This window comes from Paenibacillus sp. J22R3 (genome assembly GCF_056269305.1).
The window spans coordinates 749,731-865,073 of record NZ_JBWDNS010000002.1 but is presented as its reverse complement, the minus strand read 5'-3'; the positions used below and the strand labels follow the sequence as shown (position 1 = coordinate 865,073).

91 protein-coding genes, 1 pseudogene and 4 riboswitches (2 of these 96 only partly in view) are annotated in these 115,343 nt (G+C 50.1%); of the genes and pseudogenes, 13 read left to right on the top strand and 79 right to left on the bottom strand.

Translation table 11 applies throughout. From position 1 onward, the window contains the following. From AC0YN4_RS11960 to AC0YN4_RS11950, 3 genes are all read right to left on the bottom strand, one after another. Positions 1–1,416 carry the start of an efflux RND transporter permease subunit gene (locus tag AC0YN4_RS11960; protein ID WP_475835872.1) on the bottom strand. 1,674 nt of this gene lie to the left of the window's left edge, so only the first 1,416 of its 3,090 coding nucleotides appear in the window; it begins with the start codon at positions 1,414–1,416; its stop codon lies off the left edge, out of view. A gap of 74 nt (positions 1,417–1,490) precedes the next feature. Continuing rightward, the gene (locus tag AC0YN4_RS11955; protein WP_475835871.1) at positions 1,491–2,906 is read right to left on the bottom strand and encodes a sensor histidine kinase; all 1,416 of its coding nucleotides are present in this window, start codon (positions 2,904–2,906) and stop codon (positions 1,491–1,493) included. Then, complete coding sequence (locus tag AC0YN4_RS11950) at positions 2,899–3,582, bottom strand: response regulator transcription factor (protein WP_475835870.1); 684 nt, start codon at positions 3,580–3,582, stop codon at positions 2,899–2,901. Before AC0YN4_RS11950 ends, AC0YN4_RS11955 begins: the two co-directional genes overlap by 8 nt. A 126-nt stretch (positions 3,583–3,708) precedes the next feature. On the opposite strand from AC0YN4_RS11950, the gene AC0YN4_RS11945 reads away from it, so the two are divergent. Next, entirely contained in the window at positions 3,709–4,347 is a 639-nt protein-coding gene (locus AC0YN4_RS11945; protein WP_475781686.1) for a phosphatase PAP2 family protein, read from the top strand. Between the two features lie 82 nt (positions 4,348–4,429). Here the strand turns inward: AC0YN4_RS11945 and AC0YN4_RS11940 are convergent, their stop codons facing one another. Further along, a complete protein-coding gene (locus tag AC0YN4_RS11940; protein ID WP_475781685.1) occupies positions 4,430–5,902 on the bottom strand; it encodes a DHA2 family efflux MFS transporter permease subunit in 1,473 nt (490 codons plus the stop codon). A gap of 141 nt (positions 5,903–6,043) precedes the next feature. Between AC0YN4_RS11940 and AC0YN4_RS11935 the strand changes: the two genes are divergently transcribed. Beyond that, positions 6,044–6,937, top strand: a complete 894-nt coding sequence (locus AC0YN4_RS11935; RefSeq protein WP_475835869.1) for a TetR/AcrR family transcriptional regulator — start codon at positions 6,044–6,046, stop codon at positions 6,935–6,937. A 21-nt stretch (positions 6,938–6,958) separates the two neighbouring features. Here AC0YN4_RS11935 and AC0YN4_RS11930 read toward each other — a convergent pair whose 3' ends face one another. The 28 genes from AC0YN4_RS11930 to AC0YN4_RS11795 all read right to left on the bottom strand — a co-directional run bounded on the left by AC0YN4_RS11930 (position 6,959) and on the right by AC0YN4_RS11795 (position 45,004). After that, positions 6,959–7,924: a D-2-hydroxyacid dehydrogenase gene (locus AC0YN4_RS11930; RefSeq protein ID WP_475835868.1), complete on the bottom strand. Its 966-nt coding sequence runs from the start codon at positions 7,922–7,924 to the stop codon at positions 6,959–6,961. Between the two features lie 82 nt (positions 7,925–8,006). Further along, the gene (locus AC0YN4_RS11925; RefSeq protein ID WP_475835867.1) at positions 8,007–9,074 is read right to left on the bottom strand and encodes a Gfo/Idh/MocA family protein; all 1,068 of its coding nucleotides are present in this window, start codon (positions 9,072–9,074) and stop codon (positions 8,007–8,009) included. 70 nt (positions 9,075–9,144) lie between these two features. Further along, a complete protein-coding gene (locus tag AC0YN4_RS11920; protein ID WP_475835866.1) occupies positions 9,145–11,064 on the bottom strand; it encodes a type 2 periplasmic-binding domain-containing protein in 1,920 nt (639 codons plus the stop codon). A 59-nt stretch (positions 11,065–11,123) separates the two neighbouring features. Continuing rightward, a complete protein-coding gene (locus AC0YN4_RS11915) occupies positions 11,124–12,047 on the bottom strand; it encodes a carbohydrate ABC transporter permease (protein ID WP_475781680.1) in 924 nt (307 codons plus the stop codon). 22 nt (positions 12,048–12,069) lie between these two features. After that, entirely contained in the window at positions 12,070–13,026 is a 957-nt protein-coding gene (locus tag AC0YN4_RS11910; protein WP_475781679.1) for an ABC transporter permease, read from the bottom strand. Positions 13,027–13,467: 441 nt separating this feature from the next. After that, positions 13,468–15,879 carry a beta-galactosidase gene (locus AC0YN4_RS11905; RefSeq protein ID WP_475835865.1) on the bottom strand — a complete coding sequence of 804 codons (2,412 nt, stop codon included), beginning with the start codon at positions 15,877–15,879 and terminating at the stop codon, positions 13,468–13,470. Between the two features lie 41 nt (positions 15,880–15,920). Then, positions 15,921–17,045 (bottom strand): Gfo/Idh/MocA family protein, encoded by a 1,125-nt coding sequence (locus AC0YN4_RS11900; RefSeq protein ID WP_475781677.1) that lies wholly within the window; start codon positions 17,043–17,045, stop codon positions 15,921–15,923. 232 nt (positions 17,046–17,277) lie between these two features. Continuing rightward, on the bottom strand, positions 17,278–18,345 hold the full coding sequence (locus AC0YN4_RS11895) for a Gfo/Idh/MocA family protein (RefSeq protein WP_475835864.1): 1,068 nt from the start codon (positions 18,343–18,345) through the stop codon (positions 17,278–17,280). Between the two features lie 39 nt (positions 18,346–18,384). Next, positions 18,385–19,353: a carbohydrate ABC transporter permease gene (locus AC0YN4_RS11890; protein WP_475781675.1), complete on the bottom strand. Its 969-nt coding sequence runs from the start codon at positions 19,351–19,353 to the stop codon at positions 18,385–18,387. After that, entirely contained in the window at positions 19,353–20,228 is an 876-nt protein-coding gene (locus tag AC0YN4_RS11885; RefSeq protein WP_256208681.1) for a carbohydrate ABC transporter permease, read from the bottom strand. Before AC0YN4_RS11885 ends, AC0YN4_RS11890 begins: the two co-directional genes overlap by 1 nt. Before the next feature lie 7 nt (positions 20,229–20,235). After that, entirely contained in the window at positions 20,236–22,542 is a 2,307-nt protein-coding gene (locus tag AC0YN4_RS11880; RefSeq protein WP_475781674.1) for a DUF5696 domain-containing protein, read from the bottom strand. Further along, the gene (locus AC0YN4_RS11875) at positions 22,532–24,592 is read right to left on the bottom strand and encodes a YIP1 family protein (protein WP_475781673.1); all 2,061 of its coding nucleotides are present in this window, start codon (positions 24,590–24,592) and stop codon (positions 22,532–22,534) included. The genes AC0YN4_RS11880 and AC0YN4_RS11875 overlap by 11 nt, the downstream gene beginning before the upstream one ends. A gap of 11 nt (positions 24,593–24,603) precedes the next feature. Beyond that, positions 24,604–25,485 carry a carbohydrate ABC transporter permease gene (locus tag AC0YN4_RS11870; RefSeq protein ID WP_090981407.1) on the bottom strand — a complete coding sequence of 294 codons (882 nt, stop codon included), beginning with the start codon at positions 25,483–25,485 and terminating at the stop codon, positions 24,604–24,606. A gap of 40 nt (positions 25,486–25,525) precedes the next feature. Continuing rightward, complete coding sequence (locus AC0YN4_RS11865) at positions 25,526–26,431, bottom strand: carbohydrate ABC transporter permease (RefSeq protein WP_090981405.1); 906 nt, start codon at positions 26,429–26,431, stop codon at positions 25,526–25,528. After that, positions 26,428–29,550: an extracellular solute-binding protein gene (locus AC0YN4_RS11860; protein ID WP_475781672.1), complete on the bottom strand. Its 3,123-nt coding sequence runs from the start codon at positions 29,548–29,550 to the stop codon at positions 26,428–26,430. The genes AC0YN4_RS11865 and AC0YN4_RS11860 overlap by 4 nt, the downstream gene beginning before the upstream one ends. Before the next feature lie 67 nt (positions 29,551–29,617). Then, positions 29,618–31,063, bottom strand: coding sequence for an ABC transporter substrate-binding protein (locus AC0YN4_RS11855; protein WP_475781671.1), 1,446 nt, complete (start codon positions 31,061–31,063; stop codon positions 29,618–29,620). Positions 31,064–31,158: 95 nt separating this feature from the next. Next, complete coding sequence (locus AC0YN4_RS11850; protein WP_475835863.1) at positions 31,159–32,202, bottom strand: LacI family DNA-binding transcriptional regulator; 1,044 nt, start codon at positions 32,200–32,202, stop codon at positions 31,159–31,161. Positions 32,203–32,554: 352 nt separating this feature from the next. Continuing rightward, positions 32,555–34,696: a beta-glucosidase BglX gene (gene bglX, locus AC0YN4_RS11845; RefSeq protein ID WP_475835862.1), complete on the bottom strand. Its 2,142-nt coding sequence runs from the start codon at positions 34,694–34,696 to the stop codon at positions 32,555–32,557. Between the two features lie 14 nt (positions 34,697–34,710). After that, positions 34,711–35,520, bottom strand: a complete 810-nt coding sequence (locus AC0YN4_RS11840) for a sugar phosphate isomerase/epimerase family protein (RefSeq protein WP_475835861.1) — start codon at positions 35,518–35,520, stop codon at positions 34,711–34,713. Positions 35,521–35,522: 2 nt separating this feature from the next. After that, complete coding sequence (locus AC0YN4_RS11835; RefSeq protein ID WP_475781667.1) at positions 35,523–36,599, bottom strand: Gfo/Idh/MocA family protein; 1,077 nt, start codon at positions 36,597–36,599, stop codon at positions 35,523–35,525. Between the two features lie 19 nt (positions 36,600–36,618). Beyond that, a complete protein-coding gene (locus AC0YN4_RS11830; protein ID WP_475781666.1) occupies positions 36,619–37,452 on the bottom strand; it encodes a phytanoyl-CoA dioxygenase family protein in 834 nt (277 codons plus the stop codon). Between the two features lie 636 nt (positions 37,453–38,088). After that, a complete protein-coding gene (locus AC0YN4_RS11825) occupies positions 38,089–38,853 on the bottom strand; it encodes an SDR family NAD(P)-dependent oxidoreductase (protein WP_475781665.1) in 765 nt (254 codons plus the stop codon). Beyond that, entirely contained in the window at positions 38,850–39,143 is a 294-nt protein-coding gene (locus AC0YN4_RS11820; protein ID WP_475781664.1) for a hypothetical protein, read from the bottom strand. The genes AC0YN4_RS11825 and AC0YN4_RS11820 overlap by 4 nt, the downstream gene beginning before the upstream one ends. Before the next feature lie 153 nt (positions 39,144–39,296). After that, positions 39,297–41,237 carry a DUF8034 domain-containing protein gene (locus AC0YN4_RS11815; protein ID WP_475835860.1) on the bottom strand — a complete coding sequence of 647 codons (1,941 nt, stop codon included), beginning with the start codon at positions 41,235–41,237 and terminating at the stop codon, positions 39,297–39,299. Between the two features lie 55 nt (positions 41,238–41,292). After that, a complete protein-coding gene (locus AC0YN4_RS11810) occupies positions 41,293–42,069 on the bottom strand; it encodes an SDR family NAD(P)-dependent oxidoreductase (RefSeq protein ID WP_475781662.1) in 777 nt (258 codons plus the stop codon). A gap of 29 nt (positions 42,070–42,098) precedes the next feature. Next, the gene (locus AC0YN4_RS11805) at positions 42,099–42,812 is read right to left on the bottom strand and encodes a GntR family transcriptional regulator (protein ID WP_475835859.1); all 714 of its coding nucleotides are present in this window, start codon (positions 42,810–42,812) and stop codon (positions 42,099–42,101) included. Between the two features lie 255 nt (positions 42,813–43,067). Beyond that, positions 43,068–44,108: a Gfo/Idh/MocA family protein gene (locus tag AC0YN4_RS11800; RefSeq protein WP_475835858.1), complete on the bottom strand. Its 1,041-nt coding sequence runs from the start codon at positions 44,106–44,108 to the stop codon at positions 43,068–43,070. A gap of 29 nt (positions 44,109–44,137) precedes the next feature. Continuing rightward, on the bottom strand, positions 44,138–45,004 hold the full coding sequence (locus tag AC0YN4_RS11795; protein WP_475781659.1) for a phosphogluconate dehydrogenase C-terminal domain-containing protein: 867 nt from the start codon (positions 45,002–45,004) through the stop codon (positions 44,138–44,140). A gap of 158 nt (positions 45,005–45,162) precedes the next feature. Here AC0YN4_RS11795 and AC0YN4_RS11790 point away from each other — a divergent pair, with 158 nt between their 5' ends. The 3 genes from AC0YN4_RS11790 to AC0YN4_RS11780 all read left to right on the top strand — a co-directional run bounded on the left by AC0YN4_RS11790 (position 45,163) and on the right by AC0YN4_RS11780 (position 47,269). After that, complete coding sequence (locus AC0YN4_RS11790; RefSeq protein WP_475781658.1) at positions 45,163–46,020, top strand: sugar phosphate isomerase/epimerase family protein; 858 nt, start codon at positions 45,163–45,165, stop codon at positions 46,018–46,020. Continuing rightward, complete coding sequence (locus AC0YN4_RS11785) at positions 45,986–46,621, top strand: GntR family transcriptional regulator (protein WP_475781657.1); 636 nt, start codon at positions 45,986–45,988, stop codon at positions 46,619–46,621. Before AC0YN4_RS11790 ends, AC0YN4_RS11785 begins: the two co-directional genes overlap by 35 nt. A gap of 411 nt (positions 46,622–47,032) precedes the next feature. Next, the gene (locus AC0YN4_RS11780) at positions 47,033–47,269 is read left to right on the top strand and encodes a hypothetical protein (protein WP_475781656.1); all 237 of its coding nucleotides are present in this window, start codon (positions 47,033–47,035) and stop codon (positions 47,267–47,269) included. Between the two features lie 59 nt (positions 47,270–47,328). Here AC0YN4_RS11780 and AC0YN4_RS11775 read toward each other — a convergent pair whose 3' ends face one another. The 3 genes from AC0YN4_RS11775 to AC0YN4_RS11765 all read right to left on the bottom strand — a co-directional run bounded on the left by AC0YN4_RS11775 (position 47,329) and on the right by AC0YN4_RS11765 (position 51,292). Further along, positions 47,329–48,315, bottom strand: a complete 987-nt coding sequence (locus AC0YN4_RS11775) for a zinc-dependent alcohol dehydrogenase (protein ID WP_475781655.1) — start codon at positions 48,313–48,315, stop codon at positions 47,329–47,331. After that, positions 48,312–49,145 (bottom strand): sugar phosphate isomerase/epimerase family protein, encoded by an 834-nt coding sequence (locus AC0YN4_RS11770; RefSeq protein WP_475781654.1) that lies wholly within the window; start codon positions 49,143–49,145, stop codon positions 48,312–48,314. Before AC0YN4_RS11770 ends, AC0YN4_RS11775 begins: the two co-directional genes overlap by 4 nt. Positions 49,146–49,294: 149 nt before the next feature. Next, entirely contained in the window at positions 49,295–51,292 is a 1,998-nt protein-coding gene (locus AC0YN4_RS11765) for a beta-galactosidase trimerization domain-containing protein (RefSeq protein ID WP_475835857.1), read from the bottom strand. Between the two features lie 124 nt (positions 51,293–51,416). On the opposite strand from AC0YN4_RS11765, the gene AC0YN4_RS11760 reads away from it, so the two are divergent. From AC0YN4_RS11760 to AC0YN4_RS11750, 3 genes are all read left to right on the top strand, one after another. Beyond that, positions 51,417–52,289 (top strand): helix-turn-helix domain-containing protein, encoded by an 873-nt coding sequence (locus tag AC0YN4_RS11760; RefSeq protein ID WP_475781652.1) that lies wholly within the window; start codon positions 51,417–51,419, stop codon positions 52,287–52,289. 70 nt (positions 52,290–52,359) lie between these two features. Continuing rightward, the gene (locus tag AC0YN4_RS11755) at positions 52,360–52,941 is read left to right on the top strand and encodes a DUF1349 domain-containing protein (RefSeq protein WP_475781651.1); all 582 of its coding nucleotides are present in this window, start codon (positions 52,360–52,362) and stop codon (positions 52,939–52,941) included. Positions 52,942–53,056: 115 nt separating this feature from the next. Continuing rightward, entirely contained in the window at positions 53,057–54,184 is a 1,128-nt protein-coding gene (locus tag AC0YN4_RS11750) for a sensor histidine kinase (RefSeq protein ID WP_475835856.1), read from the top strand. 81 nt (positions 54,185–54,265) lie between these two features. Here AC0YN4_RS11750 and AC0YN4_RS11745 read toward each other — a convergent pair whose 3' ends face one another. Both AC0YN4_RS11745 and AC0YN4_RS11740 read right to left on the bottom strand, forming a co-directional pair. Beyond that, positions 54,266–54,820, bottom strand: coding sequence for a GNAT family N-acetyltransferase (locus tag AC0YN4_RS11745; RefSeq protein ID WP_475835855.1), 555 nt, complete (start codon positions 54,818–54,820; stop codon positions 54,266–54,268). Between the two features lie 142 nt (positions 54,821–54,962). After that, entirely contained in the window at positions 54,963–57,380 is a 2,418-nt protein-coding gene (locus AC0YN4_RS11740; protein WP_475835854.1) for an alpha-L-rhamnosidase-related protein, read from the bottom strand. Between the two features lie 311 nt (positions 57,381–57,691). On the opposite strand from AC0YN4_RS11740, the gene AC0YN4_RS11735 reads away from it, so the two are divergent. Further along, entirely contained in the window at positions 57,692–58,747 is a 1,056-nt protein-coding gene (locus AC0YN4_RS11735) for a LacI family DNA-binding transcriptional regulator (RefSeq protein WP_475781647.1), read from the top strand. A gap of 146 nt (positions 58,748–58,893) precedes the next feature. Here AC0YN4_RS11735 and AC0YN4_RS11730 read toward each other — a convergent pair whose 3' ends face one another. The 6 genes and pseudogenes from AC0YN4_RS11730 to AC0YN4_RS11705 form a co-directional block, all read right to left on the bottom strand. After that, positions 58,894–59,484 carry a hypothetical protein gene (locus AC0YN4_RS11730; protein WP_475835853.1) on the bottom strand — a complete coding sequence of 197 codons (591 nt, stop codon included), beginning with the start codon at positions 59,482–59,484 and terminating at the stop codon, positions 58,894–58,896. Positions 59,485–59,526: 42 nt separating this feature from the next. Beyond that, the gene (locus tag AC0YN4_RS11725) at positions 59,527–60,390 is read right to left on the bottom strand and encodes a lipoate--protein ligase family protein (RefSeq protein ID WP_475781645.1); all 864 of its coding nucleotides are present in this window, start codon (positions 60,388–60,390) and stop codon (positions 59,527–59,529) included. A gap of 5 nt (positions 60,391–60,395) precedes the next feature. After that, a complete protein-coding gene (lpdA, locus tag AC0YN4_RS11720; RefSeq protein ID WP_475835852.1) occupies positions 60,396–61,823 on the bottom strand; it encodes a dihydrolipoyl dehydrogenase in 1,428 nt (475 codons plus the stop codon). After that, the gene (gene lipA, locus AC0YN4_RS11715; protein WP_475835851.1) at positions 61,820–62,743 is read right to left on the bottom strand and encodes a lipoyl synthase; all 924 of its coding nucleotides are present in this window, start codon (positions 62,741–62,743) and stop codon (positions 61,820–61,822) included. The genes lpdA and lipA overlap by 4 nt, the downstream gene beginning before the upstream one ends. After that, the gene (gcvH, locus tag AC0YN4_RS11710; RefSeq protein ID WP_475781643.1) at positions 62,730–63,122 is read right to left on the bottom strand and encodes a glycine cleavage system protein GcvH; all 393 of its coding nucleotides are present in this window, start codon (positions 63,120–63,122) and stop codon (positions 62,730–62,732) included. Before gcvH ends, lipA begins: the two co-directional genes overlap by 14 nt. A 40-nt stretch (positions 63,123–63,162) precedes the next feature. Continuing rightward, positions 63,163–63,312, bottom strand: a pseudogene (locus tag AC0YN4_RS11705) (serine hydroxymethyltransferase); the annotation flags it as partial. Positions 63,313–63,389: 77 nt separating this feature from the next. Beyond that, a riboswitch (glycine riboswitch) is annotated at positions 63,390–63,468 on the bottom strand. 3 nt (positions 63,469–63,471) lie between these two features. Next, positions 63,472–63,587, bottom strand: a riboswitch (glycine riboswitch). 148 nt (positions 63,588–63,735) lie between these two features. After that, positions 63,736–63,839: riboswitch (glycine riboswitch) on the top strand. 3 nt (positions 63,840–63,842) lie between these two features. Further along, positions 63,843–63,940, top strand: a riboswitch (glycine riboswitch). Between the two features lie 100 nt (positions 63,941–64,040). On the opposite strand from AC0YN4_RS11705, the gene gcvT reads away from it, so the two are divergent. From gcvT to gcvPB, 3 genes are read left to right on the top strand one after another with little or no spacing between them, the layout of a single operon-like run. Then, positions 64,041–65,150 (top strand): glycine cleavage system aminomethyltransferase GcvT, encoded by a 1,110-nt coding sequence (gene gcvT / locus AC0YN4_RS11700; protein WP_475781642.1) that lies wholly within the window; start codon positions 64,041–64,043, stop codon positions 65,148–65,150. Between the two features lie 5 nt (positions 65,151–65,155). Next, positions 65,156–66,511 (top strand): aminomethyl-transferring glycine dehydrogenase subunit GcvPA, encoded by a 1,356-nt coding sequence (gcvPA, locus tag AC0YN4_RS11695; protein WP_475781641.1) that lies wholly within the window; start codon positions 65,156–65,158, stop codon positions 66,509–66,511. 56 nt (positions 66,512–66,567) lie between these two features. After that, positions 66,568–68,031 (top strand): aminomethyl-transferring glycine dehydrogenase subunit GcvPB, encoded by a 1,464-nt coding sequence (gene gcvPB / locus AC0YN4_RS11690; RefSeq protein WP_475781884.1) that lies wholly within the window; start codon positions 66,568–66,570, stop codon positions 68,029–68,031. A 194-nt stretch (positions 68,032–68,225) separates the two neighbouring features. Here the strand turns inward: gcvPB and AC0YN4_RS11685 are convergent, their stop codons facing one another. The 22 genes from AC0YN4_RS11685 to AC0YN4_RS11580 form a co-directional block, all read right to left on the bottom strand. Beyond that, on the bottom strand, positions 68,226–69,620 hold the full coding sequence (locus AC0YN4_RS11685) for a hypothetical protein (protein WP_475835850.1): 1,395 nt from the start codon (positions 69,618–69,620) through the stop codon (positions 68,226–68,228). Positions 69,621–69,695: 75 nt separating this feature from the next. Beyond that, complete coding sequence (locus AC0YN4_RS11680; protein ID WP_475835849.1) at positions 69,696–71,024, bottom strand: sensor histidine kinase; 1,329 nt, start codon at positions 71,022–71,024, stop codon at positions 69,696–69,698. Next, positions 71,017–71,709 (bottom strand): response regulator transcription factor, encoded by a 693-nt coding sequence (locus tag AC0YN4_RS11675; protein WP_475781638.1) that lies wholly within the window; start codon positions 71,707–71,709, stop codon positions 71,017–71,019. Before AC0YN4_RS11675 ends, AC0YN4_RS11680 begins: the two co-directional genes overlap by 8 nt. Positions 71,710–71,866: 157 nt before the next feature. After that, positions 71,867–73,681 carry an FTR1 family iron permease gene (locus AC0YN4_RS11670; protein ID WP_475835848.1) on the bottom strand — a complete coding sequence of 605 codons (1,815 nt, stop codon included), beginning with the start codon at positions 73,679–73,681 and terminating at the stop codon, positions 71,867–71,869. 17 nt (positions 73,682–73,698) lie between these two features. Beyond that, positions 73,699–74,997 carry an iron uptake transporter deferrochelatase/peroxidase subunit gene (gene efeB, locus AC0YN4_RS11665; protein WP_475781636.1) on the bottom strand — a complete coding sequence of 433 codons (1,299 nt, stop codon included), beginning with the start codon at positions 74,995–74,997 and terminating at the stop codon, positions 73,699–73,701. A 6-nt stretch (positions 74,998–75,003) separates the two neighbouring features. Further along, positions 75,004–75,861 carry an iron uptake system protein EfeO gene (gene efeO / locus AC0YN4_RS11660; protein WP_475835847.1) on the bottom strand — a complete coding sequence of 286 codons (858 nt, stop codon included), beginning with the start codon at positions 75,859–75,861 and terminating at the stop codon, positions 75,004–75,006. Positions 75,862–75,978: 117 nt separating this feature from the next. Continuing rightward, positions 75,979–77,085, bottom strand: a complete 1,107-nt coding sequence (locus tag AC0YN4_RS11655) for a Ger(x)C family spore germination protein (protein WP_475781634.1) — start codon at positions 77,083–77,085, stop codon at positions 75,979–75,981. Continuing rightward, entirely contained in the window at positions 77,082–78,161 is a 1,080-nt protein-coding gene (locus AC0YN4_RS11650) for a GerAB/ArcD/ProY family transporter (protein WP_475781883.1), read from the bottom strand. The genes AC0YN4_RS11655 and AC0YN4_RS11650 overlap by 4 nt, the downstream gene beginning before the upstream one ends. Positions 78,162–78,163: 2 nt before the next feature. Then, positions 78,164–79,663, bottom strand: a complete 1,500-nt coding sequence (locus AC0YN4_RS11645) for a spore germination protein (RefSeq protein ID WP_475781633.1) — start codon at positions 79,661–79,663, stop codon at positions 78,164–78,166. 144 nt (positions 79,664–79,807) lie between these two features. Next, a complete protein-coding gene (locus AC0YN4_RS11640; RefSeq protein WP_475781632.1) occupies positions 79,808–80,392 on the bottom strand; it encodes a TMEM175 family protein in 585 nt (194 codons plus the stop codon). Between the two features lie 154 nt (positions 80,393–80,546). Then, on the bottom strand, positions 80,547–81,098 hold the full coding sequence (locus AC0YN4_RS11635) for an Hcp family type VI secretion system effector (protein ID WP_475781631.1): 552 nt from the start codon (positions 81,096–81,098) through the stop codon (positions 80,547–80,549). Positions 81,099–81,184: 86 nt separating this feature from the next. After that, positions 81,185–81,622: a protein-tyrosine phosphatase family protein gene (locus AC0YN4_RS11630; RefSeq protein WP_475781630.1), complete on the bottom strand. Its 438-nt coding sequence runs from the start codon at positions 81,620–81,622 to the stop codon at positions 81,185–81,187. Between the two features lie 622 nt (positions 81,623–82,244). After that, positions 82,245–84,155, bottom strand: coding sequence for an ADP-ribosylglycohydrolase family protein (locus AC0YN4_RS11625; protein WP_475835846.1), 1,911 nt, complete (start codon positions 84,153–84,155; stop codon positions 82,245–82,247). Further along, positions 84,152–86,860, bottom strand: a complete 2,709-nt coding sequence (locus AC0YN4_RS11620) for an alpha-mannosidase (protein WP_475835845.1) — start codon at positions 86,858–86,860, stop codon at positions 84,152–84,154. The genes AC0YN4_RS11625 and AC0YN4_RS11620 overlap by 4 nt, the downstream gene beginning before the upstream one ends. Positions 86,861–86,959: 99 nt before the next feature. Next, positions 86,960–88,576 (bottom strand): ABC transporter substrate-binding protein, encoded by a 1,617-nt coding sequence (locus tag AC0YN4_RS11615; protein WP_475781627.1) that lies wholly within the window; start codon positions 88,574–88,576, stop codon positions 86,960–86,962. Positions 88,577–88,645: 69 nt separating this feature from the next. Further along, positions 88,646–89,533, bottom strand: coding sequence for a carbohydrate ABC transporter permease (locus AC0YN4_RS11610; protein WP_475781626.1), 888 nt, complete (start codon positions 89,531–89,533; stop codon positions 88,646–88,648). Between the two features lie 37 nt (positions 89,534–89,570). Then, the gene (locus tag AC0YN4_RS11605; RefSeq protein WP_475835844.1) at positions 89,571–90,461 is read right to left on the bottom strand and encodes an ABC transporter permease; all 891 of its coding nucleotides are present in this window, start codon (positions 90,459–90,461) and stop codon (positions 89,571–89,573) included. A gap of 244 nt (positions 90,462–90,705) precedes the next feature. Then, positions 90,706–92,487: a cache domain-containing sensor histidine kinase gene (locus AC0YN4_RS11600; RefSeq protein WP_475781624.1), complete on the bottom strand. Its 1,782-nt coding sequence runs from the start codon at positions 92,485–92,487 to the stop codon at positions 90,706–90,708. Further along, positions 92,477–94,048: a response regulator transcription factor gene (locus AC0YN4_RS11595; RefSeq protein ID WP_475781623.1), complete on the bottom strand. Its 1,572-nt coding sequence runs from the start codon at positions 94,046–94,048 to the stop codon at positions 92,477–92,479. The genes AC0YN4_RS11600 and AC0YN4_RS11595 overlap by 11 nt, the downstream gene beginning before the upstream one ends. Before the next feature lie 231 nt (positions 94,049–94,279). Further along, a complete protein-coding gene (locus AC0YN4_RS11590) occupies positions 94,280–95,368 on the bottom strand; it encodes a WG repeat-containing protein (RefSeq protein ID WP_475835843.1) in 1,089 nt (362 codons plus the stop codon). A 189-nt stretch (positions 95,369–95,557) separates the two neighbouring features. Then, entirely contained in the window at positions 95,558–96,325 is a 768-nt protein-coding gene (locus AC0YN4_RS11585) for a sugar phosphate isomerase/epimerase family protein (RefSeq protein WP_475781621.1), read from the bottom strand. Between the two features lie 18 nt (positions 96,326–96,343). After that, positions 96,344–97,399 (bottom strand): Gfo/Idh/MocA family protein, encoded by a 1,056-nt coding sequence (locus AC0YN4_RS11580; protein ID WP_475781620.1) that lies wholly within the window; start codon positions 97,397–97,399, stop codon positions 96,344–96,346. A 299-nt stretch (positions 97,400–97,698) separates the two neighbouring features. Here AC0YN4_RS11580 and cysC point away from each other — a divergent pair, with 299 nt between their 5' ends. Continuing rightward, on the top strand, positions 97,699–98,349 hold the full coding sequence (gene cysC, locus AC0YN4_RS11575; protein WP_475835842.1) for an adenylyl-sulfate kinase: 651 nt from the start codon (positions 97,699–97,701) through the stop codon (positions 98,347–98,349). A gap of 227 nt (positions 98,350–98,576) precedes the next feature. On the opposite strand, the gene AC0YN4_RS11570 is transcribed toward cysC, so the two are convergent. The 14 genes from AC0YN4_RS11570 to AC0YN4_RS11505 form a co-directional block, all read right to left on the bottom strand. Continuing rightward, the gene (locus tag AC0YN4_RS11570; protein WP_475781618.1) at positions 98,577–100,382 is read right to left on the bottom strand and encodes an ABC transporter ATP-binding protein; all 1,806 of its coding nucleotides are present in this window, start codon (positions 100,380–100,382) and stop codon (positions 98,577–98,579) included. A 13-nt stretch (positions 100,383–100,395) separates the two neighbouring features. Continuing rightward, the gene (locus AC0YN4_RS11565; RefSeq protein ID WP_475781617.1) at positions 100,396–101,337 is read right to left on the bottom strand and encodes an aldolase; all 942 of its coding nucleotides are present in this window, start codon (positions 101,335–101,337) and stop codon (positions 100,396–100,398) included. Between the two features lie 115 nt (positions 101,338–101,452). After that, positions 101,453–101,593: a paeninodin family lasso peptide gene (locus tag AC0YN4_RS11560; protein ID WP_143111554.1), complete on the bottom strand. Its 141-nt coding sequence runs from the start codon at positions 101,591–101,593 to the stop codon at positions 101,453–101,455. 29 nt (positions 101,594–101,622) lie between these two features. Next, entirely contained in the window at positions 101,623–103,563 is a 1,941-nt protein-coding gene (locus tag AC0YN4_RS11555; protein ID WP_475781616.1) for an asparagine synthase-related protein, read from the bottom strand. Positions 103,564–103,631: 68 nt separating this feature from the next. After that, the gene (locus tag AC0YN4_RS11550; protein WP_475781615.1) at positions 103,632–104,798 is read right to left on the bottom strand and encodes a nucleotidyltransferase domain-containing protein; all 1,167 of its coding nucleotides are present in this window, start codon (positions 104,796–104,798) and stop codon (positions 103,632–103,634) included. A gap of 24 nt (positions 104,799–104,822) precedes the next feature. After that, on the bottom strand, positions 104,823–105,215 hold the full coding sequence (locus tag AC0YN4_RS11545) for a lasso peptide biosynthesis B2 protein (RefSeq protein ID WP_475781882.1): 393 nt from the start codon (positions 105,213–105,215) through the stop codon (positions 104,823–104,825). 37 nt (positions 105,216–105,252) lie between these two features. Further along, positions 105,253–105,555, bottom strand: coding sequence for a lasso peptide biosynthesis PqqD family chaperone (locus AC0YN4_RS11540; RefSeq protein WP_475781614.1), 303 nt, complete (start codon positions 105,553–105,555; stop codon positions 105,253–105,255). 2 nt (positions 105,556–105,557) lie between these two features. Beyond that, positions 105,558–106,508 (bottom strand): aldolase, encoded by a 951-nt coding sequence (locus AC0YN4_RS11535; protein WP_475835841.1) that lies wholly within the window; start codon positions 106,506–106,508, stop codon positions 105,558–105,560. Between the two features lie 73 nt (positions 106,509–106,581). After that, a complete protein-coding gene (locus AC0YN4_RS11530; protein ID WP_143111553.1) occupies positions 106,582–106,713 on the bottom strand; it encodes a paeninodin family lasso peptide in 132 nt (43 codons plus the stop codon). Positions 106,714–106,918: 205 nt separating this feature from the next. Next, a complete protein-coding gene (locus AC0YN4_RS11525) occupies positions 106,919–108,856 on the bottom strand; it encodes an asparagine synthase-related protein (protein WP_475781612.1) in 1,938 nt (645 codons plus the stop codon). Next, on the bottom strand, positions 108,853–110,097 hold the full coding sequence (locus AC0YN4_RS11520; RefSeq protein WP_475781611.1) for a sulfotransferase family protein: 1,245 nt from the start codon (positions 110,095–110,097) through the stop codon (positions 108,853–108,855). The genes AC0YN4_RS11525 and AC0YN4_RS11520 overlap by 4 nt, the downstream gene beginning before the upstream one ends. A gap of 44 nt (positions 110,098–110,141) precedes the next feature. Further along, on the bottom strand, positions 110,142–113,066 hold the full coding sequence (locus AC0YN4_RS11515) for a chitobiase/beta-hexosaminidase C-terminal domain-containing protein (RefSeq protein ID WP_475835840.1): 2,925 nt from the start codon (positions 113,064–113,066) through the stop codon (positions 110,142–110,144). Between the two features lie 39 nt (positions 113,067–113,105). Then, positions 113,106–114,446, bottom strand: a complete 1,341-nt coding sequence (locus AC0YN4_RS11510) for a UDP-glucose dehydrogenase family protein (RefSeq protein WP_475835839.1) — start codon at positions 114,444–114,446, stop codon at positions 113,106–113,108. A gap of 61 nt (positions 114,447–114,507) precedes the next feature. Further along, positions 114,508–115,343, bottom strand: the 3' portion of a protein-coding gene (locus tag AC0YN4_RS11505; RefSeq protein ID WP_475781608.1) for a sugar phosphate nucleotidyltransferase. It continues 535 nt past the right edge of the window; 836 of the gene's 1,371 nt are visible here — the last part of the coding sequence; its start codon lies beyond the right edge, outside the window; the stop codon is at positions 114,508–114,510.

The window sequence follows — 115,343 nt, the reverse complement described above, 5'->3', positions numbered from 1 at the left end:
ACCGATGATACCTGTAACAAAAGCAAGCGGTAAGAACACGACTACTGTTGCAATTGTGGAGGAGCCGACTGCGCCGATAACTTCCTTGGTCGCTTTGTAGGCAAGCTCCTTGCCGTTCATATCGCGGCCCTTCTCTTGGCGCCATCTGTAAATGTTCTCAATAACGACGATACTGTCATCCACGATCCGGCCGATCGATACCGCGATACCGCCGAGCGTCATAATGTTGAGGGTATAACCCATTTCGTTCATCAACGCAATCGTTGCGAAGATCGAAATCGGCAGCGAGATGATCGAAATCAATGTGGCCCGTATATTGCGTAAAAACAGGAATATAATGATGACACAAAACAGCGCACCATACAGTCCTTCGCGAATTAGCGAGGAAACCGACTTCTTAATTTCAGCGCCTTGGTCTTGAATCAGGTGAATATCAAGGTTGGCTTTGGTCTTGTAAGTTTCCAATACTTCTTTCACATCATCGGATACTTCTGCTGTATTGGCATCCTGCGTCTTCACGATTTGTACGACGAAGCTCGCTTGGCCGTCAAAACGAGTGATTTCGTTCTGGGTGGAAACTGTCGTGATCTTAGCCACATCCGACAGCTTAACTTTAGCCGCAGGTGCTTGTCCGCCCGTACCTGGCGTACCGGCTGCACCGCCGCCAAGTCCCGAAGCTCCGGCACTCAGTTCAAGATCATTGATTTGCTGAAGCTGCGATAATTTACCGACAAGACGAATCGGAATCGATGTACTGTCTTGACTTACCGAACCAAGCGGCAGTGCATATTCCAGCTGCTGAATGGCCGTTTGGATCGCATTTAGTGAAATGCCGTGCTGCGCGGCTTTATCTTTATCGACTTCGATGCGAAGCTCTTGAGACACGACACCTTTCAGCTCAACCGCGCTTACGCCGGTCACTTTCTTCAGCTTCGGTACCACTTGCTCTTCAAGCACTTTCTGCAACGCAGCCGGATCGTCCTTCGACGAGAAGATCGCTGCTTCATAAATCGGCGCCGCATTAATATTCAGACGCTGAATCGTTAATTTGGCTTTCTCCGGTGTTTGAAGCTTAGCAATTGCGGCTTCAATATCCTTTACCTTATCATCCATATTCGTTCCGAAAGGATATTGAAGGATGACGCTTGCGGAATTCTCGGAAGTGGTGCTCGTTAAGGCGTCATAACCTTTAAGCCCCTGCAAGCTTTCTTCGACAGGTTTCGTAACCTCGGATTCGATTTCTTCCGTTGATGCACCCGGGTAAACGGCTTGTACGAATACGGCCGGAAATTCCACATCCGGGAAGGTTTGCTGCTTGATCTGCGTGGCGGAGAAGAAACCAAATCCGAGCACCATCAAGCAGAGAATAACGACTGCTACACTGTTCTTGAGACTGAATCGACTTAACCAACTCATGAATGTTATCTCTCCTCTTTCTCTATCTGGAGATCATTATACAGGAGAAGTTTGAACTGAATATGTACTGGACATTACAATTTACGACTTATGCCCCCAACATCCAGCGGCAGCCAGACCGTAAATACCGTTTCTACGCCCGGTAGGCTTGTGACAGCAATTTCGCCATGATGCAGATCGACAATTCGTTTCACAATTGAAAGGCCCAGTCCATTTCCTTTAACAGCATAATCCCTTGATTTATCCACTTTGTAAAAAGAGTTGAAGATTTGCTGCTGCTCCTCCGGCGGAATTCCTATTCCATGGTCTCGTACCGTTATTACAGCCATCTCGCCGACTCGTTGCAGCCTAATCCCAATACAGCCCTTATCCTGTGAGAACTTGATACTGTTGCTAATCAAATTATGCCACACCTGATCCAAACTATCCTCGTCCCCCTGAATGGTCAAATCTTCAAGTTCCAGCTCGAATTCGATCTCGCGTACGCTCCACTGCGGCTCGCTGGCAATAATGATGCGGCGAATTTGCTCATCCAATCGATAAGAGGTCGGATGTACCGGTCCTTGATCCTGCTGGAGGACGGATAATCGCAGCAAATTCGCGCTTAGCCTTGCAAGTCGCTGACTCTCCTCTTCGATGATGGTCAAGTAATGCTGTCTCCCTTCCTCATCCATCGGTTTCGTCCGCAGCGCTTTCGAGAATCCGGTAATGGATGTAAGGGGCGACTGAAACTCATGCGCGACATTGTTCACGAAGTCGGAGCGCATCTGGTCCAGCATGCGGAGCGACTTCGCCATCTCATTAAAGCTGGCGGTCAGAACGCCGATCTCATCTTTACGTTTCGTTTGGAGCTTGATGCCGAAGTCGCCTTGCGCCATCCGTTTGGTCGCGCGCGTCAAAAGCTGCAGCGGCTTGACGATGAAACGCGAGGCAAGCAGGATTAGCAGGCTACCCATCGCAAGTACACTGAATAGAACGGTCAGCATCACGCGGCGAAAGACGTCCAGCAACTCATTAAGTTCGGGCGAAATAAACAAAGCGTAAGCATGATCGTGAAATTCGAATGGCAGTCCGATCAGTGCAGTCTCTGGGCCATGTCTATCCCCTGGAAACACTTCAACGGTACCTCTAAAAATGCCGCCTTTAATGACATGCTCATATTGTTCGGATGTAACCGGAAATTCCGCGCTCGGGTCGATCTCATTGCCGTATTTCACGGCGACGCCATGTTCGTCGACGATTTTCACTTTGAATACCGGGATCAGCACGATATTGCTCGTTACTTCATCCAAGCTGGCGGCAGATTGGGCTTCAGGCGCTTTCTGAATCATCATGATGATTCGTTTGCCGCTTTCAATCAGCTGTTCTTCCCCCAGCTCCTTAATGTTGGTGCTGTATAGCCTCGTAGCCAAGAAGAAGGCAAAGATCAAGCTCGCAATGACAACTCCGACGAATACCAACACCGTACGGACATATAGCGACTTAATCATTGAGAACCTCTAGCCTGTAGCCGAGTCCGCGAAGTGTCACAATTCGGAACGCTGTTTCATATTCTGCAAAGCGTTCCCTTAAACGTTTGATATGTACATCCACCGTCCGCTCATCGCCCTCATATTCGAAGCCCCATATCTGTTCGATTAAAGTTGCCCGCGTAAACAATTGTCCGGGGTGGCTCGCCAATTTGTATAGCAGCTCGAATTCCTTAAGCGGAATGGTGACCGCCGTGTCCGTATCCTTAAAAATAACCTGGTAGCCGATCCTGTCCAGCACGATGCTCCCAATCGTGACCATCTGGGAAGCGGTTATCCGATATCGCTTTAACAGTGCTTTAACCCGGACGACGAGCTCCATCGGGTCAAACGGCTTTGTCACATAATCGTCGGTGCCAAGCTGGAAGCCTTTAATTTTCTCTTCGGATTCTCCTTTGGCTGTTATCATTAGAATGGGCATATCGCCCGATTCCCGAAGTTTCCTGCATAATTCATAGCCGTCCATTCGCGGCATCATAATGTCCATGATGACCATGTCCACGACATTTTCTTTGACATAGAGCCATGCTTCCTCACCATTTGCGAATTCCACAATATCAAAATCTTCGTCGCTTAAATAAAGTCTGACCAACTCTCGAATATGTACATCATCATCGACCAGAGCAATTTTGACCATTCATGAACCGCCTCACATTTTTGTATGCTTTTAGTGCTTGCATCCGCAAACACAATATCTTATTATTACAAGATTGCTAGATGAGTTGCTAGAGTTATCTTCATGCTTTTTTCAGGGGAGGATCCAATGAAACGTTTTCTGCCATTGATCAGTATGCTTGTTTTTCCGATTATGGGCTGGCTATATGCTTTAACGAATAGACCCGGCGCCCAAGTCTACAGCCTGGTGACTGATCTGGACCGAGCGATTCCGCTCGTCAAAATTTTCGTACTGCCTTATTCCGTTTGGATATTTTATATTTATTTGTGTTTGGTCTATTTCTTCATAAAGGACCCTGCCGTATACAGACGCTCGCTCATCACGTATGTGGTTTGCGCACTGATCTGTTATGGAATCTACCTTGTCTTCCAAACGACTGTACCAAGGCCGGAACTGGTCGGAACCGATCCATTTACCCGCCTGCTGGGTTATGTGTATGGGCGAGATGAACCATTCAACTGCTTCCCGAGCATTCACTGCTTCTCCAGCTACATGGTGATGAAAGCTCTGTACAGCAGCAGCTTCCGTAACCGCATCAACCAGACATTGATTTACGGCATGTCTTCGATTATTATCGTCTCCACTTTCTTTATCAAACAGCACGTCATTTTCGATGCGTTCGCCGGCATTATTCTTGCCGATGTCGTCTACCGACTTGTAACCATGATCGAACGCTCCTCTACGGTTCGCAAGCCGAAACCAATGACGCAGCGCGCAAATATGTAAGGAATTAAAAAGCTGCTCCCCATCGTCTCGCGACGATGAGGAGCAGCTTTTGTTATGGAATTGGATGGTTTACGAGTTACGATTAGTGCCCCATCATCATAGCGGGATCAACCTGCTCGGTACCTGCAATGTCTTTCTGAGGTTTCGGTTTGCGAAGAATAAGGCTGAACGCAACGCCGAAGATGGCCAGACCGAATGATAACATAAACGTATCGCTGTAGGCGTTAACTGCAGCTTCGATCTGATTGACGCCTGCCGTCATATGATCGGCCGCGCGTGTTGTCATGTAGCCGGTCAGACCGGCAACCGCGAACGATGTAACCACTTGTTGTGCTGCCGTCGTGAGCGGCGTAACACGGGAAACGAGATGACGCGGTGCGGAGTTCAGCACATGCGTGTTCAGAGACATCATCGCTAAGCCCATACCCGATCCGATCATGAATAGCGGGATAATGATCATGATCAGCTTCGTATCCACGTTGATGTTATGAAGCAGGAACAACGCTCCGGCTACAAGTGAAAGGCCGACCAGCGCAAGCGGACGAGCGCCGATTCGATCAAACAAACGTCCGCCAATCGGCATGAAGAGCATCGAACCGATCGCTTGTGGAAGCATAATAACACCCGTTTCGAGCGGTGAATAATGACGAATCGTTTGCAGGAATACCGGCATTAGAATCATAGCGCCGAACAATGCGATCTGAACGATCCACACAAGCAGTGTGCCGCGTGTAAAGTCCGAGGAACGGAATACACGCAATTCGAGAAGCGGTTGTTTGTGACGAAGCTCCACGATGATGAACAAGAGCAAGGCAATACCGCCGACGATCAAACCCGTTAACGTATTGTCTGCTGTCCAGCTAGTGCGGCCGCCTTCACTAACGCCGTACGCAAGCGATGCGAACGCGATTGGCGCTAGGATCATCCCAATGATATCAAGGGCAGGCGCTTTGTTTTGCGCGAAATTCGGCAGATATTTGACCCCAACAATCATACCGACAATACCGATCGGCAGGTTAATCAAGAAAATCCAGTGCCAAGATACCGCTTCGATCAGCCAGCCTGAGAGAATCGGTCCGAGCGCCGGCGCAAGCAGCATCGGGATACCGAGCATGCCCATAACAGCGCCACGTTTCTCCTGCGGTGCGAGACGGAAAATGATCGCCATACCAATTGGCATAACCATACCGCCGCCGAGCCCTTGAATGACACGGAACGCGATAAGCTGTTCAACCGTTTGAGCAGCTCCGCAAAGCACGGAACCAATCGTAAATAACGCAATGGTAATCAAGAATATGCGTTTAGAGCCGAATTTATCGGTCATCCAGCCGGCGAGGGGAATTACAGCTGACAGGGCAAGCGTATAGCCTGTGAACGTCCACTGGACCGTGTTAATTGTAGCGTCAAATTCGGTCTGGAATTTCGCCAGTGCTACGTTCACGACCGTGCTGTCCAGAATAACCATGATCATGCCGACGATTACGGCCATTAGCGGTGCGATGATGGTCTTGATCGAAAACTCGGATGATGATGTTGGTGCTGTTGGTGCTGACATCGTTCTACCTTCTCTCCATGAAATCCTTATTTTCGAGGCTGTGACTAATCGTTTTTATTGAAAACCGATAAGTCACGATATATAATATTCTCAACACCGGACAGTCACTTGTCAATCTTTTTCTGAAAAGAGGAACGCCACTTGAGTTTGCTTAGAGATAAAATCATCGGATCTGCCATGCAGTTATTTGCACAAAAAGGGTTTGAGGCTACATCCATTCAAGATATTGCGAACGATTGCGGAATAGCAAAGGGATCTTTATATAAGTTTTTTGCTTCCAAGGAGGAATTGCTTGTCGAAGTCTATCGGCATCGCTTTCAGCTGATGTTCGAGCAGGTGGACCGTATTAGATCGGATCGTTCACTGTCGCCTAAAGCACGTTTCGTGCAAGAAACCTTGAACCAATTTATCAACTTCAAGGCATTTAAATCCAGTATAAAAGACTTTTATGAACTGAAGATTAACGAAAACGGTGTCTTTTCTTCTTTCCTTCAACAAATTCGATCGCAAATGTTTGTCTATTTGGAAGAAAGCCTTGTACATGCATACGGCCCAGACATTCAATTATATAAATGGGATCTGATTGCTCTCTACATCGGTATCATCAAGGAATATATGGTGATGACAGAGCTAATTAGCAGTCCATTCGATTATGAACGAATGGCGAGTTTCGTGGTCGAGCGGATGGACGAAATGGTTGCCGGTCTTGTTCAATCGAAGAGCGAACCCATTCTGGAATCGGACATTATGACTCAATTTGTTGCCTGTGGGATGAAGGGGTCTGCTGTCCCTGCTGAGGAGCAGCTGAGCGAAGGAATCACCAAATTGCTAACCACCATTCATGAGCTCCAAGCTACAAACAGCATAAAGACGGAGCTACATGACGCGGCCATTCTTCTACAGGAAGAAGCGAACGCGGACAAGCCCCGAATGGTGCTTGTCCGCGCGCTTATCGGACTATTGCAATCCCAGCACGAATTAACAGCCATTCTGGGGCAGCTTGAGAAGCTGTTCGAATGGAAAGCCGCTTCTTAACCTGGGCACTGCCTTTTCGGCTTAGTACTGATTCGTCAAACTAACGAGGTTGCGCATCGAATCCCTTTCGCCACGCAGATAAACGCCTAAATTATGAACAAGAATATCGACCGCACGGTCGGTGTAATAGATCGAATTACCGGAGTTATGCGGGGTTAGAATGACATTATCGAGCTCCCAGAGCGGATGTGACGCAGGCAGCGGCTCCTGCTCGAACACATCGAGCCCTGCTCCGGCAATGACGCCGGACTGCAGCGCCTCCACCATATCTTCCGTTACGACCGTCTGTCCGCGTCCGATGTTAACGAAGAATGCGGACGGCTTCATCTGCTTAAATTTCGCAAGGTCAAACAAATGGTGGGTTTCCTTTGTAATTGGAAGCGTAACCACGACATAGTCGCTCTCCTTGAGCAAGATATCCAATCCTTCGGAATCGTACATTTGATCCACATAAGGCGAAGGCTTACCGCTATTGCGAACGCCTACCACACGCATATGAAACGCTTGAGCGAGTCTCGCAAGCTCCTCGCCAATCGCGCCGACACCGACGATCCCGAGCACCTTGCCGTGAATTTCGCCTAAGCCGCCGAGCCAATCCCATTTCTTCTCGACTTGATTGCGCATCGTCACATGCAGCTTGCGCGTAAAGCTAAGCATCATGCCGAGCACGGTCTCCGATATCCCATTCGCATGAACGCCGCTGGCGTTGGTCAGCGTTATTCCACGTGCCGCAAATGCGTCGAAAGGCATCTGCTCGACGCCTGCACCCCAAGCCTGCACCCAGCGCAGCGGAGTACCCGGCCGCAGCGCGCTTGCAGCCGCTTGATCATCCCAGCCTGCTATTATCTCAGCCTCGGCCAGATGTTCCGACATCCCCTGTTCATCGGCGTCACCGCCAAATACAAGCTCAAATCCCGGCGCAGCCTCTCGGATTCGTTGTCTATGCTTCGCTTCCAAATCATATACGCATACGAGCTTCCTCTTCATCCCTCAGCCACGCTCCTTCTCATAAAGAAGAAGCCCCTACCAGCCCAATTGGACGGTAAGGGCTTCTGTCGCATTCCCTGCTTTACAGCTTAACCTCAGAACCTGTACGAGCCGACTCATAGATCGCGGACAAAATTTTGATCATGTCTACGCCTTGATCGATCGTAAAGATCGGTTTCTCGCGGCCTTGAATGACATCGACGAAGTGGTACAGGTTCGCGCCATGTCCGCCGTTGTCTTCGCCTACGTGCGGAACCATATCCGTTACGACGCCTTGGTCTTCACCGAAGATGCCAAGTTTGCCGTTGCTGAATTTGAAGCCGGCTTTCGTACCGCGCAGCTCAACGAAGTTCTCTTCTTGCTCGATGTTCGAAGCCCAGCTGAACTCGATTTGGAGCGATGCGCCGTTATCGAAACGGATAAAGCCAATAGCCAAATCTTCAACGTCGAACGTGCCCTCGTCTTCGGATTTAGAACCAAACTTGCTGTGCTCGGAGCCCGCGATATCTTCCGCATCCGCGAATTTCGTGTAAGTTGCCCCCGTAACCGATACCGGCTTCGGATTGCCCATGAACCAAATCGACAAGTCGATGAAGTGAACGCCAAGATCGATAAGCGGTCCGCCGCCGGACAATTCTTTCGTCGTGAACCAGCCGCCTTTACCCGGAATACCGCGGCGACGTGTCCAACCGCAGCGACCAGCGTAAGCTTCGCCAAGGTTGCCTTGGTCGATCCAACGTTTGATGTACTGGGAAGCCGGACGGAAACGGTTGTTACGCATAACCATCAGCGTTTTGCCGCTTTTCTCTGAAGCTTCTTTCATGCGGAGCGCTTCTTCCGGACTAACAGCATCCGGCTTCTCGCAGAATACATGCTTGCCTGCTTCAAGAGCGGCAACAGCGATTTCGGAGTGGAACAGGTTTGGTGTGCAGATATCAATAATGTCGATGTCTGCCAGGGCAATCACGTCGCGGTAGTCGCTGAACGCTTGCGGAATGCCGTGCTGCTGCGCTGCTGCTTTTGCTTTCTCCAGATCGATATCGCAAATCGCTACGATTTCAAGCTCTGGGTGGTTTTTCAAAGGCTCGGAGTGCGCCCATTGGAAAATACCGCCCGCGCCGATTACGCCTACTTTAAGTTTCTTCGTCATCGTTAACATCCTCTCAAGATGAAATAAACAGGCTCCGGCCGAGCGGCCAGAGCGCAGCAGTTTCGTTGATTTAGTTTAGTTTCTTCAGGAAGCCTTCACGAAGCTTGTAATATTTCATCCAAGCGTCCGTTTGTTTCTTCACGCCATCGGCAATATCGCTTTCCGCCAGAACGTCTGTATATTCTTTATACGTTTTGTCGAAATCAGCAACCGGGCTGGTAATTGCTTTAACAATCAGGTTGTCGAGCTCATCATTATGAGGAGCAACCAGGTTGTTGTTCAGATCATTTGTAACGGTATCGTACTCAGCGCGAGCTTGCTGCGTTGCATCATCAACAGGAAGTTCCGCATACAGCGTCATGTTCTTCATGTTGTGCTGCTGCCAAGCCGTGTTCACCAGAGTAGCTTGATCGTAGTTGCTTACGCTGAATGGATATACGATTTGCGGTGTATATACAAATCCCATTTCGTCAGCCATTGCCAGGCCGTATACTTCAGGGTTTGTCATGGTGTTGTCTTGACCTTGAATACCGTAGTACCAGCCATCGCCTGTTTCATCCTGCTTGCCAATCAGCTTGTACTCTTCGACCTTCTTGAATTCCGGTTTGTAGCGGCGTTCCATGCCTTCGCCTGTGTACATATCAGGAGTACCCCATGCGCGCAGATCTGCCGCTTCAAGGGAGTTGTTCCAGTCGATCCAGTTCAGTACTTGTGGAATCATGTCGTCCGTAACCTTTTTCGGGTTAATGGCTTTGGAGTTCCATTTTGTCGTCAATGGGAAGTACTGATTTGCTGCATCTTGATTACTTGGGTCAAGCTCGTTTGCGAAGATCGGATAGAATCTCCAGTCGTAATCCTTGCCTTCTTTTTTCACTTTCTCTTGGTTCGCTGCAATTGGAGCCCACATGTTCACAACGGCATATTCACCATTGATCACTTTCGCATCGCGCTGCTCATTCTTCTGGATGTAGAATTCTTTACCGAACAAGCCGTCTTTGAAGCCTTTGTTCATGAACGAAATGTAAGATTTCCATTCCGGAGTAAGCTGGTAGTCCGAGTATAGGTTCTTAGACTCGTTGATTACGAGCGGATAAGCTTGGCTCATATTCAAACCGGAAGCTGTGAACAAGGACCATTGAAGCGCGCCTCTCGTGTTATCCAATTGGAGGTGGCCCGGTGTAATCGTCTTGCCGTTTTCTTTAATGTCCAATGCTTTTACTTTTTCTAAGTAAGCGTACATGTCGTCTAGATTTTTGATCGGAATATCCATGATTTGCTCAAGCGATAATTTACCTTTGTTCGCAATAGCCAGCTTCTTCAGTTCAGCTGCGCTCATTGCGCTCGGGAAGATTTTTTTCAAGATATCATCGCGCATCCAAACGCCGTAACCGCCGTTACCCAGACGGGATTCGCCATAAGGTGTTTTGCGGTATTCATCTTTGAGCAATGGGCTTGGCAGTGAAGGAATTGCCCATAGCTTGCCATCCGTCGGATCTACGCTTGCTTTGTACCATTGTTCCATGGTAACGCCAAGTTCAGATAAACGGGCAGCCGTAAGCGGCATGTATTTAGTCATTTCATCAAGCGTGATTTCACGAACCATGCCTGCTTTCTTCAGCATTTCCATGTTGTCCGCGTCGTCTGCGATCCCGTTCTGGTTCGCGATTACCGCTGGAACGGTGTCAGCAAGAATTTGCATTTGCAGCCAGCTTTTATAATCAGTGCCTGCCGGGATTTCTACGAAATCAGGAATAACTTTTGTTTTCTCGCGCCAGATTGGAGTTAGCTTGTCTTCAACCGGCTTACGTGGGTTTGTCGGCAATTGGCTAAGAACTTCCAAATGCATTTCCTTGAAGTTTGCCGGATCAACCGGTGCGCCTGCGTTCGTGCCCGTATTATTCGGTGCGTTGTTTTCGTTCTTGGAGCTGCCGCAGCCAGCCAGAGAAACAGCCAGTAGAACAGCAAACATAATCATGACTACCTTTTTCATAATACCGTAAAGCCTCCCTTGGATATGTGTTTAATTAACTATGGAAAAGCAGTGACTTATTAAGCCTTAACTGCTCCAGTTAACATCCCTTTGACGAAATACTTCTGGAAGAACGGGTAAACGAATAGCAGCGGGAACGTGACCACGACCATGACCGTCATTTTGATAACCTCAGGCGTTGGAACCGTGTTATTCCGTTGAGCCAGGAGTCTACGTGCAGCAGCCCCTGAAGTCTTCGTGAAATCGATCATCGTGTTCGCTTCTGCGCGGTTGATGATTTCATACAGCACGAATTGCAGCGTACTCAAGCTGCGGTCTGTAACGTAAATCAGGTTCGTATAATAATCCAGCCAGTTGCCTACAACGGCGAAGAATGCGAATGCGGCAATAACCGGCATGCAAAGCGGGAAAATGATTTGGAAGAAAATGCGGACATAACCCGCACCGTCGATGAAAGCTGATTCCTGCAGCTCAGCCGGAAGATCTTCAATGTGCGTACGCATAATGATCATGCTGAAGAATCCAAACGCCCCCGGAAGAACGTAAACCAAGAAATTGTTGACCAGATCCAGCTTCGAGATCACGACATAGTTGGAAATAATCGTTCCGCCGATAAACATCGGAATCATAAAGAAGAAGAGAATGGATTTACGTCCCGGCAAGAAACGCTTCGAGAGTGCGAAGGCAGCCAACATCGTGACGAATACGGATAGAACAGGTCCGATGATGCATCGCAGCGTCGTTACGATAAATGCCGAGTGAAGCCGGTCATACTGAAAGACAAAAGCATAGTTCTCTAGCGTAAATACGCGAGGGAAGAACCAAATCGGGCCTGCGGCCGCGTCAGCTCCTGTATTGAAGGACATCACCAAGATATACCAAAACGGATATATCGCAGTTATCGACCAGACCAACATGAGTAGGATGTTAAAGACATCAAATGTGCGTTCACCTGTTGTTCGTTTAATTCTGTTCGCTTTCATTAGGTTCCGGTAACCCCTTCCTTTAAATGATACCTACGTTACTGAGGCGCTTCGTCGTGTAGTTAGTAGCCATAATCAGAATAAAGGAGATTACGCCTTGGAATAGCCCAACCGCGGCTGAATATGAATACTGTCCGCTAACGAGACCTTGATAGTACGTATAAACGCCGATGGTGTCCGTATCCAGACGAATCATTTTATTTTGCAAGTTGAACACTTGGTCGAAGTTTGTCGCAAGCAATCCGCTGAGCGAGAAGATCAGAAGAATACACATCGTTGGAATCAAACCCGGGAGCGTGATATACATCAGGCGCTGCCAGCGGCTCGCGCCATCCACTTGCGCGGCTTCATATTGCTGCGGGTCAATGCTCGTCAGTGCTGCAAGATACAAGATCGTGCCCCAGCCTGTTTCTTTCCACACTTCGGAGATAACAAGAACGGGAAGGAAGTTCTTCGCATCCTGCATGAACGAAATACGTTCAGCGGCCGGATCAATCAGTTGGCGCAGGTTGTTGATAATCCCTGTAGCGTCAACTGTAAGGAACATGTAGAACAAACCGGCAACCGTTACCCATGATACAAAATGCGGAATATAGGAAGTGGTTTGAACAATACGTTTGAAGCGTTCGCCGCGAAGCTCATTGAGCAGCAGCGCAAAAATCAACGGTGCAGGGAATGTCGCAATCATCATCGTCACGCTGTAAAGCAGCGTACGGCCGATCAATGTATAAAATTTATGATCCGTCAGGAACTTGGCGAAGTTGTCAAAGCCGACAAATTCACTGCCGAAACCGAACCAGCCTTTGTTAAAGTCATAATCCAAGAATGCAATGTAGTTGGAGAACATGGGCAGGTAAGAGAAAATGAAAGTTAATACCATCGCGGGAATCAAGAACAGATACAGAATCTTTATGTTCTGCGTTTGCAGCCCACTGCGTTTTTTGGGCCGTACGTTTTGTTTGCTTGTTGACATAGCCATCGTAAATCCTCCTATTTCAGTTGCGTAATAACCACACCTATTATGTCCCAAACCCGTAGGTCTGACCTACTGCCGACATGACATTTTCCATCGAAACGATTCGACGGTTTTATAAAATAAAACGATCCAAATGAACCGCTTTCACAACCAAAAAAGGTATTTAATTCGGTATTTTACGCAAATTAACAAAAAGTTACATTTCTCGCTACACTCTTTGTCGAAACGTTTCACAAAACCCATATTAGCACATTGTTCGCGATGGGAAAAGGCTTTCACCTCAATTTCTATGACTTTTTTCTTGTAAATTTGTCATGAAGCAGCTGCTTATTCCTTCTTTTGGTGAAACGTTTCGATTGAAAAATAGGAAAAAACCCCGTCTCCACGGGGTTTTTCGATAGTTTCGTACTATATATCACCTTCACAGTGGCACTATGGACCAGGTTAGATAAATACAATGGTTAGTTTGTCATCCACTTTGGCATGCTTTCGCGATACTACCAGCTTCATGCCGCCTTGTTCCTCTACCGTGTAATCTGTGCTGGCTGCGATTCCACGCGCGGTTTCGAGCGCAATTACATCTTCTGCCTGCGTCAAACGGAAGGATATCGATGCCTGATCAACAGCTGTAATTTCAGCGGTTGAATACGCGATTCGCACATCGCCGAACGTCATCCCGATCGGCAGCATGACCCCGTCTTTGCTGGCAATTTCAATACTGCGTCCGCCAAACAGCTGCTCGCCGCGGTCTGTGAGATGAAGCTCTTTATCGAAGCCGTCCAAATTTAGAATATGCACGAAACGTTCGCCTTCTTTATTAACCGTCGACGTGGTGAATATACCCAGATAGCGATTATCATGCATCAAACCGGCCTTAACCCCTAAGCGCTCAAGCGCTGTCTTGAACAAGGCCACATCGCCGCTGTAAGCCGTTGCAATCACAATGGCACGGCCGCGCCCTGCATGTGCCTCAACACCGCAAACAAATCCGCTGTCATACAAACGCATGATGACATCGTTTGTTCCAGGTGCCAGACGCTGGGCGAAATGCGTATGCACCTCAGGCCGCCCCGCCGCCCAGCCTTCTGCGATGATGGACGGCCAGGAATGCGGCCCGTTCTGAACGATGCCCTCAACCTGAATGCCCATGGCTTCGCTAAGAATCGTACAAGGCTTGCCTTCCATATCAAACTGCGGCACCTCACCGTACAGCAGCAGTCCACCGCCGGCGTTCAAATAGTCCGCAATCTTACGCTGAATAGCCGAGCTCAAGTAACGCGCGCATGGCAGTGCAAGTACAGGTGTTGTCGCCGGATCTAGAGACTTATTCTGAATATCCACGGAACTGAAGCGGTATCCGGCCAGAAGCATGCAGCGGCCCATGATTTCCCAGCCGCCATTGGCACGATTCGTTTCGATATTCTTCAGAATCTCATTCATCTTCTCGCTCTTCGGATAACGATATTCCGTCATATAGTAATCAGGAATGAATGCGAAAGCTACTCCGTCATGCTCTTCGTTCATAACAGCCAGCTTATCCTTCACAGCCATCATGGTCTTAATTGCACGCTGCATTCGCGGATAGGTATAGTTGAGCTCCCCTTCCGGGCTGACCGGAGCCGCGAAGCCATGGCGTTCGCCGGTGAAAGCGACACGATCATTGCCATCGCCGAGCTTCTCATCCATCCGGTAATTAATTCCACCGGTCATTAGATAATAGTTGATCATCCGATTTCCTTGGGCGATACACATGCGAGTCTTGAAGTCTGCGGCCGACACGTCATAACGACCGCCGAAATTATTGCCGTAGTTGCCGTCACCGCATTCGAATTCCAGCGAAGTGAGCGGTTGATCCGGCAAATGAACAGCATCCATGAATCCGTTAATCAAGTACAGGTCTTGGAAATTGCTTACCGTCAGATCGCCAAAATAAATATCGGAGCCGGACAGATAGCCGGGCGCCTGCGTATACGCTTCGTACAATTGGCTGATGCCGATGGGGTACGTGAATCCGCGACCGCCGCCGGTGCCGTGAATGTTCACGAAGAACGGCACATCGCGAACGCCGAACTCTTCCGCATATTCGCGCAGAATGGCGACATACCGAGCAAATCGGTTGCGCATGTAGTAGCCCAAATCGTGCAGAAGCTCAGCAGCATAGCTTTCTTTAGGCGAACGAATGGCAGTCAAGCGAACAGCCGGATCACTTAAATCAAACGGATACCGTTCCTGCAGCTTATCTGCCTCATAGGTACGACCGAGCCATTCCGTGAAGTCGCCTGCGACATGCTCCGTCAAATCCGGGCAGTTGCTTACCCATGACAGCATGCCAATCTCATTATCGAGCTGAACGCCAATAATGCTGCCGCCTTGTCCATGCAGGCGAGGTGCTACAACAGCCATGACAGCCGCGTACCAGCTGCGAGCTGCAGCTAAGAAACCCGGTGCCAGATAATCAAGCGTCCGTGTCGTCGCTTCTGCGCCATCCCAGCCATATGGGATGACCTCCGGATGTTTCTCATATACCCAGAACGGAATGCCTTCATTCTTCATCTCCGCCATAATGAACGGCCCCGGACGAACGAAGAAATAGAGCCCATTCGCTTCGCAAAGATCAATAAAACCGCCAAGATCGAGCTCCGGACGCGTATGTCCGTCTAGATCAAATTGTCCTTCGAGCGGCTCATGACATAACCAAGGGACATAAGAAGCAACTGCATTGCAGCCCGCATCCTTCAGCTTATCAATCCGATCCTGCCATTCACTGCGAGCAAGGCGATAATAATGAACCTCGCCGCACATAATAACCTCAGGTTTACCATCAATAACAATTTGTTTATTTATGATTTCAATCATGGGGATACGATTCTCCTGACTTGTACGCTTTAGCATATAGTTTATAGGTTCATTGCGGTGGACTTCGATGCTGCGATAACTTCCAGGGCTGTTACCTCTCGCTCCAATTGGTCGGATAAATAGATTCCTTCACTGATCAGGATGGTTTGCAGTGCAATCTCCGCGGTTGGCAACAGTTCTACTCGGCCTTGCAGAGCCGCAATCCAGTGCTCCTGTGAGGAATCATAGGCATCTGTATGCTCTCGAAGCTGATGCCAGCGGTAATTCGCATTGCCGAGATCAAAGGTAGCGTCCATATCCATATCGCTTAGCTGTGTATGATAGCTGAATGGTGTTTTACCTTGACTGGTATGTCCGGGAAGCCGCAACCCGCCGATATTGCCGACGATACTGCTTCCTTCGAAGCCGTTCAGATGAATGGCCCACGCTTCGATAATATCCAGCGTCAATCCGCCCTCGAAACGGACGAACCCTACGCCGAGCTCCTCCACATCAAAGCCGCTTATCGCTCGGCGCGTCTCATCCATCGCGACTTCCTGATACGTCTTGCCGGTAATGGTCTTCACCGTCGGCAAGTCCATTAAGTAGAGCAGTTGGGAGATGCGGTATACGCCCATATCAAACAAAGCACCGCCTGCCGCGGTAGCTTTACGATTAAATTCCTTCGTCGCATACCCGTCTACGAACGGACGCCCGCGTCTGCGGTGACCTGTCGAGCGGGCATGATAGAGCTTGCCGAGCTTGCCTTCCTCGATGAGCATCTTCGCCGCAATCGTCTCGATGAGATATAGGAAGCCCAGCTGCACATGAAGATAGCGGCCGGCTTGCTTAGCAGAATCAATCATCCGTTTGCCGTCCGCATAAGAGCCCGCAATCGGCTTCTCGCAATACACATGCTTCCCAGCTTCAAGCGCAGCAATCGTGATCGGTGCATGAAGGTTGTTGTGCACACACACATCAACCGCATCCAGATCTTCGCGTGCAATTAGCGCTCGATAATCAGTATAGGTACTAGGAACGCCGAACTGCTCTGCCATCTTCTTCAGCTGCGTTTCATTGGTGTCGCAGAGCGCCACGACTTCTGCACCCTCGATGTTCTCATATTTCTCCAAATGATCCTTGCCGATCAGCCCTGCGCCAATAATACCGATTCTGATTGTCTTCAATGCATGCCAGCCTCCAAATGATCGTTCTATGAGTGCTGCATCTCATGAATGTCACATTTCTTCAAGCGGTTGCGGGTAGTTCTCCTACTAATTCCGCAAGGCGCTTATCACTTCCTGCGGCACGGCACCAAGCCATCCTCCTTAATGAAAAAAAGAATCCTTGATGCGGCAGATGTGCGGGACCGCCCTCATTCAATCGAGTGCGATCCCGGTACATCACTAACGCATCCCCTTACAGTTTAACTTCTGATCCTGTACGGGCGGATTCATAGATAGCAGATAAAATTTTGATCATATCCACGCCTTGATCGATGGTAAAGATCGGGTTCTCGCGACCCTGCACAACATCCACGAAATGGTGCAAGTTCTCGCCATGTCCGCCTGTGTCTTCGCCAAGATGTGGAACCGTATCGGTTACCGTGCCATTGGATTCGCCGAAGATACCAAGCTTGCCGTTACTGAATCGGAAGCCTGCCTTCGTGCCGCGAAGCTCAACGAAATTCTCTTCTTGTTCGATGTTGGAAGCCCAGCTGAACTCGATTTGGAGCGACGCGCCGTTATCGAAGCGGATAAATCCGATCGCAAGGTCTTCCACATCGAAGATACCCTCGCCTTCTGATTTCTCGCCGAACTTGCTGTGCTCAGATCCAGCAATATCGTCTGCGTCCGCGAATTTCGTATAGGTTGCGCCAGTTACCGAGATTGGCTTCGGATTGCCCATGAACCAGATCGCCAAGTCGATGAAATGAACACCAAGATCGATCAACGGGCCGCCGCCGGACAGCTCTTTGGTCGTAAACCAGCCGCCTTTGCCTGGAATACCGCGGCGGCGAGTCCAGCCGCAACGGCCGGCATAAGCTTCGCCGAGGTTGCCTTCCTCAATCCACTCCTTGATGAACTTCGATGCCGGACGGAAGCGGTTGTTGCGCATAACCATAAGCACTTTGCCGCTTTTCTCCGCTGCTTGCTGCATCTTAATCGCTTCATCCGGATTTACCGCATCCGGCTTCTCGCAGAAGACATGTTTGCCGGCTTCCAGCGCCGCAACTGCAATCTCGGAATGGAACAGATTCGGCGTACAAATATCGATAATGTCGATCTCTTCCATTTGGATGACATCGCGATAGTCACGGAATGCTTGCGGAATGCCGTGCTGTTCGGCCGCAGCTTGCGCTTTCGCCAGGTCGATATCTACGATGGCGACCACTTCAAGCTCTCCATGGTTCTTCAGCGGAGCGGAATGCGCCCATTGGAAGATCCCGCCTGCGCCGATTACTGCAACCTTTAACTTCTTAGTCAACTGAAACACCCTCCCTAAGTCGTCTGCGATACAATCGAATTACTCGCCTGTAATACCTGTTTTATCTACTACTTCTACGAATCGTCTCTGCGCGAACATGTAGAGGATTAGCAAAGGCAGTACGATTAACAGCGTTCCTGCCATACGAATCGATTCATTGATATTCTTCGTCTGGCCGCCGCCTACTGCTGCTCCGCCTCCATACAGCTTCGTGAACGAGTCATTGAACGTTTTCAATTGCAGCGGAAGCGTGGTCATGCTTTCACCCAGATAGAGAGAAGTCAGATACGTCTCATTCCAGTGCCATACCGTCGAGAACAGCATAACAACGACGATAGCAGGCATGGAGATCGGAAGAATAACCGTAAAGAACGTCCGAATGAAGCCGGCCCCATCCATCTGTGCCGCTTCTTCGAGCGATGCCGGAATCGTCCGGAAGAACTGCGTATAGATCAGAATGAACAATACGCCTTTAATCCCTTGGGCGAATAGGGTCGGAACAATAAACGGCAGCGATGACCCAAGCATATGATACTCATTGAACATCAAGTAAAGCGGAATCATAACGACCTGTGACGGGACGATGAAGGTAATCATCATGAGACCAAGTACGATCGATTTGCCCGGGAAACGGAATTTCGCAATTCCGTATCCTACGACTGCACAGGAAACGGTTTGACCGATAGCCGGAACCACGGAGTTCAAGACTGAATTCCAGAAAGTATCCATGTAATCAAGAACATGCCAGGCTTGCGTGAAGTTCTCCAGGTACAGCTTCTGTGGAAGCCAGAGCACCGTTGGGTCCAGCAGGTCTGATAAGCTCTTAAAGCTTTGCGAGACAAGATAGAGAATCGGATACAAATAAACGAACCCGATACTGATGAGCAGCGCGTAGACTAACAACTTGAATACGATTCCGTCGTTGCCCTGTCTTCCCATCAGAATCCGTTTGCCGCGATTGAACGTACGAAGCAGAAAAGCTTTCTGCAACTTCGATGTTCGTTCCATTAAGCTCTCCTCCTCTTCGGTCTCACGTTCACGTCATCGTTATTGCGGAACAGCAGCAGAATTAAGAGCAAGAAGACGAATATGACACCGAAGTAAATCCAGGCGATTGCGGTCGCATAACCGAAGCCCGTTGTCAGGTTGAACATATTTTCCTTGATTAATTCTATGACGTCACTGAACGAGTTCGTGAACAAATCAACCGTCGTATAAATCATATTCACCGCAATAAACGGCTTAATGGCAGGCAATGTTACTTTCCAGAAGCTAACCCAAGGCGATGCGCCATCGATGGAAGCCGCTTCATAGACTTGCTTATTGACCTTCTGCAAACCTGCTAAGAAAATCAAAATTTGTACGCCGGAGAACCATAGAATCAAGATGAGCTGTTGAATCAGACTGATGATCGGTGACGACCATGCCGGGCTCAAATTGTCTTTAATAATCTCGATAATGCCGTACTTCTCAACGAGCGGAATCGCCGTTGCCCCTTGACTGAACAGCTCATTGACAACCTCGCCGCTCGTAATGACGACCGGTAAGAAGAAGATCGCTCTGAACAGCCCTTTCATCTTAATCGGCTGGTTGATTAAGAGTGCGACGAGCATCGAGAAAACGATGATAATCGGGATCATACCTACCGCTGATTTCACGAAGAGCAGCAGCTTCTCTACGAATTCCGGGTCAGACAAGAACGCGTATTTGTAGTTGTCCCCGCCTGTATAATCGGTTACAATGCCTTCCGCGCTGATCGTAACTTTGTGTAAGCTCAAATATACCGAGTAATAGATTGGATAGGCCATAAACAGGATGAAGCCAATAATCCAAGGCGACACCAGTGCGTACCCGGTGAGCGCCTCTCTCATTTTTTTGGTCACTTTCAACTTACTCACCCCCGATGACAGCGAAGCTCTTCGCCTTGACGCTGACTTCGTTGTATGTGTAGTCGCTCGATGTGTAATTCACTACAATTTCCACACCGTTGGAATACTTGACTGCCGAGATGCCGTAGGCCGGCACGATGCGCGCTTCAATCGTTGCATCCTGAACCTTACGCAGCGCTTGGTTCACGGCTTTGTACGTCTCCTTAATCGGCTGCTCCAAATCGGAATATTGCGTTGTCAGCAAATCGACCGAAGGCGTGTCTCTCAGCTTCCAATACGGCTCATGCGTTAGCAGGTACGACGGATATTGACCGAAATCGATCATGCGCAGCGTATCCTCGCGTGGGCTGGAAGCCGAGTTGGACGGCCAGCCGAAGTAATCGATATAGCCGTGAAGCACGATTTGCAAGAACGGTACCGTATCCGTTTCGTACATGTACTGCGAAGAACCGGAACCCATGCCGAACATCGTATCCGTGTATTTCCACAGGTAGTCATTCGCCTGAACAATCGCCAGCTCGTTCAAGTTTTTCTTGAAGTTAGCGGCAAGCTCGCGGTACGCTTCAGCGGTCTGCTCACGCGTAAACGGATGCTTCTTGTTATAGTCGGATACGAGCGTGCTGCCCGTAATATCGAGCGCAAGACCATCTACGCCCAGATCCTTCATATCCTCGGCATCGTCCTTGGCAATTTCAACCGATTTGACCGGGCTGATGTCCCGCGCCATAATATCGTCGAAGAAACCACCGTCGCCCCAGCCGAAGAACGGAAACTCGTTAATTTCGTTGTTAATGGCTCTAACGGCGTCAGACTTGAAATTCATCAAATCGGAATTTCCGAAGGCAATGGTATAGTTATTGTATAGATAGACCGGAATGTCTTTGCCTGCCAAGTATTTCTTCAGGTCCTTCAGACCCGAAGCGCCTCCAAGCTTGGACTCGACCGGGAACTCGGCAGGACGCGCACCGTTCAAGCCTCCGTCATTCCAGCCCTCCAGCACCGTCTTCAAGTTCGTAATGCCGTTCTTCTCCAGGCTGTCGACAATCGTCTTCGCCTGACTAAACGTCGTCATCGGAACGACGTTAGCTCCGAATGCGCTCGCTTCCGTTTCTCCGCCTAACAGACGGATCTGCATGGGAACGTCTGCTTTGCTCTTCGCCGATTTCTCTTTGACGAGCTCGCCTTTCTCCTGCAAGTACGTTCTGTACGTCTTCGCCATCCCCACATAATCCGCTTCCTTGCCGCCGAGGAACTCGTATCGAACTTGACGGTCTGTCTTTAGCGGATCTTTCTGGAAGGTGTTATAACCGCCCATCGATTTGCTTGTTGGCTGGAAGTAACCGTACCGGATTTCGAACTTCGGAGCGACCCAGTAGAAGTCTGTGCTTAATCCGCTTGGATACGCGACAATCTTGGCATTGAATCGGCCATCCTCGACGATGCCGAGCACGCCGTTCTGCCCGGCGCCGTGCACGATCCCGAATACCGGCACAGATGTACGGCCGGTATTCATGTTGCCGTCCGACGTATAGTCGGTACCGTAGATCTTACCGACATACGGCTCGTCAAATCGGGAATGCGCTTTGTTAAAGCGGATAAGCGCCCCTGAACGGTCCGGAATAAACAGATAGCCCGGAATATCCGCCTTGTGAACCGCGCCTAGGAACGGATAAGCCTGAATGGAAGCCAGCTTGCTGACGCCTTTCTCCCACATCGAATCCGCTGGGATAGAGACAACAAGCGAATCGTTCTCAAGCTTAACCTCGAGTGCGATGCCTGCATTCAACGACCCGAAGGTCAACTTCACGCGCACCCCTTGCTCGATCGGCTCAATGCCGTCGACTTTACCGCCGAGCGACAAGAAATTTCCCGTGCTCAGCATCTCTTGATCGTTATAGTATTCGAGCAGAACCGGTGACTTGACTGCGGTCTGCCACTCATCATTTAACTCGGCATTTTGCAGATCGGCTTCGTTAGGCGTGGAAGCCCAAACATAACCGCTCTCCTTGTTCTTCACCATAATGGCAAGCGAAGCGTTCGCCATGTACAGCTCCAGCGAGCCGGACTCGCCGATTTTCTTATAGTCGGACGGAATCGTGCGATTCGCAATGGCGCTTGCTGCCTTCTCCGGCATCGTGTAATTGTTCGAACGATAAGGGAATGAGCCTTCCGTCTTATTAAGAACAATCTTGCTCTGACCCTCGGTAGATTGCTGCTCAACTGTAGCCCCATATGCGAACTGATACAACCCAACCGCTGCAAGCGCAGCAGACGCGACCAGGATAATCGGTTTCTTGTTAATCGACACGCAGATTCACCTCTTGGAATAACGAGTAAACAAATTCCCACACCTGATTCGACAAGCCGAACAGGATAAACGCAACGAATGCCATAATAAGCATGCCGATGATCGTGAGAACGATGTTTCTAACAGTCTCCTTAATTTCGTAGCCGTGGATCTCTTTCACCATGATGAAGAGCAGAAGCGCACACCACAGAATGACGATATTATAGGAGTAGTTATAAATGACACCCTCCATCAGGGTAAGGCCACGTGACATAATCGCCAGCGGAATTGCGAAAATAATGTAAGGGGACAATGCATAAATCGTCCCTTTATAGATGTTCTTGAAACTGCCTTCCCCATCGTTGATGACGCTGACAAGGTAGTTGGAAATCACCCAGGCGAACAGTGGAATGATCAGCTTGAGCAGCTCGGTTACGATGTTAATCTGCAGCGGCTCCATCGTTGCGAACAAGAAGTTCGTCGTATAGAGACCGAACAATCGAACACCGAACAGCACGAACAGCAAGACAGTTGCCGATGCTACCGAAGCCTTGTTGTTATGCTCCAGCTCGTAATAACCTTCAATCGGATGCCGCAGCATACGGAAAATATGAAGGAGCTGCGCGACAAACCATTGTCTGGTCACCTTCAGCCAAGCCATAACGACCGGCTTGCCGAACTGGTACTTCCGATAAGCGAACCGAATGGCCATCAAGGCGATAATGGCTCCCAGGATGCTTAACGCCACGTCAACCGCGTGTTTCATAATCCATTCGCGCCGGAGTTCCCAGTACGCATTTGAATATTCTTTCTTGTTTTTGGAGAATTCGAATTTCTCGAATGCTTCCTGGTATTTGCCTTCTTTGAAGTATGCGAGGCCGATACCGGTGTGCGCTAGTGAGAACAAGCTGTTCTGACGCAGCACTTCATTCCATGGATCACGACTTTGTACGTATTTGCCATCCAAATAGAGTCCCAGCGCTTCATGCACCAGCTTCGTGAACGCCGTTGGCTGGAACACCGTAATGTTGCCGCGCTCGCCGCTCAGGGCAAGCAATCTGCCATCCGACGTGACGGCAATTCCTGTCGGTGCTGCAAGCAAACCGAGACGTTGCTCTCCCGTGTCGCTATAGCTGAAGAGGAACATAAGGTTACCGTCACGGTTGTACTCCAGGATCATGCCTTCACCGGCATCGATCGCATAAATATTCCCCATCACGTCGGTCGTAATATCGGATACTTGATTAAGCGACCACGTTCCGCCGAGCAAATCCTTGCCCGCTACGTTCAGCTTCTTAATGGCGCCGCCGTTGATACCTGTCGTACTCGTATAGATAAGGCCTTCCGAGTCAACCGAAATATTCGTCGGCGAAATCGGCATTTCACGAGTCATTTTGCTTAGCTGAGCCTTCGTATAGAACATGCGCTGCAGCGTCTTCAGCAGGTTGAAGCCCGCCCGGTTACCGCCGAAGTAGCCTAGAAATTTGCCTTCCTTGTCCAATCGAACAAGACCTTGGATCAAGCCTTCGCCGATAATATAAATGCTGCCGCGTTTATCGACGATGACCTTCTGCGGCTTGAACGGCGTATCTTTGCCGTACAGCTTCGACTTCGGCTTGCCGATCGTTTGCTTCAGCTTGCCGTCTTGTCCGAAGACGACAACGCTTTGTTTTGCATAATCCGCAACGTAAATATCTTTGTTTTCCGTTACGAATACGCCCTTCGGCTGCTTTAATTCCCCTTCGCCGATTATTCGGATGAAGTTCCCCCATGAGTCCAATTCCACAATTCGGGCGTTGCCCGTATCGGCAACGTACATATGGTCTTCATTATCCACGAAGATATCTTGCGGGTTATTCAACTCCACTTTCCCGTTGCTTAGCGCTTCATTTTCGCCAAAGATGCTATACCCGTCGATTGCGCCTACTGGCATGTAGGCGTTCTGCATCATAATGCCATGACCTTTTTCATCGATCGTGAAGGTAGGATAAGGCACGTCCGCATAAGCAGTAGTCGAACCAACCAACAGCGCAGCCGCAACGAGAAGTGTGAGCCATCTGAATCTGAACATTGTTCTCCTCCTCACTTCAACCCGGAATGCGCCATCGTATCCATTACTTTGCTTTGCATGAATATGAAGATGGCCAAGTTCGGAATAAACATCAGAAGCGCTGCCGCCGCTGCCATCCCTTGACCGGCAATATTATTTTCCATCGCGGTGGTCGTCGTCAGCGTACTCATGTAGAAAGCAAACGTCTTGAGCGTTTCTTTGCTCATGAATAACGAAGATGTCTCCGCATTGTTCCAAGCCAATTGGAACGATAGAATCGCTACGGTCGCTAGCGCCGGCATAATCATCGGAATGACGAGCTTACGGAATACGTAGTAATCGTTCGCTCCGTCAAGCTGCGCTGCTTCGATGAGCGCATTCGGAATTTGATCGACGAATTGCTTGACCAGGAACACCCCTACCGGCAAGGAAAGCATCGGTAAGATATGACCTAGGAAGTTATCCGTCAGCCCCAGCTTCTCAATGACCAAATAACGCGGAATCGTTACCGCTGCCGGTACGAACATCAGAGCGATGATGTTTACTTCGAACACGACTTTTTTCATTTTGAATTCTTTCTTGGACAAAGCGAAGCCTGTCATGGAACAGATCACGATGGACAGGAATACGACTGAGCCGGTTACAAGAATACTGTTGAACAAATATTTCGTCTTCGGAACCGCTGAAACGTCGCCGACGCTGAACAATGTCGCAAAGTTACTCCACGTCGGATGCTGAACAAACAGCTTCGGCGGATATAGAAACAGTTCGTCTACAGGCTTAAGCGCCTGAGAGAAAATAAAGATAATCGGCAAGATCATGAACACGGACAAAGAAACAAGGAAGAGAAAGAACTTCCATTGACCGAAGCTGAAGCGATCCGGATTGATTTTATTAGCATGAAAAGAAGCCATTTACGCCATCACCTTCTCCCAATTCGTAATACACTGCGGACTAGTCGGAGTCGCCGAACAAGCGCCAGCACAGTTTAGAAAATCCGTAAACAATAATGAGCAAGACTACGGAAACCGCTGAAGCGTAACCCATATCATAGCGCAGGAAACCATAGTCCTCGATATGATTGATCATGAGCTGACCGGCATTTTGCGGTGTAGGATTAGCGCCTGAGAGCTGCACGCCAATCGCTCCGGCTTGGAATGTGCCGACGACAGCCATTACGGCGCCGAATAGCATTTGCGGCTTCATGCTCGGAATGGTAATGTACCACACCTCTTGAAGACGGTTGCGAATGCCATCGATATAGCCGGCTTCATACATCTCCCCGTTAATGTTGAGGATACCCGCGAGCATCGCCAGGAAGCCAACGCCCATACTGTTCCAGAGCGATACGGTCACCATGATCGGCATTAGATAATGCGGCGATTGTGTCCACTGAATCGGCTCGTTGATAATCGCAAGGCTCATTAAGAAATGATTCAAATAACCGGAAGCATTACCGCTGAAAATAACGAGCCACACGACAGCCATTGCAATTGCTGCAGTCAGTGAAGGCGAATAGATCGCGAGGGCAATGACTGTACGCGATTTCTTCGGAATTTGCGCCAGCAGCCAAGCGAGCCAGAAGGATAATAAATATCCTCCCGGACCGACCAGCAGTGCAAATTTAAGTGTGTTTGGCAAGACGTACATCATAAAGGCATTATCTTGTGTAATCAGGTTTACATAGTTGGTCAGTCCGATAAACTTAGGCGTTTGAATCGAGTTGAAATCCGTAAACGACAAGTAAATGGCAGAAACGACCGGAACTACGACAAGCAGAGAAAAAATGATAAAAAACGGACTAATAAACACAAAGGCGTTAAATTCGTTTTTTATTGCTTTTGCAGTCGCAGGCTTCACTTCTCATCACCTCGTTTGGCCATGTCTGACATATTCGGCATAATCGGCACATGAAGCGGTTTGACGACTTTACCGTCCTTGATATAACCGAAATCCGTAAGCTGCTTCTTAATTTCGCGATTGCCGTTAATGACGGCATCTTCCATCGCCCTTCGCGCATTGTAGCCGTCGAAGACGACTTTGTTCCAAGCGTCGCTGATTTCCCGCTCGACCATGTAATCACCGAAGAAGCGCGGAATATCCCATAACCATTTCCATTGCTCTTGAATGACCTCAATATCTTCCTTCGGCCAGGAAAGCTGGCTGAACGCTTCGACATTGGCCGAATTCCATTTGTAAGTCGGTCCATAGATCGCTTCCAGATTGTTACCGAAACGAACTTGAGCCTCTTCGGAAGTCCACCATTTCAGGAACTCCCATGTATCGTCTTTCTTCTTGCTGCTGTTGAACATGATTCCGGTTGCGCCTGTTCCCGGAGCGGTCCGGTTTACGACGCCGTCCTTGCCTTTAACACCAGGGTAAGGAGCAATCTTCCACCAACCGGCAAGCTCAGGAGCTGCTGCGGTCAACTGGATATAAGTAGTAACATCTGCAATCCCGATCGGCAGGCTTCCATCGCGGAACTGGTTGTAGAAGCTCGGTACCTGCAGCGGAACGCTGTATACCGTAAACATGTCCGTCATTTGTTTCAGTCCAGCCAATGCCTCATCCTGATCGATCGCAGTGTGAAGGCCATCGTCGGTGTACAGCTTGCCGCCGGTTTGATAAATAAACGGAACGGTGTTGTTATAAGGCTTAAATCCGCCTGTTTGCGACAGCGGCAGATAGAAATTCATCCCGAAACGCTGCAGCTCCGGCAAGATTTGCTTCACTTCTTCCATCGTATCGGGAACAGGAATATTCAGCGCATCGAGAATATCCTTCCGATAGAACAGCACCCAGAAGCTTTGTGTTTCCGGCAAAGCATATAGCTTCTGATCGAAAGTGACCGGAACGAGTGCACCAGGGGAGAATCGTTTCTGCACTTCGTCAAAGCCTTTGAATTGATTCATGTCCGCTAACGCTCCGCGCGCGGCAAGGCGGAAAGGAATGTAGTTGCTGACGCCAAGTGCTGCGTCAGGCGCATTACCAGCGGCGCTGGCAAGTACAAGCTTTCCTTCGTCCGGCATAATGGAGAGCGTTACTTTAATGCCGGTTTTCTTCGTGAATTCTTGATTGATTAGCTGCTGCATTTGGGTTACGTTCTGACGCGAACGGTTTACCCACACCTGTACGGCATCTTTATCGTCCGCGTTTACTTTGGAATAATCACGAGTAAACGATTTGAAGAACGCAGCGATGCTGTTCATAAATGATTTGAAGAAGCCTACCTTTTCACTCGGCAGCTTGCTGTCTGAATAGATATAGAACCGATCCAGCTGCAGTGGCTGTCTTGGCAGCTTCGTGTTAATGACACCAAGCGTCTGCAGCACGGAGCCGGAGCCTTCGGACAGACGGTTAAATTGATAAGGGATTTTCTCCGGTTCCTTCGACATCCGCTCAAGCGTTTCCGCCGCAACGAGCAAATTGCTCGCTTGGTCCGGATTAGCGCCGGCAAGCTTCTTAAGCGCGGCGTATTGTTTGCGCAGAATAGAAGCGAATTCTTCCAGCTTCTGCGGCAAATCAGGCATCTGTTTCGTAATATCCCAGTCCCGATTCACGTCCATCGTATTACCTGTTGCCATCTTAATCTCAAGTGCCAATGTGTTAATATCCCACATGACATTCTTAATCGTTTGGATGACTTGTCCATATGGGGCAGCGTCGGCGCGAAGTGAAATTTCATGCTCACCTGCTGTAAGCGCGAATTGATACGCTTTGCCGTCTTTGCCGGACAAGACCTCATTACGCCATTCATCCGTGTAAGGGAAGGCGTACTCATTCACTTCTTTGAATGGCACTTTACCATCTATCATTAAAGTGCGATATACGGGCATGCTTGTTTTGCCAGTCTGCAAATACTTGAATGCCAGTTGGTAAGAGCCCGCCTTATCCACTTTCACTTTCCAAGTAGCCCGCTGTCCACCCACTTGCCACGCCTGCTCGTTCTCTTCCGCGTTTCCACTGGTTGCAATCGTTTCTCCGCCGAGCGTGTTTAACGTGACTTTACCGTCTCTATGAGGAACAACAGTTGCATCTCCGCTTGCAATCGCGCGGATCGACGGTTCCGATTTGGAAATCGGATGCTCGGCTTCCACGACAAGGATTGAAGAGTCTGCTTTAGACAAGCTGTTTGCTTTCGCATATTGCTCGTACTGCGGCAGTACCTCCGGAGAGGAAATGACGATTCGGCCAATGAGGGCCTCTTCGCGCAAATTCATAAGTTTGATGCTGTTCGTGCCTTGTTTCAGATAGAACCGCAGCGGTTCCGCCGTGAAATAACTGGCATCCATTAATGGGGCCGTCTGCCATTGCTTAATTTGCTTCTGGCTTGCAGGCGTCTCATTCCCGAGCGCATCTCGGTCGAATGTCGCGTTTTCATCTGTCCACAGCTTTGGTAGCACAACTCTTCTGGATTCAAAAAACGGATATTTCCCGTTTACTTCAATAGCCCGCTCAATCGGAATGATTTTGTCCGATGTCGAGTAATAGTCGATATTAATTTGGTAGAGCCCATCTTGAGGCGCAGTTACATTCAAATCGATCGCATTCAAGTCGTCCGTCCATGTAAACACCGGCTCATCATAGCCGTTCGAATCGGAAGTAAGTGTTGCCTTGCCATTAGGCGTTACAAACTGATTAGGATGAATGATGATATCCGTTGCCGCATCTTTAATTCCTTTGGCCTGCCATGCTTTAAGCACGTCGCTGTAGGCATCCTCTACGACTTTCTTAACAGGGGAGTCATCTTCCTCGTCCTCTGCCGTGTCCTTTACATCGTCTTGCTTGCCGGCACCAGAAGAAATTTCGCTGCCACCGCCAAATAAACCATCCAAAATATCGTCATTGTCTTGTTTATCTTTGTCAGGCGCAGCCGCCTCATCAGCCTGCGCGATGGAACGTCCATGGAACGATACAGGTACTGTTGTCGCTAGAAGCGAAACAAATATGATTGCAGCTAATAATGGTTTGAACTTCATGCTTTCACCCCAGTAGAACAATTTTTCCTCCCCTAAATAGAGGAGGAAAAATTGTGATTACTTGCTTTTATTTAGTTGCTTCTTTGATTTTTGCTACCGCGTTGTTGTAGTACTCCATCGATTTCTCTTGCAGCTCAGCAGCTACGTCTTCCGGTCTTGCTTCACCTTTTTGGAACTTCTCGTTGTACTTGTCTTTCACTTTAGAAGTGAAGTCCGCGAAGCCCGGTTGGTATTTGAATGTTTCAAGCACGCCTGTTGGGATTGCTTTTACGATATCTTTAACACCAGGCGTTACGAAATCTTGTGCCAACCATGCTTCCCATACTGTAGGATCGTTGACAAGCGGCATCGAAGCTAGCGGAGACTCGTCTTTAATACGTGCCAACCAGCCGTCTTTGGAGTAAGTCATCCATTTCAGGAACTCAACTGCTTCTTTCTTGTGCTTCGAGCTCTTCGTTACGCCTGCATAGTCCGTAACCAGTCCGGCTTTTTGTTGTTGGCCGTCATAGCCCGGAACCGGAAGGATATCCCAGTTGAATTTCAAGTTTTGTTTGTACCATGTCAAGCTCCAAGTTGCATCGAACACCATACCGACTTTACCGATGTTAAAGCCGCTGATGTCTTTGCCGTACCATTTGTCTTTCTGTTCTTTCTTGTAGCTTTGAAGCGATGATTTGTCTTTCATACCGAAGTTGTTCGCCCAGTTCACAGCTTGCGCCCAAGCCGGGTTTGTGTAGTTATACTGAGTGCCGTCCCATGTGGAAGCACCAAGCGTATTGTCAATGTTAGGGATCAGGACGTCGCCCATGCCCGCAGCACCATCTATACCGAATTGCTGTTCGTTAAAATTCGTAAGCTTCTTGGAAATATCCTCGAGTTCAGCTACTGTCCAGTTAGCACTAGGAATTGGAATATTCGCTTTTGCAAATAAATCTTTGTTAATGTAAACGCCCCATGAGAAAAGTCCGTGTGGCAATGCAAATTGCTTGCCCTCGTATTTACCCGTGTCGGCCAAGTTGCCGTAAATTTTGTCAGGAGCAAAATCAGGATCTTGTTCCAGGTATGGAGTCAAATCTTCAAGCCAGCCGCTGCCTACAGCCAGAGGGACATTGAATAACCAAGTTACATCGGGAAGCTTGTTAGCTGCTGCTGCAGCTGCCAATTTCTCATCCCAAGGCCAATCCATCGATTTATCGATGACAACTTTAATGTTCGGGTGAGCAGCTTCGAATGCTTTGATACGTTTCATCTCAGCGCCGTTATCTGCTTTATCGCCCCAAGTTCCGTATGTGATCGTTACAACTTCATCTGTTGCAGCGGGCTCTTCAGCCGCTGGCTCTTCTGCTGGTTCCGTAGTATTAGCGTTTGTCGCTGTGTTATTGGTCTCTGTTGTATTGCCCGTATTCGCATTAGTTGCCGTGTTGTTTGCGTTGTTGTTGCTGCTGCCGCAGCCAGCAAGCACAAAAGATAAAGCCAGTACCATCAGAAGCATCATATTAATTGACTTTTTCATTCCAATTCTCCCCCAGCTCGTGAATGTAGATTTGGTGATTCTTAGTCGACTTCCCCATAAACACAATCAAGCATGACTTGCTCCTTACTTCCCGGTTAACCCTGGTTTCGCCTCCCTTCATGGAATATATAGCTTTCCTCATTCTCATTGTGAGTGCCTTTGAATCCACAGGATTGACGAATAACCAGCTGCGTCGGAAGCATAATGGAGTTCTCTTCCTTCTGCACATTGAACACAAGCTGCGTTGCAATCGCTCCCATTTCGTATTTAGAATGGCCGATTGTCGTCAATGAAGGACGAACGAACGGTCCGAAACTAATGTTGTCAAAGCCTACGACTGCGACATCCTCAGGCACTCGAATACCGCCTTCGCGGAGCGCTCGCATAGCGCCGATCGCCATTTCATCATTCGCGGCGAAGATGGCATCAGGCAGCCTTTTGCATGCCATCATGACCTTCACGGTTTGATAGCCCCCGGCTTCCAAGTAACGACCTTGCAGGCTGATCTTCGGAGGTACATGCAAGTTATGTTCCATAAGCGCACGCTTGTAGCCGTCATAACGTTTGGAATTGTCATACGCGGCGAGCGGTCCGCTAAGAAATTCAATTCGCTTGCGTCCCAGTTTAATGAGATGCGTAACCGCATCGTAAGCGCCTTGTTCATTAGTGATCAGTACGCTGTGTACGTAATCGCTCTTAAGCTCTCGGTCGAGTACGACGATCGGGAATGACTCAGCCGCTACCTGGAGGATCAAGCTGTCCGGAATCGCTGTACCCATAATAATCGCGCCATCTACGAATTTTTCTCTCAGAAACCGATTCGCTGAGCTGTTCTCGCCGCCATAGGTACTGCAGACAATGAGATTGTAATCATGCGAGGCAACAACTTCCTGTACACCTTCGATGACTTGACTATAGAAAGGTCCGCCCAGATCATTCAGGAACAGTCCGATCGTTTCACTCTTGCGTTTCTTCAAATTTCGTGCCGCACCGCTTGGCCGATAGCTTAACTCTTCTGCAGCTCGAATTACTTTCTTTCGCGTTTCCTCACTGATCTTCGGTGAGTTATTCAGTGCGTAAGAAACAGTTGATACGGCAACTCCGGCCATTCTTGCAACATCTTTGATCGTAGCAGCCATCATCAATTCCACCTCTGGTTCAGCCTATTGAAACGTTTCGAAAGAATAAAGTAAAATTCCCCCATTATGAAACGCTTACATTACAGGTTAGCGCTCAGACTTGTAATCACAGTCACAGAGGGATATTTGTTTAAAGAACTACCCTTTTCACTCATAGAAACGTTTCACAAACACATAATAGCACAGAATTCTGGAAGTGAAAAGGCTTTCAACTGATAAAATGGAACTTTTTTTTGTTAGAAATTTGTTAGTTCCTGGTCTGTTTTTCCAATTATCTTTCTAACATTGTCGAAACGATTCGACTGTAATTGGAAAAACCCCCGACATTTCGGGGGTTTGCCAACAGGATGATTTAAATGACTTCGAATTGCCCTTCTAAACCGTCCGCACTGCTTGGACCGATCCAGAGCTTGAATTTCCCCGGCTCTACGACAAAATGATGCTCTTGATTGATAAATCCGAGCTCTTCCTTTGCCAGCTGGAATGAAACTGTCGTGCTTTCGCCGGCCGCCAATGTAATTCTACGGAAGCCTTTAAGTTCTTTTACAGGTCTTGTAATGCTCGCTGCCTCATCGCAAATATACAGCTGTACGATTTCGACACCTTCGCGCGTTCCTGTATTGTGCACTTTTGCAGAAACGTTCAGCGTTTGGCCAAGCGGAAGCTCGGCTTGCTCGATCTGCAGCTCCTCATAGCTGAAACTTGTATACGTCAGACCGTGTCCGAACGGGTACAACGGTGAAGTATCGGCATCCACATAACGTCTCATATGCGGTCTGCCTGTTTTCTTCGCGTTGTAATAGATCGGCACTTGGCCCGCATGTTTTGGGAATGTGACAGGCAGTTTGCCGCTAGGGCCGGCTGCGCCGAACAGGATGTCGGCAATTGCCGGACCTGCTTGCACGCCGAGCTGCCAAGCCTCAACGATAGCCGGAATATTCGCATCCGCCCACTCAAGCGTAAGCGGACGTCCGTTTGCAAGGACAAGGACAACCGGAACGCCGGTCGCATGAATCGCTTCAAGCAGCTTCTGCTGGCTTGCCGGAATGTCGAGCGATACGCGGCTGTTGTTCTCGCCGCTCATATCCGCATTCTCGCCTAATACGAGAATGGCAACATCACTGCTCTTAGCGGCCGATACGGCTTCCCCAAGCTCTTCAGCCGTTCCGTCCAGCACACCTGAACCTCGTGCATACACAACTTCGGTTTGATGCTGATGAGCAAGCGCCCGTATGCCTGCCAATACGGTAATCACATCTTCCGGCCTTCCTTGTCCGCGCCAGCAGCCGAGCTGTGCCTCACGATCCTCGGCAAACGGACCGATAACCGCCAGCTTACGAGAAGAAGATTTGAGCGGAAGCGTGTCGTTCTCATTCTTCAGCAGCACGATCGATTGACGCGCCATTTCGCGTGCTGTTTCCAGATGCGCGGAATGAAGCATAAAGGAGTTGGCCAATTTATTGTCTACATACGGATGAGTGAACAGACCAAGCTGATGCTTCACGCGCAGAATACGGCGAACCGCATCATCAATCTCGCTCTCGTTAACCTCACCCTTCTCAATCAATGCAGCCAGATGCTCATGATAAATCAGGGAATGCATGTCCATGTGCATGCCTGCTTTAATCGCTTGCAATCCTGCTTGCTCGCGGTTTGCGGCATAACCATGCTGAACGAGCTCATCAACGGATTCCCAATCACTGACGACGAAACCCTTGAAGCCCCACTCATCCTGCAGTACATCCTTCAGCAACCAACGGTTGCCGGAAGCCGGTATGCCGTTGATTTCATTGAAGGCCGCCATAATCGTGCCTGCGCCGGCATCAAGTGCCGCCTGAAACGGCGGGAAATACGTTTCGCGCATACGCGTCTCCGACACATCGACCGTGTTGTAGTCACGGCCGCCTTCGGCAAGTCCATATGCGGCAAAATGTTTCGGACAAGCCATCACATGCGGCCGATCCGTCCAATCGTTTCTTTGAATCCCTCTAACGCGCGCTCCGGCAACGGAGGAAGCCAGGTATGTATCTTCCCCTGCGCCTTCCGCGATTCTTCCCCATCTTGCATCCCGGGCGATATCCACCATCGGTGCAAGAATCCAGTTGATGCCTTCTGATGAAGCTTCACGTGCAGCAATCGCCGCCGTTTCTTCCAGCAGCTCCGGATTCCAGCTGCATACCTCTGCAAGCGGTATTGGGAAAGTCGACCGGTAGCCGTGGATAACATCATCCGCAAACAGCAGCGGAATACCAAGTCGGGACTCTTCAATCGCAATACGCTGCAGCTCATTAACCGTATCTGCCCCTCGAACACCGAGAATGGAGCCTACCATGCCTTCTTCGATCAGCTCGCTGTCCGACTCTTCGTCAAATGTACCCAGCTGCGTCAATTGGCCGATTTTCTCCTGCAGCGTCATCTGAGCAAGCAGCGTCTCGATCGCGGCTTCCTTCTCCGCGTCCAGCTGGAAAGGGGTTTTCTTTACGTTGCTATCCATAGTAAGCCGCCTTTCTATGCGAGTTCCGCGATGCAAGACTTCATATATGCAATGGAATTGGCAGTCGCTTCCGCGAGCGTTCCCTTTGCACCAGTGCCTTCCTCATGCACGAGCTCGAATGTAAGCCAGCCTTCATATCCGATGTCGGATGCAGCTTGCAGCACTTGTTTCATATCGATATCGCCAACAGTCAGATCTTCGCTATAGATGCGTCCGATTTGATTGCGGAAGTGGAACGCATAAATGCGATCCGAATAAGTGCGAAGCAATTCCACAGGGTTCAAACCTGCAACATGCGCCCAGCCGGTATCCACGCAAAGCCCTACTTTTTGGCTCGCATATTCGATAACCGCGCGAAGATCGCCGTCTGCATTGTGTTTGTCCGAAGCATGATTGTGCAAGCTTACTTTAAGACCGAGACCACTGACTGCAGCCGCGATGCGGGACAAATTGTCGCCGATTTGCTTAAATTCTTCTTCCGTCTTCGCCTGCGGAGCATCCCAGCCGCCTTTTGGATCGGCATTAATGACCAGGTCTGTTCCGCCTGCTTCGACGACACGCTTAGCAACAGGTATAACCGTTTCTTCGATGTTGAGCGTTTCGAACGGCTCATGCAGCTGCAAACCAACATACGCACCGGAAATCGCTAAACCGAATTGTTTCGCCAGTGTTACCAGCTCCGGAGTCGGATCCAGTTCAAGCGCATTCATGCCTGCTTCCGCACAGTTGCGGAAAATTTCTTCCATGGACGGATCTTTGCCATCCTTCCAATATTCGCACATGTAGCCGTAAAGCCCCGTGGAAAAGCCTTTATTTGTAATCATGCTTATTTCCTCCTTAGCACAACTGCCTGTTGACTTGCAGCAGCATCATAGATCGATTGTAAACATAAGAAATTGAAGACAGCCTGCTCATTTACGACCGCAGGAGACTGCTGCCCTTTTACTTTCTGATAGAAGAAGTGAATCGGATGGTCCATATAACCGATTTGACCTTCGTACGGAATCGTATTTTCGTTAGTTATAACTTCACCATTCTTGTCCGATTTAACCAGAACTTGGTCGGTCTCGAAGTACGGCGACCACTTAACTGCGCCTTTCGTGCCTTCGATTTCAACCGTGTAATACGGTTCGCCATGCGTACAGGAAGCACGCTCATACTGTACCCAGACCGACTTGCCGCTGGCTTGCTGGAATTTCAGCATAGCGCCGACATGTCCTTCGATGTCATACACAACATCCTTCGGATCAACGTCGGTTTCCGGTTTCGCCGTCCAAGCAGAAGCAACCTCAACGCTAACCGGCTGCAGCATGTCATTGAGCAGCGTGAAATCATATGGACCCCAGTCCATAACGATGCCGCCTGCAGCTTTCGATTTATCCAGGAACCAGCGGCTCTCAGGCTGATGCTCAATACCGGGACGACCGCGTTGACCGCGGAAAACGAATGAAATTTTGTAGACATCGCCGAGCTCGCCCGAATTCAAAATCCGTTTCACTTCATCCGTCTTCGGCACCTGCAAGAAACGAACGCTGCAGCAGCCGAGCATGCGGTTATTCGCTTTGGCGATTTCAAGCAATGCTTCTGCTTCTTCGCGATTCATCACAAGCGGTTTCTCGCAGAGCGTGTGACGACCGGACTCCAGCGCCATGCGCGACAATGGGAAATGCGTAAAAGGAGGCGTGCCGACGATCACGATATCATCTTCTCGCGGCTCCTCGTTCAGCATTTCTTTCGCATCGGTAAACGTCGTTACTTGCGGGAAACGCTCTGCGAAGCTCGCAAGCGCCGCTGGGTTCGGATCCGCTACTTTGATCTGAATGACTTCTTCGCCTTCGATTTTGTATATCGCCTCAGCGTGGGTCCGGTTAATGACACCGGCCCCAATTAGATAGAATCTCATGATCGAGTAAGTCCCCTTCCTATTCCCAAGGCATTGCTACTGGTTGACCGATGCGGAAGTTACGGTACACTTCTTTTTCCTTAGCAGTCATGGCATCGTAAGTTTCACGCGGAATCGGAGTGTGCGTGCTGGAATTGTACCAGTGACGGTTGAAGATCATAGCCAGGTTCGTACGACGATCGTCCGAACGGTTTGGCGTGCCGCGGTGCCACATACGGATATCGCGGATGACGATAGAGCCTGCAGGCATGAATACTTTCTCCGAAAGCATGCCTTCTGCTGCGCGAACGATGTGCAGGTTCGGGTTGATGCTGCCATCAAGCGTATCGTGGTTCGCATTATCCGGATTCAGGTGCGTACCGCCCGGCCAAATTTCAAGCGGACCATTCACTTCATTAACATCAACCAGCGGAATGTTCACAACTAGGCTGAACGCCGGAAGCGGAACCGTCAGTTCTGGGAACAGCGGCATGATGTCGCAGTGTACAGCTTGATAATCAGAACCCGGCATAGGTGTATCGGATGCAAAATAGGAACAGTGGAAACCTCTGCCGAGCACTTTCTCGATCACGCTCATCACGATAGGGTGAGCAATAACTTCGCTGTCATTGAACGGTGCCATGAATGGCAAGAACATTTGTGCACGGTTTGTGCCTGTGTTGTAACCGCGTTTGTCGATATACTCGTCGAAGATCGGATCGAAAGAGTCACGGATTGTTTTGATTTTCTCGTCGCTCAGTACTTTCTCAAACAAGATATAGCCGTTTACTTTCACCTGCTCAGCTGCTGTTTCCAACGTTTCCGGGCTAAGCTGCCCGCTTGCCAATTCTTGCTCAGTCAATTTGATTCTCATATCAATCGTCTCCTTTAGGTGTGTTGTATAAGATCAATGGCGGTTAGCCAACGATTCCAAAACCATATTATCCCTCGATTAGCATCGACATCGCGCTGGGCAGATATGCGGTGCTCGCAGGGAAGAGTGCCTCCATTCATGGAGCAGCAACAAAATCACGTCGTTATTGCGGAAACTATGACATGCAGCATAGATTAGCCAGAAGCGGACCTGCCATGTCGCTGTCAGCTCCCTATGAATAATATACATGTTTTTCTCGCTAAGTGAAACGTTTCGACAAACAGAAATTAAGACTGCCATAAATGACCGCAATTAGCAGGCGTTTACTTCTCAATTTTGATGGGGGAGCGTCTTGTTTGCCCTGAAAGCGTTATCTTACTTCACAACCCGAACATTGGCAACTACAGATAACAATCGAAATGCGGATGTACTCTCCTATGAGCGGTAACTCCTACCTCTCTTGGGATTCTATCGTCGAGTTCCGGCGAGTGTGTTGCTCTGGCTTAATTGCTGAGAGTCGTTCTTCTCTGCGTGGTTTCAACGCGGAGAGTTCGGTTTTCGCACTCTCAGCAAAACAAAGACCATCCCCAGCTAGGGATGGTCTCCGATTCAGTCACTATGAATTTATAAAGTCCATTAGATTGCTGGCATAACGTTGCCGCCGCAAACAGGAATGTAAGCCCCGGTAATGAATCCGGCCAGATCGGAAGCCAGATATGCGACTGTATTCGCGATATCTTGATCGGTGCCTCTGCGCTTCAACGCCACGCTTTTCTCATACGCTTCATTGTGCTCCGTCCCGTTTGCACGGTCACGGTCGGAAATGGTCCACCCCGGCGCGACTTGGTTGACCGTAATCTGATATTTGCCAATTTCCTTGGCCAAGATCCGATAAACGCCGTCCATCCCCCGTTTGCCGGCCACGTAGGCGGATTGGGTTTCGAAGTTTTGCATGGCGCATTCGGTGTTGATGCCAATGAACCGGCCTGCTTGTTTCTCGATCATGGCCGGTGCGAAAGCTTTCGCCAGATAGACGCTCTGCATCACGCAGGATTCAAACTGGCTGCGATAATCCTCCGGCGCCTGCTCCAGGACAGAGGTCCATGCATACTGAATGACAGCGTTAGCGACTACGATATCAACATGGCCCAGCTCCGCATTCACTTTATCTCTCATCGCAACAATCGAATCCAAATTTGTAATGTCGGCTTGTACAATAGCAGCACGTCTGCCTAAGGCGTTAATCTCCTTCTGCAGCTCTACGGCTTGTCCTTCATTACGGTTGTATTGAATCGCAACATCCGCTCCGCATGCTGCTAATGTTCGAGCCATAACTCTGCCCAATTCTCCGGTAGCCCCGGTAACGAGCGCGGTGCGCCCGGTGAGATCGATTCCGATCATGATTGTGCCTCCTCTTGATCTTCCGGCAATGTTGCAGCTGCTGCATCAATCAGGCTGTCAAACAGATCATCATCCTGCTCGATTGCGGCTTCAACTGCATGGATTTGCTCTTCAGGGCCGGGCTCTTTTGCGAAAAGCAAGCTATAATCCCAAGTCGTTCCACGCAGGCTGTTCAACTGGAGCGTAATTTCGTAGGGGTGTTTATGGCCTTCAACCTCGAATTGAACGCTTCCTCTGTAGCCGTTTTCCTTGTCATGTGTCATAGCTGCTTGAATAATTGTAATGTTCATCGTTCGTTAACCTCCAAAATGGTGGACATGCTTCCGCCATTATGCACCTGTCGATGCCTGCCTGCGGAATGACTTGCCTAAATTATACCATGCTTGCTGCAAAATGCGTAAAAACGGGCAGCCCCCAGCCGCCCGTTTGCATCAGTCGATTCATTATTCGGTCCGTCCTGTCAGCAGCGGCTCCGCTGATTGACGCGACCAAGGTCCGTCATAAGTGGGCTCATTCACATAGCGAGACATCAATAATGAAAGGCGAATGGATGCGCCCGGAAGCAGCTCGATCTGCAGCCATTTGCTGTTTACCTGTACCGTTTGCTCAGCATCAGTTTCTCCAAGCACCGTGGCAGAAATAATGTCATGCTCCCCGAATGTGCCACCCTGGATGACTACAGTATGCGACTCAAACATCGATGTATTCACCACATGCAGTGTCGCAGAGTCGTCGCTCAGTTGTTCGACAAGGGCCGCCGTATCTTGCGGAAGCCCTACACGCTTGCGATCCCCATCGAAATAACGGAATCTGCCGTGCTGGAAGCCGCCGTGTGAAATATGCATCGGTGCACCAAGAGTTAGCTGCACGAGACTTTCCATATAGACCGGGCACAGCTCCTGCCATATATGAATGCTGGAGAAGTCATCATCATTATACGATGCCGACCACTGCGCCGGATCGCCCATTGGGGAATCCATTCGGTCCAGCTGCTTCATGATCAGCTTGAAATTCGCATCCAGAATGCGGTCCGGATAATCCGGCAGCTCACCATTCATATAGCGGAACCAAGGCTCCGTGTTGCTTATAAAATGTTTCGTATCACGACCGGTCAGCGCGTCCTTGCCGGATACGTTCGGGATCACCACCTCATCCCAGTTGTAGCTCTTCGGAATGCGATTAATCCGTTCGCGATCTTCTTCAGCCATCGAGACCGTCCATAGATAGATCGGATACCGTACGCTCGCTTCCCGGAAATCGGACCACCCTGCATCAAAATGCTTGTAAGGCACTACGGTCCTGCCATCCTCCGCCTGCTTGCGAAGCGACCAGTTCAAATCAATCTGTCTGCGCGCGAGTCCAAGCTGCTCCATATCGCCTGTAAGCAGAACCGCGTTCATTGTCGCATTCGTGATCGGCTCAATGACGGTCATGAAACCGTGCGGCCAGCGGTAGCCGTAGTAGCCGCCCCACCATTTGCCATCGTTATACTCCCCGATTTCATCATTTAAGCCTACATTATCAGGGATCAACCCTCCGTTGCGTTCTGCCCGATCCCTCCAAGCCGCCAAGTAGTCCAGTACCCATTGTTTATACTTGTCATCGGCCGTATGCATGAACGCATTTGCCACAAGCCCGGTAGCATTTAAGTTCAGCGGCACATCACCGCGGTTCATGCGCTCATTCATCATCGCAAGCAGATGGCCGTAGATCGTGTCGTCACTCCACTTGCACTTGCGCGATGCGAAATCCACACCCGGTATATCTTCATATGGCGCTAAATAATTATCCAGAATGCCCCGATGCGTAGACCAATCCTCTGCGGAAGCGATGAAACGCGGTCCTTTGCTGCCATTGAGCGGAGAACGAATCAGCTTCTTCTCTTTGTCGTAGTTCGGCGCTTCCAAATCATCACCGGTATACATGTTTGCGAATCGCACAGCACGCTGCCGGTCTTTCAATAGTGCGGGTCCCGACAGTCCCAGAAAATAAAAATATAAATACCCTTCTCCGTGATGCATCCAGTCATAATAAGCGTCAAATTCGCGATGAATCTGTCCATATTCCGTCCACTGGAAGGTGATGCCTTCCCATATTCGACGGGATGCCTCATGCAGGAAATCGTCGCCCCCTAATGCGTGAAGCAGCGCTAAGTTCATGAAACCTTCATATGGATCGTCAGAGCCGTCCATTCCCGGCCAATCATTTCGCCAAATAAGTGTACCGTCAGGCCTTGTATATTTCTTGATGAAAAGTTTCGCGGATTCATTCAGGAGGTCGAATAATTGCCTTTGCTTCACAGCCCATCCTGGTGCGGTGCTGCGACTTGCTGCCGTTAAACTTGTTAGCAGGGGAAGCGGAAGTTGAAGTGGACTCAAACTCACTTGAAACACATCCTTCTTATGAATTGTTGTGATTCAATTTATCGCTGTGGCTCGTTTAATCCTTGGTGTTCCCAAGCGTAAAGCCGCCTTCAATCGGGATGATGGCTCCGTTCACCCATGAAGACTCTTGGCTAACCAGAAAAGCGACAGCGCTTGCAATTTGCTCCGGCTTACCAACATGGGGATCCTCATAAATCCGCTCGGCCGCCTGCTTCGCTGCTGCAGGATCGCCCATCTTCTGCTGCAGCCAAATCTCCAAGAGTGGCGTGGCTACACCGGCCGGAAGCAAAGCATTAAACCTTACTCCTTCCTTGCGCAGCTCGAAGGCAAGTCCGCGCGTCATATGGTTTAAAGCTGCCTTCATCGTGTCATAGACGAGGTTGTCATGCGCATTGATCTGTCCGTTGATTGAGCTTACATTGACGACAGCCCCTTGCCTCTCGCGCAAATAAGGCAGCGCCTCCTGAATCAAAAAGAAACCTGCCTTCACATTGACCGCAAACAGCCGATCCCAATCTTGATGGGTCACTTCGGCAAGCGGCTTGCTGCAGACCAGCGCGGCATTATTAACGACGATATCAAGGCGTCCCCATTGTGTAATTGCAGCCTGTACGAGCTTGCCCGGCACCGATGGATCACTGAGGTCCGCTTGCACGAACAAGGCTTCTCCGCCATTTCGGATAATCTCCGATACGACCTTCGTACCTCGTTCCTGGTCTCTGCCGGTAATTAATATTTTGGCGCCATGCTCTGCCAGCTTATATGCCGTCGCTTCACCGATTCCACTGGTCGAGCCTGTAATAATAGCTGCTTGGTTATGTAAGCTCATCATAACTACGCGTCACCCTGCTCCTTCTGCTGCTAGATTTCCCCACCGCTGCGAATGATGACATTTAAGATATTTTGCCTAGAGTATGCCAGATGTTCCGTGACAGCCGCCTTCGCCGCTATAAAGTCTCTTGCCCGAAGCGATTCATAGATAGACAGATGCTGACGAAAAGCAAGCATCATCATCTCGTCCGTCACATGCGGCTCGCCAAGATTCAAGTAACGATAATGCATCAGCGATTTGTAAATCTCCACATTTTTACGATTGCCGCTCATCCGCACAAGCTCCAAATGAAACATGAGATCAAAGTTGGATTGCAATACAATGTTGATGCCGTTCCCCTCTGCAATGGATGCAGCAGCATGCTCAACCAGCGCATCTAACGCATCGAATTTGGAAGCAAGCAATCCTTCGTCCATGACGCTCAGCTGCTCAATCGTCCATAAGTCGATCATCAACCGGCTGTTCATGATGTCATTGACGTTATCCACCAATACGGGATTAACGAAAGTTCCTACTTTCGATACGGTGCGGACAAGTCCTTCCATCTCAAGCCGGTTCAGTGCATCTCGAATCGGGGTGCGACTGACGCCAAGCTGTTTAGCCAGGTCCGGAATGAGCAGCTTCTCGTTTGCGCCGAAATGTCGGGCTAGTATTCGCTCCTTAAGCACTTGATAGGTTTGATCCCAAATATTACTGACGTCCAGTTTCGCCAACGGCTGCGGTGGAAGCTGACTCGAAGACACGTTACTAACCTCCTGATTTCTATATATGAATTGTCATGTTGTATGTTGTATACAACATTATAGTAATGAAGCTGGATAATTCCGTCAATCCTTTTCTTGGAAAAGAGATTCTACTAACCAAGAAAACCCGGGAAGCAGAATGCCGCCGGGTTCTCTCAAGTTATGACCGTAAAATTTGCGTACTAATTGCTCTCCAACATTTCCCCGGAAATATTCGACGTTTTCTTCCCCTTCAAGCTGTCGAATCAGCCGTGACTAAGTGAATGTAATCATCTTATTCTCTTCAGCACTTTCATAGACAGAGAACGCCAAACGGAGCGTAATTAAGTTATCTTCGCCGCTTGTTTGGAACGGTTCACCGTTAGTTAAACAGGCAATAAAATGCGACTGCAGCTGGAAGTGGCTCTCTTCGTGATCAAGCGTTGTCTCGGCTTTCACTACTCGTTCCGAAGATCCGTCCTTCGACACAATCGTGATTTTGCCGTCTGTATACATTTTCAAGCTGCCATTGCTGCCATCAATGACGAACTGCTCCAAATGGACCGCCCGAACTTGCTCGCCAAGCGGACGGTCCAGCTTCTGCCTAGTCGCCCAGCTCATATCCATGAATCCATAGAATCCGTCATGTCCAAGCATGACAATGCCGCTGTCTTCCCCGATAATATGGTCGCTGACCCGTGTTAGCTCCGCCGTCAATCGCTTTGGTGTCCCGAAGAGAAACCGCCATGTATCAAACCAATGCACACCCATCTCATAGAAGAGCAGCTTGGGCATCGTTCGGAAGAACGGTTGCGGCAGTTCAGCTTCAGGCTCCATCCGCGGAGTGTAATAATCGGTATGGATGTATCTTGCGACATGCAGCTTACCTAACTCACCGCTGTCGATAACTTCTTTAATCGTTTGAAAAGGCTCCAGCCACCGCCAATTCTCCGTAACCATGAGTCTCACGCCGTTTCGTTTCGCGAGCGCGACCATCTCTTCGGCTTCTTCAAGTGTCGGCGCGAATGGTTTCTGGCACATGATATGCTTGCCCGCCTGCGCAGCCTTCCGAACGAAATCCACGTGTGTTTCAGCGCCTGTTACGATATCAATAATGTCGATATCCGCATGAGCGAGCATATCGTCGATATTGTTATATAATTGATCGGAAGAAATGTTGTATTTGGACGCAGCTTGTTTTAGTTTCTCTGAAGATCGGTTGCAGAGCGCGATAATTTGAACACCCGGAATTCGGCTCCACGCCTGCAGATGCTTATCCGACCAGAAGCCGGTTCCGATTAGACCAACTTTCCACATGCTTCTATCTCCCTCTCTGTCATGATGAATTATTTAAGCGCAGGCTTCTCATCCAAATGCAGCATGAGACGCAGCACTTCATCTAGAGATTCCTTCGTAAACACTTGCTTCCAGTCCGGTTTGAAAATCTTATCGTACCCGTAATTAATCGCGATCTTCGCCGCATCGGAGAATGGATTCACATTATTGAACGCAATGGCCAGCGGGATTTGGATATGGCCGAGCATAAACGATCTGGCTGCAGCTGCCGGAACGCCCATTCGAATCACTTCATCCATCGCTTCTTTCATAATACAAGCAGCAGCTGCCGCAACTACTTCTGCCGCTGCCGGCTCAAGCAGCGCCATATGTTCTACCGTTATGCGGTGACATTGCGTAACCGGCGCAAACATACGGATGCAAATCTGTTCCGCAATATCGAACCTCTCCTCGCTGCCTTGCTGAAGTGCAATGACAATATCCTGTTTCGCCGCAATGCCGCCGAACATGTCTTGGCGCGCTTCCGGTGAATCTTGCTCCTCGAACAATGCGGGGTGACACGGATGTGTAACGACAAATGTACAATCATCGCGCAGCGCTACTTGCTGTGCATAGGCTGCCGCCGGATCTAGCAAGATGACAGTCGCACCGGCCTTCAGCTGCGAAACGATCTTCTCGCTTAACGGCCCAATGACAGCATCAGGTACAGCAAGAATAACGAAGTCGGCTACTGCAAGCGCTTCGTCATTAGGCGTGATGGACAATCCTCGCTCCGAGATGCGGGCAATTCCATTCTCAGCTTGTTCGCACAGAAGCAGCTGATAATCCGTTTGCCTCAAATTATCCGTAATTCGGCAGCCCATTTTACCACCGGCACCAAGCACGGCAATTACGATTTCACTCAGTTGGTTGCTCATTCATCCTGCTCCTTATTAATAGAATAAGTATTATTGAAACTAGCATAACTGATCGACATCAGACATTCAATACATAATGTATACAATACATATATATTTATTGCCGTCCTCTAAAATACCTGTTATTCTAAGGTCACAAATGCTAGGGAGGAATCTGTGTGAGACTTGGACTTAGCTCTTTCACCTTCACTTGGTCGATCGGCATTCCCGGCTATGAGCGGCCGGCTGAACCGCTCACGCACGAAGGACTTATTAAACTTACGCGAAGCTGCGGACTCGATCTTGTGCAAATTGCGGACAATCTGCCTCTTCATCCGCTTTCGTCAGAAGAGTTGTTGCAGTTGAAGCAAATCGCTGATGAACAGAACGTCTCGATTGAAGTTGGCACACGGGGTACGGAACCCGCACTGCTGCTGACTTATCTGTCCATTGCTCGGACGCTGCAATCCCCGATTGTTCGAACGATCATTACGACGCCTGATCTTGCTGCCGCAGAGCAGCAGCTGCGTGAGGTACTCCCCGCCTTCGAGGAAGAGAATATTGCGCTTGCCATTGAAAATCATGGCTTGCATACAACGCAGCAACTGGTACAATTATTTGAGAGCTTGAATCATCCGCTCGCGGGCTGCTGCCTGGATACGGTGAATTCTTTTGGCGCGCTGGAGAGTCCGGATGTCGTCATTAAACGGTTAATTCCCTTTCTGGTAAACCTGCATATTAAAGACTTTGATATTAAACGGGTTGACCACCAGCTCGGCTTTACGATCCTCGGCGCGCCTGCCGGAGCAGGCCGGCTCGATTATGAGCTTCTGCGAGATTCAATTCGGGAGCATGACAAAACATCTGCAACGGCTATCCTTGAATTATGGACACCGTTCACGGAATCCGTGGAGCAGACGGCTGCACTCGAACGAAGCTGGACGGAGCAATCGATCGCGTATTTGAAATCCATTCATTTCATAGAAGAAAAGGATACTGACAATGGCAACCATAACATTGAAAGAGAAAGCGTATGAGCAGCTTCGCGCTTATATTCTAGAAGGAACCATTAATTCCAACGATCAGCTGACGGAGAAATATTTGGTGGAGCTGCTCCAAATGAGCCGCACGCCAATCCGTTCCGCTCTTGAGAAGCTGGCTGCGGAAGGTCTGCTAAACATTGCGCCTAATAAAGGGCTGAGTCTACCCGAATTGTCGCTGCAGCGAGTTGCGGATTTCTTCGATTTCCGGATTGCATTGGAAGGTCATATCGTGCAGAAGCTGGCCAATCGCAAGCTCCCGCAGGAGGAGATTGCTTGGTTCCGTGCAAATTTGCTCATTCAGGAGCAGACCGCCGCGCAGCATGATTACCTGGCATTCACCCACGCGGATTCCGAGTATCATCGCCGCCTTGCCCTCGTCTATGACAATACCGAAATGGTGCAGATGATGGATAATCTGCAGGATCGGCTGTTCCAGATGGCACTTAAAGTGCTTCGCAAGGACATGAACCGCATCGGGATGTCCTATCGCGATCATTTGGAAATCTTCGAGCTCATTCTCGAAGGCAACGCCGCAGAAGCAAGTCGTCGGATGGTCGAGCATCTGGCCTACGGGGCGCGGATATTAGTGCTATAGTACATTGGTGAGCTGCTGCGGAGCTGCTTCTGTCATCTCATTTAGATGATGGAGGCAGCTTTTTCTAATGGATGTTGTTTGAAGAGAGGTTCTGGGTACCTCTCTTTAAAAGTAAAGTAGCTCACCTTTGGCTCTACATGGACGGGAATCAGGAAATTGTGAGAAAGTAGCTCTCCTGGGGACCTACATTGGCGGTAATGAGGAGTATTGGTCGAAAAGTAACATGTCCGTTTGCGCAACAGTTGCTTAGAAGCTTAGACAACCTAAAGGCAGGCTGAACGTCATGTTCTTAGACGATCATTCTGCCTTATTTATGTTACATACTACAGACATGCGCCAATACGGGCAGGCTGCACGGTTCATATCATAGACCAGCGGTAGCAGTATGCGTCAGAAGGAGGCATCGCGGCCATGTTCTGCTGGATCGGCAAAGTCATCATCGTGAACAACAATGGCACCGTCCTGTTCGGCGATGCCAATATTTTACCCGAGTTTGGTGAGAATCCAGAGGCCGAGGAAGAAGTAGACGAAGATCTGGGCGGAGAAGATGTTGTCGTCGATGAAGAAGTTAACGCGAACCGACGAAAGTCGAAAAAAAGCAAGAAATCCTCTTCCGCCGCCGGCAAGAAAAAACCCAAGAAACGCTGATCGTTGGACAGCGAAGTTTCGGTTTACGGCTTCCGGTTGCGCTTTGCCGGTTGCTATCCCTAAACAAGCGACCAATCAAATACAAGGCCAAGCGAATGGTTCCGCTGCTCGGCTAAATCCTCGTACACAGCAGCAGCTTGCTTCGGTGAAACGACTTCGTACAAGCCGTCTACATTCACCTTTCCGGCTGCCAGCCATTGCAGCGCCCCTGCTAGATTCGTGAAAATTCCGGGCTCTGCCGCGCTTCCGGCGTGCAGCGGAATATCCCATTCCCAGCCGCTGCGCAGCACGACATAGTTATGGAAAACAAGATGCAGCAGCTCATGCGCGTACGCTTCGGTCTGCCGTCTCCATGGTACGCCTACCATGACTACCTCGCCATTCTTGCCAACCATGCGACTGCCGTCAAGCACAGCCTGCTCATGCCCGGAGCATTCCACGACGAGTGCGAATGTCCCTCTGAGAGCAGGATCATCCACAGGCGGCAAGCTCGATATATAAGCACCACCGGCAATCCTAGCGGCAGCTTCACGCTTCCACGCCACCGGATCGTAAGCCGTAACGGAATAGCCGCTAGCCGCGAATAGCTGCGCCGCCATATTGCCGACCAAACCCAATCCGCTTACCATCACCCGCTGAGGCGGTCTTGCTTGTGTCGTCGAAAGCGTCGACATGCTGACATTCATCATTCTCGCGAAGACAGCCGCTGCCGGGGACAAGCCCTCCGGAAGCAGCAGTGCTTCCTTCTCACTTACACGCTGCACAGATCGATGCGGCCCCATGCAGAATGCCAAATCTCCAGGCTTGAAGGCTTGGACATCACGACCAACCTCTTGTACCCGAAACACCGCGGCATAGCCCGGAATACTCGTGAAATCAGCCCGCCCCAGATACAACGCGAGCTCCGTCCCCGTACTAATTAAAGTGAACAAGGTCTCTCCTATAATTTCGTTCGCCTGCAACAGGGCAGCCCCGCGATCCATCGACTGAAGCTCGATTCTGCGAACGCCTGTCAGAACAATCCCAACATCCTTTCGGCTCGTCATTTCAGCTTCACTCCGATCGAACTTGCTGTTGCTCGAATATAGTCAGCCGCAAGTCGGTATTCGGCGTCACTGTCCAGATGCTCCAGCATAAGCGGTACATCACGGTCCAGCTTCACTAACTGGCGGAGATACTGAGCATAATCCAGCTTTCCCAGCCCCGGACGCGTTTCATCCAGATGAACCACCATCGACGAGCCAAGCACAATATCCTTAGCATGGCAGCTGCGAATATAGGGACCAAGCTTGGTGAAGCATTCTTCGATCAAAGCCCCGTTCCGATAAAACAGCTGCGGACTAGTGACAATGTTCACAGGATCCAAATGCACGGCAAACGCCGTCCGGTCAATCGCCTTAATGAGCTGCAAATAACTGTCGACAGTATCCGGGTACATCCACGGCATCATTTCCAGCGTATAATAAGTACGCTCAGGTTTCACATGATCGATGATTCCGCGAACGGTATCGACGATCAGCTCGAAGGTTTCGTCTGTCAAGTTCGCCGGATCATGACCATCCCACTGCTCGCCTAACGAACCGGCGATGTTCACGCAGCAGCGTGCCCCTGCCAGCTCTGCCGTCACGAGCTTCTTCTTGCAGTAGCGGATTGCCTGCTCCCGCACCTCCGGGTCTTGGCTCAGCGGGTTGCTCCACGCCCCCGCCTCCGCAATGACAATGTTCGCCGCTGCGGCAGCGCGAACGTACTCCTCGATTTGTGCCGCTTCATCCACATCCGGAAAATATGCAGCCGTATAACCGCGCTCTGCATGTGCAGCAATCCAGCGCTCCGGATCAAGCGTTTCCCTTGCCAGAATCGGACCTCCGAGCCTCATGAAGGATCATTCCTTTCTATCCTAAATTTCCTAATCATTGTATTCCGTGACCTCTGCCCTAAATCCTTCCATCCTGATTGCCATAAATAGCAAAAAACAGCAGAAACGGTCCAACATAACCCGCTCCTGCTGTATTAGCAACCGTCCGTCTATTTCACGATATCAATCACGACCATCTGATGGCATTCCAGACGCTCCACGGTATAGGTCAACTTCCCGCCTTCCTGCACGAATGGCAGCGCGGTTTGCTGTGGAGCCAAGTAAACACTCTTGACCGCTTCCTGCAATTGCAGGGAAACCGTCGTATCGTAAACAGGCAATATATCCTCTATGATTTCAATGCCATTGCCGCGTTTGACCGGTGTCGCATACAGCAAATGGTTAACATAGCGACCTTCCGCGGGCTGCTGCTGCAGCGTCACAATTCCTTGTGCAGGAAGAGAAGTTTCGATCGTCTTCCTTTCGCCCAGCAATCTATTCAGGGCATAGAGCACCGTTTCTCTCAGAATTAAGCTGCCCTTCGTCCCGTAATCCTCGAACACATTCCAAGCGATATAGATGCCATCCGGACCTTCTGCCATGCCGGGTCCACCATCGCTTCGCGAGCTTGGCGTGTGCTGATGGGAGCAGAATGTGAACACATCCCGGTTAAAATAAGGATCTTCCCGCCGACCAAGCGCAGCAGCGGCGGCGGCGCCTGCACCATCTACAAGCTCAATACGCTGCCCTTTGCCATAGAAAATAAATGCGGCTTTGCCGAGTCCGCCTACTTCAAACGCCGGCCGAAAATAATCCGGCTGGAACGGGTTCTCGCCCAGCCACTTCACACCGAAATCGAGGCCAAATCCACTTCCGTCTTCCTTCAAGCCCGACCGCCCGGTAGCCAGAACCTTACCGCCGTTTGCCAGATAGGACCTAAGACTAGCGGCTAACTTACTGCTTAGCACTACCTCGTCAGGCAAAATAATAACTTTATAGGCGGAGAAGTCCGCTTCCATATCGATAACGTCAAACAGCATTTTTCCTTCCAGCAGCATTCTCACAGCTCCAGCATCGGAATGCCCTGTGAAATCTACCTGCCCCGTAGTCTTGTGAACACCGACAGCTTCCAGCGAGAGCAGCGCTACATCGGCGACATTCACCGTATCCGTGCACCAAGCTTCCTTCTGCTCCACCTCGCGGTAGGCGTGACCAATCAGCTCATAAGTTGCCTCATCCATGACGCCGTCCGGGTGGAGCTGATCGCCGATCGAGCAGCGAGCACCGTTCGCAATGCTGAGAGCAGTTTCATAACGCAATGCGTTGGGATGCTTATAGCCGCCGAATTCCCCCCATGACGTATGGAATTTACCGGTCATGCCCAGATAAGGCATGCCAAGCGTTTGCGAATAGCGCGCCGACAGCGGGAAGTGATCGTACCCCCATCCGCCGGTAGGCAGCGATTCCAGCTCCAGATGGGTGTTCAACTGCGCCAAGTCACGCCGGCCGCGGCGAATATGGCCGCCATTTTGGAAGATGGGCATGCCCGGTTTCAAGCCATGGATAAGTTCCTTCACGGCTCTCCCATAATGAGCGTAGGTTCGTTCGCCAAGCGCCAGCACATCCTCCGCATTGCGCGGATCTTTGCCTTCTCGGCGCAAATCCGCCACGCAATACTGGCAATAGCATTGACGAACGCCAACGATATCCAGGAAGATGCCGTCTGCATCGTAATGGCGAACAACCTCCTCGATTTGCTTCAGCAGCATTTCCAGGTAAGGCGTGTTCATGCAGAACTCATGATAACCGGGCTGCATGAAGTTCTTCACCCAGCTCGTTCTCTCCTCTTGATCTCGGAAGAGCCATTCCGGATGACGTCTGGCCAACTTCTCATCCAGCCCGGCGGAAATATAAACTGGCGTCTTGACGCCGACTTCATGTGCGGCCTCAATCATCGCCCCTAGCAAATCGAACTCCAGACCGGGATGGCGCTCATTGGCGTCGGTCGGGTGATAGGCCCAGCCATGATGACATTTGGAGAACACCGTAATGGAATCGACATGGCCTTTGCGGAGCATGCCTTGGAACTGCTCCTTGGAGAACTGACTGCCAATGCCCGGAATTGCTTCTGAGGTATGAAAATCAAGATGAACCTGTCTGAACCGCATACGCTTCGCCCCTATCCTCGTAGTCAATCTTTCTTCACTATTACATAGTCATTGCGCAGGAGGATAGAGATGGAATAGACTTGTTATAGCACAAAATCGACCTAATAGGAGAGGTGCCTCCAAGATGGAATGTTTGCAGCTTCCAATACCTCCGCTTCCGCAATTCGTAACCATCGGCCATTCCATCTGGCGTCCCGGAAACCAGCATTTCAAGCGGAATTTCCCCATGTATGACATGCTGCTGGTTATTCAAGGCGTCCTTTATATGACCGAGGATGAGCGGCCGTATACGCTTGGTGCAGGTGATCTGCTGCTGCTTGAGCCCGGTCACACTCATGTCGGCCATCGGCCTTGTGAGGAGGACACCGAAATTTATTGGATTCATTTCTACCATCCGCTCCCTGCTGCCTTGCTGACCAGCCAACAAATTTCATGGTCTTCCATTCTTGAACCGGGAACGGATGCCGATTTTCTCCCTCGCAGACAATCGTTATTTCTGCCAAAATGGGCGAATATTGACCCGAAGCCGCTGCTGCCCATACTTCGAGATATGCTGTCGATCCAGCACAAGCTGAATTTAGAAAATGCCGCGCGTCTGCATGGACTACTCGTCCGATTGCTGGAGCAGCTGCAGCAATTAACGATAGAATCGACGAAGCCGTCGCGTTCGCTTACACTAAGCCGCCAGTTGGAGGATTACTTAACCCGCTTCATTAAGGAACCGTTTCACTCGGCTTCCTTAGAGGAACAGTTTCATTTTAACACTGAGTATTTAGCCCGCTGTTTAAAGAAGCACACCGGCAAAACACCTGTCCAATACATCCGTTATTTGAAGATCGAAGAAGCCAAGCGGCTTCTCGCAGCGAGCGAGCTGCCTGTTCCCGTCGTAGCCGAAGCCATCGGCATCGAAGACTACAACTATTTCATTCGTATGTTTAGAGAGACGACCGGCCAGACACCGGGAGACTACCGCAAATCTCGGCAAGGATTAAGCTGAGGGCAGGACATTTCGAATACGGAGAGAATGTAGTTAAGAATTACTTACTTTTATGAAATGAGGGATGAAAGTGGAAGCGAATTTATTGCTGAATCAAGTGCCGGAACAAACCATGCAGTGGATGAATGAACCCCGATACTCGGCGCGTGGCGAGAATGGCGAACTCCTAATTGAGGCCCCGGCGAATGCTGACTTCTATCAAGACCCGGCTGGCAAACACATCGTCAGTTCCGCACCTTTCCTCCATCTGCCGGTTAGCGGTTCTTTCGTGCTTTCAACTCGATTGAGTGCTGTCATGACACACAAATATGATTCGGGCTGTCTCATGCTGATGGTGGACGACCGTAACTGGGCCAAGTTATGTTTCGAATATAACGGTGAATATCCTACTATCGTGTCTGTTGTCACCAAGGAAGGCAGCTCAGACGACTGCAATTCCGAGCGAGTTGATGTGGAGAAGCCGTATTTACGCCTCACACGTGACGGCAACTGCATCTCCTTCCACTATTCGGCGGACGGAGAGCAATGGCGGTTGATTCGGTATTTTGGCATGAACCTGCCTACGACCTGCCTCGCAGGAGTGGTTGCACAATCGCCGCAAGGGACAGGCTGCCTGGTACAGGTTGACGAGCTGTTGCTGATGGAGCAATAATCTACGAGTCAGACGCAATTAACTGGAAATTATATCTTATTGAAGAATATCTTGTATTCGTGCTTAAATAGAATAGACCTTCAAGCATTACCAAACTGAATGATGGAGCCGATACATGAGCGAAATTAAACGTTTTTTTGAAAACTATTCGAACATGATCATCGATGGTTGGATTGATCGATTATTTACCGCCTATCCCGGTCAATATGATCCGGTTCAGCTCCGCATTCAAGGCACGCTTTATTTGGCTCTTATTTCGGATTTTCATATTCCGATCGAGCAGCATCCGGTTTATGTGAATTACAAGGATTGGGTTGAGTTATTATTTCGGCGAAAAGTCCCGATAGCCCATATTAACCAGAGTACTTTATTTTTACGGGAAGCCTTCCTCGAAGCTTTCAATCATTCGGATATCGATCGTACTGAATTCGTTTCGATCATTACCACGATCTTTTCAAGAATTGATACCTTCCAATCTGTCCTCTCCACCTACTTCTGGGAGAATGCTTTTGGGAAAATCGAGCAGCAGGACAAAATGATCGAGGACATGCACACGGATAAGCTTAACCTCATTGGTAAGATGGCCTCCAGCATGGCACACGAGATTCGAAATCCGCTGACATCCATTAAGGGGTTCTTCGTGTTAATTCGCAAATCCCTTGCCCCAAGCGCACTTTCCAGCATCGAGAAATACTTAGATATCATCGATCATGAGTTTCGCAATATTGAAATGCAAATAACCGGCTTCCTCAGCTTCTCGAGAAAACCGATTGCCGAGGAAGACCGTATCCTCACTTCACTTAATGAGCTTGTCGATCAAACGCTGATCCTCGTCAATCCATTGCTGCTCAACGAAAACATCGAGCTCATTCTAGACATGCAGCAGCAGCTCCAAGTGGAGCTTCAGAAGATTGCGATCGTGCAAGTATTCTCTAATTTGCTCAACAATGCGATTGATGCCCTTCGCGAATCAGTAGGGGAGCTCCGTAGAATTACGATACATACCTTTGTCGACGGCTCTTACATCTACATCAGAATCAGTAACACCGGTCCCGAAATTCCGCATGAGATTCAGGCTTCCTTGTTCGATCCTTTCGTCACGAGCAAATCCGACGGCACCGGCCTTGGACTTGCCATCTGCAAACAGATCGTGGAGCGCAACGAAGGCACGATTGCTTTTGACACTACCAGCAGTGAAACGACGTTTACGCTGCGGTTTCCGGCACCTCCGGAGAATGAATAATTACAGGGAAGCTTCTTCCGATTCTTCGTAATCCGGCTTGACTTCCCTTTTCTTTTTTTGAACATCTATATTTGCTGATCCCTATCCTGTCTCGCTTGCCTTCCACTCCGATTTCAACAGACCATATACGAGGTGATCATGATAGTGTCCCTTATTGTATTCGGCCGCTCTAATGATTCCTTCTTGCACGAAGCCAAGGCGCAGAGGAACTGCTTTACTCCTTGCATTATCCTCTCTTACCCGAATCTCGATCCGATTTAATTCCTGCTCCTGAAAGATATGCCGGATAATCGTCTTACACGCCTCCGTCATGAATCCCTTGCCTTGATAATCCGCGCATAACCAATAGCCAATCGACGTCTTCCTATGCTTCCAATTGATATCTTGGATGCTAATATTACCAATGTAGCGATCTTGATAGAAGATCCCGCACGATACGCCGTTGTTTCCTGCGAATCTCTTTAACTCATATTCAATGTACAGCTTCACTTCATCGACGTTTGTCGTCGTGAGCGCCCAAGGTAGAAACTCGCCAATATGCTCTCGGTTCTTCTGAATCGCGGCATAGATTTCATCCGCATGATTGATCTGCAAGATATGTAATTTCAAGTCCGCGTTTATCGAGAAACTGAACAAAGATTCACGCTCCTTCGAAATCGATTACCCTTCTGTTAACGAGGAGATCCACCTTATTTAGTATAACAGGAACTGGAAAATTAGGGATAATAAAAAGAAGATCAACATGTCCATTACAGACATCTCGATCTCCCAAACCCTATCAGCTATTAGCAACAGCATTCCCTGCATATTCGCACTCGATTTCCAATTCCCGTGCTTCAGCAAAGGTGCGCTTCTCACCACTTGGTAGTGTGAGAGTAACCGGAATACCGACTGGACCGTTCACTTGAATGCTGAAGCGGCTGCCTTCTTGCTGCCAGGCTACTTCAACAAGACCATGTGGTGTCGATGTGCTTCCCTTCGCCCAGCTGAGCGGCCCGACGACCGGCGATATCCCGATTTCGGCAAAACCGGGAGTCAGCGGCTTGATGCCGAGTATCTCCGCAGGGAACTCATAGAGGGGCAAAGCGCCCCAGGCATGGCAATCACTGCGTTCTGACACCGGGTCCTCCACCCAAGCAGTCAGATGGAGATCGACTTGTCTGCGCCATGAATCCCATAGCTTGAACGTTTGCTCATACATGCCCGTCATCGCCAGCGCACGGAACAGGTAGTAGGACATCGCCGTCGAGATTTGCGCCAGGTCCGCTCCATCTCCGTCTCCGTCCAGCATCCGCACCGTCAGCGACTTTGCTTCATCACCATTTACCGTTCCTGTGAGTACCGCCCACATCTGCGCATGCTGGCTGTAAGCCTCCACTTCCGGACCGTCACGGAATAGCTGCCGCGATTCCGACCAGCAATGCAGGCGAACTGCTTCTCGCACGGAAGCTGCCCGTTCGCGGTATTCCGCGCCGACTTCGTTTCGTCCGGTCCACTCATTCATCTCTGCCGCTTTAACAAGCGCATCCGCATACATGAGATTGTACACCGTGAGCGGCCCGCGGCGTGCCGCATGGGGCGCGCCGGCATTGTCCTTCCATGCCATCGTCCAATCGACGAACGACCAATACGCAGTCGGCATTTGCCCGACTAATCCGCTATCCTCGCGGCGATTCTCGAACCAGCCGAGCACCGCATCCATCGTCGGACGATAGGCTTTCACAAGCGCAGCATCGCCATAATGGCTGTAATGATCGTACACCATCATGAGCCAGAACAAAGCAAAACCCGGAATGACCTGTCTGTCGACAGATGGATAACGGCTTTGCAGTATGCCGCTTGGCAGCAAGGAGCTGTGGAAGTCGCGAATCGTCTTCCGACCGAGCCTGTCATCACCGCTCACGGAATAGGTAAACAACGCTTGAAGTCGGCTGTCCAGCTCATACTGCATTTGCTCATAGAAAGGGGTGTCTTCATACGTTTCGTGCATACAGCCGCGAAGCGTATTTAAGCTGATTTCCCATAACGGAGCGAATGTAGGATCTGATCCGTCAAAAGCAGCCAATTCCTCCAGCGGATAGCCACTCTGCCGATAATCGATACCAGCCAGCATGACGGGTTCATCTGCGGCTTGAAGCGTCACGCGGATAAACCGAAATCCTCTGCGGTGGATAGGCTCGTACACTTCACTTACAGCGGTACTCGAATTACCTACGCCGGCAAGAGAATAGTAATCCTCGAAGCCATATAATGACTTCCCTTCTTTATCATCACGAATCCCTTTGTTGCGCATGCCGCCTTCGCCCGGCGGGAGCTCATAAGATTCGGCATAAAGCACGGAGGCTTGTGCACCTCTGCCTCCATAGAACTGAACGCGCGGGTATCCGCTTGTCATCTTCGAAGCATCCAGCTCGACGATCAGCTTCTCTCCCGGAGCCAGCACCACGCCGAGCAGCTGCTCCGGCGAGTCGCCTTCACTCCAAGTCCGATCCCCACTCGACGCCTGCATAACGCGAGTAAAAGAACGAAGGGTCTCTTGCATAAACGGAATAGAACGCTCGGTTAGCTGCCAGCGAGTCAACTGACCATACATCCCGTCCATAATCTCGCTGACCACCGCTGCATTCGTCCAACTGCTGTCATCGAAATCAGGAGTCGTGAAGCCGATCGGCAGCTCGCTTCCGTTCACTCGTTCCCCGCCGCCAATAAATAACGTAAATGTCTCCCGCTCGAACGTGAACGCACCGGCGCCAAGACGCAGTGCCTGCCAGCGAGTATCTGTGCTTACATCTTCCAATGTGTTCCCTGATCCATCTACGAGTTGGCCATCCAGCAGGAACGCTCCCATATCTGACCGCCAAACGGAAGCCGGTCCGGTTCGTCCGGCATAGTAAATGACTTGGGCTGCCCATACATTCTCCCCGTCAAGAAGCTTGTCCGTCACATCGATCACTTCATAGTAGTGCGTGTTCATGTCGCCTTTAAGCGGACCGCTTACGAGCGATTCTCCATTCAGCCAGATCCGATAGCGGCTGTCTGCAGAAACGCGTACAGTCAAGCGAACATCCGACTTATCCGAAACGCGAAAGCTCCGGCGAAAATAAGCCAACTGCGGCTCTCGCTCGCCTGCAGCCTGCTCGAGGCCGGGCCGATTCGGCCAGATCCATTTTGCCTGCCAATTAAGGTTCTCTTCCATGCTAGCTCTCCAACTCCTTCTTATAGCTCATGTTCGCCATTCATCTAAGTGAGTTGCCATCAGGCTGTCATCTTCCATTATAAAGAAGATCGATGTTTTCATCAGCAACAATCTCACTGCATCTCATTCGCGAATAATTTATTGATTTAAGCTAATAAATGGATAGATAGATGCGACTCTGGACCCTATATTTCCTGTTTGATCATTCACATGCTGTAGAAACGAATGTTATAATAACCATTACATATGACGAAATTGTTAACCTTCTTTCATTCATTTTTCTAAAATTCGTATTCGACCGGGAGGATAACATGTCAGCTACAATCAAGGATGTAGCGAAGATGGCGGGCGTTGCCGTTTCGACCGTCTCCTACGCACTGAATAACTCGCCTAAGATCAGTGAAGAGACACGCCGTAAAGTCGTTCGGGCCGCTGAGGCACTTAATTTCCGTCCAAGCGGGGCTGCTCGTAATTTGAAGAAACGCAAAAGCGAGACGATCGGACTATTCCTGAACGATCTTGGCGGTCCTTTCTACAGCCAAGTCATTGAAGGCGTCCAAGAAATTGTAGCCTCACATGATTACAATTTGATCGTCTGCAGTACCTATGGCGGCGAGAACAGCTCTGCACATCGTTTCTTAAGAGAAAAATTCGTTGATGGTGCCATCGTTATGGGTACAGCGATCAGCGACAGCCTCATTCTTCAAGTAGCGTCGGAATCTTTCCCCATTGTCGTTCTGGATAGAGAGTTACGTGGAGATTATGTACATAATGTCCTCATTACCAATGAGCAAGGCGGTTATGATGCAGTCACGCATCTGATCAAGCTGGGACGGCGCAATATTGAGTTTCTGAGCGGACCGACGGCTGCCTTCGATAATACGCAGCGATACGAGGGCTACAAACGCGCCTTGCTCGAACATGACCTGCCCGTCCCCAAGCGGATTGCGATGCACGGCCGATTCCTCGAAGCCGGCGGTTATCAAGCGGTCAAGCTCCTAATAGCAAGCAAACGGCTGCCGGATGCGATATTCGCAGCTAATGATGAGATGGCGATTGGCGCCATTCGAGCCTTGCACGAAGCAGGGCTTCGTGTACCTGAAGATATTGCGATAGTCGGATTCGACAACATTAATCTCGCCCCGCTAATCAGGCCTGCTTTGTCGACAATCGGCCATTCCAAATTTGAGGTTGGCGCCATTGCCACCCAGCTCGTCTTTAATGCTCGCAAGGAAGAGGACGTCATTATCCTGCCTACCCAGCTTATTGCCAGGCAGTCTTGCGGTTTCTCAGGCGGCGTAAGTGAACAGGATCATGACAATTTGGTCGCGTCCATCCTTCATGTCGGCGGACGAACGAATCATTAACACTAGGTCGCTTTATTCAGAAGAGATCTGTTGCATTTCCTTAACGCGCGATCCGACAAATACGAATGAAGCCCGCGGAAATCCGCGGGCTTCATTCTGTAAATACGCTTGTCAATCGAAATCTGCTCCCTCTTCGTCTGTTCTGCTTACTCCCAAGAACGATCCCAGCTAATTTTGGATATGAATATGAAACAGACAGCAAGCAGACAGAACGCGCAGCCGTTAACCAGCCGCATGAGTCCGATATGAAAGCTTCCCCATTGCACAATCGCGAATAGCGCCGAGATTGCGAAGCCGCTGGCAAGGCCTAGTAGCCGCGAACTGACCATTTTATGATTGAATCCGTCAGGGAGCCCTTGCAGCTGAACCTCAGCCTTCTCGGAAGACACGCCAAGATTCACCACCGCAAAGCCGAAGCCTGCGCAGGACACCGCAAAGGTGATGACGGATGAGTCGCTGCCGCCCCAAGATAGTAGACAAATCGACGCGAACATGCATAGCAACAATCCAATAGGGATGGAAGACCAAGCTGATCGAGCGAGCATATTATCCGGAATGTAGGCTCCAACACATAGCATGATGCCGGTAATGAGGTTCAAACCTATCGAAATCGGAGATAGGTTGAAGCCCTCCGATAGCGCATACCCCGCAGAAACAAATAGTACCGTGCAGAAGAAATGGGAGGCGAAAAGCGCGATTAGAAGCCGGCGATGCCGCGGTCCATGCAGATTAGTCATAGCTGAATGCCGTCGTATAGGCTTCATCCGATCATCCTCCGTTTATCTTCGAAGATTCCAACCGTCAGCGCCATATTTATCTACCGCAAGCCGGTTGGCCAATTCCGTTTCAAACTCCGTTAAGGCGCCGTAGATGAGTTCGGTTTCCAGACCTTGAGCAAATCCGATGCGAAAAGCTTCTTCCACATCCGAAATCATTAGCGGCAGCTCCCCTTTCCGGCGCAGACAGGTATTTATCGCGACTGCTTTGCGCTCGAATACTTTTTTCATCAGCCTTTTTTCCGTCTCGTCGTCGAAACGCAAAACATCGTATAACAGGTCAGCATCCAGTTCAATAAGGACGGAGCCGTGCTGGAGGATGACTCCTTTGGTTCGCATTTGTGCGCTTCCCGCGATTTTTTTGCCTTCAACGACAAGCTCATACTTGGAAGGAGCATCGAAACAGGCAGCCGACATCACCTTTCCTCTCGAAGCACTGCACGTGGATGGATCCGCGATAACATCAGCCTCAAAGTCTTCCATACCCGACATGTTCGCGGCTAAACCTAACTCGCGAAAGCCAAACAGCAGTCCCATGCTGAGCACGCGATAGGCTTCAACTACGCTGCTCGGAATGCCGGGATAATTCTCGGAGACGATGAGGCTATAGGTGAGCTCTTGATCGTGAAGCACCGCGCGTCCGCCGGTTGCCCGCCGGACGAAGCCGAGGCCATGCTTGTGCAAAGCATCAAAGTCAACCTCTTCGGCAGCCTTCTGGAAACAGCCAATGGACAATGTCGCAGGACTCCAGCCGTAGAATCGAACGGTTGGCGGTACAAGTCCCCGTTCATGAGCAACGACGATCGCTTCATCGATTGCCATGTTCTCTGCCGGCGTCCGATTCCCCGTGTGTACGAACCTCCACATCGCAGTCACATCCCCAGAGCCAGGTTGTCGGCCTCGAGCATGGCTTCGCCGATAATTTCGGAGAGCGTCGGATGCGGATGAATCATTCGGCCGATATGCATCGAAGTTGCCTTCAACAGCTGCGCAAGCGATGCTTCGCCGATGAAGTCCGTCACATGCGGTCCGATCATGTGAACGCCAAGGACATCACCGGTATTCTCGTCCGCAACAACTTTAACAAAGCCGTCGGAGTCGCCTAAAACCAGCGCTTTGCCAATCGCCTTGAACGAAAACTTGCCTATTTTGACCGAATGCCCGTTTTCAACCGCAGCCTGCTCAGATAGTCCGACACTAGCAAGCTCGGGACGGCTGTATATGCATTTCGGAACGGAGACAGCCTCAGGCGAATGAGCGTCAAGACCGCAGATGCTCTCTGCCGCCACCAGTCCTTCATGACTAGCAACATGAGCGAGCTGCAAACCGCCGACGACATCGCCGATTGCATAGACATGGGGATCGTTCGTCCGCATCGATCGGTCAACGGCGATGACCCCCTGCTCGATCCGCGCCTCCGTTCGTTCGAGACCGAAGCCTTCAATATTCGCCGCTCGTCCAACAGAAACAAGCATACGATCTGCCATAAGCGTCTCGATCTTGCCTCCCCGCGAGACCTGCAAGATCACGCCTCCATCGTCCGCCAGAACGCTGTCCGGAAGCAGCATTGCGCCTGTCAACGTTTTGATCCTGCGTTTCGTGAACAGACGCGCCAGTTCGCGGGACAAGTCCTCATCCTCTGTTGGCACGATCCGATCTGCCGCTTCGACGATTGTTACTTGCGCGCCGAAATCGTTCAACATCGAAGCCCATTCAACGCCAATGACGCCGCCTCCGACGATTACAATCGAAGCCGGGACGGCTTCCATGGCAAGTGCTTCATCACTGCTCATAATCCGCTCGTTTACCGGCAACCCGGGGATACGACGGGGACGTGATCCCGTAGCCACAATGAGGTCACGATAGCCGATGCTTATTGGTGGTTCACCTTCCGCTTTGCCGCTGCCTTTTACTTCTATAACGCCATTGCGATCGCTCGTAATTGCAGTATTTGCAATCATACCCATGCCTTCATAGACATCGATCTTGTTCTTATTCATCAGGAAACGCACACCGCTTTCGAGCCGCTCAACGATACTATCCTTGCGCGCTAGCACACCACTGTAATCAAGTTCTACCCCGTGCACGCGGATGCCGAAGCTTGAGCTGCGCTTCATGGTCTCATAGAGCTCCGCGCTGCGCAGCAGCGCTTTGCTGGGAATGCAGCCCTTATGCAGACAAGTGCCGCCCAGCTTCTCTTTCTCGACCAGCGCAATGCGTTTGCCCAACTGGGCAGCTCGGATGGCGGCTACATAACCGCCGGGGCCGCCACCCAAAATAACGATATCATAGTCGTTCATAGTAACACTCCCCCTGCGGCACTGGCTGTCTTCGCGCGCTCGACTTGTTCGCGGGCGTGATAGGAACTTCGGACGAGCGGCCCTGCCTCGACATGGGCGAAGCCAAGCGCAAGTCCCGCCTGCTTGAGTACTTCGAATTCCGTTGGATGATAATAGCGAACGACATCCATATGCTTGGAAGTCGGCTGCAAATACTGCCCAATCGTCAAAATATCGCATCCGGCTTCTCGCAAATCACGCATGGCTTCAATAAGTTCTTCCTGCTCCTCCCCTAGCCCGACCATCAATCCGGATTTCGTCGTCTGACTAGGACGGAGTTCTTTGGCCATGCGCAGCACGGACAATGAACGGTCATATTTGGCCTTTGCACGCACTTTGTCCGAAAGCCGTCTCACCGTCTCGAGATTGTGATTCAGCACGTCCGGCTTCGCCTCCAGCAAGGCAGCGAGCCGGTTGGCGTCACCGCCGAAATCCGGAATTAGCACTTCGATGCTCGTTAGCGGGTTTTCCAAGCGCACAGCCACAATGGTCGCAGCAAACATCGCTGCACCGTGATCATTCAGATCGTCACGGGCGACGGAAGTGATGACGACATGCGCAAGTCCCATCTCGTTGACGGATTGCGCCACATGCCGGGGCTCCTCCAGATCGAGCTCTGTCGGCTGGCCCGAGTTTACGGCGCAGAACCGACAGGCGCGCGTGCAGATTCTCCCCAAAATCATGAATGTTGCCGTCCGCTGACTCCAACACTCGAATATATTCGGGCATTTCGCCTCCTCGCACACCGTGTGCAGCTGGCGGCCGCGCATCATCGATTTGATCTCTTGGTATCCGTCTCCTGTATGAAGCGATATTTTCAGCCACTCCGGCTTGCGTTCCCTAGGCTTCGGCATCTTGCGCACCTCCTTATTTGGATGCAACGAACGCCGCGTATCGCTCAGCGCTCCAAAGCGCGGCCACCACTTCCGCCGCTTCGCCCTCCACCTCGACCTCGATAATCCAGCCTTCTCCGTACGGGTCCTCGTTCACTTTTTGCGGTTCGTCCAGCAATTCCTCGTTCACTTTCACGACAGTTCCGCTAACAGGGCTGAACAGATCGGATACTGTCTTTACCGACTCGATCGTCCCCATCGGCTCGTTCGCCTCAAGCGTTACCCCCACTTCCGGGAATTCCACGAACACAATGTCGCCTAACTGACATTGCGCAAAATCCGAAATCCCAATTCGAATGATGGCTCCTCGCGCCTCAGCCCATTCATGCTCCTCTGTATATCCCAATCCTGCTCTCACTTCACTCATGTTCAACATCCTTTCCGTTATATGGTAGGTAATTGCGGTTATCCGTCTCTTGCGATTCCTGCAGCGTCCAGGCGTTATTGAGGATCATTGCTGCATATGCTTTAAAAGAAGGATTTATCGCCTCGCCGAAGCATACGGCCTTAGCCGCAATGATATGCATAAGCGGTCCGCCTTGAATGCTTGGAAAAATAAATGTATAACCCCGCTCCCTCCTTTAATGCCGGTAAAGCAATAAAAAGAGACAGAGAACCGGCTATTCGCCAAGTTCTCTGTCCCGGGTACCTGAGAGTTTAAACGGTTCAAGAACCGCTCTTACCCCTTTGGTGGCTATTCGCTCTCTCCAGAGTTGCGTCGAATGGCGGTACGTTTACCTGAGAGATTAATCTTCAGCCGGCCGGCCGTCGACTTGCTCCTTCGGTGCCTCCAGAGCGATTCGCTCCTTCAGTCTCTCCCTGCCATCGTCAACCGCTTATTCGGTTGTTGATGCGTTTAGCTTAAATCAGAATTATTATTCATGTCAATATATCTAACAAAATATTAACATCATAAATACTTATGTTGACAAAACCTATCATTACTGTGTAAGAATAGAGGATAACAACTAAATATGCGGATGATGATAATGGGAGAGATCGCCAACAAGCAAGATTCCGGCGGCGCCGAAGGAGTAAACCTCACATAGGTGAATCTCTCAGGCAAAAGGACCTTTATCGGACGCGCCTCTGGAGAGCATCCCGTTCGCGGGATCACCCACGGGGAAACTTATGTCCCTTCTTTTCTTACGGACATAGGGTAACTCTCAGGTACAAAGGACAGAGCAAAAAGGAAACGCAGGCAGCTTCGGCTGAGAATGCGCTGTCCTTTTTGCTGCTGTCCTTCTTTGCGTTACGATCACGAATTCGAGGAGGAGAGTTAAGAATGGCCGATTTGAAAAGAACCCCGTTGTACCCGCTCTATGCCGCTCATCCGGAGGTCCGCTGCATTGATTTCGGCGGATGGGAGCTGCCCGTCCAGTTCTCCGGCATACAGAAAGAACACGACGCTGTTCGGCAGCGCGCCGGTCTATTCGATGTCTCCCATATGGGAGAATTCAAGGTGACAGGCCTATTCGCGGAGCGCTTCTTGCAGCTGTTGACGACGAATGACGTCACTAAGCTCGCCGACGGCCAAGCGCAATACACACTCATGTGTTATCCGGATGGAGGCGTCGTCGACGACTTGCTTGTCTATCGGATCACGGCCGATCAGTTCATGGTCGTCGTGAACGCTTCGAACATCGATAAAGATTACGAATGGATGCGAGATCATTTAATCGGGGATGTCCTGCTCGAGAATATCTCCGATAAGCTGGCCCTTCTCGCCTTGCAGGGACCATCAGCCGCTGCTATCATGGCTGCCGCCGGCGCCGATGCCGACATCCTCGAACTCCCTTCTTTCCGATTCGCAACAAGCACCTCACTCGCGGGAGTGAATGCGTTAATTTCGCGAACCGGCTACACGGGCGAGGATGGTTTCGAACTATATGTTCAGGCAGGCCGAGCCGGCGACGTCTGGAAAAGCCTGCTCACAGCCGGCGAACCGTTCGGCTTAATCCCTTCCGGACTCGGCGCTCGTGACACTTTACGCTTTGAGGCGCGTTTGCCGCTATACGGTCAAGAGCTCTCGAACACCATCACGCCTCTTGAGGCCGGAGTCAGCTTCTTCGTCAAGCTCGACAAAGAGGACTTTATCGGCCGAGAAGCGCTGGTCAAGCAGAAGGAAGAGGGACTGTCCCGCAAGCTTGTCGGCATCGAGCTGATTGACCGCGGCATCCCCCGCTCGCATTATCCTGTCTACGGAAACGGTACATTAATCGGAACCGTCACGACAGGCACACAATCGCCGACGCTGAAGCGTAACCTCGGCCTCGCTTTGATCGATGCGAACTTTGCCGCTCTCGGCACCGAACTGACAGTTGAAATTCGCGGTAAACAGTTAAAGGCGAAAGTCATAAAGACCCCATTTTATAAAAGACTTCCTAAGGAGTGAAATTCATGGCTAATTTACACCGCTACATTCCCGTAACCGATCAAGACCAATCCGATATGCTCGCAACGATCGGCGCAGCATCGATCGAAGAGCTGTTCCGAGACATTCCGGAATCCATTCGTTACCGCGGTACGATGCCGATGTCCTCCGCGCTCGACGAGTTCTCCCTGCTTGAGCATATGAAGGAGCTTGCCGGCCGCAACGCCGACACCGACCGTTACAAAAGCTTTCTTGGTGCGGGAATCTATGATCACCACTTGCCTGTCGTTATCAATCATATGATCTCTCGCTCTGAATTTTATACGGCTTATACGCCTTACCAGCCGGAGATCAGCCAAGGCGAGCTTCAAGCCATCTTCGAGTTCCAATCGTACATTTGCGAGTTGACTGGCATGGCTGTCGCAAACGCAAGTATGTATGACGGCGTTACCGCCTTAGCCGAAGCAGGCGCCTTGGCTGCAGGAGCAACGAAGCGAAACCGGATCGTCATCTCGCGCACCGTCCATCCGGAAGCCCGAGAGATGGTCCGCACAATGGCGCGCGGCCTAAACCTGGACATTGTCGAAGTAGGCTATGCGAACGGCGTTACAGATCTGAACGCCCTACAGGCAGCCGTAGACGACAAGACCGCAGCCGTGCTTGTGCAATCACCGAATTTCTTCGGCGCAGTCGAGGATCTGGCCGCCATCGAGCCAATCATTCACCATGTTAAAGGACTGCTTGTCGTTAGCAGCAATCCCATGTCGCTCGGTTTGCTGGAGACACCGGGTAAGCTCGGAAGCGACATTGTCGTCGGCGATGCGCAGCCGCTTGGCATCTCGCAATCGCTCGGAGGACCGACCTGCGGCTTCTTCGCCGTCACTGAGCCGCTGATGCGGCGAATGCCGGGTAGGATTGTCGGCCAGACCACGGATATCGACGGAAAGCGCGGCTTTGTTCTGACGCTGCAAGCTCGGGAGCAGCATATAAGGCGGGAGAAAGCGACGTCCAACATCTGCTCGAATCAAGCATTGCTTGCTCTATGTGCTTCGATCTACTTGTCGACGATGGGCAAAGAGGGCTTGCGCGAGGCCGCTAACTTGAATTTACAGAAAGCCCATTATACAGCCGATCAGTTTGCAAAACGCGGCTTCGAACTCCCCTTCTCCGCTCCGTTCTTTAATGAATTTGTCGTGAAGCTGCCGACCAACGTTTCCGTAAAGGAAGCGAATCTGAAGCTGCTTGCAGCCGGCTTCCTCGGTGGCTGCGATCTTGCGTTTGCCTATCCGGAGCTGCAAGGACATATGTTAATTGCTGTGACGGAGAAACGTACGCGCGCGGAAATCGATAACTTTGTCATGAGACTGGAGGAAATGGCATGACTACGCATTTAAATGATGGTGATTCTACCATTGCTCTACAGAACGATATGAGGAACATGTCTTTGAAACCGGCCAAATCGCTGATATTCGAGCTCAGCAAACCAGGGCGCGTCGCTTATTCCCTCCCGCCTTGCGACGTACCCGAATCGGATCCTTCTGCCTTCATTCCTGCCGCAATGCTAAGACAAACGCCTGCACAGCTTCCCGAGGTTTACGAGGTCGACGTAATCCGTCATTACACCGAGCTGTCCCGGCGCAATTTCGGCGTCGATAACGGCTTTTATCCGCTCGGCTCCTGTACGATGAAGTATAATCCGAAAATCAACGAAGACACCGCTCGTTTCGCGGGCTTCGCTAAGATTCATCCCTATCAGCCGGAAGAGAGCATCCAAGGCGCACTCGAGCTGATGTATGTGCTTCAGAACGACCTGGCTGCACTGACCGGCATGGATCAGGTTACACTTCAGCCGGCTGCAGGCGCACATGGCGAATGGACCGGGCTCATGATGATTCGCGCTTATCATGAGAGCCGCGGCGATGTGCGCACCAAAGTGATCGTTCCGGACTCCTCGCACGGAACGAATCCTGCCAGTGCCACCGTCGCAGGCTTCGAAACCATCACAATCAAATCGAATGAGCACGGCATGGTTGACCTAGGCGCGCTGCGCTCGGCTGTCGGCAAGGATACCGCCGCGCTCATGCTCACAAATCCGAGCACCCTCGGCCTGTTCGAGGAACAGATCGTTGAGATCGCAGAGATTATCCACGAGGCTGGCGGTCTGCTCTATTACGACGGAGCGAATTCGAATGCGATCATGGGCATCACCAGACCCGGCGACATGGGGTTTGACGTTGTCCACCTTAATTTGCACAAGACGATGAGCACGCCGCATGGCGGCGGCGGCCCGGGAGCCGGCCCTGTCGGCGTGAAGAGCACGCTCATCCCGTTTCTGCCCAAACCTCTTGCAGCCAGACGCGATGACGGCACCTATTACTTTGACTACGACCGTCCTGAATCAATCGGCCGGGTCAAAGCGTTCTACGGCAACTTCGGCATTCTTGTACGGGCCTATACGTATATTCGGACTTATGGACCGGAAGGACTCCGCCGTGTCTCGGAATGCGCGGTTCTAAATGCCAACTATATGATGCACCGGCTCGCTCCTCATTTCGAGCTTCCTTACCCCGGCGTCTGTAAGCATGAGTTCGTTATGTCGGGCCGCGGCCTGAAGGAGTACGGCGTCCGCACGTTAGACGTAGCCAAGCGGCTGCTCGACTTCGGTTACCATCCGCCAACCATCTATTTTCCGCTCAACGTCGAGGAATGTATCATGATCGAACCGACCGAAACAGAGAGTAAAGAGACACTCGACGGGTTTATTGATACGATGATCCAAATTGCCGAAGAAGCACGCACGAATCCAGCCATTGTACTAGGCGCACCTTATAATACCGTCGTACGCCGACTGGACGAGACGACTGCCGCCCGCAAACCGGTTCTCAACTGCGCGTGCAGCTAATCAGCAGCGCATAGGACAAAACCGATGGGTGTAAAGCTAAGCCAATAACGAAAAAAGCTTAATCCGATCTCTTCTAAAAGATTGGATTAAGCTTTCATTTCTATTTCAAGCTAGTTTTTGTCGTTCCTTCTCGACGCGCGCCGATCATAAAGACTGCAGCATCTGCAGCTCCTATGTTTTACTTGGGTGTCGATCTATTTTTTCTGATCTGGACTCAAGCTTAGCTTCTCATCGACAAACTTATCGACGAACGCACGAGCATCCTTCTTTTCCTGATCGGCTTCTGCTTGCGTTAGTTGTTTCTTATCCACAAGCTTCTTCAGCTGCTCTTGTACATCAATAAGCAGAGCATCGATAAGCTGCTGACGAGTAAATCCTTTGTCTTGAGCGATTTCGGTAAGTGATTTACCGGAATTCACAAGCTTCTCAAGTGCGGCTTTATCCAGCCCAAGGAACACAATCGCTGCTTTTATATTGAGACCATACTTGTCATCCGACATTTGCTTATTCAGAGGCTCATTTACAATCCGATCCGCCTCGAAGCTGATCTTCTTCTTCCTATTGCTCTTGTCTTCATCCGTCAGTTTCCCGGAGTCGTCAGGAGTTGGCAGGCCGCTCATGAGCTGATTAGTCACTTCATCGATAATCGACTGAATCGCGATCCCTTTCTCTTTCGCAAGATCAGCGAGCGATTTGCCCGCATTGGCTGCCTTCACATAGGCTTCTTTATCTAGACCGAGCTTCGTTATTGCAATTTGGGCTACGTCGACGCCTACCCCGCCGTGATCCTCTTTATAAACTCGTTCACGCTTAGCCGCCTTCAGCTGTTCAGCCAATGGCTCGGATACAATCCGCTTCGCCTCAAGGCCAACCTTCTTCGTAATCTTGCTCTTCTCCTCAGCGGTCAACTGCTCAGAATCTTTGGGTTTCTGAATACCTGCCAGCAGCTGTTTAGTCAATTCGTCGATAATCGGCTGAATCGCGATCCCTTTCTCTTTCGCAAGATCGGTGAGTGATTTGCCATCTTTGACTGCTTTCTCGAAGGCAGCTTTGTCCAGACCGAGCTTCGTCATGGCCAATTCAGCGATGTCGGTTCCGATGCCGCCATGCTCTTCGATATATACCGCATTGCGCTTGTCATCCTTCAACTGCTCAGACAGCGGCACGGTGACGACCCGATTCACTTCGGTAGTGACTTTCAGATTAATATTGTTCTTCTCCTCGTCCGTAAGGTTCTCTTCGGAGCTTCGGGACTTCTGTATCTCTGCCACCAGCTGTGCAGTCAATTCGTCGATAATCGGCTGAATCGCGATCCCTTTCTCTTTCGCAAGATCGGTGAGTGATTTGCCATCTTTAGCCGCAGCCTCGATAGCCGCCTGATCCAGCCCGAGCTTCTTCACCGCGATGTCGAGTACGTCAATTCTTGCATCCTTACGTTCCGATTTGACACCGCTTTTGTTGATCGAAATCACATGATACTTCTTGTCCGGGTTCTTCTGGCTTGCCCCATCCGCTGCCGCATAGGCCGATACCGGAATCGCTACAGCCAGTGCAATGGCCGCTCCGGCCAACTTCCATTTCTTGTTCATGTTGATGATAACCTCCTGTACCTTAATTCCGCCCATCGGCGGTTACAATACTGATTCTATCGATACATTCTGAAACTAATCTGAAACGTTTGGCATCGTCACGCGAAATGTAGTGCCAACCTCCGGTTCACTCCACACCTGCAATCTTCCTCTGTGCGACAGTACAATTTGCTTCGCGATGGCAAGCCCGAGTCCTGTTCCTTCCGATCGGCGAGAACGCGCTTGATCTAAACGATAAAACCGCTCGAATATGCCGGTTAAATGCTCCTTCGCAATGCCGATGCCGGTATCGGTTACCGTGATTGCGGCTTCATCCGGCCCGCTTTTGATAGCAACGGTTACTGTGCCCCCTGACCGATTGTACTGAATCGCATTCTCCGCCAGAATGAACATTAGCTGCCTGATTCGCACCTCATCGCCGCAAAATTTCCTCTCCACCGTCTCGGAGCTTTCCGCTATATGCAAGCGCACCTGCTTTCCCTGCGCAATCGGCTCCAGCTGTTCCAGGACTTGCAGAACCATGCTGCGCAAGGAGAAAGGCCGCTTCATTATTTCAATCCGTCCGTTCTCGCTGCGCGCAAGCGTCAGCAAATTATCGACAAGTCGGATCAATTGATGAATTTCTTTGCCGGATTTGACGAGTACATTCCGGTAAAACTCCGGCAGCGTCTCTCGCTGTTCATTAAGCACCTCCACAGAGGACCTTAATATGCTCAGCGGAGTACGCAGTTCATGGGATGCATCTGCCGTGAATTGCTCCTGGCGCCGGTAAGCATTGAATATCGGAACCATTGCCCGGCCTGCCAGCAAGTAGCCGGCGGCGGCTCCAGCGAGCAGCATAACGAGGGCAAAGCCTGCGAACGCCCATCTCAATTGAACAAGGAGGGCGACGTCGCTTGTCACCTCCTGCGCCACGATCACTCGATATTCATCTCCTGTTGAGGCGTTGATCGTCAGCCCCCCAATACGAAACGTTCTTCCATCAGAGCGCACATTGTGATACTTTTCATCTGGCTTGCTTAACAAACTCGGAAGCAGCGGCAGAATGGGAAAGTTACTTGCAATAAGACTGCCATTCTTACCTCCTGGAGATTGAAGCAGAATTTCCCCTTGGGCCGAAACAAGCCAAGTCATCTGATTGAGTTGCAGCCCCGTCGGCGAGAAAGCCTCGTTAAGCTTCTTGTCATTCATATTTTGGTCAAACAGTACAGCCGCTTTCGGAGAATCCAGCAGTTGTTGAAGATCCTTGGCGTACTGATGACTAAGTGACCGCAGCTGGTTATTCTCCGTCGACGTAAGGATATATTGGACCATCCAATGCGCGAAGAAGACGGTAAGGAGAAGAATAATTCCGATCGTGATTGAGAATTGCCGCGTCAGCTTGGTCTGCGTTCTTTTAAACATGATGCTCCCCGCCGTTCTGCGAGAGTCGGTAGCCTGCGCCGTAAACGCTGTGAATGCATTTATGCTCGTACGGCCCGTCCACTTTCTTGCGAAGCAGCTTGACCGTGGAATCCACTGTATTCAGTGTTACCTCTGCTCCCACACCCCAGACTTGATCCAGCAGCTGCTCGCGCGACAGCACCTGCCCTTCATGCCGCATCAAGCAGATAAGCAGCTGAAATTCACGCCGGGTTAACGTAATCGCTGCTCCACCGCGCGTCACTTCGAATCGATTCAGATGGGCAACCAGCTCGCCAACTCGCAAGGAATCGGATTGAATAACACGTTCTTGTCGTCGGAACAACGCCAGAAGCCGCGCTTCTAATTCTTCGAACGCAAATGGCTTGATCATATAATCGTCTGCACCTGCGAGTAATCCTTCTACCCGATCCTGCACCGCGTCCCGCGCCGTAAGCAGCAGAATCGGCGTATGGTCATCCTTCTTCCGAGCTGCACGAATCAGATCCATACCCGTTGCACCGGGAAGCATCCAATCCAGCACATAGACGTCATATCGGCCGGGAGCCATCGCTTGACGCGCTTCTGCACCATCCTTCATCCAATCCACAACATGATAACGCCGCAGCAGTTGATGCTCTGTCAGCTCCCCCAGCGTCTCATCGTCCTCCGCAAACAATATCCGCAACGTCTGTTCCTCCTATGTAAACGTAAACCTTTATCATTGTCGAAAATATAGCTCCCATCATTATACCTGCAAAAGATGAAAGAATTCTGAAAAAGCCATAACGAAAAAAGCTTAATCCGATATCCCCTTTCAGGAATTGGATTAAGCTTTTTCAAGTTTATTTCAAGCTGGTTTTAGTTGTTCCTTCTCGGCGAGCACCGATGATAAAGTCGGAACTATAACGAATAAGCAAATATAGAAGCAGCGCAGCTTGCGGAATGACCGTTTCAAGTGTCGGGTAGATGCCAAGGACATTCACCGAGATGCTTCTCGAAATGGAATGCGCCGGCACCCAGGTTGCGACTTGAAGCGAATGAATGCTCTCGCCGATGAACCGGAACACCAGTACATAGATGAACGCCGAAGCCGTGAAGAAGAACGGGCGAAGCGGCAGCTTCACGCTGTACTTAATCATCAGCACAGCAAGAATTAGAAGCAATACCAATGCCACAGCGATCCCCAGCAGCATTTGCACCGGTTCGATAGACGAGGCCATGCCGACGTAGAATATAGCCGTTTCCGCGCCTTCTCGGAAGATGGAAAGTCCCGATACGACAAACAAGGACCATAAGCTGCCTCGTGCCAAGGCACCTCCGACCTGCTTATCGATAAAGGCATTCCAAGCGCGTATATTGGACTTCTTATGCAGCCAATTTCCGACCAGCAGCATGAAGAGAACGGCGGCGAGCCCGCTTAAGCCTTCAATCTTCTCACGCATCGTGCCTGACATCGCCTGCGAAACCGCATAGGTCAGTACTACTGCCATAATTGCGCTCAGCAGCAGCCCCGCGCCTGCACCGCCCCAGATCCATTTACGTTTATCCGCATGACCGGCTTTATTCAGATATGATATAAGGGCAGCCAAGACTAGAATAGCCTCGAACCCTTCTCTGAGCAAAATAGCTCCTGCATCGAAAGCGTTGTAACTCGCCTCCTCCAGCATCGGTGCCAATTGTTCCTTCATGCCTGCGATGATCTCGCCGGCTTTCTCTGTCTCGGGAGGCTCGGACACCAGGTAGCCTGCAGCTTCTGTCATCCGATTCTCGATATCGCGATAAACAGTGGCTGATCGCAGCTGGACTTCTCCTTCTACGCTCGGCCACATGCGAATGAAAGCTTGCATCTGTCCGTTCGATTCCGCAGCATGACCTGCCTTCGCATCCGCCTCCGCTTGATTCAGCACTTCAAAAGCATCTGTTAGCGTTAAACTCGTATCTGCTGCTGTCTTGGCAATCTTCCCTGACGAATAATCCTTGACCTGCTGCAGCAAAGCAGCGGTTTCCGCTTCGGCTTGCGCTGCGCGCGGAGGGTCCGAGCGAAGCGCAATCCGAATCATGCTCATGCTCGTCTCAAGTGAGCCATAAACGATGACGTTGTCGCCTCGAATCGGCTGCTCGATCTTCTTCCAGCCGCTGTCGATCTGTCTGTAATCCGCATTCGCTGCAGACCAGGACGCTTCCTTAATGTGCGTAGTCAACTGTTCCAATAGAGGGATCAACGTCGCTGCTGCATCAGGGCCGGTCATTTGCGTCTTGCCGCTGGATGCCTTCGCATAGGCATTGACGGCCTTTGCTGCTGCTGCCAATGCTTTCTTCGCTGCAGCAGGATCTTCTTTCGCTGCAGCCACAGCTATATTGGCATGAGCCAGTGCAGAATTCACATTCGCGGCCAGATCCGAATTCTCCGCCTGAACGCCTTCCCAAAGTTGACTCGCCTCTGTGAATGCGTCCTGTGCCTCCGTAAACTTCTCTTGACCGATATCTACAAGCGCTTCGCCGATCAAAGGAAGCACTCGTTCGACCGGCGATTGTTCAACAGCCGCGATAGCTGTACTTCCCAGTGGAAGCCACAGCATAAGCGCAATAAGCACAATAGGGAGCAAACTTGCTCCCCGTTTCATCTCATGCATGAGTATACTAAACTTCGACTTCATCTTTATTCCCCTTCCGCTCACAGCAGCGTCTCTCCAATATAGCCGCCTTTGCGGACACCGGGGAAACAAGCGAATATCGCGCTCCCGTGGTGAAGGATATATTCGTTCAGCTTGTCGGTTGCAAGCCGCTGCTGCATGGGAATGAACTGTTTGGCAATATCGCGTTGATAGCTGATGAACAGAAGGCCCGCATCCAATTGTCCGGTCACCTTATCGAGACCGCTAGAATACGAATAGGAGCGCCGAAGAATCCGAATCGAACTGTCTCCTCTTGCAAGGCGTACGTGGGCATCCATCGGAATGATCGGGTTCCCCTTCTCATCCTTCGCCGCAAGATCGAGCTTATCCGTTTCCTTCTGACTACCAATCGGTGCTCCGCTGTGCCGATGTCGGCCGAACGTGTCTTCTTGATCCTTCAGCGTCGAACGGTCCCATACTTCAACGCGTATCCGAATACGTCTTACCACCATGTAGCTTCCCCCTGCCATCCAAGGAGCGCCATCGCCTGCCCCAGCCCAGACGACCTCTTTCATCGTCTGCGCATCATGAATATCGGGATTGCCGGTACCATCCTTGAACCCCATGAGATTTCGCGGTGTCGCGCCAGACGGATCCGCTTGGCCGGTACGTTGAAAGCCCTCCTGCGTCCACCGAAGAACTGCCTTCCCTCGCGCTATGCGGGCGAGGTTGCGTATAGCATGGAAAGCAACCTGCAGATCATTCGCACAAACTTGCACGCCGATATCTCCGCCTGTCCATTCCTCACGGAGCGCATCCCCGTTAAAGAGCGGCAGCTCAGCGAAGCTCGCCGGACGTTTCCCCGCAAGACCGAATCGTTCATCAAAGAAGCTTGGCCCTACCCCAAACGTAATCGTCGTTCGAGAAGGATTCAGTCCGGCGGCTTCCCCCGTATCCGTAGGCGGTACATGCTCATTCTCATGAACGGGCTCTCCGACTAATTGTCCACGAGTCATTGCGCCGGAAGCTTCCGTCCACTTCTTGAACAGCTCGCGTACATCCGCAACATCCGTCGTCCGCAAATCAAATGCGGCAAAACAAATAAAATCCTGTGAAGGCGTTGCAATGCCCGCTTGATTCGTACCGTAGAACGAAACAATATCATCTTCGGACTGTGTAGTTTCGTTGCCGCGCAGACGACTGCTTGCTTCCAGCAATCCGCCGGTTCCGAGGCCGCCCAGCAGAAGTCCGGCTCCGCCGATACCGGCCATCTTGAGCAGATCGCGCCGGCTAACTGGTTTTTTCCAAATTCCGCTTTGTCCGTCTTCCGGACGGTTCTTCTTCTCCTGGTCCTTCATCTCTAATTACGCCCCCAAAATAGTACCCATCTGCGAAAGCGGCTCTGCAAGTGCATCAAGCGATTGGCTCAGCGATTTGGTATCCGCGTCCTTTAAGTCCGTAAACAAGACAAAACCGTCGCCTGACTTGTACTTATCGAGAAGGCCTTCCAATTCGGTAAAGCGTTCACCGATTTGCTTCTCCAGATCCGCATCTTTCTGCGCAAGCGCAGGCTTCAACAGTTCATAAATTTTCTTCGCCCCTTGAACGTTCGCAACAAAATCATACAGATCCGTGCGGGAATAACGTTCCTCTTCCCCTGTTACCTTCGAGGAGGAAACCTCGTTAAGCAGCTCTACCGCGCCGGTCACGAGCATCGTGCTGTCTACTTCAACGGTTTCCATCAATGCGCGAAGCGCTTTGACATCACTGAGAAGTCGATCGGCATACTCCGTCATGCCGTCCGTAGAGTTATCGACCCACAGCGCTTTCTCGATGCGGTGGAATCCGCGCCAATCGGCTTCAGCCACATCGCCTTCGCGCGCATCGATATTCGGATCGAAGTCGCCAAGCGATTCTGCAATCGGCTCAATACGTTCATAAAACATCCGTGCAGGGGCATAAAGCTTCTTCGCCTCATCGATATTGCCCGCTTTGACGGCATTTACGAACTTCTCCGTATCCGCGATCAATAGATCACACTGCTCAATGCCGAAAGCCTGATATTGGTCTTGCGCCTCCGTTAGATCAACTGCTCCTTCACCATTCGCAGCAGCTGCATTGGTTGCTTTGGACGCGTTAGCATTGTTGTCATTCTTACCGCAACCGGATAATACGATTGCTGCCGCAGTTAATAGAACTGCACCTCTATACCAAACTTTCATGTTTGCATCCCCCTAGTAATGATAATCAATCTCATTATAAGCCTGTGAATGCCAATCGTAAATGCAAAAAAAAAAAAAGATGACCTCTCCATGACGCGAGATCATCCTTATCACCGATCATTTAATAATGCCCGTATTTGCAATATGGACCTGCACTTCCGTTTTTATCTTCATTTCCTTGTATGTTTTCTTCCAGTCGATGGTTTCCCACAGCTTGGCATGATGGGCTTTAAGCTTTCTTCCGATACCAAGCGCATCGCAATTCGCCTGCTGCAATTTGTTTGTTACGCCTATGGCTCGCTTGTTTAGGTATGCGGTAATTTCCTGCTTCACCTGTTCACGATCTACCTCCTGTCCCAGATGGCTCGGATAACTGCTAATGACACCATATAGGTCTACCTTCACAAAGCATTCGATTTCGGACGTGGATTGATTGACTGACAAGTGGATGGATCTCTTCATTTTGCGCGGTTGATAGGTAAGTAAACTCCGCTCTATCGGAATGTCTATATTTGCAAATTTATTAAGCTTTCCGATCATGAGCAATAACAATGTACTATCGTCATTACTCAAGGTTTGACCGGTAAATTTATCCTCATCGAATAGACCGACACTGTCAATGACCAAGGCTTTATTCTCTATTCTCTGAATGAAAGGCAGCACCATATCTTCGCCCGGGTCAAACATTTGACTCCAAATCGAATACATCGTTTGATTCGGAATGATCGTCGTGCGCTCAGCCCCATTAATCAATTGTTTAATGCCAAATGCGATGGGACTGTTATCAAGTTTCTTGAAAGATAATACTTCGGCAGCTTGCCCCTTACTTATTAGAATATTCGAATTCAGATAGCCTTTCGGATTCCTATAAAAGTACTCCAAGGGAACCTTGATCCCTTGTTTGGCGAGTTCTTCCCCTATGATGACAACATGCGTCTTACTGGCTTCGACGGTGCCGGGAAGCATACTATCTATTATCATGCCGGTACTGGCAGTTGATGCCCCGCTTGCTCGCATCTCTTGGTCCTTTACATCAAATTGGCCGCCGCCTTTACTATCGAGCTGGACTGTTCTAACGGTCACCAGTATTTGGTTGTCCTTGTCCTTGTCCAAGCTAATTCCGTTTACCATTTTCTTCGTCGATAAGTATTGGCTGTCCCAGCAGCCTGTCAGCACCGTTATGCCTAACAAGATCCAAACCGTAAGAAGCCACTTTCTTCTCATATTGAACCGACCTTTTCATTGGTTTTAACAAGGAAGGATGCGAACCAGAGCAATACCGGCACCGCCGCAATCATGATCAAATAGCCATATTCCAGCCATTGACTGAAGGGATGGATATTCTCGATTTTTGTTATATACCAGGCTGCAACGAAGACAATCCCCCCGCTGAACCATACAAGCTTTCGATAGGAGCCGCGTTTGGTCGTGAGGCTTTTGCCGGCAACACATAAATAAGAAACGATGGTAGCCGTCATCGGAATGATCCAAATGGCCAGGAAGATCAGATCTAAACGATCAAAAAGCTGAAAGTACAAGCCTTTAAATAAAAACAATACCGGATGACTCACCTGCTCTAACGCCTTTGGACTCAATCCCACCAAGCAGATAAGGACAAAGTAGGTATAAAACAAGGTCACAAAGCCATTGGCAGCCGAAATGACAGGCAACATGCCCTTCCGGTTTCCTTGAACTTGAGAGTAGAAAAACAGCGTCACCTCAAATCCGAGCATGGAGAAGAACGTTTTCTCACTTCCGCTGAGAATTGGCATCATGCCCGAGTGCCCTATAGGTAAAATGTTTGAAATATGCATGACACTCTTAAAGTTCAAAATGCTGATCAGAATCAACACGACAAACAGTATAGATGAAAAGACAAAAAACCGAGCGATGACGCGCAAATTATCTAGTGCCAAATAGACGCTTGTCCCAACGATAAGCAGAAGCAGCACCCATCCGGGCGTCAATGGAAGCATCCAAGTATTGATCAGCTCTACGTAAAGTGAACAGGCATACGCCGCGATGAGCACGAAGAAACCATAATAAACGACGTTGATCGCTTTCCCTATATATCGTCCAAGCATGCGAACCGTAATTTCACTTAAAGTGTCATCCGGATATTTTTTTAGCAGACGCCAATAAACGAGCAGCACCAGCTGAATGACAACTCCGGCAATAACAACCGAAATCCAGGAATCTCCATTGGCTGTGCCCTGAATATCAGAAGGCAAGGATAATAAGCCTATTCCAATCTGCGTTTTGACAATCATAAAAAACAATTGGGATTTGCTTATTGTCATTCTCACGGCCGCTTCCACCTCCCGAATATCGCTTGCTTAATGGGGCTGACTTCCGCTTTTTGCGTGCTTTTATTGACCATCCACAGCGGTAATCTAAGAAAAACGTCTTTAAAACTCTCTTTGCCTTGAAATGGACCAAACGGCGTGAAATACGGAATGCCCAGTGTTTCGATTTTGCAAAGGTGAATAAAAATCAGCATCAACATAATGGAGATACCGAAAAAACCGAATAAGGAAGCGGCCAGCATCATCGGAAACCCCAGAATGCGAAGGCTCGTTCCAAATTCGTTTATCGGGGTTACGAAAGAAGCGATCGCCGTTAATCCGATGACGACGATCATCGTATGCGATACCAATTGGGCTTCTACCACAGCCGTTCCGATGACTAAGCCCCCTACAATACCGATCGTTTGGGAAATCGGAGAGGGCAGCCTGATTGCAGCCTCCTTCAACAGCTCCAGAATGATTTGCATCACAAGCGCTTCCAGGATAGGCGGTAACGGTACGTAGGTTAAAGACACCTTGACCGAATACAGGATCCCGATCGGCAGCACCTCGGAGTGGTAGGTCACGGTAGCGATGTAGATGGCCGGCAAGCAAATCGCCAGAATGAAACTGATTAACCGAATGAACCGGTAAAAGGAGCCGATAATCCAGCGGCTGTTGTAATCATCCGGAGATTGATAAAAGGAAAAGAACGTAATCGGCAGGACCAGAACGCTCGGACTGCCGTCGACGATGATCGTAATTTTGCCTTCCATCAGGTAGGAAACCGCCCGATCCGGCCTTTCAGTCTGCAGCGTTTGCGGAAAAGGAGACATCGGATGCTCCTCAAGCATTTCATCGATGTTTCCGACGGAATACAAATACTCCAAATCAATCTCGGAGAGCCTTTTCTCACATTCCGCAACGATCTTGGGATCTGCAAAGCCATCCATATAGATCATGGCCACTTTCGTATTCGTGACGCTGCCTAACGTGTAATACTTGACTTTCAATTTGGGGTTTTTCATTCGGTTGCGAAGCAAAAACAAATTTGTGCTAAGGCTTTCAATAAATCCATCATGGGCGCCTTTAATGATTTGTTCGTCTCTAGGCTCTTGTATGGCTCGGTCTTGCGACTTTGCAACGGGTATTACGGTGGCTGTCGAGTCGCCTTCCGTTAAAATGACGCAATGACCTTCCAGCATATATTTTCCGATTTGAATCAGATCGGATGTCTTTTTAACTTCAACTGCAGTTACCTTCTGCTCGATATCACCGGAGCTGGATTCAACCAATGCATCAATGACAATCGTTTGTATGGAAGCCGACTTGACGAGTGACTCCAGATACATCAAAGCGCAGGTTTGATCTGAACATGGGAGCTTCTGCAGCTTCAGATCTTCCGTTTGTGCAAAATAGTTCTGAATCTGTGCAATCTTCTTATCAAGATCTCCGGATTCCATTTCAACGGATCGTGGTTTACCGGATTTGGGGATTGATTTCTTGAAGCGGAACATGCCATCACCACCTGCCAACAGTTAATTATTTCCTTATAGTTTGCAGTCAGGCTTATAATTATGATAATTCGGCAGAAACGCAAAAAAAGTCGGCCGATCCGTGTTCTGATCAGTCCGACTCTCTTTCCTCTTTCCTCTTTCCTTCTAATTTCCTTTTCTCTGCAATACACGTTCAATTCGCTTATCAGGGACAAACCAGAGCACCGCAACAAGCGCGAAGAAGAAACAGGATACCCATGCGTTAAGATAGGCTGTCACGATTGCAGATAGATAGATCAAAGGCGAAATCTTGCCTTTGAAATCTCTCCCTATCGCCGTTTTAATTGCAGAGTCTGATGGATGCTGTCCAAGAATCGCAAGCTGCAATAACCAGTACGACATCGAAGCAAGCAGCAGCACGATGCCATACAACGCTGTTGGCGTGGGGGCAAAGTAACTCTCTCCTATCCATGCCGTAGAGAAAGGCACAAGTGATAACCAGAACAGCAGCAGCATATTGAGCCACATCAGCTTGCCGGTTAGCGTGTGAACGGCATGAAGAAGATGATGATGATTATTCCAATAGATCCCGACATAGATGAAGCTTAACAGGTAACTGAGCAGCTTCGGCGCCAGCCCGATCAGCGAGTGCCACTCATGGCCTTCCGGTACTTTGAGCTCCAGCACCATAATTGTAATGATGATGGCGAACACGCCATCGCTGAACGCTTCCATTCGATTTGCTTTCAACGTACTCACTCTCTCCATGTATTGACGTTGCTTTGTTGTTTCGACATCTGCGGCGGAAACCCTTCTTCACTTCACCCCCCCACAACTGTTGCCACCTGCAGCTCCGAATGCACGACAAAAAAGGCAGCCGCCTCGGCTGCCTTCTCATGAACCTTTATGCGGCTTTATTATTCTTAACATCCCAGCCGCCTGTGATTGGCGTACGAACGCCTCTCGCATCCGTAGACCAGAAGGTCCACTTGATCTTCGTATAATTAAGCTTCACCGTTTCGTCGGTATCATCAAAGGTATAGTTGGTAATGGCTATGTCTTCAAGCTCAAGCATAAGGTAAGGGGTTTGCGCCCCCGTCCCTTCCTGGCGCGTAAATACAAGCTTGCCCTTCGGAATATGTACGCCTTTCATGGCAGTCATCATGATCGGAATCGAAGCTGCATCGGTCGATTTAGTAATGGTGAGTTCTGAGAGGCTTACTTTCGAGCTTCCACTTCCGGCACCGACTGTACCAGAGCCCAGACTGGATAAGGAAAATGAAGCGCCGGTAACGATACTCCATTTCTCGTAGCCTTTGATCGTAGAATCGCCAGTGATCCCATCCAGCTGCAGCACAATGCTGAGATTACCGGGTGCTGCCGCACTTGCCGGAACAATGCTGAACGTAGCTAACCATAAACAAGCAATCAAGACGGACGATAGCAGCTTCTTCAAGAATGATCACTCCTCCTTCAATATAGATACATTATGTATCAATAGAAGAGTTATGACAATAGGTACCAAGTCGGTGGGCAGTCACATTATTTCTTGTTGTATAACTTCTCGAGTGCTTCACGCTGCGGCGGTTTAATGTTGATTTTGGCGCGAATGTCGATTGCCTTCGCTTCTGCTTCCTCAATTCCGGCTGCTTGCGCAAGCTCGATCAGCGTTCCCACTGCCACTACACCTGTACGGCCACCGCCGCCTGCACAATGAAAAGCTACTTTCTTACCGCTCTTATACGCACCAACAACTTCATCAATTGCTTGCTTAAATAGGAGATGGTCATCCGCCGTATTGTCTCCCAGGGGGATCTGAACCCACTCCACTTCCGCCCCCTCATACGCACAACCCTTAGCTTCGGCACGCAAGTCAATGACGACATCAACCTTTTCGTTCTTGACCATTTCCTCTACATCCGCGGCTCCGCCCATGAAGATGCGATCTTCGATTAACGCTTGATAGTTATTCTGTGTCATGTATTAGGGCTCCTCGTCGATTCATTTTGCGTTTAGACGTTCCTGAAATATAGCTGCTCGCGCAGGATGCTTGTCAGTGATGCTCAGAGCGTGATGCTGCCCCTGTTCAAGCCGCCATATCGCGAACTTACCGCTTCCCTTCCTCCAGCTCACGAAAAACCCGCTCGACCCACTCCAGAAACATCACCTGTATAAAGACTAACAGCTATGATCTCATCGTTTAATATGTATTATATCTCATGGATTCGTGTTTTTATAATAGGGAGCGAGGGGATTCGGAGCGAGCGAGTGCATGATTGTTGCATAAAGTGCAAGAATTTGGCCGTCTCGAGGGTACTAGTGGAGCTAATGTTGCAGGAAATGCAGCATTTCTGAGCAAATGAGCGCCATATGAGCTTATTAGACCGAAAATGTTGCGCTTTGCGCAACATTTTCAAGAATAGACTCGATAAACCCCATTAATGTTGCAGAAAGCGCAACATTTCTTGTGGTCCTCCAACGGCACTGCTACATAGGCGTGAGAGTGCGTGAAGCAAGCTAAAAAAAGAAGGCACAAGGGTTACCTCTTGTTGCCATCTTTTTTAGGTGGGGATTCGGAGCGAGCGAGTGCATGATTGTTGCGCTACTTGAGCTCGATCCACGAACCAAGATCCGTAATATGATGCGGGAACGACTGGCCCAGCTCGGTGAAGATTAGGCTGTAATCCGCGTGACGTCCGCGCCGTATCGCCTGAAGCCTAATCTTATTTCTCCCTTGACGCAGCTTAACCTCAGAGTGATGCCGGTTCTCGGCTGTCCACCAATCGTGATGATCCGCCTCGCTGATTAATTGATCGTTAATCCACAACCGGTAGGCCTCCGTATGTCCGAATATGATATTAACCTCTCGGCCCTCCGGAAGCTCGATCTCCCGCTCCGCGTATACGACGCAAGGCCCCTGGAAGCCGATCAGATCAGATACCGAGAACAAGTCCTCTGTTACATTCACGAGTCGATAGTCCAACGAATCGACTAAGCTCCTATAATCTTTACTCGCATCGGCCTTCGTATTGAGATGGAATTGCCGAGTCAAATCGGCGACTTCGTCCCTTGTGCCTTGGAATGCGCCGTAATACCACTCGCCGAGCTCCGTGCGTGGAAGGTCGATATGATTTTCCCAAAACGGTCCGTACACCTTCCAAACCTGTGCTCCGTTCAGTCCGAAGACAAAGGTAGACTCGCCGAATGCGGCCGTCAGCAAATTTTTCTCCGATAGATAGGTGATCTGCTCCGGTACGCTTACCGTGAGCGATACGGACTTGGTCTCCCCCGGCTGTAGAACGATATGCTGTGAAGTCCAATCACTCAGCCAGCCGTCAGGCAAGTCGACTGTCAATTGGTCGACAGCGACATACTCCGTCTCGTTCGACAGACCAATGGCGATCGTCTTGCTTCCGCGCCATCCAACGACTGGAATCCCCTGATAATCCACGGAGATCACTATGGAAGGCTGCGGCTGGTTCGCTGGAATGGAGCCTAGTCCAACCGGTATATCGCTTACCTCTATCCGATCATTAAGCTCCCTCAGGATAGTCAAACCCGCCACGCAAGTATCTTCAGCCAAATCAGCCAGTTGGTTAGAGCGGCGAGTCACTTTCACGTCGAGCTTGTAGCTCGTATCGTAGAAGGCATGCTTCTCTATTAAATAACGCGCACCATATATAATGCCCAATAGAGCCCCCGCCGTTGCGCAGCTGCAGTCGGTATCGAAGCCGCAATTGAGCGCGATCATCGTCGTTTCAAGAAAATCCCCTTTGCCGTAAAACAAACATACAAGCGTAAATCCGATATTCTGATAGAGGTTCGTACAGTCCGGGTGACCGTAATCGCGAATGATTCGAGAACGAACCTGCTGCCAGGTCAGGTCCTGTGAGCACCATGCCATCGTGTCCTCTACTAGTCGGCGGATTTTTGTGCCCTCAGGCAAATAGACCATCCCGTCCCGCAGCAATTTCATGAGATCATCTTCGATGAAGGCCATCGCTTCAACTGCTGCCAAATACTGCTCCGCGTAGATGGAATCACCTTCATGGTCCAGCATGCCATCACGCCCGGCAAACTCGGCTGCGAGTTCGGGATTGCCCGGAGCGACACAAGCCCATATTTCGGAACGAATGGGACAGCCCATTCCGTTGATATAATAGCGATTATTGAAAGCACCCGATACAGGCGGATAAATGCCGCGATTATAGTTTTTCTTGAACCAGGCATATTCACCGGGCACGAAAGGATAACGCTCGTAGAAGGCTTCGGCCAAGTCCATCGAGGTGAAATAAACGCCTTTCTGCTCAAGAACATGCAGCCATAACACCTGAAGATCCAAGTCGTCATTCGGAAGCATTTCAGCGATTGCACGAGGGTCGTATTCGTAATCGAACAATTCCTTCCTGCCCTCGAACGGTGCACCGATCGTACCGGCGATGCTCTTGCCCAGCCATGCCCCGTACACTTTATCCAGATAGTTCTCATAGGTTAATTGATAGTTGGCCATCATCGCTCTCCCTCTTGTCCATGAATTCGCTCTTGAAGCTTAATCGTGATAAGCTCTCCTGCTTTCATCGGAATGCCTTCTCCTGCTGCATCCTCCACCTGTTCCTTCAGACTCTCATCTAGTAAAGCCGTGCAGATATCCACATCAAGGAACGAGCTTTGAACATGAACGTGCCCCGACTGTAAAGGATTCCACAAACGGGCAATCCACCCGCTTCGATCCTCGGCTTGCTTAAGACAACTCATAAACAAGTCTCTGCTCCCTGTCGATTGGAAGGAGAATAGTGAGCCACAAGATGGCCAATTCCCATCATGCTGCAGCGACGCTTCCACCATTAGAGGTGTGCGATAATCTGAAGCTTTCCCCAAACATTGTCCTTGCCGCCAATCCTCTTCATGGGGAATTAACGCATATTCGAACCGATGCGGACCTTGGCACTGACCGCCCGGAGCCGGATAATTGGCGCCGGCTGCTTGACCGATGCTGCCTGCCGACCGAACTAAGGTAAGCTGCATAGTTGTTCCTCTGTCACCGGCACTTACTGCTTCATAAGCCGGAAGTCCTTTTGTCGATAGGCAGAGTCCTTCTCGTCCATCTGATACATCAATAAACTCTTGAAACGGCTCATCTCTCCACTCTCCTCCGGCAGCCCTGACACTCCGGTCCACAACATGAAAATGATCGTATGCCGCAACCGACTGCGTGTGCAGACCCGTCTCGAAAGCAACTCTCAGCATATGATCCTTGCAGCTGTTATTCATATCAATTGCAATGTCGAGCCTCTCGATACCCGCATACAAAGTTGCGTACATCGTCATAGGAACTTCAGCATGTACAGAGGATCGTTTATCATTCAAGTTCGCTTCAGGCAGCGCCCAGCTCATCTCGGCTCTATAGACAATGCGATCCGGAGCATGTTCATGAAGCTGCCACTTCGCTCCGATCGTCCTGGAATCGCGCTCATCATAGTCTGCAAATTCATGATGATCATATAAATCGCCCGTTTCTTCCCGATCCACGAAGTAATTGAGATTACGATATTTGCGGCCTGTACGCTTATAAAGAAGGTCAAATGTCCCATCGTTGTGAAACCGAACTTGGATGGCTTCGTTCTCCATCCCGTCTTCACACAATCGAAGTGACTCCGCTGGCGCAGCTTCGTTCTGCATGCCGGCTGGCTTCACCCAATAAGTCCGATATCCGTTTGCGGGAACTTCCTCAGCTACAAAATCAATCTCCAATACCGTGAATACCTGATTATCCGCGCGCGTATCCCCGCTAGTCTTCGAAATTAACACAGCCAGCATATCGGCAGTCATATATTCGCTTTCCAAATCTTTATTCTTATCGACGATATGGCGGATTCTCGCTGGAATGGTTTGCCCCTTCTCATCAACCAGCCTATAGGCATCATGCTTGAATCGCTTCGGAACTCGCACATAACGCTTCACTGGGCCGGCATGCCTGCGGCCAAGCGGGTTCACCACCACAACTGCAATCGCATCATTATTCGGAGAGTTGGTATCAATAGCTCCTATCAGTTGGTGAAGTCCATCCTTGATCAGATAGGCACCGGTGTTCTCGATCTCCTCGAATCGGTTCCGCATATCCTTATGAACTTGGTCCAGGCTGCAGCCGCAGATGGAATCATGCGGGTGGTTTGCAAGCAGCAGCTTCCATAGGTTCTGAATGAGCCCCTTCGGATAGTTTGCGCCGCTCGCGCTCGAAGCCATCACCCACAATGGCTCTATTAATCGCTGCAATAGAATTTCGCTGGCATCGTTCTGCTGCTTCAAGCTCATATAAGAAGATAACGTGCCTACCAAATCCATCGGAAGGTCATCTGAGCCTCTCATCTCTCCCGCATATGTGGACAATCCACCAGCCGCTGCTGCAACTGCAGCCAGATAATCTTCCGGCATAGCGTACTTGAGCTCATATTCCTCTTGATGCTGATTGATATAATCGACGATCCCCGGCAGGGATGGCCGAGGCTCCATGTGGTCAATTCCAACGGACATGTACAGATTCGATGTAGCTGCCTTATCGAGCTGCTTCTGCGCCTCCTCAAGGAAGCTGCCCAAAGTCATCTCCGCATCCGGAGCAAGCGAAGACGGATGACTAATATCGGACCAAATATCCGGATAGCTTAGAAAAATCCCGAGGCTATACCCATGATTGGCCGCCAAAACCTTCGAACCCGCAGGACCCTCCCACCAGAATTCGTACTCGGCCAGTTCATCATCCCAGCGAGGACGTCCACGCCCGAACGTGGCATAGTGGATCCCAAAACCATTCAGAATCATCGGCAAGCTCGCAATACTCCCGAAGGAATCCGGCACATAGCCGAGCATCATCGGCCTGCCGCGCATTTGCCGAATCAAGTCCATGCCGATCAGCAAGTTCCGTATGGTAGACTCTCCGTTCTCCATAAACTGATCAGCCAGCACATACCAAGGACCGGTAACCAGCCTGCCGGACTCCATCAGCGCAGCCATCCGTTCTCTCTGCTCCGGCTTGATGGCTAAGTAATCTTCAAGCACAATGGCTTGCCCATCAAGCAGAAACCGATAAGTCCGATGTTCATCCATGATGTGCAGCAGCCGATCGATCAAATGAACCAAACGAACCTGGAATTGGCCTTTGGTCATCACCCATTCCCGGTCCCAATGCGTGGTTGGTGTAATAAACATCTTTTTCTTATCCATGTAAACCTCCATTTGTTCAAAAAAAAGGCTGCTACCCATTAAGCAACGACAGCTTACTCCAGCCGCCGTTGCTTAGAGGAGCAACCTTCTTCCGTTATATTATTGCGCTTGCTTCGATGCAACGAATTCCGCTGCTTGCTTCTTCACTTCTTCCAACACCTTCTCCGCACCGGCTTTCTTGTATCTTTCGATCAGATCAGCTACTGCGGCGTCAACGTCTTTAACAAGACCCATTTGAATCGGTGCAGAGTATTGCTTATCGATGTTCACGATGTTCGCAAGCTCCGTCTTAATGTTTGTCGTGTCGATGTTAAATCCGTTAAGCAGGAATGGCTGTGCTTTCTCAAGCAGCGCTTTCTTCGTGTCGATATATTGCTGCGTATAGCTCTCAAGCGGCGGCCATTGGTCACGGTTGTTGGACCACCAGCCCGCGCCGTACATCGGATACGGATTCGGATCGGCCTGAGCGACAACAAGCTTGCCGTCGCCATTAAGCGTATAGTTCTTGCCTTCGATACCGAATGCGAGCAGCATGTTGTACGATTTGTCTTGGTGCAGCAGGTCAATCGCCATGAGCGCTCTTTCGTAGTTTTTCGTTTTCGGCGAGAATGCGAAACCATTACCGGTAGCAGGACGAGTCATGACGACGCCGCTGTCCGTCAGGTTGTTGACGGCGCCAAGCTCCCAGCCTTTAGCGATCATATCGGAGCTGTATTGCGCATAGTTCTCGAATGCATTCGCCCAGTAGCCGGATTTGCCTTCTTTGGCAAGGTCAGCCGCAGCTGTCTTCTGTGCGAAAGCGTTCTTAGGCAGCAACCCTTTGTCAGCCCAATCCTTCATCGTTTTGGCAGCATCGATAAACTTCGCTTTGAACGCATCGTCTAGCAAGCCCGTAATCGTGTAGTTCGTATCATCCGGGAAGAAACCGGTGATATATGGAGCTTCTTTAATCACGTAGTTCTTCATCAAGCCGCCGAAGATGCCTTGAATATCAGAGGCAGAACCGTCGACAGGAAGCATCCCTTTCTCATTGTCTTTCAGCGCTTGGAAGTAAGCGCCCAGGTCTTTGAAGGTTTTAATTTCAGGTACATTGTACTTTTTGCGAAGATCTTCTCGGATGAAGCCTGTACCCACGTCCAATTCCTTGAACGTTTGCGGAATCATGTAGATTTTGCCGTTAACGCGGGCATCCGTCCATTGGCCTTCGGACGTCGCTGATGCCGTCAATGGCATAAACTTGTTTACATCGTCTAGCGTAATTTCGTGATAACCGCCTTTGGAAGCGTTGGAGCCGTAGTTGACGTTACCGAAGATGACGTCCCAGTCCTGCGGGGAAGCCAGTACGAGCGGATACTTCGTATTAATGTCTGCAAATGGAATATAAGTCAATTCAATCGTCGCGTTAATGTCTGCTTCGAGCTTCTTGTTAATTTCAGCCATGACCGCATCGTTATCCTTCGGAGCTTCGCCGAGAAGAACGAATTTCAACGTCACTTTATCCAATTGCGGTTTCTCTGTGTTGTCGGCTGCTGTGTCATTGGTACCTGCGCTGTTGTCCGTGTTGCTTGCCGCTGCATTGTTCTTCGTCTCATTGGCAGGCTTGTTGTTTGCTGCATTGTTGTTGCCATTGTCATTCTTGGAACAAGCGGACAAGATTAACATCAGGCAGAGCGTAAGCGATAAACTCAGACTCAGTGCTTTGGATTTCTTGCTCATCTTTGTTTAACCTCCCAATTATTGAATGAACTATGTTAAACCGCTTGCAGCGGAATTAACCAAACTTGACTAGCCTTTGACTGATCCGATCGTGAGACCGGCAACGAAATACTTCTGTACGAACGGGTAAGCGAATACGATCGGCCCCGTAGCGACAACTGTCAGTGCGAGCTTCACCGTTTGCTGCGGGAGTTCAATCGCTGAAGCAGCGCCGTTATTCTGCAGCATCTGTTTCGCGAAGGTCGTCGAGCTCAGAATTCGGTAAAGCGTGTACTGCAGCGGGAACAAGTTGTCTTTGGTAATGAACAGCGTTGCCGTATACCAATCGTTCCAATACCCGAGGGCGATGAACAGCCCGATCGATGCGAGCGCCGGCTTTAGCAGCGGGAACACGACTCTAATGAAGATGGAGAAGTCATTCGCCCCGTCGATCTTGGCCGATTCGGAGATGGAATCCGGAATGCTGTTCGCGATATAAGTTCTCAGAATCAGGATGTAAATGACGTTAAACATCCCGTTCAAAAGCAGAATCATCATCGTATTTCGCAGCTGCAGATAATTGGACATCAGCAGGTAGTAAGGCACTAAGCCTCCGCTGAACAAGGTCGTAAAGAAGAGGTAAAAGGCCATCCCATTGCGGTATTTCACATCTTTTCTGGCGAGCACATATGCGGTCATCGATGAGAAGAAGATGGATATTCCGGTACCCGCTATTGTAAGAAATATCGTGACCAGATAACTGTGGAAGATCTTCTCGGGCTCCAGAAATATGAATTTATATGCGCCAAGGTCAAATGTCCGCGGAAGAAGCGAATAGCCATACTGCAGGATCGAGCTCTCGGATTGAAAGGATCCCACAAGAAGCATAATGAATGGCAATATCGTTGCGATGCCAATGAAGCCTACAATGATGAATGCGATGATATTAAAGGTGATGACGTCTTTTCCCATTTTCATAGACTTGAACCGCCTTCCCTGCTCGAACCGAGAGTGACTAATAGAGCGCATAATCGCTGTTCCATTTCTTAACGCCCCAGTTAACCGCGTAGATAATGAAGAAGCTCAGAACGGATTGGTAGACGCCGCCGGCGGAAGCCATTCCGAAATCATTCGCGAAGATGAGGGAGCGGAAGACGAATGTATCGATAATATCCGTCGTGTCGGCCAAGAGGCCGTTGTCGCCGATAAGTTGGTAGAACATATCGAATTCCCCGCGCATGATTCTGGATAGTCCGAGCAGAACCAGTGTAATGATAGTCGGCTTCAGCATCGGAATGGTAATGTACCAGATCCGTTGGTACAAATTCGCGCCGTCGATCTTAGCGGATTCGTAGCTCTCATGATCAATTCCCATAATCGCTGACAGGTACAGCACGCTGGAGAAGCCGATTCCCTTCCATACATAGAATAATGGCAGAAGGATGAGCCACATATTCGGATTCGAGTAGATGTCGATCGGCTCTGCGCCAAGCGACTTCAGCCATGAGTTGAGCGCGCCGTAATCATAATTAAAGATATTGTAGAAGAACGCCGAGACGGTAACCCAGGAGATGAAGTACGGTAGAAACATGAACGTCTGCGCCGTCTTCTTAAAGTATTTGCCGACCATTTCCGCAATTAGGATGGCGACAATAACCGATAGAATCGTGCTAACCGTCAGAAACACGAGATTGTACAGCACCGTGTTCTTCGTAACGAGCCACAGCTTGCCCGATTCGAAGAAGTATTTGAAGTTTTCGATTCCATTCCATTTGCTTCCGAAGATACCGCCATCGTAAGAGTACTCCTTGAATGCGATGACGATACCCGGCATCGGAAGATATGCCAGCACGAGAAAGTAGAGCCCGACGGGCAGAAACATTAGATAGAGAATACGGTTTTTCATAATCTCGTATAGGAATCCCTTTTTCTTCAGAGCCCTTTGCATTCATCCACCTCTTACCGAATGTCGTTTATTGGTTACGCTTTCATAATAAAGCGTTTTCATAATCCGTGCTACGAGAGAAAATTACGATCCCTTTGCAATCTTACGCAACATGGCAAAGTAATTTAGACAGCGAACGCCCGTTTACAACATAAAAGCCGCGCTCCCTGAAGCCGGTAAGGCTTTGGGCGGGGCGGCCTTACATTTACAACGGCAAATCGATTATGACTGTAACTCCCGATCCCTCGTTGCGCTTGTAGACAAGGCCATACTCTTCCCCATAGAGCAGTTTAATTCGCTTATTGATATTGTTAGCGCCATAACCATGGAAGGGATCCGTTCGATCTCGATTGAAAATACGCTCAAGGTTCTCCTGCGAAATGCCTACCCCGTCGTCTTTTACCATAATGACAAACTTGCCGTTACTTGTAGTTGCGCTGATCGTAATCGTTCCCGTTTCACTTTCCGACTCCAGAATGCCGTGAATGATTGAATTTTCGACCAGCGGCTGCAGCGTGATTTTGGGCATCGGATGTTCATAAAGCGCTTCCGAAATATCGATTGCCAGCGTTATGCCGTTCTTGAATCTCGCGTTCTGGATGTCAATGTAGGCGGAGATATGCTCCACTTCATTGCGCAAGGAGACGATATCCTCCCCTTTACTCAAGCTAAGCTTATAGAATTTGGACAGCGACTGGACCAAATCATAGATCCCTTGCTCCTGAATGCGCATCGCCTTCCAGTAAATCAAATCAAGCGTATTATAGAGAAAATGCGGATTAATTTGCGCTTGCAGCGCTTTGAGCTCCATCGACTTCACTTCTTGCCCGAGCGCATATTTCTCATCGAGCAATTGAGTAACCTTGGCGATCATAGACTTGAAGTTCCGCGATAATTCCCCGATCTCATCCTTGCCCTCATGCTGGATGTGAAGATCGAAATCCCCCTGCTTCACACTCTTCATCTGCGAGATCAAACCGCGGATTCTGCGCGTACCGGACGCAGCAGCAAGGAAAGCCAGCGGCAGCAGGAACATCGCGATTAGGAACGCAATGACCAGCATTTGCTTCATCGCTTTCTTCTGGGAGCCCAGAATCTCCTTATACGGGGTCAAGCTGACCAAATACCATTCCGAATCCTCCACCATCTGTGCGCCAACCAAATACTCTGCATTGTCAAAAACCCGCTTGCCCCAGACGCCTTCCTTGAACTGATCGTTCGTACTTCCTTTCAGAATATCCGACTTAAACGACAGCATGCCCGCATTCGCATGGGAGGAATGAACCAGAATCTCGCCGGCTTGGTTGATCAGAAATACGGAGGACTCCTTCGTAAACGCAACTCGATTCAGAATGGATTCGAATATGCTCTTCGGCATGTCGACACTGAGTACCCCAATGACATTCTGGAAGCTTTCGTTATCGAAGATGCTTCTTGCGATCGTAAACGTCGGCGTCTTCTCCTTCTGCAAATCATTCAGCAGGATCATGCTTGGGAAAACCTCAAAGGTGGTGCTGCTCTTATTCAAATTCGCATACCAGGCGGTGTCCGCGATCCGATCGGTGCTCATCACATCATCGGTTTCGTTCGTGCTCGCAACGGCCTGAGAGGTATACAAGCTTGTTTTGATAATGTCTTCACTTGGCTTAGTGATATAAAATTGCTTGCGGATTCCTTCAACATCGAAGCTCCATAAGCCATAGCTGTTGAAGTAATAGCTGGCATTCCGATGCAAAATATCTTGGATTTTCTCATTCGACGCTAGGATGGTTAAGAAGTTCTTGGCTACATAAAGCTTAAACTCCATAAAGGAACGGCTTTGTTCGAACACTTGCCGGGAGGAATACCTTGCTTGCGCCTCAAGATCCTTAGACGAGATGCGGTAATTCACGATAATGAACAAAGTGAACGGAATCGCAAGCAGCAATAAATATTGCAGAAAAAGCTTATAATGCATTTTCAAATCGCGATAGATGTTAACTCTCATAGAGCAGCTTCATTCTATACTCGGATGGTGTGGAGCCTGTGTATTTCTTGAACAGCGTTGAGAAATAGTTCGTATCCGTGAGCCCAATCTCGGTTGTAATATCGTACAGCTTCTTATTGCGGTCCTGCAGCAGCCCTTTGGCTTTCTCGATTCGAAGCTCCGTAATGAATTCATTAATCGTACGGCCGGTTGATTTCTTGAATAGAGCGCATAAGTACGTTTGGCTCAGAAAGGTGTGCTCGGCGATGGTTTGAATCGACAATTGATTACTGTCGTAGTGGCTTGCGATGTACTTCTTGATCTCCTCTACCTTCTCGATGCCGCCTGCCTTGCTCTCCGGCTTCTGCATCGTCATTTCGATATTAGAGCGCAGAAACTCGGCAAGCTCGTTAAGCGTAATGCGCGTATCGACTTCCCGCCACATATAGGTCGTTTCTTGCTCATCGCCTGAATCGGCCGCATCCCACTGCATCGTCACTTCAAACAGAATTCGCAAATGATTGAAATAAAGGTTTCTGATCTTATTCGTGTCGGGGTCTACGGCTGCGGCAATTGCCTCTGTCATCTGATTCACATAAGCGATAATAGCTTCAGGCGGGTCGCTTCTGAGCATTTTCTTAAAGCGGGTATAGGCGGACTTGTCCGGCTCATAACAGGCAGGCGCAGCGGAATTCGGATAATAGATCCGATTCGTCCCCGAGTAGAATTGACGCTTCGCTGCTTCGGACGCGTCCTTGTACAGCACGGAGAATTCATCGGTTCGGGCCGTTTGATTGCTGCAGCCTGCAGTCAGAGAATAGGCGCCTTGGGCAGCCTCTTGAAGCCGGTTCAGCAAATGCCGCGCGAAAGCCTCTGCATGCTTGGGCTGCGATTCGTCGTCATCATTCGCGATGATCGCCAAGCGTCTATCTCCCACGAATCCAGCGATATATCTCCGATTCATATCTGTTGGCGCATGATTCAGCAGGTGCAGAATACGCTGTTTCATCAGCGTTTTCTCATCTTCTGCAGCGGTAGAGGACCAATTAAACAGAAACGTATAGACGCGGTATAGTTCACCATTCGTTAACGGCAGGATGCTGGTGTCAACACGATCCATCCACACGGAGAGATCCGTTTTGTTACAGATCACATCCACCACCATTTCTTCGCGCCGGTACTGGATATCTACGGTTTTGCTTGCTGCATGTACAATCTTCTTCACCACCGCAGTGAACAGCGTCTTCAATTGCTCCATATCGACCGGTTTGTCCAGATAATCAACTGCATGCAATTGAATAGCCGACTTCAAGTATTCCTTGTCCGAGAAACCGCTTAGGAATATGATCTCGCAATCCGGGTAAAGGCCACGGATTCTCTGTGCCAGCTCAATGCCATTCATCTTCGGCATGCGAATATCGGTCAGCAAGATCGACGGCTTGAACTTCTCTGCAAGCGCAAGCGCCGCATTGCCGTTCTCCGCCGAGTGCGCCTCTGTAATTCCCCAATCGGACCAGGGCACCAACTCCATCAAACTATCACGTGTCGTTTCTTCATCATCGACTATCATTAAGTTAATCACCCTGCCCCCCCTTTCCGTAACCGCTTTCAGCAACTCTATTATACAACTTTATTTTTCATAGTTGCATAGCAAAACCGCATAAATGATCGGGTGGAAAATACAGTTAATAGGTGGATTTCATTGGAATTATTGCGCGTCGTTATAATGAGGATCGCTATTTCGGGGGCTATTTGCCAATACAAATAAAGCTGCCCCTGAAGTCTATGGGTAGACTTCAGAGGCAGCTTCGACTCATTGCTGCGGCGGCCATACAATCGTTCCGCTGCGGTTGATATAACCTCGTATATAGTCCCGCGAGTTCGGAACGTTAATATAAACCTCTGCCAACTCCCCGGCGAATGAAGCCGCCCATTCCAGCTGTTCCTTGATCACAAACTTGCCGGAAGTGTTGATAAAGCCGTATTTCTGCCCTATGCTTGCCGGAGCCAGACCGCCGGAGAAGGTGCCACCCGCTCTAATATTCTGGATGACCTTCTGTCCCTTCTTGTTGATGTAGAAGGTAACCCCGTTGCGTTCAACGAACGCCAGCCCTTCCGAGAACGGCTGCGCCATCGAGAACTGCGGCTTCAGTATATACGTTCCGGTTTTATCGATATAGCCGTATTTGCCATTCTCATACACGGCGGCAACGCCATCAGAGAATGACGTCGCATGGGTAAACCGCGGAGTAACCACGAGCTTTCCTGATGTGTTGATATAGCCGAACTTGCCGTTGGAAGCCAGCTTAACGGCCGACATTCCCTCTGCGAAGTCCGTGGTGTAGCTGAATTGATACGGAATGACTAGTTGACCCTTCGTGTCGATGAAGCCCGAAGCTTTACCGAGATTCACGCGAGCCAATCCCTCGGAGAATTGAAACGCATTCACATAGATTGGCTGAATGGCGGTTTGCCCCTGGCTGTCCTTAAATCCGTACCGAAACTCATACTTCCCATTAACCCCTTGAATCTTGGTTGTAAATTGCGTTCGACCGTCGTACATCAAGCTGCATGTATTTAACGGACAATCAAACAACTTGTCTCCTGCAAGGCTGTAATACGTCTGCTTCTTCTCTGCAAGATTCGTGATCACATACGGATTCCCCGGTTTATTGTCGTACCAGATGCCATCGTAGATCGGCGCTACTACCGGCTTACCTTTACTATTGATGAGACCAAATTTACCGTCTAATTCAACGCGGTACAGTCGTTCCTCGGCTGGCTTCTGTACAGCTGTGATTGCTTTACCTGCGACTGGCACCTCTGCCTGTCCATGTCCCACCCAGGCTAATCCAGTCATTGTTAGCATCATTGCAGTGATGGCTGCGACCCGTTTCAGCATCTGATTGCCCCCCATTTTCCAATAACATGTAGATATCTCAATATCTAGACGCATCAGATCGAGAAAAGTGTGCAGCTGATTGGAATTCCATTCACTGCCGCGTTTGTAACCCATCTAACGTCTCATACAACAACAGGCAGCCGAGATCCATATCTCAGCTGCCTGTTGTTCGTACTATGATAAGATCAATTAGAGCAAACCCTTTTCTTTCAAGTTCAAGTAGCTGACTGTCGCCGTCTCGATACCGGTGAGGTTACGGAGCTGATCTTGCTCGACCGTCATCCATTCCACACCGATTTCGGTAGCGGCTTCAATCGACGCTTGAATGTTGACGACGCCGGTACCGACAGCCGTCCACTTCCCAACCTCGTCTGTACCGTACACATCTTTCAAATGAATGGCCGGTACGCGACCCGCCATCTTACGAAGGATATGCGCCGGATCTGCTCCGCCGAGTGTAATCCAAGCCACATCCATACGGAAGAAGAGATGCTTCGGATCTGTGTGTTCAGCCAGAATATCCAGGGAGTATAGGCCGCCAAACGTTCTCTCGAATTCATGTGCATGGTTATGATAGCAGAACCGCAGTCCCTCTGCCGCAAACCGCGCGCCTGCCGCATCGTACAATTCAGCATCGCGAAGCAGCTGATCTCTATTATCAACGACGTCCCACCAGAACGTAACATCCTTCGTTTGCAAGGCATGTGCCTCACGAATCAGGCGATCGACTTCCTTCTCGTCCTTGAGCAGTTCCTTGCTAGGGACGCTATGCGTTGCTACTTGCAGGCACAGTTCGTGGAAACGTGCGACATTCGCATCGACATCTCCCTTAAGAAGCTCACCGCCGCCTTCGATTCCCTTATAGCCGATCTCAGCTACGCGCTTCATCGTGCCCCAGAAATCCTGCTGTGCTTCCTCATGCACGATTCCAATTAAACCAAGCTTCGGTCTTGTCATGGTTAGTTTCCCGCTCCTTTATTTGGCGAAATGGCCGTCATTAAGCATCGTGATAAAAGGGCTGTCCGTAACGCCGGTAAGCGGAAGCTCTACCCGCGCATTGCGGCGAACCGACTCATAGACTGCGAAAATAATTTCCGAAGCGCGAGTTGCCTTCTGATGCGAGGCTTCAGGTTCTTCACCTGTCTCCAGGCAGTCGATCGCATGACGGACATAACCGATCATCTGATCGGACATGGAGGACAGCTCCATCTCAGGCTTCCAAGAAGAATCGTCGTAGTTGATTCCCTTGACGATTTGCCCGTCCCACATCACTTCGATAAATCCTTCGGTGCCAATGACGCGAACACCGGCCCAGATCTTCGTCATATCCTGACTTGGTTCCCATGTATCGATAGAGCCGGAATAGAGGCTAGCCTGTACGCCGTTCGCGAATAGAATTTGTCCGGTCGCGCCGCATTCGGAGGGCACGTTGAACCAGTTATAGATCTCGGTAGTATCTACTGCGCCAAGCACGGTTTTCGCAGGCGTTTCGTCCATATAGCTAATCGCTTGGTCAAACGTATGGATACCGCAATCGAGCAGATTAGGCGGTGAGTAGAGGTCTAGGCGGAGCACCTGACCGATTCGGCCTTCTTTGATATAACGACGTACCGTTTGATTTCCCTTAGCGAAACGACGTTGCAGCGAGAAGGTCAGCTGGCAGCCGAACTCGTCTGCGATCTCCCCCATCTCTTGGCATTCACCCCATGTAGCCGACATCGGCTTCTCGCATAATACGGCTTTGGCGCCCGCTTCCGCACAATCGCGGAAAACCGGCAGATGCAGCGGTGTCCAGAGACAGATTAGAACAACATCCGGCTTCTCCTTCTCCAGCATTTCTTTATGATCGGTATAAATAGCAGCTTGGAACCCAAACTCAGTATTCAGCGTTTCGGCCGAAGCTGTTGAAATATCGGACAACGCAACAACCTTTAATCTGCTGTCGGCTTGTACGCCGATCGCGTGTTCATGCGCACGTTTGCCACAGCCAATAAAAGCGACTTTATAAACGGATGATGATGATGAGTTCACTTCGTAATCCCTCTCCCTCAAACTCGATTCTCACAGATGATCCTGCACGTCATTGAAACGTTTCAACATACCTCAAGAATACATCAACAGTTACAGCGCTTTCAACCCAATTTTTTCAAATCGGTGGTAAATTTTTTTGATATCCTTCCGATATCTTGGCAGCCATTATCGGCGCTTTCCCACCATTCCACCGCATTTCCGCCAATGTAGACTCCTAGACCAGCTACTTTCTCCCATTCCACCGCATTTCCGCCAATGTAGATATTCCTAAAGTGATTCGAGTACCTCCTCTGCGTTTAATGAATCAGGTGTACAAGTTCTGGAGGGAGAGAGAAACATTGGACCACAAGAGCGACAATATTACATGGCATCACTCTAACATTTCACGGGACGATCGGCAGAGGCGGAACCGTCACAGAAGCTGTACCTTATGGCTGACAGGCTTATCCGGCTCGGGCAAATCAACGCTGGCGTTCGCACTGGAGAAGGAATTGTATGCAAGAGGAATCGCATCTTACGTGCTCGATGGGGACAATATCCGTCATGGGCTTAATCGCGATCTCGGTTTCTCAGATGAGGATCGACAAGAAAATATCCGTAGAATCGGTGAACTATCGAAGTTGTTCGTGGATGCCGGCTTAGTCGTACTGGCGGCGTTCATCTCTCCGAATGAGAAAGACCGGAACATGGTGAGAGAGCTGCTTGGGCCGGGGGATTACAACGAAATTTTCGTGAAATGTTCGTTAGAAGAATGCGAGAAGAGAGATCCGAAAGGACTCTACCGGAAAGCTAGAAGCGGACAGATTCCCAACTTCACGGGCATTAGCGGACAGTATGACATCCCAAGCGCGCCTGAGCTCATTATCGATACGGAACAGTTAACAATTGAGCAATCTATTACAGCGATTATCCAATACCTCGATGAACGAGATTACCTCATAGGCAACTAATCCACTGCTGCAAGTGCCGTCGACGGCGGAAACACCATAATAAAATGGGAGCTAAACAGCTCCCCTCTAGGCTGCCCGAGAAAGACTCGGGCAGCCTCTTGTTGGTGTCTAAATCATGTAACGGTTGTCAGCGTGGCTATTTCATGAAAATACACCATTTTGAAACGCTAACTGTTGTGACAGACGTTATTTGCAGCTAATGGGCAGCACCCAGCCGGATCCCTCCGTTAAGGTCCAACTTTATCCGATTGAAAATGCAAGAGCTTGCTGAACGTCCCCTTCAAGTCCGCGGAGAGCTGCTGATAGCCGCCTCGCTGAATCACTTCCCCTTTCTCCAATACCACGACTTGATCCGCGCTCCGTATGGTCGACAGCCTGTGAGCAATGACAATAATGGTCATTCTCCCTCGTAAACGGTCAAGCGCACCTTGAATTTGAGCTTCATTCTCGCTGTCTAGGCTGCTTGTTGCTTCATCGAGAATCAGAATGCCCGGCTTACGCAATACCGCCCGAGCCAGAACGATCCGCTGTCGTTCCCCTCCCGAGAGTCTAACCCCACGGTCACCAAGTACGGTATCCAGTCCCTGCGGCAGGTTGCGCACAAATTCATCCGATGCAGAGAACTGCAGCGCCTCCCACATTTGGTCTTCCGTCGCTTCCGGAGCGGCAATCAACAGATTCTCTCTGATGCTTGCGTGGAACAAGAACGGATCCTGCGAAACATAACTGACGGATCTCCTCAGCGAGAAGCTGTCGTCTCCGGCCAAGTTGCATCCATCTACAAGGACCTCTCCCTCATCCGGCTGTATAAGTCCAATGATGATATCGATCAAGGTGCTTTTCCCGGCACCGGATTTTCCAACGATAGCTGTCATCCGATTAACCGGAATGGACAGATTGATATTGTGAAGGGCATAGGAGGATTGGCTTCCATGATAACGATAGGAGATTCCTCGGCACTCAATTCCTTGCTCCATGCTCACCGGATCTCCGCCCGCAGGATAGTCATGCACTTCCAATTCCTTTGCCAAGGCGCAATCCTTCTGAAGATCCGCAAGGCTCTTGAATGCGGGAAGCGTTTGAGCAATTTGTTCCCAATTAGACTGCAAGGTCGAAAACTTCGGCCAAAGACGGGAAAATATGATGATGATCAGCATAAGCTTCTCAGCCTGTACATGGAATACTTCCAGAGATACGTAAACAAAAAGCGTAATGATAATGACGGACGCCACTTTATAAATGTATTGAGAGGTAGCCTGCGTTTTCCCAAAGTGAACGAGGTTAGACTCCATTTTGCCGCAAAGCGCGCGAAACCAACTCAAATGCTGTGCTTCTGATCGATTGCTTTTAATATCTTTCATGCCGTTAAAATGATCGGTCATCCCGCCCATATAACTTTGGGCAAGCTCCGAGGTTTCATCCCCGATACTTTTGGAACGTTTAATGAACCGGCTTGCATACACGGCCAGCACGAATCCGCAGATCAAGACCATAACCGTCAGTTGTGCCGACAACCACAGCGCAAAGCCGATTTGTACCGCGGTAAACAGAATTGTGGTCATTAAACGCATTGCGAGAAATGCGCCTTGGCTGACACGCGACAGCTCATTGGTCATGATATTATAGAAATCCGATCTTCTTCTTTGCAGATAGAACGCCCACTTGGCCTGCAGCAAGCCCTGATAGATTTCCATTCGAAGGTACCTTATAAACCCATGTTGAATGTCCAGGTTCAAATGCGTTTGCTTTCGCTGCAGATGAGCCTGACCTGCAATTAATAGAATGAACCCCCCTAGAACAACAAGCAGTCTCATTCCGTCAGGTAAAGCCTCTAACGGTTTCACCAAAACAGCAACGAAAGGGATTCCATCCGTGTTCAAACCCAGGACCCCAATTAAACCAAGCACCGGAATCAACAGAAAGATTCCAATACCCTCCAGAAAGCTGATCACCATCATGCCGACTAGATTGATATAGAGCTTGGTACCGGCAAAGTGATGCATTTTTTTGATATATAGCAGCAGATGCTCCATTTTTCTTTTCCCCCTATCCGTGCGAAATCCATATTCCTTCTTCAACCGTATTCAGGATTCGGCTTACTAAATCGTTGGCAGTAAATCTCTCAGCCGGCCTGCATAATTGGTACATGTTAATACGATTAACGATCGAGACGGAGGCAGAGAAATGCCACTGATCCAAGCCAAGCTGAGGAATCAGAAAATGGCGGTAGGTATGAAATCGGATGGTAGGAAGTCTCTCAAGCCCTTGGAGATGGCGAAGTTCCGTGACATTCCTGTCCGTCTTCACGAGTTCGAAGATACCTTCCAGAGGGACCGGCTCCTTGCAAAACATTGACGCTGCGGGTATCGCATATTTGGTCTCGTACAGCGGAACATAACGATCGGATTGCATCCCAAGCATGTCGATGCTCTCCTGCCAAAGCTTCTGCTGCGGGTAAGAGGGAATGACGACGGGGACTCGGTCGCGGTTCAACGTTACGGCAATCACGTCGTCGGTAAGAAGCGGATAGCCGCGTTTGAGAAAGGCGGCAGCAAGGGTGGATTTGCCCGCGCCGGAATCGCCGACGAAAGCGTAAGCCTTTCCGTTAATGACAACGGCGCTTCCATGTAAGGGCATCATCTTACGCTGGAACAGCAGCGCACCCATGCAGGTTCCGAGCAAATATAGCCGAACAACGGAATCCTCCGCTCCGATTGTCTGCGAGACGGTGATCCGGTTCCCTCCACGGACTCTGTAAATGGCCGTGCCTTCTATGTTCAGCATTAGTTCATCGCCTTCAAGAGCATAATAATCGTCGCTGTCACTGCCGCTGCGTTCGTTCCAGGCTTGATCCAAGTCATCCTTGTCGATATAAACATCCGCTTCGCATGTTTGTTCCTCTTCCCGAAGCAGCTCCGGCAAGGCGATTTCACTTGCCATCTTCAGCCCAAATGCTCTATAAATCGTTCGTTTGGCAGCAGAGCTCATCTTCCACACCTCCATTTCGTAGCGTAGCTATAAATAATCAGGAAGAAAATTGAAGAGGCCCTTATACGCTTTTCTTCGTATAAGGGCCCATTGGTTTGCCACGTATCAGGTGCATTTAGGATTCAAAAGCGTGCCCTTTGTTGGAACCCTTGCCGTTCTTGTCCGGGAATACACCGTTAGGTCCACCCATCGTCATGTTTACGTCCAGTACTTCCAGCATTGGTTGTTGCCATTCTTTCCGTGTTTGCTTTTCCATATGTTTCACCCCCTTTCAATTGGAATCAATCACGTAAATTGCTTCAAGAACCGGTAAGCTATCAAGCCACGCATTAATAATCTCGCATCTGGATCGTATGCATGCTTCGGATTGGGCGCACGGCCGATTTTCTCAAGCGATGCCTTGATTTGATCTACGTTCAAATAATGCGAGGTCATCGGATCCCGGCAAAGCTTCCGAAGTTCTTCGTTAAATAAGCCCCATATCGGAATCATGCGATGGACCCAATCCGCTCCTTGAACGCCGTGAATACGTTGGTTTAACCGTACTTCATCAGGCAAATACGATTCGGTGGCCCTCCGGACGAGTGATCGGTCCATCCCGTTTTGTACATACTGCTCAATCGGCACGGACAGGCAGAAGCGTACCACTCTCGGATCGGATGTCGGGTCCCTTTCCCAAACGCCATAACGCAGGGAAAACTTGGTTACAGATGTGCCTTGATGGTTTGAGGTTGCCAAATTTCTGAATTGATAGTCTCTCGCTTCGAATTCATCGAAGGCAGCCCCGCCCAAGCCGACGTCATGGTGTTTAAGCTTTTCAAAGACATTTGTTCTTGCGGCCAAATCCGGATGGATGAGATTTGGAATTTCGTTCTTCGGTTCCTTGGCGTAATAAGATCTGGTCGCAAATGGAAAGGCTTGTTTAGCGATAATGGGCAGCAGCCGGGATCTTCCGATATTCATCTGTCTCCCGTAGTGCTTTAGCTCGCGGTAAAAATGGAACAAGCGCAGCTTCCTTAAAAGCTTGGCGTAGTAGTCCATGGCCGGTCCCCAAGAAACGGTGTAATTGCCACGTGCGCCCGTAAGCAGCACGCCGACCCCATCCTGACGCGCTTTTTCAAGAATCCCTTTGATCCAGAACGAATTCTCGAAAAACTTATAAGGAGCTTCCAGAAGCCCGACCAAGTCGTCGATTTCCCCGAACGAGTTCCTGTCCGAAAAATCCAAGCCGTTGTGCGATATATTTCCTACGTGACGTACCGTGGCTCCAATGTGCGTACTTTCGTCGGCCATCATGCTTCTCGAAGTCCAATCCACGAAATCGGGCGAAGGAACGAAACTGTAGGTATGCAATGATTTCCCTTCCTTACGCAAGGGGTCAGCTGCAAAGCTGATGACTGCGCCTGAATCCAATCCACCGCTTAAGCTTGCGCCGACCGAACGGAACGTCCGAAGCTTCGATGTTACGGCCTCCTGAAAAACATCGCGAAACGCTTCCTCGTATTCGCCGTTTGATTTCAGCCGAAGCTGATCCCGGGGCGCTTCCAGCGTCTCGTACTGCTCCAGCGTCATTTTACCATCCTGGGCCGTAAAGCTGTGTGCCGGAGGAATTTGCTCGATATTACGGTATACTGACCCGTTCACGTCGACGGAATCGAGAATAATGGGAATGGCCAAAAACTCTGCAAACCATGACTCATTAAGCTCCTTCCTGGCGCCGGTGATCTCGAATAACGGATTGACCGCCGTGCAAAAGGCGAACTGCCGCTCTTGACGTTGATAATAGAGCGTGCGGTTTCCCAATAAGTCGCGTGCTCCGAAAAGAAGACGCTTCTTCTCGTCCCAGATGACAAAAGCGAAATCGCCGATCAAATAGCGCGGGACTTCCTTTCCCCACTTCAAGTACGCCAACAGAATAAGCTCGCTGTCAGTCATCCCTTTCCGCCGGGAATAATCAATCTGCAGCCGGTTAAACAATTCATCCCGGTTGTCGATGATCGCATCGGCGGTAATGGCCAGTTTATTTAGCTCATCATAGAACGGCAGACGTTCATGAACCGATTCCGGTGTAATCCATTGGGCATGGCATCCCAGAAATACAGACCCGCCATACCAGGTTTGCACATCATCTGCCGGATATCTTTGCAAAGCTTGCATAAGCTTCATGCTATCCTCTATCGATACAGTCTCTTCGTTGTAACAAAGAATACCTGCAATTGCGCTCATGATTGCCTCCGAGGTGCTTGTCATTCTTCTACGTGCAGTCATGTCATACTTGAATAGGCCGGATTCCTTTAAGCTTCCTGCCTCATTTGCCGCCATAACCAGACGAACGGCCTTAAAGGAAAGTATAGAAAATGTAATTGTTTCGGAAGCGGCATCGCCTCCGTATCCCTGAAGCTGGGATATAATTGGCCAACTATATAAACCGACTTTTGCCGGGTCGTTTTCAATGCAAACAAGTAACGTTTATAGGTCTTGGCTAATTCTTGGGAGCTCGGCACAGGCGAGAAAGCGACGATATCCCGGATAAAATAGAGCGAACGTTGAGCCAACTCGCGATGGTTGCTAGTGATCATCGGTTTGGTTGAGCTTGGTATCGGCGTGCCAAGCAGTGCGGAAGCAAGAATTAGAGCCTGTCCTCCAAGCTGAAGGCATTCATAGCGTCGCATAAGCGAGTTGAGCGTTTCAAAGTTTACACCTTGGCGTACCAAGCGATCAATATCCGCCAGCCAGCGGAGCCTAAACCAGCCGTGACGGGCGCCGTGCGAGACCAGATACATGAAGAGATCTTCGCTTCCTAGCATATAAATCTCATTCCTCGTAAGAGTACTGCGTCTTCTCCGTTCCCAGAGCTCCTCGAATGAAGGTTCTTTGCCCATGTCGGAATTGAGACGCCAATGAAGCTCCACTTGAATCCTCGTTTGCGGATGCGTATAGGAGATATGGTGCATCTTCCACTTCCAATTGAATAACCGCGGAGCATGACTATCGCTCTTATAACCGAGCTTGGTCAATATCTCTTCTGCCTTCTCCACACCGTCCATTGGGACCAGAATGTCTAAATCCTTGGACGTTCGGAGCGAAACATCACCATATAGCAGATCGGCAAGCACCGGTCCTTTAAGAACTAATGAAGGAATCCCTCGCTCCTGAAAGGAGCTGCACACAAGGCCCATTTCGCCGCTTAAACGGAGCATCTGAAATGTATTCTTCCCGTAATCCTGATGAAGGGCTTGCAAGAAATCGGCAGGAATCCCGTTGTTGTTCTTCAGCTGCGAATACAGCTGCGGATAGACGCGATGATGTCGGATCAGCTTCAGAATTTGATTCCAATCGATGTCAGGCATCGATGGTTTGCCCCATTGCTGCGCTTGATCGGCATTCATCTGCATGAACGCCAGCATGATGTTTAATTCTTCAGGAAAAGCGCTTAGATCCAGAGTACGATTGTTCTCCATAACGGGACACCTTCATTCCTTTCCTTACGTTTTGTCAGATCCGAATGAAGCCACCATCGTGAACATCTTCATTTCCTCGGCTCCGGTCACATAGAATGGCCCGCTGCGCAGCCAGGCATGCGCGATCATGTTCCCCTGCTCATCCCTCGCCGTACCCAGATAGAGCGTGCTTTCAATCTGACGCCTTTTCAGCATTTTCTTGGCTGCGATCGCTCTGACCATGCACTGGCTTTCCCAGATGGTATGACGGCTCATCAGCTGGATCGCCTGAGCAATTTGGCGAATCGGCATTTCGGTTGACGGATCATGCGCGAGCGGCGTTTCGAACATACGTCTGCCCAAAGATGGCGCGAGCCGAGAGAACGGTAAGGTCTTCAATACACGTGCCCAGCCTAAGTAGATGAACGCTTCGAGCATGAACCGTTTCTTCTCCGCAGGCAGAGCGAGAAACTTCCTAACGATGCGCTTCAAGGTTCCGAACCTCGATCAGCGATTCCTGATGCATTTTCCGAAGGAAAGCGTCAACCTGTTCCTCACAGGCAGCCCGTGTAACGTTATATTCCAATAGGAGCTTGTCTACCAATTGGCTGGCCGTAATCGGTGAAGCGATGAGCTCCCAAATTCGGCCGCCAATCATGCCGAGATTGTAATATTTCCCGCTATCGATGCTGAACATCACCTTCTCCCCGTTCATGTCACTCACAATGCTGCCCGGCGATTGGATAATCTGTTGTTCCGCCAAGTTCACGTTCGTCATGTTTATACGCCTCCTTCTTCAATGGTACGAATGATCTCAGATGCAAGGTGATGCGCCGTAAATCCGGCTGTTGGCCGAATGAGCTGATAAACGTTAACCTGATCAGCCATGCTGGACGAAACCTTGAAATGCCACTGCTCTAGACCGAGTCGCGGAATCAGCATATTTCGGTACGTATGCATCAGCACGATACGCAGCCGATCCAAATTGGACAACCGTCTGATCGAAACGGCTGCCTCTGATTCCGACTTCACCAGTTCAAACACTCCTGCAAGTGGGACGGGCTCATTACAAAATCTTGAAAGCACCGGTACGGCATATTTCGTCGTTTCCCGATAAACCGATTGGTAGTTCCCGGATGCCAGACCCAGCTGATCGATACTTTCCTGCCACAGCTTCTGCTGCGGATAGGACGGCATAACGACAAGCCTTCCGCCTTCGTCTGTAAAGGAAACCGCGATGACATCGTCACTTATTAGCTCATACCCCATGCCTACCAAAGTAGCGGCAAGCGTAGATTTACCGGCTCCCGAATCGCCAAGAAACGCATAGGCTTTGCCGCCTAACATAATGGCGCTTCCATGCAAAGGCAGCACATTGCGTATCATGAGCAGCGCGCCCATGCAAGTACCGAGCAAATATACACGCACCTTCTCCGGATCTGCGCCGGCAAGCGGTGCTACAGTAATTCGATATCCATCTTCAATGCAATAAATCGCTGTCTCCGGAATGAGGAACAGGAATCGGCCGCCTTTGTACAAGAAATTGCTGCCGCCAAGCTCAAGGTCCTCCCACAGCTTGTCTGGGTTAGCCGCTTCAATGAAAACATCCGGGTACTCCCGCTCCTTCATTGGACCGGACAAAGGTAATTCAGGCAGCGGTATTTCACTCGATATCCGCATGCCGAAAGCCTTATATATCGTGTGTTCACTGGCAGATATCAGATCAACCACTCCTTTCAGGGCAATAATAAGAAATCCCTTATACAATCCGGTACGCGGATTGTATAAGGGCGTTGACCCGAACCTAGCTCGGGTTATAGATGTCCATATCGTCCGTTGTTACGAAGTCAATATTCGTCATACCTTTTCCATACATCGTTTCGCTTACGTCAAGCATTTCAACAGTCGGTACTTGCCATTCTTTTTTGTTCGTCATGGTTTTTCACCCCCTTTCAAAGGAGTTAACGAGTTTTATAGCTATCTAAAAGGTAGAGCTGCAGGGATCAGGGATGTGCCTTCGGCCGCTGTTGATTGTGTGTTCTCTAGGATTAGACTAGGAGGTAACAACACACTATCAAAGCCGGCACGTAAACTCTCCGGCACATTCCCTTTCTCCCCTTCGCAACTTTTAGTTGCTTCATCTAAAATCGTTTTAGGAACCGGTAGATGATCAGGCTGCGCATGAGCATTCTCATTTCCGGATCGAAAGCATGTTCCGGACGCGGGGATTCGCCAAGCCGAGACACCGCATTGCGGATTCGATCGACGTGAAGGTACCCGGTCGCGATAGGGTCTGAGCAGAGCTGTCTAAGTTCATCGGTCAACGGCTTCCAGGAAGGCATGATGCGGTGAACCCAATCCGCTCCCTGGATGCCGCGAATGCGCTGATTCAGCCTTACCTCATCGGGCAAATAGTTCTTCGTCGCCCTTCTAATCAGCGCACGATCCAAGCCATCCCGGACATACTGTTCAACCGGGACCGAGAAGCAGAAGCGAACGACTCTGGGATCGCAGGTTGGATCGCGTTCCCATGCACCGTAACGCAAGGACAATTTCGTTGCCGATGCGCCGTTCTTGTTGCCAACGGCTAGGCTTTGCATCTTCTCCTTGCGCAGCTCCAGCGGATCGATGATCGTAGAGCCATTCACACCAATACGATTCTCCTGTAGCTTGGCGAACACATCCGTTCGTCTGGCAAAATCGGGATGGATCAGCATCGTCGGAATATCGGACTTACCGCCTTGCTGCGGACCTTTATCCAGAATCGGAAACGCCTGCTTGCCGATCACGGATAGTAAACGTGATCTGCTAATCCCTTTATTAACGCTGTACAGCCGAAGCTCCCGCATGAATTGCAGCCATTTCAGCTTTCTTAGCAGCGTCGCGTAATAATAGAGAGCGGGTCCCCACGAAACGGTAAAGTTCCCTCTTGCTCCGGTGAGCAGAACACCTGCACCTTGTCCGCCGGCTCGCTCATGGATCCCTTTCAACCAATAGGAATTCTCGAAGAACTTGTAAGGCATCTCGAGTATATCCAGCCATTCGTCGATTTCGGAGAATGGGCTGATGCCTTCGAAATCCATAGCTTGGTGCGAAATATTGCCAACATGGCGAACCGTGGCTTCGATGAACCGGCTTTCGTCCGCTTCTGTGCTTCTCGGCGTCCAATCGGTGAAATCGCGGGTTGGAATGTAGCTGTACGCATACAACGACTTCCCTTCCTCACGCAGCGCAAGTGCTGCGAAGCTTGCGACAGAACCGGAGTCCAGACCGCCGCTTAACGTTGCCGCTACTTGACGATGCGTGCGCAGCCTTGACCTCACCGCTTCGTCGAATACCTCACGGAATGCTTCTTCATACTCATGACTGGATGTGAGCCGAAGCATCGAACTCGGTTCCAATGAGCCATACCCAGAGAGCGAAACACGTCCATCCGATACCGTAATCGTATGGGCCGGCGGCAGCTGCTGAATATTGCGGTAAGGCGTAGAAGTGACATCGGTAGACTCGAACATTTCCGGGATTGCCATAAACTCTGCGAGCCAAGGCTCATGAAGCTCTTTGACAACTTCCGGTAAAGCGAATAACGGAGCAATCGTCGTACCGAAGGCAAACCGGTCGCGACCGTGAACATAATAGAGAGAGCGGTGTCCAAGCAAATCTCTAGCACCGAACAGTTCCCGCTTCCCCATGTCCCAGATCACGAAAGCGAAGTCGCCGATTAGATATTCCGGAGCCTTCCGCCCCCATTTCCGATAGGCCAGCAGAATAAGCTCGCTGTCCGTTATCTTGCTGCGATGAGCCGGATAAACCTGCAGCAGCTCCAACAATTCCCGGCGGTTATCAATGATGGCATCGGCCGAAATAGCGAGCTTCCTCTCCGCGTCATAATAGGGCAACCGCTCCCCTACCGACTCCGGGGTAATCCACTTAGCTCGGCAGCCGAGGAATACCGCACCGTTCGTCCACGTTTGAACATCATCGGCATCGTATCGCTCCATGGCTTCCATCATTCCGCTGCTGTCCCTGTTGTTGATCGGATGCCCATTAAACTGATAAATACCGACAATGGCGCTCATTTGTTCAGCCTGCTGTTGTTGAAGTAGGTCGAAGCAAGCTGGGACAAGCGATTGCCGAAGGGAATCAGCATTTTCAACCGATTGGCTTTTCGCCTCATGGTGTCCAGCTGCAATTTCAATTGTCTGCGCTCTTTGGCACTGTTCTCCAACCGTTTCTCCAGCATGCGCACCGTCATCTGCAGCTGAAGCTCCTCCGGATGCAGCCATCTCTCGTCATTGTGTTGGTCCGGAATAACCAAGCTCCCTGATGCACTGGGTTCGGTTCGCATCTCATAACCCGCTTCCCATCTACAGCCCGTCGCATCCGTCAGATGCTTGGTGTACAAGGCCAGCAACTCCGAATCCGGTTCAAGCTCGAAGCGTACACCTGTCAGCTTCTCCGCTTCGCCCAGCTCCTCGCTGTACCCCAGATCATGGAAGATTTGAGCCCCAAGCACGCGGCCGTACATCTCGATCTCGTGCTTGTCCAGCACCTCTTTCCAGATGGCGATGGAATCCTGATTCGCCTCCGAATGATTCGCGACAAACGGATCCCCTACCCCCATGCTGAAGTACAAATCAGACTTGGCCGTATTTCTAAAGTTCCCATACTGCTCCAGCCCCTCTTCATAAGCAACGCCCAGGAAGCGGCAAACCTCAATCATCTCTTCTCTCGGGCTAGTTACCAGTTTCTCGTAGGACAGCCGGTGCGTGAAGGGATTAGTTTGAGCAAAATAGCGGAAATAACGGAACAATCCGATCGTCAGGTCAGCGATCTTCATATCGAAGTTCCCATTCCTCATGTCTTCCCTCATATTAAAGCTTGTTCCACGCTGACCGTTCACCTTCTTATGGGAAGAGAGAACCGCGAAAGGATTGCGGATGAGCCAAATCCGCCGAGACTGCGGAAACAGTGCATCCAGAAACTCCAGCAGATAATAATACCGAGGCGATTTGTCGATTACCATCTCCGCGCCGGCACTGCTTTGCATTAAGCCGTTGTATACCTGGAGAGCGAATGCTCGGCAAGCCTGCTCGAAGCTGTGTTCAGGCAGAACGCCGTTATAGAATTGATTCAGGATGCCCGTCCCGCCATAGGCGCGACGCTGAGGCGACTGCAGATCATATAAGCTCATCAAGAACCACATTTCCTGGGCAGCGAACATTTTACTGTGATTTTGGAGCATAACCGTGGCCAGAGAGCTTCCGCTCCTCGGCGTACAGAGTAGAAAAACAAGGTTGTTGCCGCTCGAATCGACCAAGGTGTACCTCCTTCAAGGCAAGAATTGCGAAGTCATCCGCAAGCTTATGCTTTATTGAAATCATAATAAAATTTCGCGCGCTCCCCGAGCATGACCTTATAGATGTCATAGTTCGTATCCATGATCGCCTTCAGATAGTCCTTATAGGGGCGATCCGCAACATTGATTAGGCCGGAGTTGTAATGCTCGCCTCCTTCGCCCTGCCAATATCTCCCAAGTCCGGCTTGATCCACGTAATTGAATACATGTGCACCGACTACATAAGGCAGCGTGACTGCGCCTTCCACGTAATTGCGATAGCGCATTCCCCGCTGGAATTGGTTCACTGCCGAATTTGGCAGGAGAGGCGCTAACCCCTGCTCGCTTGTTCCATAACCGAATTCGCTGAACAGAATCGGTTTGCCGCCTGAGAGGTCGTAAACTTTCTGCAACAAATCGGGTTCGAGCTTGTAGGTGTAATAGTTGATGCTGATGACATCCACGTATTTGCCTTCCGCTTTGGCGAGCGCGCTGCTGATTTTCTCGTTATGGAACGTTGTCGTAATCCATCGGTCTCCCAGAAGGAGATGGTTCGGATCGTATTTCCGATAGGCACGTGACACGGTTCCGAAGAACGTATCCAGATAATAGTCGAAGAAGGCTTCCATATCGCGCCATGATTGGGAGGTTGAAACAGGCAGTTCCGCCTCCTTCATCTCGTCGAAGGATTTGAATGTCGTCTTCCAATTGGCGTTGAAGGAGCTGATGGTTTGATACTTATCCTTCAGCCTCTGCACCAATTTCCCTTTCATGGCAGCCGAGCTCGCTTTGAGCTTTGGCACATTCGTATAAAATTTGTGAAAGTCGTATTCATTATCGATAAAATAACCGATTAAATTCTTATCATTTTTGTTTGGCGTGAGCGCATTCTTGAATGCTTTATCGATCTGCTCTGCGGCATTCGGAGCAAAGATATCGAATAACGAGAGTCCATTGATCTTAGCCCATGCCATCCCATTAAGCGGCAGCATACGCACGTAAGGAAGCTTGCCGTCCTCGCCGTATTTCTCGGTCGAATAATTGCCTACACCGTTAAAGCCCCATTTGGGAAGCCGAGATACCGCCTCCTGGTAGATCGCATGCTCGGTCGGAAACACGCCTTTCTTTCGGAAAACATTCGCCACATAGAATGAATAGTTATCCTTGCCGATATAAGCGTTTTTGTTGACCCCTTGATTCGGGAGAACGGATTCGAACTTCTTCTCCCTCCCGGCGATCCGAGTGTAGGTTTCATTGGCTGTAACACCATTCACGGCTAGGCTGAAATATAGGTTCCCATCAGGCGTCGTCATCACTTTGCGTTCACCCATCCGCTGGATCGCGAAGTAACCCTTGGCAGCCAAATTGTATTTCTTCGCACTGCCGGCCAGCCCGCCGTAGGAGTCACGACCTCCCGGAGCTTTCAGGCTGTCATAATAAGCAGCATCCGCCGCCGCATCCGATGCCAACTCCTTCTCGCTGGTTACCTTCCCCGTGAAATTCGCAGCCTCCATCTGACCGAACCGATCGACAAGGATTTCATTGCTCGCATTCACCGTGAATTTGCGGATCGGACTAGGCAGCAAGCCGTCTTTCACCGCATACGTTTCCAGCACGTTATACCCTTGGAGCTGGAGCGGCTTGGAATAATACACGAAATCCGGCCCTTTGTTTAACCGATAATAAATGCGTGCCCCTTTGGTAGTCGAAGTCAATTCGGTCTTGACCAATGTCGCGCTTCGGGAGGTGGCCAGCTTCACGGAAGCCGTATTCTGATTAATGACGACCTTCGAAACTTGAGGCGACCAGGCTTTCGAACCAAGCAGTACAATCTTCAAATACCTCGAATGCTCGGGGAGTCCGGAAGCTTCATACGCATATTGCTGCCAATTTCCGGTCGGATAGCCGACAGGGGTAATCGACACGGGAATTTGCGTGTATTGTTTGCCGTCCGACGAGACCAACAAGCGATGCTCCTCAATCGGATTTCCCGAGAAGAAGCTGCTGTAGATTGAAACCGAATTGATATCGTAAGGCGTATGGTACACCATGCTGCCAGGGGCACTTGTCGTACGCGCGAGCCGGCCTTTGTCGTTATCGAAGTAGCCGGGTTCGTTATTGGCCACATACAGATTGGTACGATTGGCGAGCAGTTTGAAATTATCAAGCGGATCAATCAACCCGCTAGGCGGCGTCAATTGAGGCGCAGGCACATACCGATAAGTCGATACACCGGTTGCCGCCGAGTGGCCCGTACTGGAATGACCGACAGCCGTTATTTGAAGCAATAAATTATTGATAACTGCAATTGGCGATCTATAGTGCATGCGGGTAAGCGAGGTTCTGGGGTCGCTGCCATCTGTCGTGTAATAGATGGTTTCACCTTCCTCGCCTTGGTTCAGCATGACCATGCGGCCGTAAGGCACTGTCCCCGAAGGCACGCTGGTATCCGCTGTGGATGGGCCGTTAAGTACGACCTTCCCGATGGCGGGCGATCTGACGATGCTGCTGCCTTGGTAGACGATTTTGAGAAACTTCGTACCTGCCGGAAACCGCCTCGACTCGTACACCATGTTAACCGACTCGCCGTCTTCTTCATGAATGTCCGGAATGACTTTGTTATACGTCACGCCATCCTTCGAGATGTAAAAGGACGGATGGTCATAGGACTTGCTCCCGTTCGGCTGATAATACGTATACACCGCGAAGGACCGGAGGTAACCTTCCGCCTTGTACACGATGTTCTCGCCGGAGTAGCCGCCGCGTTTCGCACGGGTCGAATCCGAGGTTTCGCCCGGAGTCTTCGTCAGAAAGAGCGTATCCGAATGCTTGTACACCTGCTCCCAATCTCGAAGATGATCAATCTCAATCTCAAAGTATGAAAGCGGAGCGGCATCCCCCGTAGCGGTTAACGGAATCAAGCAGCCGAGCAGTCCGTACAACAACAGCATTGAAGCATTTTTTCTCACAATAAAGGCCCTCATCATCCTTTAGTAATGTAATGCCAGCACTTCCTCCTTGACGCCTTGATTCAAGCTCGGGCGGCCGATGGAATAGTAGATAAACGCCATTCCTGCCAAATCTTCCTCTTTGAACACATTGCGTCCGTCAATCAGAATAGGCTTACGCAGCACGTTTTGCAGTTGATTCAGATCCACATGAATGAATTCATCCCATTCCGTCAGCAGACAGAGCGCATCTGCATCCGCTGCCGCCTCCAATGCGCCATCACACCAAACGACACCGTTCTCGCCATACATGCGGCGGAAGTTCGGAATCGCGATGGGATCATAAACCTTCACCGCAGCCCCGCTGTTTACCAGATGCTGGACAATCTCGAGTGCAGGTGATTCCCTCACGTCGTCGGTATTCGGTTTAAAGGAAAGTCCCCAGACAGCGATCGTCTTGCCCTGCAGGTTGCCGTCAAATATCATTTCGAGCTTCCTGATCATTTTGAACCGCTGATCCTGATTCACCTCAACTACCGCACGAAGCAATTTAAATTCGTAGTCGACATGACCGGCAATTTGGATAAGTGCCCGCGTATCCTTGGGAAAACAGGAGCCTCCATAGCCAATGCCCGCTTTCAGGAACGAATGACCGATCCGGTTGTCGTATCCCATGCCTTGGGCTACCTGAGTGACGTCTGCGCCAACCTTCTCGCAGATGTTCGCAATCTCGTTAATGAAAGATATCTTCGTAGCGAGAAAAGCATTGGAAGCATATTTCAGCATCTCGCTGCTGCGAATGTCCGTGATCACGATTTGATCCGTCAGCGGCGCATGCAGCTTAGCGATGGTGTCTGCCGCACTTTGACAGTCGGCGCCAATGACGATCCGATCCGGATGAAGCGTATCCTGGACGGCCGAACCTTCTCTCAGAAACTCCGGCAGCGAAATGCTGTCGAACCGTTCACTGGTCAGCTTACGGATCCGATCACGTACGCGTTCGTTCGTTCCGACAGGAACCGTACTTTTCACGGCGATGATCTTATAGCCGTTCATCGCTGCTGCAATTTCGTCAGCGGCCTGATCGATGTAAGACAAATCCGCCTCGCCGTTTGCCATGGAAGGCGTCCCGACCGCGATGATTACAATATCCGACAGCTGAACCGCGCGATGCAGATCGGACGTGTAGCTCAGCTTTCCGGCAGCCATATTTTTAAGCGAAAGCTCTTGCAAACTCGGTTCATATATAGGAATGGCTCCACTTCGCAAAACATCGAGCTTGGCTAGATCCTTGTCTACGCAGATGACTTGGTTGCCAAGCTCCGCGTAACAAACTCCCGATACAAGCCCTACATATCCAGCACCGATAACCGTGATGTTCATAGTCAACAACTCCTTCGAATTTTCGGAGAAAACGCAGCAGTTTTCGTAAGCATTCGCTTCGTTATTTCGTGCAGAGCTGCATAATTTCGTTCCAATCATGTTCAAGTCGTACGATGTCCTCTTCAATCAGCTGCGAGCCGGTTTGGATTTCGATGATTTCGATATCCGCTTGTGCACGCAAGCTATGTCTGTTCTCCTTCGGAATCATGAGCACGTCCCCGGTCTTAATCGAGAACCTCCGGTCGTTAAGTACCATCTCCCCATGTCCGGCAACCACCGTCCATACCTCGTCTCGTAAACTATGGTATTGGTAGCTCAGATTGCTTCCCTCGGAAATAAAGATCCGTTTCGTCAGCACTTCCCGGCCATCCGGATAGGTTACGTAATCCAGTACTCTGTAGCGGCCCCAGCGCCGCTCTTCATACATCGGGCGCTGCTCCGAATGCTTCATCACATCCTTGATTCGCGGACTTGAAGCTTTGTCTGCGACAAGAATGCCGTCCGGGCTTGCCGCAACAATGACATCGGACAAGCCGAGCAGCGTAATCGGCACTTCCAGCTCGTTAATGACATGCGTATTGATCGAATCTGACGTAATGATGCCTTTGCCGATCAGAGAGGTCTCAATCTCCTCCGTCAGCGTGTTCCAGGTGCCAAGATCCTTCCAGTACCCGTCATATTGGATGGCAGCAATTCGATTCGCTTTCTCCACCACTTTATAGTCAAAGCTGATCTTCGGCAGCTTGCTGTACTGCTTCAACATTTCATCGTACTGAATCGGCAGCCCGTTCACGATCAGGATGTTAATGATCAGATCCAATTTGAATGCGAATACGCCGCAATTCCATAGCGCATCCTGTTTGATCATTTCCTCGGCTTCTTCTTCGCTAGGTTTCT

Bases quoted from the DNA above. Each gene is read 5' to 3' on its own strand.
- AC0YN4_RS11955 (WP_475835871.1), bottom strand. From the start codon at position 2,906: ATGATTAAGTCGCTATATGTCCGTACGGTGTTGGTATTCGTCGGAGTT.
- AC0YN4_RS11950 (WP_475835870.1), bottom strand. From the start codon at position 3,582: ATGGTCAAAATTGCTCTGGTCGATGATGATGTACATATTCGAGAGTTG.
- AC0YN4_RS11945 (WP_475781686.1), top strand. From the start codon at position 3,709: ATGAAACGTTTTCTGCCATTGATCAGTATGCTTGTTTTTCCGATTATG.
- AC0YN4_RS11940 (WP_475781685.1), bottom strand. From the start codon at position 5,902: ATGTCAGCACCAACAGCACCAACATCATCATCCGAGTTTTCGATCAAG.
- AC0YN4_RS11930 (WP_475835868.1), bottom strand. From the start codon at position 7,924: ATGAAGAGGAAGCTCGTATGCGTATATGATTTGGAAGCGAAGCATAGA.
- AC0YN4_RS11925 (WP_475835867.1), bottom strand. From the start codon at position 9,074: ATGACGAAGAAACTTAAAGTAGGCGTAATCGGCGCGGGCGGTATTTTC.
- AC0YN4_RS11920 (WP_475835866.1), bottom strand. From the start codon at position 11,064: ATGAAAAAGGTAGTCATGATTATGTTTGCTGTTCTACTGGCTGTTTCT.
- AC0YN4_RS11915 (WP_475781680.1), bottom strand. From the start codon at position 12,047: ATGAAAGCGAACAGAATTAAACGAACAACAGGTGAACGCACATTTGAT.
- AC0YN4_RS11910 (WP_475781679.1), bottom strand. From the start codon at position 13,026: ATGGCTATGTCAACAAGCAAACAAAACGTACGGCCCAAAAAACGCAGT.
- AC0YN4_RS11905 (WP_475835865.1), bottom strand. From the start codon at position 15,879: ATGATTGAAATCATAAATAAACAAATTGTTATTGATGGTAAACCTGAG.
- AC0YN4_RS11890 (WP_475781675.1), bottom strand. From the start codon at position 19,353: ATGGAACGAACATCGAAGTTGCAGAAAGCTTTTCTGCTTCGTACGTTC.
- AC0YN4_RS11875 (WP_475781673.1), bottom strand. From the start codon at position 24,592: ATGTTCAGATTCAGATGGCTCACACTTCTCGTTGCGGCTGCGCTGTTG.
- AC0YN4_RS11870 (WP_090981407.1), bottom strand. From the start codon at position 25,485: ATGGCTTCTTTTCATGCTAATAAAATCAATCCGGATCGCTTCAGCTTC.
- AC0YN4_RS11860 (WP_475781672.1), bottom strand. From the start codon at position 29,550: ATGAAGTTCAAACCATTATTAGCTGCAATCATATTTGTTTCGCTTCTA.
- AC0YN4_RS11855 (WP_475781671.1), bottom strand. From the start codon at position 31,063: ATGAAAAAGTCAATTAATATGATGCTTCTGATGGTACTGGCTTTATCT.
- AC0YN4_RS11850 (WP_475835863.1), bottom strand. From the start codon at position 32,202: ATGGCTGCTACGATCAAAGATGTTGCAAGAATGGCCGGAGTTGCCGTA.
- bglX (WP_475835862.1), bottom strand. From the start codon at position 34,696: ATGGATAGCAACGTAAAGAAAACCCCTTTCCAGCTGGACGCGGAGAAG.
- AC0YN4_RS11840 (WP_475835861.1), bottom strand. From the start codon at position 35,520: ATGATTACAAATAAAGGCTTTTCCACGGGGCTTTACGGCTACATGTGC.
- AC0YN4_RS11835 (WP_475781667.1), bottom strand. From the start codon at position 36,599: ATGAGATTCTATCTAATTGGGGCCGGTGTCATTAACCGGACCCACGCT.
- AC0YN4_RS11830 (WP_475781666.1), bottom strand. From the start codon at position 37,452: ATGAGAATCAAATTGACTGAGCAAGAATTGGCAAGCGGGCAGCTTAGC.
- AC0YN4_RS11825 (WP_475781665.1), bottom strand. From the start codon at position 38,853: ATGATCGGAATCGATCTCACCGGGCGCACCGCGCTCGTTACCGGGGCT.
- AC0YN4_RS11820 (WP_475781664.1), bottom strand. From the start codon at position 39,143: ATGAACATTACAATTATTCAAGCAGCTATGACACATGACAAGGAAAAC.
- AC0YN4_RS11810 (WP_475781662.1), bottom strand. From the start codon at position 42,069: ATGATGAGCTTACATAACCAAGCAGCTATTATTACAGGCTCGACCAGT.
- AC0YN4_RS11800 (WP_475835858.1), bottom strand. From the start codon at position 44,108: ATGTGGAAAGTTGGTCTAATCGGAACCGGCTTCTGGTCGGATAAGCAT.
- AC0YN4_RS11795 (WP_475781659.1), bottom strand. From the start codon at position 45,004: ATGAGCAACCAACTGAGTGAAATCGTAATTGCCGTGCTTGGTGCCGGT.
- AC0YN4_RS11785 (WP_475781657.1), top strand. From the start codon at position 45,986: ATGGCAACCATAACATTGAAAGAGAAAGCGTATGAGCAGCTTCGCGCT.
- AC0YN4_RS11780 (WP_475781656.1), top strand. From the start codon at position 47,033: ATGTTCTGCTGGATCGGCAAAGTCATCATCGTGAACAACAATGGCACC.
- AC0YN4_RS11775 (WP_475781655.1), bottom strand. From the start codon at position 48,315: ATGACGAGCCGAAAGGATGTTGGGATTGTTCTGACAGGCGTTCGCAGA.
- AC0YN4_RS11770 (WP_475781654.1), bottom strand. From the start codon at position 49,145: ATGAGGCTCGGAGGTCCGATTCTGGCAAGGGAAACGCTTGATCCGGAG.
- AC0YN4_RS11765 (WP_475835857.1), bottom strand. From the start codon at position 51,292: ATGCGGTTCAGACAGGTTCATCTTGATTTTCATACCTCAGAAGCAATT.
- AC0YN4_RS11760 (WP_475781652.1), top strand. From the start codon at position 51,417: ATGGAATGTTTGCAGCTTCCAATACCTCCGCTTCCGCAATTCGTAACC.
- AC0YN4_RS11750 (WP_475835856.1), top strand. From the start codon at position 53,057: ATGAGCGAAATTAAACGTTTTTTTGAAAACTATTCGAACATGATCATC.
- AC0YN4_RS11740 (WP_475835854.1), bottom strand. From the start codon at position 57,380: ATGGAAGAGAACCTTAATTGGCAGGCAAAATGGATCTGGCCGAATCGG.
- AC0YN4_RS11735 (WP_475781647.1), top strand. From the start codon at position 57,692: ATGTCAGCTACAATCAAGGATGTAGCGAAGATGGCGGGCGTTGCCGTT.
- AC0YN4_RS11730 (WP_475835853.1), bottom strand. From the start codon at position 59,484: ATGACTAATCTGCATGGACCGCGGCATCGCCGGCTTCTAATCGCGCTT.
- AC0YN4_RS11725 (WP_475781645.1), bottom strand. From the start codon at position 60,390: ATGTGGAGGTTCGTACACACGGGGAATCGGACGCCGGCAGAGAACATG.
- lpdA (WP_475835852.1), bottom strand. From the start codon at position 61,823: ATGAACGACTATGATATCGTTATTTTGGGTGGCGGCCCCGGCGGTTAT.
- gcvH (WP_475781643.1), bottom strand. From the start codon at position 63,122: ATGAGTGAAGTGAGAGCAGGATTGGGATATACAGAGGAGCATGAATGG.
- gcvT (WP_475781642.1), top strand. From the start codon at position 64,041: ATGGCCGATTTGAAAAGAACCCCGTTGTACCCGCTCTATGCCGCTCAT.
- gcvPA (WP_475781641.1), top strand. From the start codon at position 65,156: ATGGCTAATTTACACCGCTACATTCCCGTAACCGATCAAGACCAATCC.
- gcvPB (WP_475781884.1), top strand. From the start codon at position 66,568: ATGTCTTTGAAACCGGCCAAATCGCTGATATTCGAGCTCAGCAAACCA.
- AC0YN4_RS11685 (WP_475835850.1), bottom strand. From the start codon at position 69,620: ATGAACAAGAAATGGAAGTTGGCCGGAGCGGCCATTGCACTGGCTGTA.
- AC0YN4_RS11680 (WP_475835849.1), bottom strand. From the start codon at position 71,024: ATGTTTAAAAGAACGCAGACCAAGCTGACGCGGCAATTCTCAATCACG.
- AC0YN4_RS11670 (WP_475835848.1), bottom strand. From the start codon at position 73,681: ATGAAGTCGAAGTTTAGTATACTCATGCATGAGATGAAACGGGGAGCA.
- efeB (WP_475781636.1), bottom strand. From the start codon at position 74,997: ATGAAGGACCAGGAGAAGAAGAACCGTCCGGAAGACGGACAAAGCGGA.
- efeO (WP_475835847.1), bottom strand. From the start codon at position 75,861: ATGAAAGTTTGGTATAGAGGTGCAGTTCTATTAACTGCGGCAGCAATC.
- AC0YN4_RS11655 (WP_475781634.1), bottom strand. From the start codon at position 77,085: ATGAGAAGAAAGTGGCTTCTTACGGTTTGGATCTTGTTAGGCATAACG.
- AC0YN4_RS11650 (WP_475781883.1), bottom strand. From the start codon at position 78,161: ATGACAATAAGCAAATCCCAATTGTTTTTTATGATTGTCAAAACGCAG.
- AC0YN4_RS11645 (WP_475781633.1), bottom strand. From the start codon at position 79,663: ATGTTCCGCTTCAAGAAATCAATCCCCAAATCCGGTAAACCACGATCC.
- AC0YN4_RS11630 (WP_475781630.1), bottom strand. From the start codon at position 81,622: ATGACACAGAATAACTATCAAGCGTTAATCGAAGATCGCATCTTCATG.
- AC0YN4_RS11625 (WP_475835846.1), bottom strand. From the start codon at position 84,155: ATGATGGCCAACTATCAATTAACCTATGAGAACTATCTGGATAAAGTG.
- AC0YN4_RS11620 (WP_475835845.1), bottom strand. From the start codon at position 86,860: ATGGATAAGAAAAAGATGTTTATTACACCAACCACGCATTGGGACCGG.
- AC0YN4_RS11615 (WP_475781627.1), bottom strand. From the start codon at position 88,576: ATGAGCAAGAAATCCAAAGCACTGAGTCTGAGTTTATCGCTTACGCTC.
- AC0YN4_RS11610 (WP_475781626.1), bottom strand. From the start codon at position 89,533: ATGAAAATGGGAAAAGACGTCATCACCTTTAATATCATCGCATTCATC.
- AC0YN4_RS11605 (WP_475835844.1), bottom strand. From the start codon at position 90,461: ATGAAAAACCGTATTCTCTATCTAATGTTTCTGCCCGTCGGGCTCTAC.
- AC0YN4_RS11600 (WP_475781624.1), bottom strand. From the start codon at position 92,487: ATGAGAGTTAACATCTATCGCGATTTGAAAATGCATTATAAGCTTTTT.
- AC0YN4_RS11590 (WP_475835843.1), bottom strand. From the start codon at position 95,368: ATGCTGAAACGGGTCGCAGCCATCACTGCAATGATGCTAACAATGACT.
- AC0YN4_RS11585 (WP_475781621.1), bottom strand. From the start codon at position 96,325: ATGACAAGACCGAAGCTTGGTTTAATTGGAATCGTGCATGAGGAAGCA.
- cysC (WP_475835842.1), top strand. From the start codon at position 97,699: ATGAATCAGGTGTACAAGTTCTGGAGGGAGAGAGAAACATTGGACCAC.
- AC0YN4_RS11570 (WP_475781618.1), bottom strand. From the start codon at position 100,382: ATGGAGCATCTGCTGCTATATATCAAAAAAATGCATCACTTTGCCGGT.
- AC0YN4_RS11565 (WP_475781617.1), bottom strand. From the start codon at position 101,337: ATGAGCTCTGCTGCCAAACGAACGATTTATAGAGCATTTGGGCTGAAG.
- AC0YN4_RS11560 (WP_143111554.1), bottom strand. From the start codon at position 101,593: ATGGAAAAGCAAACACGGAAAGAATGGCAACAACCAATGCTGGAAGTA.
- AC0YN4_RS11555 (WP_475781616.1), bottom strand. From the start codon at position 103,563: ATGAGCGCAATTGCAGGTATTCTTTGTTACAACGAAGAGACTGTATCG.
- AC0YN4_RS11550 (WP_475781615.1), bottom strand. From the start codon at position 104,798: ATGGAGAACAATCGTACTCTGGATCTAAGCGCTTTTCCTGAAGAATTA.
- AC0YN4_RS11545 (WP_475781882.1), bottom strand. From the start codon at position 105,215: ATGCTCGAAGCGTTCATCTACTTAGGCTGGGCACGTGTATTGAAGACC.
- AC0YN4_RS11540 (WP_475781614.1), bottom strand. From the start codon at position 105,555: ATGACGAACGTGAACTTGGCGGAACAACAGATTATCCAATCGCCGGGC.
- AC0YN4_RS11530 (WP_143111553.1), bottom strand. From the start codon at position 106,713: ATGACGAACAAAAAAGAATGGCAAGTACCGACTGTTGAAATGCTTGAC.
- AC0YN4_RS11525 (WP_475781612.1), bottom strand. From the start codon at position 108,856: ATGAGCGCCATTGTCGGTATTTATCAGTTTAATGGGCATCCGATCAAC.
- AC0YN4_RS11515 (WP_475835840.1), bottom strand. From the start codon at position 113,066: ATGCTGTTGTTGTACGGACTGCTCGGCTGCTTGATTCCGTTAACCGCT.
- AC0YN4_RS11510 (WP_475835839.1), bottom strand. From the start codon at position 114,446: ATGAACATCACGGTTATCGGTGCTGGATATGTAGGGCTTGTATCGGGA.